The organism is Streptomyces sp. SCA2-17, assembly GCF_044336695.1.
In genome coordinates this window covers 1,598,152-1,710,258 of record NZ_CP117521.1, presented here as the reverse complement: position 1 = coordinate 1,710,258, position 112,107 = coordinate 1,598,152, and the positions used below count along the sequence as shown (strand labels likewise).

The 112,107-nt window shown below is 73.1% G+C and carries 107 protein-coding genes, 1 tRNA gene, 1 other RNA gene, 3 pseudogenes and 1 riboswitch (1 of these 113 only partly in view); of the genes and pseudogenes, 59 read left to right on the top strand and 53 right to left on the bottom strand.

Features of this window, described 5'->3' with window-relative positions; all coding sequences use genetic code 11:
• Positions 1 to 115: 115 nt before the first annotated feature.
• Both PS271_RS07665 and PS271_RS07660 read right to left on the bottom strand, forming a co-directional pair.
• Entirely contained in the window at positions 116 to 922 is an 807-nt protein-coding gene (locus tag PS271_RS07665; protein WP_398381234.1) for a VOC family protein, read from the bottom strand.
• Positions 923 to 1,076: 154 nt separating this feature from the next.
• Positions 1,077 to 1,835, bottom strand: coding sequence for an MgtC/SapB family protein (locus tag PS271_RS07660; RefSeq protein ID WP_398381233.1), 759 nt, complete (start codon positions 1,833 to 1,835; stop codon positions 1,077 to 1,079).
• Between the two features lie 90 nt (positions 1,836 to 1,925).
• On the opposite strand from PS271_RS07660, the gene PS271_RS07655 reads away from it, so the two are divergent.
• Positions 1,926 to 3,212, top strand: a complete 1,287-nt coding sequence (locus tag PS271_RS07655; RefSeq protein WP_398381232.1) for a PA0049 C-terminal domain-containing protein — start codon at positions 1,926 to 1,928, stop codon at positions 3,210 to 3,212.
• Positions 3,213 to 3,219: 7 nt separating this feature from the next.
• Positions 3,220 to 3,948, top strand: coding sequence for a carbon-nitrogen hydrolase family protein (locus PS271_RS07650; protein ID WP_398381231.1), 729 nt, complete (start codon positions 3,220 to 3,222; stop codon positions 3,946 to 3,948).
• Here the strand turns inward: PS271_RS07650 and PS271_RS07645 are convergent.
• Positions 3,941 to 4,732 carry an EI24 domain-containing protein gene (locus tag PS271_RS07645; RefSeq protein WP_398381230.1) on the bottom strand — a complete coding sequence of 264 codons (792 nt, stop codon included), beginning with the start codon at positions 4,730 to 4,732 and terminating at the stop codon, positions 3,941 to 3,943. The genes PS271_RS07650 and PS271_RS07645 overlap by 8 nt on opposite strands.
• Before the next feature lie 84 nt (positions 4,733 to 4,816).
• A complete protein-coding gene (locus tag PS271_RS07640) occupies positions 4,817 to 5,830 on the bottom strand; it encodes an NADP-dependent oxidoreductase (RefSeq protein ID WP_398381229.1) in 1,014 nt (337 codons plus the stop codon).
• A gap of 88 nt (positions 5,831 to 5,918) precedes the next feature.
• Between PS271_RS07640 and PS271_RS07635 the strand changes: the two genes are divergently transcribed.
• On the top strand, positions 5,919 to 6,359 hold the full coding sequence (locus PS271_RS07635) for a MarR family winged helix-turn-helix transcriptional regulator (RefSeq protein WP_398381228.1): 441 nt from the start codon (positions 5,919 to 5,921) through the stop codon (positions 6,357 to 6,359).
• An 86-nt stretch (positions 6,360 to 6,445) separates the two neighbouring features.
• Here PS271_RS07635 and PS271_RS07630 read toward each other — a convergent pair whose 3' ends face one another.
• Both PS271_RS07630 and PS271_RS07625 read right to left on the bottom strand, forming a co-directional pair.
• Positions 6,446 to 6,961 (bottom strand): isochorismatase family protein, encoded by a 516-nt coding sequence (locus tag PS271_RS07630; protein ID WP_398381227.1) that lies wholly within the window; start codon positions 6,959 to 6,961, stop codon positions 6,446 to 6,448.
• Positions 6,962 to 7,299: 338 nt separating this feature from the next.
• A complete protein-coding gene (locus tag PS271_RS07625) occupies positions 7,300 to 8,193 on the bottom strand; it encodes an SGNH/GDSL hydrolase family protein (RefSeq protein ID WP_398381226.1) in 894 nt (297 codons plus the stop codon).
• A gap of 321 nt (positions 8,194 to 8,514) precedes the next feature.
• Between PS271_RS07625 and PS271_RS07620 the strand changes: the two genes are divergently transcribed.
• Both PS271_RS07620 and PS271_RS07615 read left to right on the top strand, forming a co-directional pair.
• Positions 8,515 to 9,009 carry a DUF3145 domain-containing protein gene (locus PS271_RS07620; protein WP_058044575.1) on the top strand — a complete coding sequence of 165 codons (495 nt, stop codon included), beginning with the start codon at positions 8,515 to 8,517 and terminating at the stop codon, positions 9,007 to 9,009.
• A 64-nt stretch (positions 9,010 to 9,073) separates the two neighbouring features.
• The gene (locus PS271_RS07615) at positions 9,074 to 9,970 is read left to right on the top strand and encodes an NAD(P)-dependent oxidoreductase (RefSeq protein ID WP_398381225.1); all 897 of its coding nucleotides are present in this window, start codon (positions 9,074 to 9,076) and stop codon (positions 9,968 to 9,970) included.
• A gap of 34 nt (positions 9,971 to 10,004) precedes the next feature.
• Here the strand turns inward: PS271_RS07615 and PS271_RS07610 are convergent, their stop codons facing one another.
• Positions 10,005 to 10,427 (bottom strand): winged helix-turn-helix transcriptional regulator, encoded by a 423-nt coding sequence (locus tag PS271_RS07610; RefSeq protein ID WP_398381224.1) that lies wholly within the window; start codon positions 10,425 to 10,427, stop codon positions 10,005 to 10,007.
• Between the two features lie 88 nt (positions 10,428 to 10,515).
• Between PS271_RS07610 and PS271_RS07605 the strand changes: the two genes are divergently transcribed.
• The gene (locus PS271_RS07605; RefSeq protein ID WP_398381223.1) at positions 10,516 to 11,370 is read left to right on the top strand and encodes an NAD(P)H-binding protein; all 855 of its coding nucleotides are present in this window, start codon (positions 10,516 to 10,518) and stop codon (positions 11,368 to 11,370) included.
• A 31-nt stretch (positions 11,371 to 11,401) separates the two neighbouring features.
• Here the strand turns inward: PS271_RS07605 and PS271_RS07600 are convergent, their stop codons facing one another.
• The 6 genes from PS271_RS07600 to PS271_RS07575 all read right to left on the bottom strand — a co-directional run bounded on the left by PS271_RS07600 (position 11,402) and on the right by PS271_RS07575 (position 16,908).
• On the bottom strand, positions 11,402 to 11,593 hold the full coding sequence (locus PS271_RS07600; RefSeq protein ID WP_398381222.1) for a hypothetical protein: 192 nt from the start codon (positions 11,591 to 11,593) through the stop codon (positions 11,402 to 11,404).
• Between the two features lie 338 nt (positions 11,594 to 11,931).
• Complete coding sequence (fabF, locus tag PS271_RS07595; protein ID WP_398381221.1) at positions 11,932 to 13,197, bottom strand: beta-ketoacyl-ACP synthase II; 1,266 nt, start codon at positions 13,195 to 13,197, stop codon at positions 11,932 to 11,934.
• 70 nt (positions 13,198 to 13,267) lie between these two features.
• Positions 13,268 to 13,516 (bottom strand): acyl carrier protein, encoded by a 249-nt coding sequence (locus PS271_RS07590; RefSeq protein ID WP_168093812.1) that lies wholly within the window; start codon positions 13,514 to 13,516, stop codon positions 13,268 to 13,270.
• 104 nt (positions 13,517 to 13,620) lie between these two features.
• Complete coding sequence (locus PS271_RS07585; protein ID WP_398381220.1) at positions 13,621 to 14,667, bottom strand: ketoacyl-ACP synthase III; 1,047 nt, start codon at positions 14,665 to 14,667, stop codon at positions 13,621 to 13,623.
• Positions 14,668 to 14,680: 13 nt separating this feature from the next.
• Entirely contained in the window at positions 14,681 to 15,634 is a 954-nt protein-coding gene (locus tag PS271_RS07580) for an ACP S-malonyltransferase (RefSeq protein ID WP_398381219.1), read from the bottom strand.
• Between the two features lie 89 nt (positions 15,635 to 15,723).
• On the bottom strand, positions 15,724 to 16,908 hold the full coding sequence (locus PS271_RS07575; RefSeq protein WP_120754458.1) for a PucR family transcriptional regulator: 1,185 nt from the start codon (positions 16,906 to 16,908) through the stop codon (positions 15,724 to 15,726).
• Between the two features lie 57 nt (positions 16,909 to 16,965).
• On the opposite strand from PS271_RS07575, the gene PS271_RS07570 reads away from it, so the two are divergent.
• The gene (locus tag PS271_RS07570) at positions 16,966 to 17,655 is read left to right on the top strand and encodes a pirin family protein (RefSeq protein WP_398381218.1); all 690 of its coding nucleotides are present in this window, start codon (positions 16,966 to 16,968) and stop codon (positions 17,653 to 17,655) included.
• A 75-nt stretch (positions 17,656 to 17,730) separates the two neighbouring features.
• On the opposite strand, the gene PS271_RS07565 is transcribed toward PS271_RS07570, so the two are convergent.
• On the bottom strand, positions 17,731 to 18,543 hold the full coding sequence (locus tag PS271_RS07565; RefSeq protein WP_398381217.1) for a serine hydrolase domain-containing protein: 813 nt from the start codon (positions 18,541 to 18,543) through the stop codon (positions 17,731 to 17,733).
• A gap of 150 nt (positions 18,544 to 18,693) precedes the next feature.
• Here PS271_RS07565 and PS271_RS07560 point away from each other — a divergent pair, with 150 nt between their 5' ends.
• Entirely contained in the window at positions 18,694 to 19,176 is a 483-nt protein-coding gene (locus PS271_RS07560; RefSeq protein ID WP_398381216.1) for a MerR family transcriptional regulator, read from the top strand.
• A gap of 7 nt (positions 19,177 to 19,183) precedes the next feature.
• Positions 19,184 to 20,209, top strand: a complete 1,026-nt coding sequence (locus PS271_RS07555; RefSeq protein ID WP_398381215.1) for an aldo/keto reductase — start codon at positions 19,184 to 19,186, stop codon at positions 20,207 to 20,209.
• Between the two features lie 47 nt (positions 20,210 to 20,256).
• Here PS271_RS07555 and PS271_RS07550 read toward each other — a convergent pair whose 3' ends face one another.
• The 5 genes from PS271_RS07550 to PS271_RS07530 all read right to left on the bottom strand — a co-directional run bounded on the left by PS271_RS07550 (position 20,257) and on the right by PS271_RS07530 (position 25,430).
• The gene (locus PS271_RS07550) at positions 20,257 to 20,937 is read right to left on the bottom strand and encodes a response regulator (RefSeq protein WP_367136916.1); all 681 of its coding nucleotides are present in this window, start codon (positions 20,935 to 20,937) and stop codon (positions 20,257 to 20,259) included.
• On the bottom strand, positions 20,934 to 22,352 hold the full coding sequence (locus tag PS271_RS07545; RefSeq protein ID WP_398381214.1) for a sensor histidine kinase: 1,419 nt from the start codon (positions 22,350 to 22,352) through the stop codon (positions 20,934 to 20,936). Before PS271_RS07545 ends, PS271_RS07550 begins: the two co-directional genes overlap by 4 nt.
• Positions 22,353 to 22,472: 120 nt before the next feature.
• The gene (locus PS271_RS07540) at positions 22,473 to 23,333 is read right to left on the bottom strand and encodes a DUF4429 domain-containing protein (RefSeq protein WP_398381213.1); all 861 of its coding nucleotides are present in this window, start codon (positions 23,331 to 23,333) and stop codon (positions 22,473 to 22,475) included.
• Between the two features lie 115 nt (positions 23,334 to 23,448).
• Positions 23,449 to 24,669 (bottom strand): alpha/beta hydrolase, encoded by a 1,221-nt coding sequence (locus tag PS271_RS07535; protein ID WP_398381212.1) that lies wholly within the window; start codon positions 24,667 to 24,669, stop codon positions 23,449 to 23,451.
• A gap of 98 nt (positions 24,670 to 24,767) precedes the next feature.
• Positions 24,768 to 25,430: a TetR/AcrR family transcriptional regulator gene (locus PS271_RS07530; RefSeq protein ID WP_398381211.1), complete on the bottom strand. Its 663-nt coding sequence runs from the start codon at positions 25,428 to 25,430 to the stop codon at positions 24,768 to 24,770.
• A 113-nt stretch (positions 25,431 to 25,543) separates the two neighbouring features.
• Between PS271_RS07530 and PS271_RS07525 the strand changes: the two genes are divergently transcribed.
• Together PS271_RS07525 and PS271_RS07520 are read left to right on the top strand one after the other, a co-directional pair.
• A complete protein-coding gene (locus PS271_RS07525; protein WP_398381210.1) occupies positions 25,544 to 27,136 on the top strand; it encodes an MFS transporter in 1,593 nt (530 codons plus the stop codon).
• A 114-nt stretch (positions 27,137 to 27,250) separates the two neighbouring features.
• Positions 27,251 to 27,634 carry a peptidase inhibitor family I36 protein gene (locus PS271_RS07520; RefSeq protein ID WP_398381209.1) on the top strand — a complete coding sequence of 128 codons (384 nt, stop codon included), beginning with the start codon at positions 27,251 to 27,253 and terminating at the stop codon, positions 27,632 to 27,634.
• A 114-nt stretch (positions 27,635 to 27,748) separates the two neighbouring features.
• Here PS271_RS07520 and aceE read toward each other — a convergent pair whose 3' ends face one another.
• Positions 27,749 to 30,481, bottom strand: a complete 2,733-nt coding sequence (gene aceE, locus PS271_RS07515; protein ID WP_398381208.1) for a pyruvate dehydrogenase (acetyl-transferring), homodimeric type — start codon at positions 30,479 to 30,481, stop codon at positions 27,749 to 27,751.
• A 479-nt stretch (positions 30,482 to 30,960) separates the two neighbouring features.
• Between aceE and PS271_RS07510 the strand changes: the two genes are divergently transcribed.
• From PS271_RS07510 to PS271_RS07485, 6 genes are all read left to right on the top strand, one after another.
• Positions 30,961 to 31,383 (top strand): DUF3052 domain-containing protein, encoded by a 423-nt coding sequence (locus PS271_RS07510; RefSeq protein ID WP_398381207.1) that lies wholly within the window; start codon positions 30,961 to 30,963, stop codon positions 31,381 to 31,383.
• A gap of 167 nt (positions 31,384 to 31,550) precedes the next feature.
• Positions 31,551 to 32,009 carry a peroxiredoxin gene (locus tag PS271_RS07505; protein ID WP_120754446.1) on the top strand — a complete coding sequence of 153 codons (459 nt, stop codon included), beginning with the start codon at positions 31,551 to 31,553 and terminating at the stop codon, positions 32,007 to 32,009.
• A gap of 137 nt (positions 32,010 to 32,146) precedes the next feature.
• Positions 32,147 to 32,722, top strand: coding sequence for a TerD family protein (locus tag PS271_RS07500; RefSeq protein ID WP_030369882.1), 576 nt, complete (start codon positions 32,147 to 32,149; stop codon positions 32,720 to 32,722).
• A gap of 121 nt (positions 32,723 to 32,843) precedes the next feature.
• Complete coding sequence (locus tag PS271_RS07495) at positions 32,844 to 33,419, top strand: TerD family protein (protein WP_235490417.1); 576 nt, start codon at positions 32,844 to 32,846, stop codon at positions 33,417 to 33,419.
• A 49-nt stretch (positions 33,420 to 33,468) separates the two neighbouring features.
• Entirely contained in the window at positions 33,469 to 34,626 is a 1,158-nt protein-coding gene (locus tag PS271_RS07490) for a DUF475 domain-containing protein (protein WP_398381206.1), read from the top strand.
• Between the two features lie 123 nt (positions 34,627 to 34,749).
• Complete coding sequence (locus PS271_RS07485) at positions 34,750 to 35,493, top strand: TerD family protein (protein ID WP_398381205.1); 744 nt, start codon at positions 34,750 to 34,752, stop codon at positions 35,491 to 35,493.
• A gap of 170 nt (positions 35,494 to 35,663) precedes the next feature.
• On the opposite strand, the gene PS271_RS07480 is transcribed toward PS271_RS07485, so the two are convergent.
• Positions 35,664 to 36,530, bottom strand: coding sequence for a TerD family protein (locus PS271_RS07480; RefSeq protein ID WP_398381203.1), 867 nt, complete (start codon positions 36,528 to 36,530; stop codon positions 35,664 to 35,666).
• A gap of 241 nt (positions 36,531 to 36,771) precedes the next feature.
• Between PS271_RS07480 and PS271_RS07475 the strand changes: the two genes are divergently transcribed.
• From PS271_RS07475 to PS271_RS07460, 4 genes are read left to right on the top strand one after another with little or no spacing between them, the layout of a single operon-like run.
• Complete coding sequence (locus PS271_RS07475) at positions 36,772 to 37,938, top strand: HpcH/HpaI aldolase/citrate lyase family protein (protein WP_398381201.1); 1,167 nt, start codon at positions 36,772 to 36,774, stop codon at positions 37,936 to 37,938.
• Positions 37,939 to 37,943: 5 nt separating this feature from the next.
• Positions 37,944 to 40,586: a phosphoribosyltransferase gene (locus tag PS271_RS07470; RefSeq protein WP_398386727.1), complete on the top strand. Its 2,643-nt coding sequence runs from the start codon at positions 37,944 to 37,946 to the stop codon at positions 40,584 to 40,586.
• On the top strand, positions 40,583 to 41,386 hold the full coding sequence (locus PS271_RS07465; protein ID WP_398381199.1) for an HAD family hydrolase: 804 nt from the start codon (positions 40,583 to 40,585) through the stop codon (positions 41,384 to 41,386). The genes PS271_RS07470 and PS271_RS07465 overlap by 4 nt, the downstream gene beginning before the upstream one ends.
• Positions 41,387 to 41,426: 40 nt before the next feature.
• Positions 41,427 to 42,092 (top strand): O-methyltransferase, encoded by a 666-nt coding sequence (locus PS271_RS07460; protein WP_398381197.1) that lies wholly within the window; start codon positions 41,427 to 41,429, stop codon positions 42,090 to 42,092.
• Here the strand turns inward: PS271_RS07460 and PS271_RS07455 are convergent.
• From PS271_RS07455 to PS271_RS07445, 3 genes are all read right to left on the bottom strand, one after another.
• Positions 42,089 to 42,304 (bottom strand): FmdB family zinc ribbon protein, encoded by a 216-nt coding sequence (locus tag PS271_RS07455; RefSeq protein WP_398381195.1) that lies wholly within the window; start codon positions 42,302 to 42,304, stop codon positions 42,089 to 42,091. The genes PS271_RS07460 and PS271_RS07455 overlap by 4 nt on opposite strands.
• Positions 42,305 to 42,513: 209 nt before the next feature.
• A complete protein-coding gene (locus tag PS271_RS07450) occupies positions 42,514 to 43,923 on the bottom strand; it encodes a hypothetical protein (RefSeq protein WP_398381193.1) in 1,410 nt (469 codons plus the stop codon).
• A gap of 108 nt (positions 43,924 to 44,031) precedes the next feature.
• Entirely contained in the window at positions 44,032 to 44,805 is a 774-nt protein-coding gene (locus tag PS271_RS07445; RefSeq protein WP_398381192.1) for a DUF4097 family beta strand repeat-containing protein, read from the bottom strand.
• A 191-nt stretch (positions 44,806 to 44,996) separates the two neighbouring features.
• Here PS271_RS07445 and PS271_RS07440 point away from each other — a divergent pair.
• Positions 44,997 to 45,068: transfer RNA gene (locus PS271_RS07440), tRNA-Val, on the top strand.
• Positions 45,069 to 45,159: 91 nt separating this feature from the next.
• Here the strand turns inward: PS271_RS07440 and PS271_RS07435 are convergent.
• Positions 45,160 to 46,119 (bottom strand): LysR family transcriptional regulator, encoded by a 960-nt coding sequence (locus tag PS271_RS07435; protein WP_398381190.1) that lies wholly within the window; start codon positions 46,117 to 46,119, stop codon positions 45,160 to 45,162.
• A gap of 208 nt (positions 46,120 to 46,327) precedes the next feature.
• On the opposite strand from PS271_RS07435, the gene snpA reads away from it, so the two are divergent.
• Positions 46,328 to 46,999, top strand: coding sequence for a snapalysin (gene snpA / locus PS271_RS07430; protein ID WP_398381188.1), 672 nt, complete (start codon positions 46,328 to 46,330; stop codon positions 46,997 to 46,999).
• A gap of 148 nt (positions 47,000 to 47,147) precedes the next feature.
• Positions 47,148 to 47,675 carry a DUF1990 domain-containing protein gene (locus PS271_RS07425; RefSeq protein WP_398381186.1) on the top strand — a complete coding sequence of 176 codons (528 nt, stop codon included), beginning with the start codon at positions 47,148 to 47,150 and terminating at the stop codon, positions 47,673 to 47,675.
• Positions 47,676 to 47,839: 164 nt separating this feature from the next.
• On the opposite strand, the gene PS271_RS07420 is transcribed toward PS271_RS07425, so the two are convergent.
• The 3 genes from PS271_RS07420 to PS271_RS07410 form a co-directional block, all read right to left on the bottom strand.
• Positions 47,840 to 48,463, bottom strand: coding sequence for a DedA family protein (locus tag PS271_RS07420; protein ID WP_356285528.1), 624 nt, complete (start codon positions 48,461 to 48,463; stop codon positions 47,840 to 47,842).
• 260 nt (positions 48,464 to 48,723) lie between these two features.
• Positions 48,724 to 49,206: a DoxX family protein gene (locus PS271_RS07415; RefSeq protein WP_398381184.1), complete on the bottom strand. Its 483-nt coding sequence runs from the start codon at positions 49,204 to 49,206 to the stop codon at positions 48,724 to 48,726.
• Between the two features lie 289 nt (positions 49,207 to 49,495).
• On the bottom strand, positions 49,496 to 50,164 hold the full coding sequence (locus PS271_RS07410) for an HNH endonuclease family protein (protein ID WP_398381182.1): 669 nt from the start codon (positions 50,162 to 50,164) through the stop codon (positions 49,496 to 49,498).
• 246 nt (positions 50,165 to 50,410) lie between these two features.
• Between PS271_RS07410 and PS271_RS07405 the strand changes: the two genes are divergently transcribed.
• Positions 50,411 to 51,211: an ABC transporter permease gene (locus PS271_RS07405; RefSeq protein ID WP_398386725.1), complete on the top strand. Its 801-nt coding sequence runs from the start codon at positions 50,411 to 50,413 to the stop codon at positions 51,209 to 51,211.
• 254 nt (positions 51,212 to 51,465) lie between these two features.
• A complete protein-coding gene (locus PS271_RS07400) occupies positions 51,466 to 52,047 on the top strand; it encodes a TMEM165/GDT1 family protein (protein ID WP_398381180.1) in 582 nt (193 codons plus the stop codon).
• Between the two features lie 183 nt (positions 52,048 to 52,230).
• On the opposite strand, the gene PS271_RS07395 is transcribed toward PS271_RS07400, so the two are convergent.
• Complete coding sequence (locus PS271_RS07395) at positions 52,231 to 52,908, bottom strand: HAD-IA family hydrolase (RefSeq protein ID WP_398381178.1); 678 nt, start codon at positions 52,906 to 52,908, stop codon at positions 52,231 to 52,233.
• A 338-nt stretch (positions 52,909 to 53,246) separates the two neighbouring features.
• Here PS271_RS07395 and PS271_RS07390 point away from each other — a divergent pair, with 338 nt between their 5' ends.
• Positions 53,247 to 55,343, top strand: coding sequence for an MDR family MFS transporter (locus PS271_RS07390; protein WP_398381176.1), 2,097 nt, complete (start codon positions 53,247 to 53,249; stop codon positions 55,341 to 55,343).
• 33 nt (positions 55,344 to 55,376) lie between these two features.
• Positions 55,377 to 55,730, top strand: coding sequence for a hypothetical protein (locus PS271_RS07385; protein ID WP_398381174.1), 354 nt, complete (start codon positions 55,377 to 55,379; stop codon positions 55,728 to 55,730).
• 22 nt (positions 55,731 to 55,752) lie between these two features.
• Here PS271_RS07385 and PS271_RS07380 read toward each other — a convergent pair whose 3' ends face one another.
• On the bottom strand, positions 55,753 to 56,106 hold the full coding sequence (locus tag PS271_RS07380) for a hypothetical protein (protein ID WP_398381172.1): 354 nt from the start codon (positions 56,104 to 56,106) through the stop codon (positions 55,753 to 55,755).
• A 134-nt stretch (positions 56,107 to 56,240) separates the two neighbouring features.
• Here PS271_RS07380 and PS271_RS07375 point away from each other — a divergent pair, with 134 nt between their 5' ends.
• From PS271_RS07375 to PS271_RS07355, 5 genes and pseudogenes are all read left to right on the top strand, one after another.
• On the top strand, positions 56,241 to 57,581 hold the full coding sequence (locus tag PS271_RS07375) for an NsdA family TPR-like regulatory protein (RefSeq protein ID WP_398386723.1): 1,341 nt from the start codon (positions 56,241 to 56,243) through the stop codon (positions 57,579 to 57,581).
• A 69-nt stretch (positions 57,582 to 57,650) separates the two neighbouring features.
• Positions 57,651 to 58,211, top strand: a pseudogene (locus PS271_RS07370) (GntR family transcriptional regulator); the annotation flags it as partial.
• 33 nt (positions 58,212 to 58,244) lie between these two features.
• Positions 58,245 to 58,559: a putative quinol monooxygenase gene (locus tag PS271_RS07365; RefSeq protein ID WP_398381170.1), complete on the top strand. Its 315-nt coding sequence runs from the start codon at positions 58,245 to 58,247 to the stop codon at positions 58,557 to 58,559.
• A gap of 17 nt (positions 58,560 to 58,576) precedes the next feature.
• A pseudogene (locus PS271_RS07360) lies at positions 58,577 to 59,028 on the top strand (NUDIX domain-containing protein).
• 259 nt (positions 59,029 to 59,287) lie between these two features.
• Positions 59,288 to 60,034, top strand: coding sequence for a hypothetical protein (locus PS271_RS07355; protein ID WP_398381168.1), 747 nt, complete (start codon positions 59,288 to 59,290; stop codon positions 60,032 to 60,034).
• A gap of 76 nt (positions 60,035 to 60,110) precedes the next feature.
• Here PS271_RS07355 and PS271_RS07350 read toward each other — a convergent pair whose 3' ends face one another.
• Both PS271_RS07350 and PS271_RS07345 read right to left on the bottom strand, forming a co-directional pair.
• On the bottom strand, positions 60,111 to 60,551 hold the full coding sequence (locus PS271_RS07350; RefSeq protein ID WP_398381166.1) for a GNAT family N-acetyltransferase: 441 nt from the start codon (positions 60,549 to 60,551) through the stop codon (positions 60,111 to 60,113).
• 78 nt (positions 60,552 to 60,629) lie between these two features.
• Entirely contained in the window at positions 60,630 to 61,799 is a 1,170-nt protein-coding gene (locus tag PS271_RS07345; RefSeq protein WP_398381164.1) for a steroid 3-ketoacyl-CoA thiolase, read from the bottom strand.
• Positions 61,800 to 62,143: 344 nt separating this feature from the next.
• Here PS271_RS07345 and PS271_RS07340 point away from each other — a divergent pair, with 344 nt between their 5' ends.
• The 4 genes from PS271_RS07340 to PS271_RS07325 all read left to right on the top strand — a co-directional run bounded on the left by PS271_RS07340 (position 62,144) and on the right by PS271_RS07325 (position 65,554).
• Positions 62,144 to 63,388, top strand: coding sequence for a cytochrome P450 (locus tag PS271_RS07340; RefSeq protein ID WP_398381162.1), 1,245 nt, complete (start codon positions 62,144 to 62,146; stop codon positions 63,386 to 63,388).
• Positions 63,389 to 63,625: 237 nt separating this feature from the next.
• Positions 63,626 to 64,246, top strand: a complete 621-nt coding sequence (locus PS271_RS07335; protein ID WP_398381160.1) for a DUF6230 family protein — start codon at positions 63,626 to 63,628, stop codon at positions 64,244 to 64,246.
• 1 nt (position 64,247) lies between these two features.
• Complete coding sequence (locus PS271_RS07330) at positions 64,248 to 64,856, top strand: DUF6114 domain-containing protein (protein WP_398381158.1); 609 nt, start codon at positions 64,248 to 64,250, stop codon at positions 64,854 to 64,856.
• The gene (locus tag PS271_RS07325; protein ID WP_398381156.1) at positions 64,853 to 65,554 is read left to right on the top strand and encodes a hypothetical protein; all 702 of its coding nucleotides are present in this window, start codon (positions 64,853 to 64,855) and stop codon (positions 65,552 to 65,554) included. Before PS271_RS07330 ends, PS271_RS07325 begins: the two co-directional genes overlap by 4 nt.
• Positions 65,555 to 65,638: 84 nt before the next feature.
• Here PS271_RS07325 and PS271_RS07320 read toward each other — a convergent pair whose 3' ends face one another.
• Positions 65,639 to 67,714, bottom strand: coding sequence for a phosphatase PAP2 family protein (locus PS271_RS07320; protein ID WP_398381154.1), 2,076 nt, complete (start codon positions 67,712 to 67,714; stop codon positions 65,639 to 65,641).
• Positions 67,715 to 67,963: 249 nt separating this feature from the next.
• On the opposite strand from PS271_RS07320, the gene PS271_RS07315 reads away from it, so the two are divergent.
• From PS271_RS07315 to PS271_RS07305, 3 genes are all read left to right on the top strand, one after another.
• On the top strand, positions 67,964 to 68,266 hold the full coding sequence (locus PS271_RS07315) for a hypothetical protein (protein WP_398381152.1): 303 nt from the start codon (positions 67,964 to 67,966) through the stop codon (positions 68,264 to 68,266).
• Positions 68,263 to 68,520, top strand: coding sequence for a type II toxin-antitoxin system RelE family toxin (locus PS271_RS07310; protein WP_398381150.1), 258 nt, complete (start codon positions 68,263 to 68,265; stop codon positions 68,518 to 68,520). The genes PS271_RS07315 and PS271_RS07310 overlap by 4 nt, the downstream gene beginning before the upstream one ends.
• Before the next feature lie 178 nt (positions 68,521 to 68,698).
• Positions 68,699 to 69,163 (top strand): GNAT family N-acetyltransferase, encoded by a 465-nt coding sequence (locus tag PS271_RS07305; protein WP_398381148.1) that lies wholly within the window; start codon positions 68,699 to 68,701, stop codon positions 69,161 to 69,163.
• Here PS271_RS07305 and PS271_RS07300 read toward each other — a convergent pair.
• The 5 genes from PS271_RS07300 to PS271_RS07280 are packed head-to-tail and all read right to left on the bottom strand — an operon-like array spanning position 69,160 to position 74,996.
• The gene (locus PS271_RS07300; RefSeq protein ID WP_398381146.1) at positions 69,160 to 69,987 is read right to left on the bottom strand and encodes an ECF transporter S component; all 828 of its coding nucleotides are present in this window, start codon (positions 69,985 to 69,987) and stop codon (positions 69,160 to 69,162) included. The genes PS271_RS07305 and PS271_RS07300 overlap by 4 nt on opposite strands.
• Positions 69,984 to 71,720 (bottom strand): ABC transporter ATP-binding protein, encoded by a 1,737-nt coding sequence (locus PS271_RS07295; protein WP_398381144.1) that lies wholly within the window; start codon positions 71,718 to 71,720, stop codon positions 69,984 to 69,986. Before PS271_RS07295 ends, PS271_RS07300 begins: the two co-directional genes overlap by 4 nt.
• Positions 71,717 to 73,030 carry a CbiQ family ECF transporter T component gene (locus tag PS271_RS07290; protein ID WP_398381142.1) on the bottom strand — a complete coding sequence of 438 codons (1,314 nt, stop codon included), beginning with the start codon at positions 73,028 to 73,030 and terminating at the stop codon, positions 71,717 to 71,719. Before PS271_RS07290 ends, PS271_RS07295 begins: the two co-directional genes overlap by 4 nt.
• Positions 73,027 to 73,722, bottom strand: coding sequence for an SCO2322 family protein (locus tag PS271_RS07285; protein ID WP_398381141.1), 696 nt, complete (start codon positions 73,720 to 73,722; stop codon positions 73,027 to 73,029). The genes PS271_RS07290 and PS271_RS07285 overlap by 4 nt, the downstream gene beginning before the upstream one ends.
• Positions 73,719 to 74,996, bottom strand: coding sequence for an SCO2321 family membrane protein (locus PS271_RS07280; RefSeq protein ID WP_398381139.1), 1,278 nt, complete (start codon positions 74,994 to 74,996; stop codon positions 73,719 to 73,721). Before PS271_RS07280 ends, PS271_RS07285 begins: the two co-directional genes overlap by 4 nt.
• A gap of 186 nt (positions 74,997 to 75,182) precedes the next feature.
• A riboswitch (cobalamin riboswitch) is annotated at positions 75,183 to 75,336 on the bottom strand.
• A 262-nt stretch (positions 75,337 to 75,598) separates the two neighbouring features.
• Here PS271_RS07280 and PS271_RS07275 point away from each other — a divergent pair.
• From PS271_RS07275 to PS271_RS07250, 6 genes and pseudogenes are all read left to right on the top strand, one after another.
• Entirely contained in the window at positions 75,599 to 77,029 is a 1,431-nt protein-coding gene (locus PS271_RS07275) for an aldehyde dehydrogenase (RefSeq protein ID WP_398386721.1), read from the top strand.
• Between the two features lie 6 nt (positions 77,030 to 77,035).
• Complete coding sequence (locus PS271_RS07270) at positions 77,036 to 77,269, top strand: ferredoxin (RefSeq protein WP_398381137.1); 234 nt, start codon at positions 77,036 to 77,038, stop codon at positions 77,267 to 77,269.
• A 124-nt stretch (positions 77,270 to 77,393) separates the two neighbouring features.
• Entirely contained in the window at positions 77,394 to 80,174 is a 2,781-nt protein-coding gene (lanKC, locus tag PS271_RS07265; protein WP_398381135.1) for a class III lanthionine synthetase LanKC, read from the top strand.
• A 48-nt stretch (positions 80,175 to 80,222) separates the two neighbouring features.
• The gene (locus PS271_RS07260; RefSeq protein ID WP_030364498.1) at positions 80,223 to 80,345 is read left to right on the top strand and encodes a SapB/AmfS family lanthipeptide; all 123 of its coding nucleotides are present in this window, start codon (positions 80,223 to 80,225) and stop codon (positions 80,343 to 80,345) included.
• Positions 80,346 to 80,471: 126 nt separating this feature from the next.
• A complete protein-coding gene (locus PS271_RS07255) occupies positions 80,472 to 82,235 on the top strand; it encodes an ABC transporter ATP-binding protein (protein ID WP_398381132.1) in 1,764 nt (587 codons plus the stop codon).
• 528 nt (positions 82,236 to 82,763) lie between these two features.
• Positions 82,764 to 84,164: pseudogene (locus tag PS271_RS07250) on the top strand (ATP-binding cassette domain-containing protein); the annotation flags it as partial.
• 297 nt (positions 84,165 to 84,461) lie between these two features.
• Here PS271_RS07250 and PS271_RS07245 read toward each other — a convergent pair.
• Together PS271_RS07245 and PS271_RS07240 are read right to left on the bottom strand one after the other, a co-directional pair.
• Complete coding sequence (locus PS271_RS07245) at positions 84,462 to 85,169, bottom strand: LuxR C-terminal-related transcriptional regulator (protein WP_398381129.1); 708 nt, start codon at positions 85,167 to 85,169, stop codon at positions 84,462 to 84,464.
• A 198-nt stretch (positions 85,170 to 85,367) separates the two neighbouring features.
• Positions 85,368 to 86,006: a TetR family transcriptional regulator gene (locus PS271_RS07240; protein ID WP_398381127.1), complete on the bottom strand. Its 639-nt coding sequence runs from the start codon at positions 86,004 to 86,006 to the stop codon at positions 85,368 to 85,370.
• A gap of 220 nt (positions 86,007 to 86,226) precedes the next feature.
• Between PS271_RS07240 and PS271_RS07235 the strand changes: the two genes are divergently transcribed.
• The 6 genes from PS271_RS07235 (at position 86,227) to PS271_RS07210 (ending at position 92,816) form a co-directional block, all read left to right on the top strand.
• Positions 86,227 to 87,606, top strand: a complete 1,380-nt coding sequence (locus tag PS271_RS07235; RefSeq protein ID WP_398381125.1) for a glycosyltransferase — start codon at positions 86,227 to 86,229, stop codon at positions 87,604 to 87,606.
• Positions 87,607 to 88,003: 397 nt separating this feature from the next.
• Positions 88,004 to 88,747, top strand: a complete 744-nt coding sequence (locus PS271_RS07230) for a class I SAM-dependent methyltransferase (protein WP_398381123.1) — start codon at positions 88,004 to 88,006, stop codon at positions 88,745 to 88,747.
• Positions 88,744 to 89,826, top strand: a complete 1,083-nt coding sequence (locus PS271_RS07225) for a prenyltransferase/squalene oxidase repeat-containing protein (protein WP_398381121.1) — start codon at positions 88,744 to 88,746, stop codon at positions 89,824 to 89,826. Before PS271_RS07230 ends, PS271_RS07225 begins: the two co-directional genes overlap by 4 nt.
• Before the next feature lie 91 nt (positions 89,827 to 89,917).
• A complete protein-coding gene (locus PS271_RS07220; RefSeq protein ID WP_398381117.1) occupies positions 89,918 to 90,481 on the top strand; it encodes a hypothetical protein in 564 nt (187 codons plus the stop codon).
• Between the two features lie 75 nt (positions 90,482 to 90,556).
• Entirely contained in the window at positions 90,557 to 91,369 is an 813-nt protein-coding gene (locus PS271_RS07215; protein WP_398381115.1) for a maleylpyruvate isomerase family mycothiol-dependent enzyme, read from the top strand.
• Positions 91,370 to 91,400: 31 nt separating this feature from the next.
• A complete protein-coding gene (locus PS271_RS07210; RefSeq protein WP_398381114.1) occupies positions 91,401 to 92,816 on the top strand; it encodes a M1 family metallopeptidase in 1,416 nt (471 codons plus the stop codon).
• A gap of 46 nt (positions 92,817 to 92,862) precedes the next feature.
• On the opposite strand, the gene PS271_RS07205 is transcribed toward PS271_RS07210, so the two are convergent.
• From PS271_RS07205 to PS271_RS07190, 4 genes are all read right to left on the bottom strand, one after another.
• Complete coding sequence (locus tag PS271_RS07205; protein ID WP_398381112.1) at positions 92,863 to 93,870, bottom strand: LLM class F420-dependent oxidoreductase; 1,008 nt, start codon at positions 93,868 to 93,870, stop codon at positions 92,863 to 92,865.
• Positions 93,871 to 94,033: 163 nt separating this feature from the next.
• The gene (locus PS271_RS07200; protein WP_398381110.1) at positions 94,034 to 94,891 is read right to left on the bottom strand and encodes a DUF5336 domain-containing protein; all 858 of its coding nucleotides are present in this window, start codon (positions 94,889 to 94,891) and stop codon (positions 94,034 to 94,036) included.
• Positions 94,892 to 95,097: 206 nt separating this feature from the next.
• On the bottom strand, positions 95,098 to 96,111 hold the full coding sequence (locus PS271_RS07195) for an N-acetylmuramoyl-L-alanine amidase (RefSeq protein ID WP_398381108.1): 1,014 nt from the start codon (positions 96,109 to 96,111) through the stop codon (positions 95,098 to 95,100).
• 38 nt (positions 96,112 to 96,149) lie between these two features.
• On the bottom strand, positions 96,150 to 96,788 hold the full coding sequence (locus PS271_RS07190; RefSeq protein ID WP_398381106.1) for a class I SAM-dependent methyltransferase: 639 nt from the start codon (positions 96,786 to 96,788) through the stop codon (positions 96,150 to 96,152).
• Positions 96,789 to 96,951: 163 nt separating this feature from the next.
• Here PS271_RS07190 and PS271_RS07185 point away from each other — a divergent pair, with 163 nt between their 5' ends.
• Together PS271_RS07185 and PS271_RS07180 are read left to right on the top strand one after the other, a co-directional pair.
• A complete protein-coding gene (locus tag PS271_RS07185; RefSeq protein ID WP_398381104.1) occupies positions 96,952 to 97,500 on the top strand; it encodes a superoxide dismutase family protein in 549 nt (182 codons plus the stop codon).
• A 124-nt stretch (positions 97,501 to 97,624) separates the two neighbouring features.
• Positions 97,625 to 98,065 carry a hypothetical protein gene (locus PS271_RS07180; RefSeq protein ID WP_398381102.1) on the top strand — a complete coding sequence of 147 codons (441 nt, stop codon included), beginning with the start codon at positions 97,625 to 97,627 and terminating at the stop codon, positions 98,063 to 98,065.
• Between the two features lie 114 nt (positions 98,066 to 98,179).
• Here PS271_RS07180 and PS271_RS07175 read toward each other — a convergent pair whose 3' ends face one another.
• The 4 genes from PS271_RS07175 to PS271_RS07160 are packed head-to-tail and all read right to left on the bottom strand — an operon-like array spanning position 98,180 to position 102,037.
• Entirely contained in the window at positions 98,180 to 99,349 is a 1,170-nt protein-coding gene (locus PS271_RS07175) for a bifunctional RNase H/acid phosphatase (RefSeq protein WP_398381100.1), read from the bottom strand.
• A 5-nt stretch (positions 99,350 to 99,354) separates the two neighbouring features.
• Positions 99,355 to 100,098 (bottom strand): zinc ribbon domain-containing protein, encoded by a 744-nt coding sequence (locus PS271_RS07170; RefSeq protein WP_398386720.1) that lies wholly within the window; start codon positions 100,096 to 100,098, stop codon positions 99,355 to 99,357.
• A 15-nt stretch (positions 100,099 to 100,113) separates the two neighbouring features.
• A complete protein-coding gene (locus PS271_RS07165; protein ID WP_398381098.1) occupies positions 100,114 to 100,953 on the bottom strand; it encodes a Nif3-like dinuclear metal center hexameric protein in 840 nt (279 codons plus the stop codon).
• Between the two features lie 55 nt (positions 100,954 to 101,008).
• Positions 101,009 to 102,037 (bottom strand): ABC transporter substrate-binding protein, encoded by a 1,029-nt coding sequence (locus PS271_RS07160; protein ID WP_398381096.1) that lies wholly within the window; start codon positions 102,035 to 102,037, stop codon positions 101,009 to 101,011.
• A 247-nt stretch (positions 102,038 to 102,284) separates the two neighbouring features.
• Here PS271_RS07160 and PS271_RS07155 point away from each other — a divergent pair, with 247 nt between their 5' ends.
• Complete coding sequence (locus PS271_RS07155) at positions 102,285 to 104,717, top strand: hypothetical protein (protein ID WP_398381094.1); 2,433 nt, start codon at positions 102,285 to 102,287, stop codon at positions 104,715 to 104,717.
• A 261-nt stretch (positions 104,718 to 104,978) separates the two neighbouring features.
• Complete coding sequence (locus PS271_RS07150; RefSeq protein ID WP_398381092.1) at positions 104,979 to 105,137, top strand: hypothetical protein; 159 nt, start codon at positions 104,979 to 104,981, stop codon at positions 105,135 to 105,137.
• Positions 105,138 to 105,249: 112 nt separating this feature from the next.
• Here the strand turns inward: PS271_RS07150 and PS271_RS07145 are convergent, their stop codons facing one another.
• The 3 genes from PS271_RS07145 to PS271_RS07135 form a co-directional block, all read right to left on the bottom strand.
• Positions 105,250 to 106,194 (bottom strand): 3-oxoacyl-ACP reductase, encoded by a 945-nt coding sequence (locus PS271_RS07145; RefSeq protein WP_398381090.1) that lies wholly within the window; start codon positions 106,192 to 106,194, stop codon positions 105,250 to 105,252.
• Between the two features lie 30 nt (positions 106,195 to 106,224).
• A complete protein-coding gene (locus tag PS271_RS07140; RefSeq protein WP_398381088.1) occupies positions 106,225 to 107,301 on the bottom strand; it encodes a Zn-dependent alcohol dehydrogenase in 1,077 nt (358 codons plus the stop codon).
• A 65-nt stretch (positions 107,302 to 107,366) separates the two neighbouring features.
• On the bottom strand, positions 107,367 to 108,230 hold the full coding sequence (locus tag PS271_RS07135) for a MaoC/PaaZ C-terminal domain-containing protein (protein WP_398381086.1): 864 nt from the start codon (positions 108,228 to 108,230) through the stop codon (positions 107,367 to 107,369).
• A gap of 134 nt (positions 108,231 to 108,364) precedes the next feature.
• Here PS271_RS07135 and PS271_RS07130 point away from each other — a divergent pair, with 134 nt between their 5' ends.
• Positions 108,365 to 109,573: a sensor histidine kinase gene (locus tag PS271_RS07130; RefSeq protein WP_398381084.1), complete on the top strand. Its 1,209-nt coding sequence runs from the start codon at positions 108,365 to 108,367 to the stop codon at positions 109,571 to 109,573.
• Positions 109,570 to 110,175 carry a response regulator gene (locus tag PS271_RS07125; RefSeq protein ID WP_398381082.1) on the top strand — a complete coding sequence of 202 codons (606 nt, stop codon included), beginning with the start codon at positions 109,570 to 109,572 and terminating at the stop codon, positions 110,173 to 110,175. Before PS271_RS07130 ends, PS271_RS07125 begins: the two co-directional genes overlap by 4 nt.
• A 181-nt stretch (positions 110,176 to 110,356) precedes the next feature.
• Here PS271_RS07125 and PS271_RS07120 read toward each other — a convergent pair whose 3' ends face one another.
• Positions 110,357 to 110,734, bottom strand: coding sequence for a hypothetical protein (locus tag PS271_RS07120; RefSeq protein WP_398381080.1), 378 nt, complete (start codon positions 110,732 to 110,734; stop codon positions 110,357 to 110,359).
• Between the two features lie 689 nt (positions 110,735 to 111,423).
• Positions 111,424 to 111,825, bottom strand: an RNA gene (gene rnpB, locus PS271_RS07115) — RNase P RNA component class A.
• 124 nt (positions 111,826 to 111,949) lie between these two features.
• Between rnpB and PS271_RS07110 the strand changes: the two genes are divergently transcribed.
• A protein-coding gene (locus PS271_RS07110) for a MerR family transcriptional regulator (protein ID WP_398381078.1) crosses the window boundary here: on the top strand, positions 111,950 to 112,107 show its 5' end (the start). 178 nt of this gene lie beyond the right edge of the window; only the first 158 of its 336 coding nucleotides appear in the window; its start codon is at positions 111,950 to 111,952; its stop codon lies off the right edge, out of view.

Genomic DNA, 112,107 nt, shown 5'->3' with positions numbered 1-112,107 from the left:
CATGTCCGTACGGCTGCGCGAGCGCTTTCCCCCGCCGCCCGGGCCCTCCGCGCCCCCCGCCTTCCGCGCCCCCGGCCCCTCCGCGCTGCCTCGTGGCCTCAGCGCTTCCCGGTCGTCAGCCCGCCCCGCCCTCTTCCGGCTGGAGGACGACGAAGTCCGCCCCCGCGAGGTCGAGGCAGACCGCCAGCCGGCCGACGCCCTCCGCGGTCTCCGGGCCCATCTGGACCGTGCCGCCGCCCTCGACGACCTTCGCGACCGTCGCGTCGCAGTCCGCGGAGCCGAAGACCGGGTGCCAGTAGGGGCGGCCGCCGTTCAGGGCGAGGTGCTCGGCGGGGAGCTCCATGAGGCCGCCCTGCATCCGCTCCTTGCCCCGGCCCGCGGGGGTGATCAGGGAGTACGTGCCGCCGCCGCCCGGCAGGTCCATGTCCTCCGTGGCCCAGCCGAAGACCGCGCCGTAGAACTGCTTCGCCGCCGCCGCGTCGGTGGTGTAGAGCTCGGTCCAGGACAGGGTGCCCGCCCGGTCGGCCGTGCCCAGGCCCGGGTACGTCCCCGGCTGGAAGACGGCGAACTGGCCGCCCTGCGGGTCGGTGAACTGGGCCATCCGGCCCTCGCCCTCGCCGGGGCCCATCGGCGGGACCCGCACCGTGCCGCCCGCGCGCTGCACGGCCGCGGCCGTCGCGTCGCAGTCCGCGGTCTGGAAGTAGATCATCCAGGCGGACCGGGCGCCCTCCTCGGTGAGGGGGCCCATCCCGGCCACGGTCTCCCCGCCCAGCCGGAAGACGCCGTAGCCGCCCGTCTCGGGGCCGTGGGGCTCGAACTCCCAGCCGAACACCGACCCGTAGAAGCGCGCGGCGGCCGCGGTGTCGGGCGAGCCGAGGTCGAGCCAGGAGGGGGAGCCGGGGACAAAGTCGGTGGTGATCATGGAAGCGATCTCCCTTCGCGGATCCTCTGCGAAGCCAGCCTGACACCCGCCACTGACAACCGCCCGTCGGCGCAGGTCCGGGCGCGCGTCACCCGGTCCCACCACCCCGCGGCACGCCCTCCGGCCCGCCGGAGGGCGTGCCGCCCGGCCCCCGTCAGTCCCCGCTGTCCTGGTGCGCCCGCAGCCCCACCACGGTGATCCCGTCCCACAGCGTCAGCTCTTCCACGATCGGGTAGGCCGGGCCCTTCCCCTCCAGGCTCAGCACCACCCCGGCCTCCTTGGCCTTGCCCTTCTCCCGCGCGTCCGCCGCCTGCTCCGGCTCGATGTGGACGTCCGTGACCCGGAAGCCGCGCTTCGTGCACAGCTCCAGCACCCGCGGCAGCAGCCCCTTGCGGGTGCGGTACGACAGGTGCAGCTCGACCCGGTCGCCGGGCACGAGCGCCATGCGCCGGGTGATGACGGGGAAGCCCCGGACCACCAGGAAGTGCACCAGCGTCGCGGCGGCGCCGAGCAGCGGCAGGCCGCCGCCGCAGGCCATGCCCAGGGCGCAGGTCAGCCATATCGTGGCCGCCGTGGTCAGGCCGCGCACGGCGTCGCGGCGCACGAAGATCAGGCCGCCGCCGATGAAGCCGATGCCGGAGACGATCTGGGCGGCCACCCGCGAGGGGTCCTGCCGGGCCCCGGCCAGAGCGGACACCGCGCCGAAGCCGTGGATCGAGACCTCCATGAACAGCGCGCTGCCCACCCCGACGAGCGTGTGGGTGCGCAGCCCGGCGCTCTTCTGCTGCACCTCGCGCTCCAGGCCGATGAGCGAGGAGAGCAGCAGGGCGATGCCCAGTTCGGTGAACTGACGGGCACCTTGGCCGATGGCGGGGTCGAAGAGCGGGACCGCTAAGAGATGCGCTATGTCCATTGCGCCATTGTGGCTTGAACTCACCTGTCTTAAAAGGGAGTTGACAGGCCGTCTATCGCCGGGCCGGGCGCGGTCGGTACCTTCCGCCTCATGCATCCCACAAGACTCGGTGGCATAGCCCTCGCAGCCGCCCTCCTGGCCGCCGCCGTCCCCGCGACCGCTGCCGCTGCCGGCGCCCCCGCGCCCCCGCCCGCCCTCACCACCGAGGAGCAGCGCCTCTCCGGCCCCGTGCCGCAGGAGATCCTGCGCCGCGGCGGCTTCGCCGACGCCGCTCCGGACTTCGCCGCCGCCCTGGGCCGCACCCGCACGTTCCCGCAGGCGCAGCGCCTCGCGACCGACGAGGGCCGGCGGCTGTGGCGGCGCGCCGTGGACCGGGCGCAGGGCCGCGGGCCCGGCCCGGAGCGCGCCGGTGACCTCAGCCGCGACGACGACCGCCCGCTGTACTGGGCACGGCTCGGCATGACCCGCGCCGTACAGGAATGGAAGCCCGCCTTCCGGCTGTCCGGGGCGCAGCGCGCCGAGCTCGCCGGCCGCGTCGAGCGCTCCTCGCGCGGCCAGGACTCCCTCGACCTCCCGGCGGGCACGCAGGTCAAGCGCGTCGTCATCACCGGCTTCGACCCCTTCCAGCTCGACGCGGACCCCCGCCGCTCCAACCCCTCCGGCGCCGCCGCCCTCGCCCTGGACGGCACGACGGTCGACACCCCGGCCGGCCCGGCGCGCATCGAGGCCGCCGTCTTCCCCGTCCGCTGGGCGGACTTCGCCGACGGCACGGTGGAGCGCACGCTGCTGCCGCACTTCCGGCCGGGCCCCCGCCGCGTGGACCTCTTCACCACCATCAGCCAGGGCCGCCCCGGACGTTTCGACGTCGAGCGCACCAACGGGGCCTGGCGCGGCGGCTACCCGGACAACGCGGACGTCTCCCGCACGGAGACCGTGCCCGTACCGCCCGGCGTGCCGACCGTCCGCCCCCAGCCGCAGTGGACGTCGACCAGCCTCCCGTACGCCGCCATGACCACCGCCACGACGGGGCCGTTCCCCGTGCACGACAACACCGAGGTCACCGAGATCCCCGCGGGCGCCACTGAGCCGGTCGACCGGCCGGACGGGCCGACCCCCGGCTCGACCGCCCGCGCCGGCGGCGGGGGCGACTACCTCTCCAACGAGATCGCCTACCGTGCCACCCTGCTGCGCGACGCCGTGCGCCTGCCCGTCCCCGGCGGGCACCTGCACACCCCGGTGCTGGAGTTCGGCCGAGGGAACGCCGATCCCGCGACCGGCACGGTCACCGACCCCGAGTTCGTACGGAACCGGCTCGCGATCGTCGCCCAGGTGCGGTCGCTCACAGTCGTGGCCCTCGCGAACGCCCGGACGCCATGATGGACGGATGATCATTGCAGCAGCGCAGTTCACCGCCCGGCCGGGCGACATCGAGGCGAACGCGGCCCGGATGGCCGCCTTCGTCACCGAGGCGGGAGAGCGCGGCGCGGCCCTCGTGGTCTTCGCCGAGCTCGCCGTCACCGGCTACGAACTGGACGCGATCGCCGCCGCCGGGGGCCGCCTGCTCCTGGACGCCGACGACCCGCGGCTCGCCCCCGTACGGGAGGCGTGCCGGGCCGCGGGCGTCGCCGCCGTGGTCAACGGCCCCGGGCGGGCCGCCGGCGGCCCCGCGATCAGCAGCTTCGTCTACGGCCCGGACGGCGCGCCGCTCACCCGCTACGACAAGGTGCACGTGACGGAGACCGAGCGCGCCGCGGGCTTCGTGCCGGGGACGGGCGAGGGCCGCTTCACGCTGGACGGCGTCGGCTTCGGCCACGTCATCTGCTACGACGCCCACTTCCCGGAGTGCGCGGCCCGTGCCGCCGCCGACGGGTGCCGCGTGCTGGTCGCCAGCTCGCTGTACGGGCGGGGCGGCGGCGCCCGGGAGCGGATGGAGATCTTCCCGGCGCTCGCGCGGGACAACGGTCTCCACGTGCTGCTGGCCAACCACTACGGCCCCTCGGGCCCCTACGACGCCTGCGGCCTCAGCGCGGTCTGGGCGCCGGACGGCAGCGTCCTCGCGGAGGGCCCGGCCGAGGGGGAGGGGCTGGTGACGGCGGAGCTGTCCCTCAGCTGAGGGCGCCCTCGTCCGCCGCCTCGGGCTCGGGCCCGGCCTCCACCGGGTCCTCACCCATGAGGTCCCGTACGAGCAGCGTCGCGCCCGCCACCGCGCCCGGCATCACGAACACCGCCACGACCGGCACGAGGAAGAGGAGCGCCAGCGGCACGCCGAAGCCCAGCGTGAGCAGCTTGCGGGAGCGCAGCAGCCGCAGCCGCTCGCGCAGCGGCACGCCGCGGCGCTGGAGGGCCACCGCGGTGAGCTCCTCGGCGAGGAAGAAGGCCGAGAAGCAGAGGGCGATCGCGGGGACCACGGTCTGCCCGACGAACGGCACGAAGCCGAGGGCGAAGAACAGCACGCCCCAGGCGGCGGCGCGCACGAGCACCGCGAGGCTCTCGCGGGTGGAGATCCACAGCTCCCGCCACAGCGGCAGCCCGGACTCGGGCGCCTCGCCGCCCACCGAGCGGTCGACCCGCGCGGACAGCTCCTCGTAGAAGGGCTGGCCGACCAGCAGGGTCACGGCCGTGAAGGAGATCATGGCGAGCAGCAGGCCGCCGCCGAAGAGGAGCACGGTCAGCGCGCCCCGGAAGAGGCCGGCCCACGGGGAGGCCCAGTCGTCGGCGAAGGGCGTGGCCCAGGCGACGGCGTCGTCGCCGTACAGGGCCAGGCAGACGACCGCGGCCGCGTAGCCGACGAGCGTGATCAGCCCGGGCAGCAGCCCGAACCCCCACTGCCGCCGGTTGCGGGCCACCCAGCGCTGGCCCTTGCCCAGGTACGTCATTCCCGCCATGAGATCTCGCATGGCGGGAAGGGTATCCGGCGCCTCCGCGGCATGATCACGGGCGAGGGTGCCCGGGGTCACGGCCCGCCGCGGAGGCGGTCCGGATCAGAACGTGACGATCATCTTGCCCGTGTTCTCGCCGCGCAGCATGCCCAGGAACGCGTCCACCGCGTGCTCCACGCCGTTCACGACCGTCTCGCGGTACTTGAGCTCGCCGGAGCGCACCCAGCCGCCGACCTCCTGCACGAACTGCGGCTGCATCGCCGCGTGGTCGCGGACGAGCACGCCCTGGAGGCGCAGGCGCTTGCCGATGATCGCGACCATGTTGCGCGGGCCCGGCTGCGGCTCGGTGTCGTTGTACCCGGAGATCGCACCGCAGAGCGTGGCGCGGCCGTGCACCTTCAGCGCGCCGATCGCGGCCTCCAGGTGGTCACCGCCGACGTTGTCGAAGTAGACGTCGATGCCGTCGGGCGCGGCCTCCTTCAGCTGCTCGGCGACCGGGCCGTTCTTGTAGTTGAACGCGGCGTCGAAGCCGTACTCCTCGACGAGGGCCTTGACCTTCTCGTCCGTGCCCGCGCTGCCGATGACGCGCGAGGCGCCCTTGAGCTTGGCGATCTGGCCGACCTGGAGGCCGACCGCGCCCGCGGCGCCGGAGACGAAGACGGCGTCGCCCTCCTTGAAGGAGGCGACCTCCAGCAGGCCGGCGTAGGCGGTCAGGCCCGGCATGCCGAGCACGCCGAGGTAGGTCGACAGGGGCGCGAGCTCCGGGTCGACCTTCACCGCGTTCTCCGCGCCGACCACCGCGTACTCGCGCCAGCCCAGGCCGTGCAGCACGTGGTCGCCGGGCTTGAAGGCGTCGCTGCGCGAGGCGACGACCTCGCCGACCGCACCGCCCTGCATCGGCTGGTCCAGCTCGAACGGCGGGACGTAGGAGCGGACGTCGTTCATCCGGCCGCGCATGTACGGGTCCACGGACATGTGGATCGTGCGCACCAGGATCTGTCCCTCGCCGGGCTCGGGCACGGCGACCTCGCGCAGCGCGAAGTCCTCGGGCTTCGGCCAGCCGTGCGGGCGGGCGACGAGGTGCCATTCACGGCTGGTGGTGGGCATTGCGGACATGAGACACGGCCTCCTGATGCTTCAGCTAGTGAAACAACCATGCGCCTCGATATTTCATGTTGTCAAGCAACGCGGTAGCCTGGGTGTCATGGTCCCCCGAACCGATGCCCTGACCCGTGAGGTGGTCGACCTCATCGCGGCCGTCGTGGCCCGCTACCACGAGGAGTACGAGGCGGCGGCGGCCAAGCACGCGCTCACCGGCGCCCAGGCCAAGGTCCTCGCCCTGCTCGCGCGCGAGCCCATGCCGATGCGCCGGATCGCCCAGCTCCTGAAGTGCGAGCCGTCCAACGTCACCGGCATCGTCGACCGCCTGGAGGCCCGCGGCCTCGTCGAGCGCGGCCCCGACCCGGACGACCGCCGCGTCAAGCTCGCGGCGGCCACCTCCGCCGGCCTGGAGACCGCGGACCGCCTGAGCGAGTCCCTGGACTTCGCCCGCGAGCCCCTGGCCGGCCTCTCGTCCGAGGAGCGGGGGGTCCTACGGGATCTGCTGCGCAGGATGCTGGGGCCCGGAGCGGCCGCGCCCCGTTAGGGGCGCGGGGAACGGCGCGACCAGCCACCTGTGACCCGCAGCCGACTGACTGCACCCTGCCCCGGAACCCGGGGCCGTCAGGCCCCTCACGCGGGGAACCGCAAGTCCCCCGCCCGCACCACCGTGCCCAGGCGCGGCATGTTCAGCGTCACCGAACCCCGGTGCTCCTCCGCCGTCAGCGCGCTCATCGCGTCCTCCACGAAGACCAGCCCGTAGCCGTGGTCGGCGGCCGCCCGGGCCGTCGACTCCACGCCCAGGTTGGTGGAGATCCCGCCGAGGACGAGCGTCCGCACCCCCCGCTCCCGCAGCAGCGCGTCCAGCTCCGTGCCGTGGAACGCGCCCGGCGACCGCTTCACCACCTCGGCGTCGCCCTCCTCGGCGACCCCGGTGAGCAGCCCGCTCCCGGGCGGCTGCTCCGCCGGCCCGGGCCGCTCCGTGCGGACCACGACCACCGTGCCGCCCGACTTCCGGAACGCCCGCGCCAACTCCTCCGCCGTACGGACCACTTCGTCCCCGCTGCGTGGGGCGAGGGGGAGCGCGACCATGCGCTCCATCAGGTCAATGAGGACGAGGGCGGTGGTCCGCGGGTCGATTTCCGTCATGGCCAGACCGTACCGGTCGGCCACGGGCCGCGGGCGGCCTCCGGGTCCCCTCCGGGATGACGATAGGTAAAGCTTGTCCGACGTTCACGTGGCAGCCCGCGCCCCGTCGTCACCCCCGCCGTACGGAAGTTGACTCCCGCGGGGGTGAACTTGCTTATGAGTAAGGTGTGTTCATCGGATACCGTGCTGGTCGGCAGGCACGGACGCCTCCGGGCGCGTGTGTGCGGTGCCGGATGTCCGGAGCGAGGGTACGTACGTTCGCGCCGCGCGCAGCCCGCACGGCCCGTGTCTGACCGGGGCGGGGCCACCTGACAGGCCCCGCCCCACCAATGCCTTCTTTAAGAAGGGTGCTTCTCGGCCGTGACGGTCCGGTAGGCCAGCGCCGCGAGCTCGCCCTGGCCCTGCGTGCTGGGATGGAACCAGTCCCACTTGCTCAGCGCCTCGCCCGTGAACGCGTACGCGGACACCGACCCGTCGAAGCGGCACAGCGCGTCCCGGCGGCACACGTCCTTCAGGACCGCGTTGTACTCGCCGACCCGCTTCACGACCTGGGCGCGCCGCTGCTCCGCCGCGGGCTCGGCGGACTGGGAGTCCTTGAGCATCGAGGGGCAGATGCCCAGGTTCCAGACGGTCTTGGCGTAGCTGTTCGTGCGCCCCTGCGACCACAGGCGCTGGAGGTCGGGCACGCCGGCCACGTAGAGCTGGGACTTCGGGAGCGCCGTGCGCAGGCTCTTCACCGAGGACTCGAAGTCCGTGCGGAACGCGCTCACCGGGGTCATGTCGGCCACATGGTCGCGGCAGGCGTCATTGGCGCCCAGGAGCACCGTCACCAGCTGCGGTTTCTGCGCGACGGCGGACTGCATCTGGCCCGGGAGGTCGGCCATCCGTGCGCCGGTCCGCGCGTAATTCCAGCTGCTGGCCGCCGGTGCGGCCAGCAGTCGCCGGGCCAGGCTGTCGACCTTGGTGCCGGTGGCCCAGGAGACCTCCGGGCAGTCCTTGAGGATCGAGCAGGCGTCGAATCCGCGCGTAATGGAGTCACCCAGCGAGGCGATCGACGCGGGGTGGGTATTCCACGCGGGAGCGGCCGCCGGCCGGGCGCTCGGCTTTCCGGCGGAGGCGTCCTCCTTGCCGGAGTCACACCCCGTGACCAGGAGGGCGGCCGAGAAGGCGGTGGCCGCCGCGACGGCGGCCCTGGCGGCCCCGCGCGCCTTCCGTCCCGTGCTGCGGTGCATCGCTTTTCCCCTCCGGCCGGGTGATATCTGTTCGGGTCCGACGGTACGTCACCGCGGGGGTCCGTTCGCACGGTAGCTTTTCCCCGGGGCGGTCGTGCCGTGCCCCGGGGCGGCTTTGCACTTCCGGCACAACGGAAATACGACACGTCACATCCTGTCCCTTTCAGGAGAAATGCTCCCGATGGTGTTTACTGTTGGTAACCTCGCGAGCTGGTGCGGGAGTGGCCATTGGGGCAGAATGTCTCATGCTGTCCCGGGCGGGACCGGTACGGGTGCGAGGCCGCTGGGGAAGGCGAACCTCGAACCGCACTGGAGGTCCCGGTGACGACACGTGGAGTTCTGTACGTGCACTCCGCGCCGCGCGCGCTGTGCCCGCACGTCGAATGGGCAGTCGCGGGCGTGCTCGGCGTGCGGGTCACCCTCGACTGGATCCGGCAGCCCGCCTCGCCCGGCACCTGGCGCGCCGAATTCTCCTGGCAGGGACAGGTCGGCACCGCCTCCAAGCTCGCCTCCGCACTGCGCGGCTGGCACCTCCTGCGCTTCGAAGTGACCGCCGAGCCGTGCGCCACGGCGGAGGGCGAGCGCTACAGCTCCACCCCCGACCTCGGCATCTTCCACGCCGTCACCGGCATCCACGGCGACATCCTCGTCCCCGAGGACCGGCTGCGCGCCGCCCTCGCCCGCGCCGCCCGCGGCGAGACGGAGCTGGAGGCGGAGGTAGCCAAGCTCCTGGGCAAGCCGTGGGACGACGAGCTGGAGCCGTTCCGGTACGCGGGAGAGGGCGCGCCGGTGCGCTGGTTGCACCAGGTGGTCTGAGCGGCGCGCTTGCCCGGGCGTGCGCGCTTGCCCTGGAGCGTGCTCCAGCCCCTAGCGTCGGGGCATGACCGAAACGCGCACGCCGTCCGTCACCCTCACTGTCACCGTCCTCGGCACCGGCATCATGGGCGCCGCCATGGCCCGCAACCTCGCCCGCGCGGGCCTCTCCGTCACCGCCTGGAACCGCAGCCGGAAGAAGGCCGAGCCCCTCGCCGCCGACGGCGTGCGCGTCGCGGACACGCCCGCCGACGCCGTCCGCGGCGCCGACGTCGTCCTGACCATGCTCCGCGACGGGCCGGCCGCCCTCGACGCGATGCGCGCCGCCGCGCCCGGGCTGCGGCCCGGCACGGTCTGGGCCCAGTCGGGCACCGTCGGCCTGGAGGGCTTCGACAGCCTCACGGCCTTCGCCGGCGAGCACGGCCTCGTCCTCGTCGACGCGCCCGTCCTCGGCACCAAGCAGCCCGCGGAGGAGGGCAAGCTGACCGTGCTGGCCGCCGGGCCGGAGGAGGCGCGGAAGGCCCTGGAGCCCGTCTTCGCCGCCATCGGCAGCCGGACGGTGCTGCTCGGCGACGACGCCGCGAGCGGCACGGCCACCCGCCTCAAGCTCGTCATCAACAGCTGGGTCCTGGCCGTCACTCATGGCACGGCCGAAGCGCTGGCGCTGGCCGAGGGCCTCGGCGTCGACCCGGCCGGCTTCCTGGACGCCGTCGCCGGCGGCCCCCTGGACATGGGCTACCTGCGCGCCAAGGCCGCCCTGATCCTCAGCGGCGACCTCACCCCGTCCTTCACGACCGCCACGGCCGAGAAGGACGCCCGCCTGATCGTCGCGGCGGGACAGCAGGCGGGCGTACGGATGGACGTGGCGGCGGCAGGCGCGGAACGCTTCCGCCGGGCAACCGAGCAGGGCCACGGAGAGGAGGACATGGCGGCGTCGTACTACGCGTCCTTCGACGCTTCCTGAGGGCGAGGCGAGGGAGCGGGCCGGTGCGGTGGTGTCAGCGGATGTCGTGGTCGGGATGGGCCTGGTCGTACGCCTGCCGCGCCTCCGCGATATCGGCACGATGCGCGAGGGACCAGTCGGCGAGCGCCTTGACCAGGTGGGTCAGGCCGGCCCCGTTCTCGGTGAGGCGGTAGTCGACCTGGGCCGGCACGGTCGGGTACACGGTGCGGAGCACGAGGCCGTCACGTTCGAGCCTGCGCACGGTGAGGGTGAGCATGCGCTGGGAGATGCCGTCGATGGCGCGCTGGAGCTCACGGAAGCGGCGTGGGCCGCCGGCGAGTTCGACGATCACGAGCACCGACCACTTGTCGCCGATGCGGTCCAGGACGTCGCGGATGCCGCAGTCCGGGTGGTCTTCGCGTCCGCACGGGTCGAGTTCTGCCGGGGTAGTGGTTACCCCGGTGTGCGTGAGTGACATCAAACTGCCTTCTTGTGGCCGGTGGGCGTGCGGTCGAGGATCAAGCGTAGTTACTGATGAGAACCACTGCGGAAGACTGCGATTGATCATGATTTTGGTGACCGGAGCGAACGGGAATCTCGGCTCGGCCAGTCTTGCGGCGCTGCGCGCCCGTGGCGCCGATGCGCTGGGCGGCAGCCGCACGCCGGGCGAAGGGATGCGGCGCCTCGACTTCGACGACCACGCGAGCCTCGACCTCGCCGGCGTGTCGACTCTGGTGCTCGTCTCCGCCGGCTACGGCGAGGACGACCAGGTCGTCGCCCGGCACGCGGCGGTCCTGGACGCCGCCGTCCGTGACGGCGTCGGCCACGTCGTCTACACGAGCCTGACCACTGCCGGCGATCACCTCGGCTTCGCCCTGGCTCACCGTGCGACCGAGCGCCTGGTGCGGGCGAGCGGATTGCCGTGGACGATCCTGCGCAACGGCCTGTATGCCGAACTCTTCGGCGGTCTGCTGATGTGGGCCGGCGACGGTGTGGAGTCCGCGTTCGGGGACGGTGCCGTGGCCGCGGTCCCGCGCGAGGATCTGGCCGAGGCCGTGGCGGTGGTGGCGTCGGATCCCGCGCCCCATCGCGGGCGCGTCTACGACCTCGTCGGCACGCCGATCACGGCCGGGCAAGTGGCCGGCGAACTCGGCGTCGCGCACCGTGCCATCAGCCTGGGCGAGTACCGGCGCCGGCTCCTTGAGGAGGCGCCGGGGCTGCTGCCGTTCCAGCCGCCGATGCTCGCCTCGATCGCCACGGGCATCCGGCACGGCTTCCTGGACGGCACCGCGCCCGATCTCACCGATCTCCTCGGCCGCGCGGCCCGCTCCCCACTGGCCACGGCCGTTGCGGCCGCGTCCGCCGCCAGGCCGGAAGCGAGCGGTGTCCTCTCGGACGGGGCCTTCGCGCCCGCGGGCTGACCGTCGGCCTGTTCCGGCCCGCGCCGCCACGTCAGAGCAAGTGGTCGGCCTTGCCCGCCTTGATGTCGCGGATCAGGGCGCGGAGGGCGTCGTGGGTGTCGGTGATGTAGTGCTCCTCGGACCCGGATACGGCTATGTAGGCGTTCCAGGCCGCGTCGGTGCCCACGCGGAAGCAATTCGCTCCTTCACCGCAGAAGGACTCTTCCCAAGCGATCATCGGCATACGGCGTTCCCTGGAGCTGGTGGACGATATCGCGGATGAAGTCACGTGACGGCCCGGGTGCGAGCGTCACCGCCTCCAACTGCTCCAGCTGGGTACGGTACTTCTTCAGCCGCATCGGGGACCTCGGCCTCGGCGTAGACGACCGAGTGGCCCGCCAGCGTTGCTGCTCCTCGCCGCAGTCGTTCACGAATGCGGCGGCGACCGGGGCATCAGCAGGAGCGGCCCCACCACCGAGGGCACCCGCGTCTGGGCCCGGCTTCCGCTCGCCGGCTGAGGAACAGCGAGGCCCGCCCCGGAAGAGATTCCGGGGCGGGCCGTATGCCGTAAGAACAGCGCGGTCAGACCGAGCGCAGGGCCAGGACCACGTTGTGGCCGCCGAAGCCGAAGGAGTTGTTGATCGCGGCGATCGTGCCCTCGGCGGGCAGGGCGCGCGGCTCGTCGCGGACGATGTCCGCGTCGATGTCCTCGTCCGGGTCGTCGACGTTGATGGTCGGCGGGGCCGTGCGGGTGTGCAGGGCGAGGACGGTCATGACCGTCTCGATGCCGCCCGCGCCGCCCAGGAGGTGGCCGGTCATCGACTTGGTCGCGGAGACCGCGACGTGGTCGAGGTCGTCGCCGAGGACCTTGCGCAGCGCCTTGATCTCGGCCGCGTCACCCTGCGGGGTGGACGTGGCGTGCGCGTTGAGGTGCACGACCTCGGACGGCTTGAGATCGGTGTTGTCGAGCAGGCTCTGCAGCGCGGCGGCGATGCCGCGGCCGGTCGGCTCGGGCTGGGCGATGTGGTGGCTGTCCGCGGACAGGCCCTGGCCCAGGACCTCGCAGTAGACCCGCGCGCCGCGCCGGGCGGCGTGCTCGGCCGACTCCAGGATCACGACGCCGGCGCCCTCGCCGAGGACGAAGCCGTCGCGGGCCTTGTCGTACGGGCGGGAGGCCTTCTCGGGCTGCTCGTTGTTCTTGGACATCGCCATCATGTTGGCGAAGGCGGTGATGGGCAGCGGGTGGATCGCCGCCTCGGTGCCGCCGGCGACGACCACGTCGGCACGGCCGGTGCGGATCATCTCGACGGCGTAGCCGATGGCCTCGGCGCCGGAGGCGCACGCGCTGACCGGGGTGTGCACGCCCGCCTGGGCGTTCACCTCCAGGCCGACGTTGGCCGAGGGGCTGTTCGGCATCAGCATGGGCACGGTGTGCGGGGAGACGCGGCGGACGCCCTTCTCCTTGAGCACGTCGTACTGGTCGAGCAGGGTGGTCACGCCGCCGATGCCGGAGGCGATGACGGTGCCGAGGCGCTCGGGGGCGATGGAGGAGTCCTCGCCGGCCTTGGCGGTGTAGCCCGCGTCGGCCCAGGCCTCACGGGCCGCGATCAGCGCGAACTGCGCCGAGCGGTCCAGCTTGCGGGCGAGCGGGCGGGGCAGGACGTCTTCGGGGTCCACCGCGGCAACGGCGGCGATCCGGACCGGAAGGTCGGCGAAGCGCTCACCCTCGAGGGGCTTGACGCCGGACCGGCCGGCGAGCAGAGCCTCCCAGGTCGTCGCGCTGTCGCCACCCAGCGGTGTGGTTGCGCCGATACCGGTGACGACCACGGTGCGATTGGTCGAGCTCACAGGAATTCTGTCTCCACGTGTAGAGGTGCTGGTGAAACCGCCACCGCCGGGGTGGCGACGAGCGCTCGGGTCAGTCCTGGTGCTTCAGGATGTAGTCCGCGGCGTCACCGACGGTCTTGAGGTTCTTGACGTCCTCGTCGGGGATCTTGACGTCGAAGCGCTCCTCGGCAGCCACGACGACCTCGACCATGGACAGCGAGTCGACGTCCAGGTCGTCGGTGAAGGACTTGTCGAGCTGGACGTCCTCGACCGGGATGCCGGCGATCTCGTTGACGATCTCGGCGAGGCCCTTGAGGATCTCTTCCTGGGTGGCGGCCATGTGGCGCTCCTTCTATCTGTGCGGTGGAACCTGCGTGGTAAGGAACTGCTGGTGCGGTGAGGTCTGCGCGGCCCGGCGGTGAGGCCGGCCCGCGACGATCTCGCCTAGGGGAGGGTAACGACCGTGGCGGCGTAGACGAGACCCGCCCCGAAACCGATGACGAGCGCGGTGTCCCCGCTCTTCGCGGCGCCGGTGGCCAGGAGCCGCTCCATGGCCAGGGGAATGGAGGCCGCGGACGTGTTGCCCGTGGTCTCCACGTCACGGGCGACCGTGACGCTCTCCGGCAGTTTGAGGGTCTTGACCATCGAGTCGATGATCCGCATGTTGGCCTGGTGCGGGATGAAGACGTCCAGGTCCTCCACGCTGACCCCGGCGTCGTCCAGCGCCTGCTGGGCGACCTTGGCCATCTCGAAGACGGCCCAGCGGAACACCGCCTGGCCCTCCTGCGTGATGGCCGGGTAGCGGATCTCGTCCAGGGGCGTGCGGGCCTCCGGACCGTTTCCGCCGGGGACCGGGGTGGTGCGGTAGGCGTCCCAGCCCCGGGTCTGCTTGATGGTGTGCGACTTGTCGCCCTCGGAGCCCCACACCGTCGGGCCGATGGCCGGCTCGGCGGAGGGGCCGACGACCACGGCGCCCGCACCGTCGCCGAACAGGAAGGCCGTCGCGCGGTCCTCCAGGTCGGTGAGGTCCGACAGCCGCTCGACGCCGATCACCAGGACGTGCTCCGCCGAGCCCTCGACGACCATGCTCTTGGCGAGCGTCAGGCCGTAGCCGAAGCCCGCGCAGCCCGCCGAGATGTCGAACGCGGCCGGCTTGCCCGCGCCGATCTTGTGCGCGATCTCGGTGGCGATCGCCGGGGTCTGGTGGAAGTGCGAGACCGTCGAGACGATCACGGCCCCGATCTGCTCGGGGGTGATGCCCGCGGCGGCGATGGCCTTGCCGGACGCCTCGACCGACATCGCGGAGACCGTCTCCTCCGGGCCGGCCCAGTGGCGGGTCGCGATGCCGGAGCGGGAGCGGATCCACTCGTCCGAGGAATCGATGTGCTTAAGGATCTCCTCGTTCGGCACCACCCGGGTGGGGCGGTAGCCGCCCACGCCGAGGATGCGCGCGTACGGGGCACCCTTGCTCGGCTTGATCTTCGCGGTCATGCTCTGAGGCTCCTTATTCGGCCGGGGACCCGGCGGGTGCGGCGTACTCGGCGATCAGCTCACGGGCTGCGTCGAGGTCGGCCGGCGACTTCAGGGCCAAGGTCTTCACGCCGGGCAGCGCACGCTTGGCCAGGCCGGTGAGCGTACCGCCGGGGGCCACTTCGAGCAGGGCCGTCACGCCGAGCTCCTTGAACGTCTCCATGCACAGGTCCCAGCGGACCGGGTTGGCCACCTGGCCGACCAGCCGCTGCACGACCTCCGCGCCGGAGGCCACGACGCCGCCGTCCTTGTTCGAGACGTAGCGGGTGTGCGGGTCGGCGGGGGACAGCTCCTGCACGGCGGCCTCCAGGGCCGACACGGCGGGCGCCATGTGGTGCGTGTGGAACGCTCCCGCGACCTTCAGCGCCACGACCTTGCGGGTGCCCTCGGGCTTGTCCTCGGCGAGCGCCGCGAGCTGATCGGCGGTTCCGGCGGCCACGATCTGGCCCGCGCCGTTGACGTTCGCGGGGGTCAGGCCGAGCTTCTCCAGGTGCGGCACGACGACCTCGGGGTCGCCGCCGAGGAGGGCGGCCATGCCGGTCTCGGTGATCGCCGCGGCCTCGGCCATGGCCAGGCCGCGCTTGCGGACCAGCTCCATCGCCGACTGCTCCGGCAGCGCACCGGTCAGCGCGGCGGCGGCGAGCTCGCCCACGCTGTGGCCCGCGGCCGCGCCCACCAGGCGGGTGAAGTCCTCGGCCGTGGGGAACAGCTGCCGGGCGGAGACCAGGGCCGACGCCACGAGCAGGGGCTGGGCGACGGCGGTGTCGCGGATCTCGTCCGCGTCGGCGTTCGTGCCGTAGTGGACGAGGTCCAAGCCGATGGCGGCCGACCACTCACGGAGCCGGTCTTCGACACCGGGGAGGTCGAGCCAGGGGGTCAGGAAGCCGGGGGTCTGAGCGCCCTGGCCGGGAGCGACGAGTACGAGCACCCTCACACTCTCTCTCGTGGACGGCTCCGGCCACCCGTGGGGATGGGGACCAAGAACCGTCAGGGGAATTGTTGACGTTCGACAAAAGGCTAAAGGGCCGTCTCCGTGTCGGCCAGACGCCCCAGGATGAGCGCGATTCGCAGCGTGAACGCCGACCGGACATCGGAGGGTGACCACCCGGTGACGTCCGTCACACGTCGGAGGCGGTATCTCACGGTGTTGGGATGCACGAACAGCATCCGTGCCGCCCCTTCCAAGCTACTCGCCTGCTCCAGGTAGACACTCAACGTCTCCAGCAGGGCGGAGCCCGCTTCCTGGAGCGGTCTGTAGATCTCCTCCACCAGCTGATCACGGGCCGTAGTGTCACCCGCCATCGCCCGCTCCGGCAGAAGATCATCCGCAAGGACCGGACGGGGGGCGTCCGGCCACGCCGCGCACGCTTTCAGGCCGGCCGCGGCCGCCTGCGCCGAGCGCGTCGCCGACAGCAGGTCCGGCACCACCGGGCCGGCCACCACGGGGCCCGCCGCGAACGGCCCGATCAGCGCCTTGGCCGTCTGCAGCGGCTGGTCGGAGCCGCCCGCGATCACCACCAGCCGGTCGCCGAGGACACCCGTGAGCACCTGCACCTTCGCGTGCCGCGCCGCCCGCCGGATCGCCTCCACCGTCAGCTCGCTGTCCCCGTTCGGGGCGGTGCCCAGCACCACGCTGACGTTCGCCGGGGCGCTCCAGCCCAGGGCCGCGGCCCGCGACAGGGCCCCCTCGTCCGCCTCGCCCGACAGCACCGCGTTGACCACCAGCGACTCCAGCCGGGCGTCCCACGCGCCGCGCGCCTCGGCGGCCTGCGCGTAGACCTGCGCGGTCGCGAACGCGATCTCGCGGGCGTAGACCAGCAGGGCCTCCCGCAGCACGCCCTCGTCGCCCGGCGCCGCCACCTCGTCGATCGCCGACTCCATGACCTCGATGGTCGTGCGGACCATCTCCACCGTCTGGCGCAGGGTGATCGCCCGCGTCAGCTCGCGCGGGGCCGTCCCGAACACGTCCGTGCTGATGGCCTGCGGTGTCTCCGGATGCCGGAACCACTCCGTGAAGGCCGCGATGCCGGCCTGGGCGACCAGGCCGATCCACGAGCGGTTCTCCGGGGGCATCGCCCGGTACCACGGCAGCTGGGCGTCCATCCGGGCGATGGCGGCGGCGGCCAGGGTGCCGGAGGACTTCTCCAGGCGGCGGAGGGTGGCGCTGTGCGGATGCGGGGTGTTAGCGGCGGGTTCAGGCACGGGGACAAGCCTGCCTTATTCGGGTCCGGTGCGGGGTCGCCGGGCTACCGTAGCCCGATGACGCACGTACAGCGGTCCGTCCAGCGAGCCGGTGAACGCTTCCGCGGCGGGGACCCGGACGCCGGGATCGAGACCTGGCACGCCTTCTCCTTCTCCGGCTTCTACGACCCCGACAACGTGCGCTTCGGGCCGCTGGCGGCCTGCAACGAGGAGCGGCTCGCGCCCGGCGCGGGATTCGCGGAGCACCCGCACCGCGACGTCGAGCTCGTCACCTGGGTGGTCGAGGGCGAGCTCACCCACGAGGACTCCGCGGGGCACGTCGAGGTCGTCCGGCCCGGTGACGTGCAGCGGCTCAGCGCGGGCGCCGGGGTCCGGCACTCCGAGCGCAACGAGGGCGCGGTGCCGCTGCGCTTCGTGCAGATGTGGCTGACGCCGTCGGAGTACGGGGACGAGCCGTCGTACGAGGTGAGGCGCGATGTCGCTGATGCGGCGCCGTACGCGTTGCCGGGGGCGGAGGCGGTGCTGCACGTGCGGCGGCTGGGGGCCGGTGAGCGGGGGGCCCTGCCGGGGGCGCCGTGGGTGTACGTGCACGTCGTCCGGGGTTCCGTCCGGCTGGACGGGGAGCTCCTGCTGGACGCGGGGGACGCGGCCCGGCTCCTCGACGCGTCCGAGGTGGAGGTCGAGGCTGCCGGCTCCGGCGCGGAGGTGCTGGCCTGGGAGATGCACGCTGAGCCGCGCTTCGGGTGAGCTCCCCGGGGATTCGCCCCGGGATTCGCCCGCCCACCCGCCCGATTACCCGGAACCTATTAACCGGGCTGCGTATTAACCCAGCTCCGCCAGCACCGCGTCCGTCAACGCCGGCCACACCTCGATCGCCCACGGGCCGAACGCCCGGTCCGTCAGCGCGACGCAGGCCGCGCCCGCCGCCGGATCGACCCACAGGAACGTCCCCGACTGACCGAAGTGGCCGTAGGTGCGGGGCGAGGACGATGAGCCCGTCCAGTGCGGGGACTTGCCGTCGCGGATCTCGAAGCCGAGGCCCCAGTCGTTGGGGCGCTGGTGCCCGTAGCCCGGCAGGATCCCGGTGAGGCCGGGGAAGGCCACCGACGTCGCCTCGGCCACGGTCTCCGGCGACAGCAGCCGCGGCGCCTGGAGCTCCGCGGCGAACCGCGCCAGGTCGGAGACGGTCGAGACGCCGTCCTTGGCGGGCGAGCCCGGCAGGTCCGTGGCCGTCATGCCGAGCGGCTCCAGGACCGCTTCCCGCAGGTAGTCCGCGAAGGGGATGTCCGTGGCCTTGGCGATGTGGTCGCCGAGGACCTCGAAGCCGGCGTTGGAGTAGAGCCGCCGCGTGCCCGGCTCGGCCATCGCCCGGTGCTCGTCGAAGGCCAGCCCGGAGGTGTGGGCGAGGAGGTGGCGGACCGTCGAACCCGCGGGCCCGGCCGGCTCGTCCAGCTCGACCGCGCCCTCCTCGACGGCGACGAGCGCGGCGTAGGCGGCGAGCGGTTTGGTGACGGAGGCCAGCGGGAAACGATGCCCGGCCGGCCCGTGGGCGCCCACCGTCGTGCCGTCGGCCCGTACGACCGCCGCCGCAGCGGTGTCCACCGGCCAGTTCTCGATCATCCGCAGGCTCTCCATGGATCCGAGCCTATCCCGGGGCCGCCGCCCGCCCGGCCCGGCCAAGATTCCCCCAAGTCTTCGCTTGCCTGGAGTGCGCTCCAGCTCTCTAGCGTTGTGGTCATCGCAAGGGCAACGACTGCGAACGCCCGCGAACAGGGGGAAGGCTCCATGACCGTCTTGGACAGTGCGCCCGTAGGGACCACGACACCGCCGGCCAGTGTGTGCGCCGTACTCGAACAACAGCGGCACGGACGCCCGGTGGGGCGCGACCGCTACACGATCAGCGAAGTGGCGGGCTGCACGGGGCTGTCGGTCCACACGCTGCGCTGGTACGAGCGGATCGGGCTGATGCCGCACGTGGACCGCTCGCACACCGGCCAGCGCCGCTACACCGACCGCGACCTGGACTGGCTGGACCTGGTGGGACGGCTCCGGCTGACCGGCATGCCGGTGGCGGACATGGTCCGCTACGCGCGCCTCGTCCGCGAGGGCGCGCACACGATGGCGGAGCGGGAAGAGCTGCTGAGCGCGCACCGCGAGGATGTCCGCAGGCGCATCGCGGAGCTGCGGAGCACCCTGGAAGTGCTGGACTACAAGATCGACATCTACTCCGACGCCCGGCGACGGGCCGAGGCCGCAGAAGGGGTCTGACGCACCGATGACCGACAGCAACGAAAAGATCGCGACCGCGGCGCTCGGCACCGGCGGGCCCGAGGTGGGCGTGCAGGGGCTCGGCTGCATGGGCATGAGCTTCGCCTACGGGCCGACGACCGACGAGGGCGAGGCCCGGGCGACGCTGGAGCGGGCGCTCGAACTGGGCGTCACCCTCTACGACACGGCCGACATCTACGGTGACGGCGAGAACGAGAAGTTCATCGCGCCCTTCATCAGAGCCCACCGCGACCAGGTGGTCCTGGCCACCAAGTTCGCGATCGCGGCCGACCCGGAGAGCCCGCAGGGCCGGACGGTCCGCAACGACCGCCCGTACATCCGCCAGGCCGTCGAGGGCAGCCTGCGGCGGCTCGGCGTCGACGAGATCGACCTCTACTACATGCACCGGCGCGACGTGAACGTCCCCATCGAGGAGACGGTCGGCGCCATGGCCGAGCTCGTGGCCGAGGGCAAGGTCAAGCACCTGGGCCTCAGCGAGGTCACCGGCGGCGAGCTGCGCGCCGCGCAGGCCGTGCACCCGATCGCCGCCCTGCAGTCGGAGTGGTCGCTGTTCAGCCGCGACATCGAGGCGCAGGTCGTGCCGGCGGCGCGGGAGCTGGGCGTCGCCCTCGTGCCCTACTCGCCGCTCGGCCGCGGCTTCCTGACCGGCTCGTTCGTCCACGCGGACAGCGAGCTGTCGAGCGACGACTGGCGCCGCACCCAGCCCCGCTTCACGGGCGACAACGCGGCGGCGAACGCGGCGCTGCTGGAGCCGGTCCGGCAGATCGCGCAGGAGCGCGGCATCAGCCCGGGCCAGGTGGCCCTGGCCTGGGTGCAGCAGCGGGCGCAGGTGCACGGCCTGACGGTCGTTCCGATCCCGGGCACGCGCCGCCGCTCCCGCCTGGAGGAGAACACGGCCGCCACCCGCATCACCCTGACGGCTGACGAGCTCGCCGCCCTGGAGCCGATCGCGGACAAGGTCGCGGGCGCTCGCTACCCCGACATGTCCCTCACGTCGGCGGCTCGCGAGTAACGAGTAACGAGTAACGAGTGAGGGGTGACGGCGCGGGTGGCGCGCCGTCACTTCCCGCCGGGAGCCACCAGCCCCGACTCGTAGGCGAAGATGACCGCTTGGGCGCGGTCGCGCAGGTCCAGCTTGGCCAGGACCCGGCCGATGTGCGTCTTGACGGTCTGCTCGGCCAGCACCAGCGCGGCCGCGATCTCCTGGTTGGACAGCCCGCGGGCGATGAGCTCCAGGACCTCGGTCTCGCGCGGGGTGAGCCCGTTCAGCCGCAGCGCGGCGCCGCCCTTGCGCGGCGCCGGGCGCTGCTGGGCGAAGTCCGCGATCAGACGGCGCGTCACGGACGGGGCCAGCAGGGCCTCCCCGGCGGCCACCACCCGCACGGCCGAGATCAGGTCCGCGGGCGGCGCGTCCTTCAGCAGGAAGCCGGACGCGCCCGCGCGCAGCGCCTCGTAGACGTAGTCGTCGACGTCGAAGGTCGTCAGCATCAGCACTTTCGGACGGTGCGTCACGCCGGGCGGCGGGCTCAGGATCCGGCGCGCCGCCTCCAGCCCGTCCATCTCCGGCATGCGGACGTCCATCAGCACGACGTCCGGGTGGGTGCGGCGGCTGACGTCCACGCCCTGCTTCCCGTCCGGCGCGTCGCCGACGACGTCGATGTCGGGCTGGGCGGCCAGCAGCGCGGCGAAGCCCGCCCGCACCATGGCCTGGTCGTCGACGATGATCACCTTGATGGTCATGGGGAGACGGGGTCCTCTTCCGGTCCTGATCCTGATCCTGGTCCTGCTTGCGGCCCTTGTCCTGCTGCCGGTCCCGCTGCCGGCCCCGCTGCCGGTCCTGCTTCCGGCCCGGTTTCCGGTCCTGCCGTGAACGGGAGCCGCGCCGCGACCCGGAAGCCGCCGCCGGGCAGCGGACCCGTGTCGAGCGTGCCGCCGACCAGGCGGACCCGCTCCCGCATGCCGACCAGACCGTGCCCCGTGCCGCCGGTCTCCACCGGCCGCGCGTCCGGGTCCGCCGCCGCGGCATTGACGACCAGCACCATGAGGCTCGTTCCGGCGTCGTCGGCGGACACCGACACGCGGGTGGCCGCGCCCGGCGCGTGCCGGACGACATTGGCCAGGGCCTCCTGCACGATGCGGTACGCGGAGAGGTCCACGGTCTGCGGCAGCGCGTCCGGCAGCGGGTCCGCCGGCATGGCCAGCTCCACCGGCAGCCCGGAGCGCACGATCGCCTCGACCAGCTGCGGGATCCGGGTCACGCCCGGCTGCGGCGCCCGCTCGGTGCCGCCGCCCGCGCCGGAGGCGTCCTCGCTGCGCAGCACCCCCAGCAGCCGCCGCATCTCGGCCAGCGACTCCCGCGCCGCCGCGGCGATCGAGGCGAACTCCTCGCGCGCCTCCTCCGGCAGGTCCGTGAGCCGGTACGGGGCGCTGTCCGCCTGCACGGTGATCACCGACATGTGGTGGGCGACGACGTCGTGCAGCTCGCGGGCGATGCGCGTGCGCTCCTCCAGCAGGGTGCGCCGGGCCCGCTCCGCCTCGCTGATCGTCTCCTGCTCGGCGAGCGCGCGCCGCGCGTCCCCGCGCTCGCGCAGCGCCCCGGCGAGCAGCATCAGCATGCCGCCGACCACGAACAGCGTCACCCACACGTTGGTGGAGCTGCGCTCGGGCGCGAAGCCCCGCAGGACCGCGCCCGTGATGCCCGTGGCCAGCCAGACGGCGATCAGGGTCGGGCGGCGCTCCCGCATGCCGACGGTGAGCAGGAGCAGCAGCATGCCGATGAGGCCCGGGGGCGACCACGGCCAGGCCCACTCGTGGTTCATGGGCTCGGACAGGATGGCCACCGCCGTGAGGGTGCTCGCCGCGAAGGCGATCGCCCACGCGAGCAGGGGCCTGCGGACGGCGAGGAGCAGCGGCGCGGTCTGGGCGACGGCGAGGGGCAGCCCGAGGCCGAAGTCGAGGCCGTACTCGTTCGTCAGCAGGTTGGCGGTCAGGGGCAGCAGCAGGGCGGTGAACAGCGCGGCGACCACGTAGGGCAGCCTGCGCACCCAGCGGCGGCGCGACCGGCCGCACAGCGGTACGGGCGGTCCGGCGGGCGTGCACACGTTGATCAGGAGCGCGCGGGCCCGGGCGAGGGGAGCGGAGGGGGACTGGGACATGACTCCTTCACCCTAGGCCGCGGCCCGCGTACGGGCGTCACACCAGGGTGGGGGCTTGCGGGTCATACCGGGGTATCACCGGTAGCAGGGGCCGACAGCGGGGGGCGGAGGCGGGGCGGGTCACAGCTCGGCCAGGAGCTGGGCCTTCTTCGCGCTGAACTCGTCGTCGGTCAGGAGCCCCGCCTCGTGCAGCGCGCCCAGGTGGCGGATGCGGTCGGCGATGCCGCCCGGGTCCGGGCGGGCGGCCGGCACGCGCGCGGCCGGCGCGCTGGGGGCCGCGGCGCGGACGGCTTCGAGGACGGCCGCGCCGAAGGGCAGCGACTCGTGCAGCAGGCCGTAGCCCATGCCGAAGACGACGGCCGCCGGATCCTGGTCGGCCTGGCCCGGCGGCCGGTCCTCGCCGCCGCGCGGCACGAGCCGCAGATAGCCGCCGGCGATCTCGGGGGAGCGCCACTCGACGCCTGAGAGCTCCTCGACGGCGAACCGCTGGTCGCCGGCCTTCCACTTGGCGGACGAGGCTCCCGTCCAGAACCAGCGGAAGGCCACGGACCGGCCGTCGAAGGAGGCCTTGCCGTCGTAGGCCTTGAAGGACGGCGGGGGAGGGGGCGCCGCGACGAGCGGGCGCTGGGCGGGATCGGCCGCGTCCGGGCCGAGGGCGGCCCGTATCTCGTCGGCGTAGTACTCGGCGAGGGCGTCGCGCTGCTCGGGCAGCACCAGCCGGTACGGGTCGGTGCTCTCCTTGAGCTGGCCGTCGGCGACGTCCATCAGCGGATCGGCGCCCGGTCTCGGCACCGCGCGCAGCACCACCGTCCCGCGCTTCCCCGGGGCCAGTTCGACGGCCGCGAGCGCTTCGTAGGGGATGCGTCGCTCACCGAGCGCCTGGAGCAGCTTCGGCGTGCGGATCCCCCGTTCGAAGCGGATGAGCACGGAGTCGGTGTCGAACTCCCAGACGGTGTGGAAACCCGTCAGCACATCACCCATGCCCGTCATCGTATGCGCCGCCCGCCCGCGCGTCCCCCTACGGGCACCGGGGAGCTACGCGCGTTGCCGGTACGGACGGCTTGGCTCACGGGGGCACCGAGGCCGGAACGTGCCGCTACGCGCCTTCGGCGCAAGTCGCGTTTCCGTCCGCGCACGCCACCGTCGCGGGGGCGCCGACGCCGATGCCCGCGAAGTTGGCGAGGCTGGTCGTGCCGGGCTCGAAGTAGCCGGCGTGGCCCTCCGCGCCGCGGGCGGACAGCACGCGCGCACCGAAGCCCTGCGAGACGGGGTCGGCGCCGTGGCCCAGGCCGCCGACCTCCAGGTGGGGCACGCCCTGGATCCAGTCGTCCGGGTCGCGCATGGCCCATATCCGGGCGCTGGTCCGCAGTTCGGAGACGTGCTCGGCGCGCATTCCGGGGCTGCCGGCGACGGCGACGTCGGTCACGCGCGGGGACAGCTCGCGCGCGGCGACGCCGCACACCACCGAGCCGTAGCTGTGGCAGACGAGGGCGACCCGCGAGTCGCCGGGCAGGGCGCGGACCGCGGCACGCAGCCGCAGCGCGCCCTCGGCGGCGAGCTTGCCGGTGGCGGCGTCCATGCCGACGCCGGCGGGCGAGGTGTAGTCGGCCCAGGCGATGACGGCCGTACGCGTGCCGGGGGCGGCCTTGCGCTCGGCGTCGTAGAGGGAGCGGGCCATGCCGACGGGGGCGCTGTAGGCGCGCTGGGACTTCTCGAAGGTGAGCAGGTTGGTGTCGACGCCGGGGACGACGACGGAGACCCGCTGGGCCCGGTCGAGGTCGCCGATGACCTCGGCGACCCGGCCGTCGCCGGTGGGATCGAAGGCGAGGATCTGCCGCCCGTCCTGCCGCAGGGATTCGAAGCGGTGCATGCGGCGCAGCGCTTCCCGGCGGCCCACGGGGCTGAGGCCGCTCGCGTGGCTGCGGCGCTTCTCGGCCGCGCGGGCCTGGTCGAGGGCGGCGCGGTTGGCGCGGTAGCGCAGGGCGGGCGGGGCGCCGTTGAGGTTGCCGACGACGAGGGGGTACTCGTCGGCGAGCTGGGTGCGCTGGGCGCCGGTGAGGCCGGCGAAGAAGCGGGCCACGGCGTCGGAGCTGGCCCCGGGAGCCGGCAGCGGCCGGCCCGCCATGGAGCCGTGCAGCCAGGCGCTGAGCGAGACCGTACGGGCGTCCCCGGCCGCCTTGTGGCTTCTGACGGCCGTCCAGCCGGTCGTGCCGAGCATCACGAAGACCACGGCCAGGGCGAGCAGTGCGCGCCACACGGTGGCCGTGGTCGTCCACGGTACGGAGGAGGGGGAGCCGAGCTCAGGGAAGGAAGTCACCGCGAAACACCCTAGGAGAAACCCGGCGGCGACTGCGGAGTCCGTGAGCTATCTCACGTTTGAGTGGGGGGAATTGAGCACAAGCGTGGTCTTCTCGATCAAGTGCGCCAGTTTTCCGCCAATGCCGGGCCCAGCTGGTCCAGATAGGCCACGGTGAGCTCGCGAAGATCGTCCAGGCCGCCCTCGCCGCGCTCTCCCCAGGCCCGGGTGGTGACGCGCATCACCCCGCCGAACGCGGCCACCAGGACGTGCGGCCGGGGGTCGGTGTGCGGATCCAGCCCCTCGCGCCGCGCGATCTCCAGGGCCAGCCCCTCCTCCACCTCCGACAGCGACCGCAGCCGCGCCGCCAGCAGCTGGGGCGTCGACTCGATCAGCCCGTACGTGCGCATGTGCAGCTCCAGCGGCACGACCGCCTCGATGACGCCGCGCGCGCCGTCCCACGTGTCGAGGACGGCTTCGCGCAGGGCGGGCAGCGGGGCCTCGGCGGCGGGCCGCGAGCGCAGCGCGCCCAGGAAGAGGGCGTCGACGGCGCTCTGCATCGCCAGCGCGACCTCCTCCTTGTTCGCGAAGTAACGGAAGAAGGTGCGCTGGGAGACCTCCGCGGCCTCGGCGATCTCGTCGACGGTGGTGCGCTCGTAACCCTTGCGGGAGAACAGCTCCAGGGCGGACCGGATCAGGGTGTCCCGCGTGCGCCGCTTCTTGCGCTCGCGCAGCCCGGACGGGGCCGCCGGGCGGGCCGCCGCACCCTCGATCGCCTGCATGGACTTTTCTCCTCCGCCACGTTTGTGCTGCTCAGGATAGCGATCCGGCGATATGGCAGACACCCGCTCATGGCGCGTGCAGCCAATTGGCAGGCACTGACATAATTCTCGGCATGACGTCTCAGACCGCTGTCGCCGAGGCGCAGCCGGACCTCGGTTCCCCCAAGGGGCTCCGCGGCCACCCCTGGCTGACCCTCGTTACCGTGGCGATAGGCGTGATGATGGTCGCGCTCGACGGCACGATCGTCGCCGTCGCGAATCCCGTGATCCGGGATGACCTCCACGCCTCGCTCGCCGATGTCCAGTGGATAACCAACAGCTACCTCCTCGCCCTCGCGGTCGCGCTCATCACCGCGGGCAAGCTGGGTGACCGGTTCGGTCACCGGCTGACCTTCCTCATAGGTACCACCGGCTTCGCCGTCGCCTCCGGAGCCATCGCGCTCTCCGGCAGCGTGTCGGCCGTCGTCGTCTTCCGGGTCCTCCAGGGCCTGTGCGGCGCGCTGCTGATGCCGGCCGCGCTCGGCCTGCTGCGCGCCACCTTCCCGGCCGGGAAGCTCAACATGGCCGTCGGCATCTGGGGCATGGTGATCGGCGCCTCCACCGCCGGCGGCCCCATCCTCGGCGGCGTCCTCGTCGAACACGTCAACTGGCAGTCGGTGTTCTTCATCAACGTGCCCGTCGGCGTCATCGCGCTCGTCCTCGGCCTCGTCATCCTCCGGGACCACCGGGCCGCCCACGCCCCGCGCTCCTTCGACCTCCCCGGCATCGTCCTGCTCTCGGCCGGGATGTTCTGCCTCGTCTGGGCGCTGATCAAGGCCCGCGACTGGGGCTGGGGCGACGCGAAGACCCTGCTGTTCCTCGCGGGCGCGGTCCTCGCCCTCGCCCTCTTCGCCTTCTGGGAGGCCAGGGCCCGCGAACCGCTGCTGCCGCTGCGGCTCTTCCGCTCCGTGCCGCTGACCGCCGGCACCGTCCTGATGCTGCTGATGGCCTTCGCCTTCATCGGCGGCCTGTTCTTCGTCACCTTCTACTTGCAGAACGTGCACGGCATGAGCCCGGTCGACTCGGGCCTGCACCTGCTGCCGCTCACCGGCATGATGATCGTCGGCTCGCCCGCCGCGGGCGCGCTCATCACCCGCGTGGGGCCGCGGATCCCGCTGGTCGTGGGCATGCTGCTGACCACCGTCGCCTGCTTCGGCATGGCCCGCCTCGAACCCGGCTCCGGCACGGGCGTGATGTCGGTGTGGTTCGCCCTCTTCGGCCTCGGCCTCGCCCCGGTCATGGTCGGTGCCACCGAAGTCATCGTCGGCAACGCCCCGCTGGAGCACGCCGGCGTCGCGGGCGGCCTCCAGCAGGCCGCCATGCAGGTGGGCGGCTCGCTCGGAACGGCCGTCCTCGGCGCCGTCATGGCCGCCCGCGTCGACGACACCCTGCCCGGCAAGTGGGCGGAGACGGGGCTGCCCGCCGGGACGCCGCAGCAGGCGGCCGGGGCGGCGGACGCCGTCGCGGTCGGCGTGGCCCCGGTGCCGCCCGGGGCGCCGCCGGAGCTGGCGGAGAAGATCACGGACATCGCGCATGACACTTTCGTGTCAGGGATGAGCCTGTCCTTCACCGTCGCGGGCGTCGTCGCGGCCTGCGCCGCCGTGGTGGCGCTGTTCACCAAGCGCGGATCGAACCCCGAGGCGGCCGCCGGCGCGGCCCACCTCTGACCCGGACGCGCGCCTTCCCCTATCAGGGCCCCGCACCGCGGGGCCCTCTTGGCAGCGTCCGTCACTCCCGTCAGGATGCGGTGTGCAACGCCATCGACACAGGGAGTGATGCTCATGCGTAGGATCCGCACCGTCGCCGCCGCCGTGGCCGCGTCCGCCGCGCTGGCCCTGCTCTGCGCGCCCACGGCCGGTGCGGCGGCCGCGGCGGGCAAGGGGCGGCTCGGCCCCTGCGCCGCCGGGCAGCTGTGCCTGTGGACGAAGACCGACTTCCACGGGACGCGCAGCACGAGCGAGCTCGCGGACATCGGCATCGAGGACTGCGTGACCTTACCGGCGGGCGGCAGCGCGACGTCCCTCGCCAACCGCACGGGGCGCCCTGTTACTGCGTATCAGAGCGCTACGTGCGGGGAGACGGGTGAGTTCACCACGTACCCGTCGGGGACGTGGGCTCCGGAGATCCCGTATGTCGTACGGGCGTACAAAGTGTGGGAGCACTGAGCGCCGGGTCCGCAGCCGGCCAGAAATCCAAACACCACGGCGCCCCCCGGGCCGGCGATGCCGGCCCGGGGGGCGCCGTGAGGGATGAAGCGGGTGACCGCCGAGCGCGAGCGACTACGCGTCGCCGCCCGCGGCGCCCGGGTCGGCCGCCGTGACGTCCAGCAGCTGGTAGCGGTCCACCGCCTGCTTCAGCACGGAGCGGTCGACCTTCCCCTGCTTGGCGAGCTCGGTGAGCACGGCCAGGACGATCGACTGGGCGTCGATGTGGAAGAAGCGACGGGCCGCGCCACGCGTGTCGGCGAAGCCGAAGCCGTCCGCGCCCAGCGACTGGTACGCACCCGGCACCCAGCGCGAGATCTGGTCCGGCACGGCACGCATCCAGTCCGAGACGGCCACGAAGGGACCCTCGGCGCCCTGGAGCTTCTGCGTCACGTACGGAACGCGGAGCTCCTCCTCCGGGTGCAGGAGGTTGTGCTCCTCGGCCTCGACGGCGTCCTTGCGGAGCTCGTTCCAGGAGGTGGCCGACCAGACGTCCGCCTTGACGTCCCACTCCTCGGCGAGGATCTTCTGGGCCTCGATGGCCCACGGCACCGCCACGCCGGAGGCGAGGATCTGGGCCGGGATCGAGCCCTTCTCACCCTGCGCGAAGCGGTACAGACCCTTGAGGATGCCCTCGGCGTCCACGTCCGCCGGCTCGGCCGGGTGCTGGATCGGCTCGTTGTAGACGGTCAGGTAGTAGAAGACGTTCTCGGCGTTCTCGCCGTACATCCTCCGCAGACCGTCCTTGACGATGTGCGCCATCTCGAAGCCGAACGCGGGGTCGTAGGAGACGACGCCCGGGTTGGTCGACGCCAGCAGCTGCGAGTGGCCGTCAGCGTGCTGGAGGCCCTCACCGGTCAGCGTGGTGCGACCCGCGGTGGCGCCGAGCACGAAGCCGCGCGACAGCTGGTCGGCCATCTGCCAGAACTGGTCGCCCGTGCGCTGGAAGCCGAACATCGAGTAGAAGACGTAGACCGGGATCAGCGGCTCGCCGTGCGTCGCGTAGGCGGAGCCCGCCGCGATCAGCGAGGCCGTGCAGCCCGCCTCGGAGATGCCGTCGTGCAGCATCTGGCCGGTCGGCGACTCCTTGTACGCGAGCAGCAGCTCGCGGTCCACGGACTCGTACTGCTGGCCGAGCGGGTTGTAGATCTTGGCCGACGGGAAGAACGCGTCCATACCGAAGGTGCGGTACTCGTCGGGGGCGATCAGCACGAAGCGCTTGCCGATCTCCTTGTCCCGCATGAGGTCCTTCAGGATGCGGACGAACGCCATGGTGGTGGCGATCGACTGCTGGCCCGAGCCCTTCTTGGCGGTCGCATAGGCCTTGTCGTCCGGCAGGGCCAGCGGCTTCGACCGGTCGACACGCGTCGGCACGTAACCGCCGAGCGCGTTGCGGCGGTCGTGCATGTACTGGATCTCCTCCGAGTCGCGACCCGGGTGGTAGTACGGCGGCAGGCCGGACTCCAGCTCCTTGTCGGCGATCGGGATGTGGAGACGGTCGCGGAAGCGCTTGAGGTCCTCGACCGTGAGCTTCTTCATCTGGTGGGTCGCGTTGCGGCCCTCGAAGTTCGGACCCAGGGTCCAGCCCTTGACGGTCTGCGCCAGGATCACGGTCGGCTGGCCCTTGTGCGCCTTGGCCGCCGCGTACGCCGCGAAGATCTTCTTGTGGTCGTGACCGCCACGGCCCAAGTGCAGGATCTGGTCGTCGGTCATGCCCTCGACCATCTTGCGGAGACGGTGGTCGTCGCCGAAGAAGTGGTCACGGATGTACGCACCGGTCTCGGTGGCGTACGTCTGGAACTGGCCGTCCGGGGTGCTGTTGAGCTTGTTGACCAGGACGCCGTCCCGGTCCTGCGCCAGCAGCGGGTCCCAGGAGCGGTCCCACACCAGCTTGATCACGTTCCAGCCGGCGCCGCGGAACTGCGACTCCAGCTCCTGCATGACCTTGCCGTTGCCGCGCACCGGGCCGTCGAGACGCTGCAGGTTGCAGTTGACGACGAAGGTCAGGTTGTCCAGACCCTCACGGGCGGCGATGGACAGCTGGCCGAGCGACTCCGGCTCGTCCATCTCGCCGTCGCCCAGGAACGCCCAGACGTGCGACTTGGAGGTGTCGGCGATGCCGCGCGCCTCCATGTAGCGGTTCATGCGGGCCTGGTAGATCGCGCCGAGGGGGCCGAGGCCCATCGAGACGGTCGGGAACTCCCAGAAGTCCGGCATCAGCCGCGGGTGCGGGTAGCTGGACAGGCCGTAGGGGGCCTTGGACTTCTCCTGGCGGAACGAGTCCAGGTGCTGCTCGGAGAGCCGGTCCAGGAGGAACGCGCGGGCGTAGATGCCCGGCGAGGCGTGGCCCTGGAAGAAGATCTGGTCGCCGCCGTCGCCCTCGTCCTTGCCGCGGAAGAAGTGGTTGAAGCCCACGTCGTACAGCGAGGCGGAGGAGGCGAAGGTGGCGATGTGGCCGCCGACGCCGATGCCCGGGCGCTGCGCCCGGGAGACCATCACCGCTGCGTTCCAGCGGGTCGCGTTCAGGACCTTGCGCTCGATCTCCTCGTTGCCGGGGAAGAACGGCTCGTCCTTGGTCGCGATGGTGTTGACGTAGTCCGTGCTGCGCATCTCGGGCACGGCGACGCGCTTCTCGCGAGCCCGCTCGATCAGGCGAAGCATGAGGTAGCGGGCACGTTCCCGGCCTCGCTCATCGACGGCTGCGTCGAGCGAGTCGAGCCACTCCTGGGTCTCTTCGGGATCGAAGTCCGGGACCTGGCTGGGAAGGCCGCCAATGATGATCGGGTTGCGATCGGATCCGGAAGCCACGCTGTTCCTTCGCTGTTCGGTCGTGGTCGTGCTCTGCACGCGATGTTGCTGCGCACGCGGTCAAATATGGGGCTGCTTATCTGGCGCCGGCTCCCATCGTGGACCGCGGCGGCGGAAACGTCATCTCTACTGGGCGGTAACCACCACGGGTGAGACGAAGCAGCGTTTGTTGGTCGCCCGGGGCGGCCAAATCGCAACCTTACGCCCCCAAAGGGGGTTCCCCGTGTACGGCTGTTCGGGGTCGCTGCGGGGAATCACATGGAGTAACTTCGCAAATGGGGCAAAGTTCTGTGTTGTGAATCACTCGCCCCTCGTGTTGCAGGGTTGGAGTTGCCACAGGACGTCCGCGTCCGTCAACGTTTCGGCGGTCTCGATGGCCGGGTACTTGCGCGATCCGTCCGTCACGTGTGGACTACGCCCATCGTTTCGCGTACGCGCGAGCCGAGTGCAACGTCTCGAAGGATGACAGGAGGAAATCCGTGAGCGCGACCGCGGACCACGCGGAGGAGCGGACCAATCCGGCCGGAAGGCTGGGTTTCGAGCCCGGACAGGTGGTCCAGGAGATCGGCTACGACGACGACGTCGATCATGATCTCCGTGAAGGTATTGAGTCCCTCATCGGCCAGGACCTCGTCGACGAGGAATATGACGACGTGGCCGACGTCGTCCTGCTGTGGTTCCGGGATGAGGACGGAGACCTCACGGACGCGCTGGTGGACGCCATCGGCCTGCTTGAGGACGGCGGCAACATCTGGCTGCTGACGCCCAAGACCGGCCGCGACGGCTACATCGAGCCGAGCGACATCCAGGACGCATCGCAGACCGCCGGTCTCTCCCAGACCAAGAGCATCAGCGTGGCGAAGGACTGGAGCGGCACCCGGCTGGCCGCACCCAAGCGCTAGCCCAGGGCAGGCGCCCCGACACCCGCACCGAGCCCCCCGGCAGCACGCTGCCCGGGGGGCTCCGTGCGTCCCCCGGCACCCGCAGTGACACACTGGCGGCCTACCCGCCGGTGGCCGGGGCCGGGCACGGCTCCGGGGCCGGCCCCGCCGAGAGAAGGATTTCGAACATGGCGATCGAGGTCGGCACCAAGGCTCCGGACTTCGAGCTGAAGAACCAGCACGGCGAGACCGTCCGGCTCTCCGACTTCCGTGGTGAGAAGAACGTCGTCCTGCTCTTCTACCCCTTCGCCTTCACCGGCGTGTGCACCGGCGAGCTGTGCGCCCTGCGCGACGAGCTGCCGAAGTTCGTCAACGACGACGTGCAGCTGCTGGCCGTCTCCAACGACGCCCCGTTCTCCCTGCGCGTCTTCGCCGAGCAGGAGGGCCTCACCTACCCGCTGCTCTCCGACTTCTGGCCGCACGGCAACGTCAGCCGTGAATACGGCGTCTTCGACGAGGAGAAGGGCTGCGCCGTGCGCGGCACCTTCATCATCGACAAGGAAGGCGTCGTGCGCTGGACGGTCGTCAACGGCCTGCCCGACGCGCGCGACCTGGACGAGTACACCAAGGCGCTCGCCGCGCTCTGAGCCGGCCGCGCCGAGAACCATGCCATCGGCGGGAACCGGTCACTAGGATCCAGACGTTGACCGGTTGCCATCGCACAACCGGGGGCGCAGGTGAGAGGCGAGGCCTCCGCGCCCCCCTCGAAACCTATGGAGGACTCGTGGGAGTCAGTCTCAGCAAGGGCGGCAACGTCTCGCTGACCAAGGCGGCCCCGAACCTGACCGCGGTCATCGTCGGTCTCGGCTGGGACGCCCGTACCACCACCGGTACGGACTTCGACCTGGACGCCAGCGCGCTGCTGACGAACGACCAGGGCAAGGTCGCCAACGACCAGAACTTCGTCTTCTTCAACAACCTCAAGAGCCCCGACGGCTCCGTCGAGCACCAGGGTGACAACCTCACCGGTGAGGGCGAGGGCGACGACGAGGTCATCAAGGTCAACCTGGCCGGTGTGCCCGCCGACGTCGCCAAGATCGTGTTCCCGGTCTCGATCTACGAGGCCGAGTCGCGCCAGCAGAGCTTCGGCCAGGTCCGCAACGCCTACATCCGCGTCGTGAACCAGGCCGACAACACCGAGCTGGCCCGCTACGACCTCAGCGAGGACGCCTCGACCGAGACCGCCATGGTCTTCGGCGAGCTCTACCGCCACGGCGCCGAGTGGAAGTTCCGCGCCATCGGCCAGGGCTACGCCTCGGGCCTGCGCGGTATCGCCCAGGACTTCGGCGTCAACGTCTGACCAGGACAGGCCGCCCGCGTCCGGCGCCGCACCCCCTCCCGGGAGTGCGGCGCCGGACGCGCACCGGCGCCCCGCAGCAAGTCCCGGGCGCCGGATCTCGACTCGGGGAGGAAACAAGATCATGGGCGTCACGCTCGCCAAGGGAGGCAATGTCTCCCTCTCCAAGGCCGCACCCAACCTCACCAATGTGACCGTCGGTCTCGGCTGGGACGCGCGCTCCACCACCGGAGCCCCCTTCGACCTCGACGCCAGCGCCCTGCTGTGCGCCACGGGCCGTGTGCTCGGCGACGAGTACTTCGTCTTCTACAACAACCTCAAGAGCCCCGAGGGCTCCGTCGAACACACCGGCGACAATCTCACCGGTGAGGGCGACGGCGACGACGAGACGATCCTGGTCGACCTGACCCAGGTCCCCGCCGCCTGCGACAAGATCGTCTTCCCGGTGAGCATCCACGACGCCGACGTCCGCGGCCAGAGCTTCGGCCAGGTCAGCAACGCCTACATCCGCGTCGTCAACCAGGCCGACGGATCCGAGCTCGCCCGCTACGACCTCAGCGAGGACGCCTCCAGCGAAACCGCGATGATCTTCGGCGAGGTCTACCGCTACGGGGGCGAGTGGAAGTTCCGGGCGGTAGGCCAGGGGTACGCATCAGGTCTGCGCGGCATCGCCCTAGACTTCGGGGTCAACGTTTCGTAAAGCCGCGCACGGCGCGGGGGAAACCCCATAACGAAGGATTGGGTAGCCAGTGCTCCTGAAAACCTTTGGTTGGTCGTTCGCCATCACGGCGGCCGGACTGGCCCTGGCCGGTGTCCTCTGGGGGTGGCAGGGGCTCGCGATCGTCGCGATACTGTCCGTCCTCGAGATCTCGCTCTCGTTCGACAACGCGGTCATCAACGCCGGAATCCTCCGGAAGATGAACCCGTTCTGGCAGAAGATGTTCCTGACCGTGGGCATCCTCATCGCCGTCTTCGGCATGAGGCTCGTCTTCCCGGTCGTCATCGTCGCCATCACGGCGAAGCTGGGTCCGATCGAGGCGGTCAGGGTCGCGATTCAGGACCACGACCGCTACGAAGCCCTCGTCACCAGCGCCCACCCGGCCATCGCCGCCTTCGGCGGCATGTTCCTGCTGATGATCTTCCTGGACTTCATCTTCGAGGACCGGGACATCAAGTGGCTCGCCTGGCTGGAGAAGCCGCTCGCCAAGCTCGGCAAGCTGGACACCCTCTCCGTCGTCGTCTCCCTGGTCGTCCTCGTCATCGCCGCCACCACCTTCGCCACCGCCGTGCCGGTGCACGACGGTGAGGGCACGATCGACAAGGCCACCACGGTCCTGCTCGCCGGAATCGGCGGTCTGATCACGTATCTGATCGTCGGCGGCGTCTCCGAGTTCTTCGAGAACCGCCTCGAAGAGGCGGAAGAGGACGAAGAGGGCGAGGCCGGGATGGAGGACGCGGCGCCCGCCGCCGCGAAGAAGGGCACCGGCTCGGTCGTCGGCCTCGCCGGCAAGGCCGCGTTCTTCATGTTCCTCTACCTGGAGGTCATCGACGCGTCCTTCTCCTTCGACGGTGTCATCGGCGCCTTCGCCATCACCAACGACATCTTCGTGATGGCCCTCGGTCTGGGCATCGGCGCCATGTACATCCGTTCCCTGACGGTCTTCCTCGTCCGCAAGGGGACCCTGGACGACTACGTCTATCTGGAGCACGGCGCGCACTACGCGATCGGCGCCCTCGCCGTCATCCTGCTGATCACCATCAAGTACGAGATCCCCGAGGTCGTCACCGGCCTCATCGGCGTGGTCCTCATCGGGCTCTCGTTCATGTCCTCGGTGGTGCGCAACCGCAAGGAGGCGGCGGACGGGGACGGCTCCGGCAGCAAGGCGGAGGTCACTTCCGGGGTGTGACCCTGGCACATTTGAGGAACGCTCTCAGCGGGGCGGTCGTGAGGCTCACCTCACGGCCGCCCCGCGGCAGTTGAGCGGGAAAGTGTGCCGGAAAGCGGGAAAAGGGTGGGGGGTTCGTCGGTCATGGCGGTCTGGGACAGGTTCTTCAGCAATTGGGGGCGCGCGGCCGCGCAGCAGCTCGACTTCGGCGGGGTCAACGGCGCCGTCGAGCTCACCAAGCGCCATCCCTCGTTCTCCCTCACCAAACAGGGGGCGGTCACCGGAAACCTGCGCGTCAACCTCTCCTGGCGGATGCGCACCTCGGACTTCGGCGACAGGGCCGGGCTCAGCCAGGGGCTGCGGCACCCGATGCGGAAATTCCGGCCCGAGATGGTGCAGGCGCAGGGCCCGGCCATGGTCAACGTCGACCTCGACCTCGCCTGTCTGTACGAGCTCCAGGACGGCTCCAAAGGCGTGGTGCAGCCCCTCGGCAACATACTGGGCAGCATCAACTCCCCGCCGTACGTCCAGCTGAGCGGTGACGACCGCTTCGGGTCCGGATCGGGTGAGACGATCTACATCAACATGGACCACCGCGCCGACTTCAAACGGCTGCTGATCTTCGTCTACATCTATGACGGCACCCCGGCGTTCGACCGTACGCACGCCATGGTGACGCTCTACCCCGGCAACGGGCCCCGGATCGAGATCGCGCTCGCGGAGCGCGCGCCGGAGGCGCGGTCGTGCGCGGTGGTGATGCTGGAGAACATCAAGGGCGAGATCGTGCTGCGGCGCGAGATGCGGTACGTGTACGGGTTCCAGGCGGAGCTGGACCGGTTGTACGGGTGGGGGTTGCAGTGGGGGAGGGGGTACAAGACGAAGGTGTGAGGGGCTGATCCTTCGCGGGGTGGCGGCCCACCTATGCGGCCCACCTGTATGTGGGCGGGCACGCAAAGTTTTTAGCCGTCCGGGGGCACCTCCCAGCGTTAGCTGGGGGAGGTTGAGGACCGGGGTCCGGGGCGGAGCCCCGGGTCGGTGCGGCGGGCGGCGGTGCGCTGCTATCGCGTCGGCAGGAACTGCGGCCCCTGCGGCGGCAGCCGGAACGACGGATCCGGCCCCGGCCGGTACTGCGGATACCCGTAGGCGGGCGCGCCCGTGGGCGCGGGCTGATGCGGGTATCCGTACGCGGGCTGCGGCTGCGGCACTGCCGGCGGCACCGTGGGCGGTGCGGGCGGCGGCGGGGGGTACCCGTACCCCGGCTGCGGCTGCGGCTGTGCCGCCGACGCGGGCTCGGGTACCGGCTCCGGCTCCGGCGCCGGCGTCGGCACCGGCGCCTGGGCAGGCGCCTCGTCCGCGCCCCCGGTGCCCTCGGACTCCTCCACCGAGATGCCGAACTCCGTGGCCAGCCCGACCAGCCCCGACGCGTAGCCCTGCCCCAGTGCCCGGAACTTCCAGCCCTCCCCGCGGCGGTAGAGCTCGCCGCAGATCATCGCGGTCTCCGAGCCGGTCTCCGGCTGGACCTCGAACAGCGCGATCGGCTCGCCGCTCTGCCCCGCGGGGACCGCCGCGGCGTCGTAGAGCAGCACGCACAGGTCCTGCACCCGGCCGAAGTCGCCCCCGTCCGCGGACGCGGCCAGCACGACGCGGTGCACGGACGGCTCCAGCCCGCCCAGCTCGGTCTCGATGGCGTCGGTCAAGCCCTCGACCAGCCGCTTCTTCGGCAGGTGGCGGACCGCGCCGGAAGGGTGCCGGGGCTGGTTGTAGAAGACGAAGTCCTCGTCCGAGCGGACGCGGCCGTTCTCGCCGACGAGGAGGGCGGAGGCATCCACGTCCGGGACGCCCGGGCCGGGGGTCCAGCGCAGTACGGCCCGCACGGTGCGGGCGTCCAGCGGGATGTTCGACCCCTTCTGCATGGCGTGCGTCATGCCCGCAATCCTGCCCTCCCACGGCTCCGGGGGACAACGCAGGGGTCGGCGACGGTGCCGACGATCACGAAACCGGCACATCGCGTACCCGCGGACTCCCCGCTCCGCCATCTCGAAGACCCATACGGGGTCCCAGATTTTCATGCACTTGGGGAACTCTTGACCCGTCGCCGGACGTACGATAATCGGCCACCCTCGCGCCTGGACGAGCCTGCGCGCGGGTGTGGCGACGGGGAGAGTAATGAGGCATTTCGAACACCTTGCACCCTCGGTGCGGAATGGGCTGTTCCACCAGGAGCCGGTCGCCTTCGACGCCGGTTCCGCGGCCCGTACGCTCTCCGTCGCCCTCGGCGCCACGCTCTACGCTCCCGCGACCCGGCCGTCCCTGGCGGCGGACGTCGTCAAACAGGCCGAGCGGGGCGTGGTCTCCATGGTGCTGTGCCTGGAGGACTCCATAGGCGATCACGATGTGGTTGCCGCCGAGGAGAATCTCGTCCGGCAGTTCGCCGTGCTGAGCGGTGCCGGTGGGCGGGTGCCGCTGCTCTTCATCCGCGTGCGGCAGCCCGCGCAGATCACCGATCTCGTGCGGCGGCTCGGGCCGTCCGTCCGGCTGCTCTCCGGATTCGTCCTGCCGAAATTCACCGAGGACCGGGGCGTGCCGTTCCTGGAGGCGCTCACCCAGGCCGAAGCGGAGTGCGGGCAGCGGCTGTTCGCCATGCCCGTCCTCGAATCGCCCGAGCTGCTGCACCTGGAGACGCGGCGCGAGACCCTCGCCGGGATCTCCCGCACGGTGGACAAGTACCGCGAGCGGGTGCTCGCGCTGCGGCTCGGCGTCACCGACTTCTGCTCCGCGTACGGGCTGCGCAGAGCGCCCGACATGACCGCGTACGACGTACAGCTCGTCGCGTCCGTGATCGCTGATGTGGTGAACGTGCTCGGGCGGGCCGACGGGAGCGGGTTCACCGTCACCGGGCCGGTGTGGGAGTACTTCCGGCAGCACGAGCGGATGTTCAAGCCGCAGCTGCGGCGCACGCCGTTCGCCGGGCCCGCGGAGGAGCTGCGCACCGCGCTCATCGAGCACGACATGGACGGGCTCCTGCGCGAGATCCAGCTCGACCGGGCGAACGGGCTCCAGGGCAAGACGTGCATCCATCCCTCGCACGTCGCCCCTGTCCACGCCCTGTCCGTCGTCAGCCACGAGGAGTTCAGCGACGCGCAGGACATCCTGCGGCCGGAGCGGGACGGCGGCGGAGTGCTGCGGTCCGCCTACACGAACAAGATGAACGAAGTGAAGCCGCACCGGGCCTGGGCCCAGCGGATCATGCTGCGCGCCGAGGTGTTCGGCGTCGCGCGGGAGGACGTGAGCTTTGTGGAGCTGCTGGCGGCGAGTGTGCGGGCGGGCGTGTGAGCGGGGTGTGGTCGGGACGGTGGGTTGCGGAGCGGCTGGGGATCGGTCTGGAGGGTGACGCCGACTTGACGTCGCTTCTGGGGCTCGCGCTGCGGCGGAATCCCAAGCGGGCGCATCTGCTCGTCTCGAACGTGCTGGGCAAGCACGTTCCGGCGTCTCCGGCGGTCGTGTACGAGGCCGGTGCCGGGCTCGGGCGCCGGGTTCGCGAGCTGCTCGGCGACGCGGAGGCGGCGCGGGCCGTCGTCCTGGGGTACGCGGAGACGGCCACGGGGCTGGGACACGCGGTGGCGGACGGGGTGGGGCTCGCGCCGTACCTGCACTCCACGCGGCGGGCCGTGGCGGGGGTCGCGGCGGTCGGGGGCTTCGAGGAGGAGCACAGCCACGCGACGTCGCACCTGCTGCTGCCGGAGGACCCGGGGTTCTTCGCGGGGGACGGGCCGCTGGTGCTGGTGGACGACGAGTTCTCTACGGGTCGGACGGTGCTGAACACGATCGCGGCGCTGCACGCGGGGTTCCCGCGGGAGCGGTACGTGGTGGTGGCGCTGGTGGACATGCGGTCGGGGGAGGACCGGGAGCGGCTGGAGCGGTTCGCGGAGGAGCTGGGGGCGCGGGTGGATCTCGTGGCGCTGGCTTCGGGGGCGGTGCGGCTGCCGTCGGGGGTGCTGGAGCGGGGGCAGGAGCTGGTTGCGGAGTGGGAGCGGCGTGCTGCGGCTCCGCTGCCGGGTGCCGGTGCGTCTCGGGGCCGGGGGCGGGGGCTCCGGGGTGGGGGTCCGGGGCCGTATATTTACGGGCCCGTTGCCGCGGATGCCGAGGGTGCCCCGGTATTGGGCCCACAAATACACGTCAGCGCCCCGGACCCCCACCCCTGCGCCCCCGCCCCCTCCCGCCAGACCGACGTGCGGGCCTCCCGCGTAGACCTCCAGTGGCCGGCCGGTTTGCCTGACGGCGGCCGGCACGGCTTCACCCCCGAGCACCGGGCGAGACTGGAGGCGGCGCTCCCTGGTATTGCCAGAAGGGTTGTGGGCAGCTGTTCCGCTAGGGCGATGGGGGTCCCCCCTGCTCGAGCGAAGTCGAGAGCTTGGGGGAGGGTGGGCACAACCCGGCCGGCGGACGACAATGGCGATGCACACCCGCGGCGCGTCCTCGTCCTCGGTACCGAGGAGCTGATGTACGCACCCCTGCGCCTCGCCGCAGCGCTGGACGAGGCCATGGACGGCGTCGACGTCCGTTTCTCCACGACCACCCGGTCCCCCGTCCTCCCCGTGGACGACCCGGGCTACGCGATCCGGTCGCGCATCACCTTCCCCGCCCACGACAACCCCGCGGACGGCCCGGGCGACCGCTACGCGTACAACGTCGCCGGCGCCGGCTTCGACACGATCGTCGTCGTCGTCGATTCCCACGGCGACACCGCCGAACTGCACGCCCCCGGGGGCCTGCTCGACGCGGTCGCCCCGCACGCGGAGCACGTCGTGCTCGCCGTGATTCCCTCCTACGCACCTGAGAGCCCCATGCCCGAGCCCCTCCGCGGTCCCGCCTTCTCCTCCTACGACGCCGAGGACGTCGGCTGGCTGCTTCAGGACCTGTCGGGCGTCGAGCTGGAGGCGCCCACCGAGGAGCGCGAGGAGGCGATCCAGAGCGGCGGCGCGCACTACGCCGAGTCGCTGCCCGTCGAGTACCAGCCCAGCGAGCGGTACCAGGCCCTCTACGAGGCCGCCCTCGGCGCCTCCTCGGGCCGGATCGCGCGGGCTGTGGGCGCCGTCACCGAGACCGTGCTCGCCGAGCGGTCCCCCCGGCCCGTCCTCGTCTCGCTGGCCCGGGCCGGGACGCCCGTGGGCGTGCTGATGCGCCGCTGGGCCCGGTACGCGCACGGGCTGGACCTGCCGCACTACGCCGTCTCCATCGTCCGCGGCCGCGGCATCGACCCCGTCGCCCTGCGCTGGCTCGCCGCGCACCACGACCCGGCGGACGTCGTCTTCGTGGACGGCTGGACCGGCAAGGGCGCCATCACCCGCGAACTGGCCGCGGCGCTGGAGGACTTCCCCGGCTTCGACCCGCGCATCGCCGTGCTCGCCGACCCCGGGCACTGCGTGGAGACCTACGGCACCCGGGACGACTTCCTCATCCCGTCCGCCTGTCTCAACTCCACCGTCTCCGGGCTCGTCTCCCGGACCGTGCTGCGGGCCGACCTGGTCGGGCCGGACGACTTCCACGGCGCCAAGTTCTACCGCGAGCTGACCGGCGCCGACGTGTCCCGCGCCTTCATCGACGCCGTCACCGCCCGCTTCGGCGAGGTGGCGGCGGACGTGCGGCGCGACGCCAAGGAGCTCGCCGGCGCCGACCGCACGCCCACGTGGGCCGGCTGGGACGCCGTCGAGCGGATCAGCGAGGAGTACGGCATCCACGACGTCAACCTCGTCAAGCCGGGCGTGGGCGAGACCACCCGCGTGCTGCTGCGCCGCGTCCCCTGGAAGATCCTGGCCCAGCGCGGGGCCGGAGCGGACCTGGACCACGTACGCCTGCTGGCCGAGCAGCGCGGGGTGCCCGTCGAGGACGTGGACGGCCTGCCGTACAGCTGCGTCGGCCTCATCCACCCCCGCTACACGCGCGGCGCCACCGGCGCCGACGGCAAGGCGGTCGCGAAGTGACCCTCCTCGTCGCCAGCGACCTCGACCGCACGCTCATCTACTCCGCCGCGGCGCTCGGCCTCGCCGGGCCCGACGCGCAGGCCCCGCGGCTGCTGTGCGTCGAGGTCTACGACCGCAAGCCGCTCTCGTACATGACCGAGGCGGCCGCCGCCACGTACGCCGCGCTGGCCGCCGCCGTGCCCGTCGTGCCGACGACGACCCGGACGCGCGAGCAGTACGGGCGGATACGGCTGCCCGGCCCCCCGCCCGCGTACGCGATCTGCGCCAACGGCGGTGAGCTCCTCGTGCACGGCGAGTCCGACCGTTCCTGGCGGGCCGCCGTGGAGCGGCGGATCGCCGCCGGGTGCGCGCCGCTCGCCGAGGTGCGCGAGCACCTCGTACGGGCCTCCGACCCGGCGTGGCTGCTCAAGGAGCGCACCGCCGAGGACCTCTTCGCCTACCTCGTCGTGGAGCGGGCGAAGCTGCCCGACGGCTGGGTCGCGGAGCTCGCCGAGTGGGCCGGCGCCCGCGGCTGGAGCGTGTCCTTGCAAGGGCGCAAGCTCTACGCCGTGCCGCGCCCGCTCACCAAGAGCGCCGCGGTCGAGGAGGTCGCCCGCCGCGCCGGCGCCTCCGAGGTGCTCGCCGCCGGCGACTCGCTCCTCGACGCCGACCTGCTGCTGGCCGCCGGGCGCGGCTGGCGGCCCGGGCACGGCGAGCTCGCCGACACCGGCTGGTCCGCCCCGCACGTCACGGCCCTGGAGACGCGGGGCGTGGCGGCGGGCGAGGAGATCCTGCGGGCTTTCGCGGACGCGGCGGCGTAGGCTCGGCCGCGCCCTTGCGTACGAGTCGAGGAGGACCCCCGTGGCAGAGTTCAAAGGCACCGCGCTCACCCCCGAGTTGTACGGGTACGTGCTCGCTCACAACCCTCCGCTCGACCCCGTGCAGCGCGGCCTGGTCGAGACCACCCAGCGGGCCCTCCCCGCGCACGCCGTCAAGCAGATCGCCGAGGAACAGGTGCCGCTGATGGCGTTCCTCGTACGGCTGACGGGCGCCCGTCACGTCGTGGAGGTCGGCACGTTCACCGGCCTGTCCGCGCTCGCCATGGCGCAGGCGCTGCCCGAGGGCGGCAGACTCATCGCCCTGGACGTCTCCGAGGAGTGGACGGCCTACGCGCGGCAGGCGTGGGAGCGGGCCGGCGTCGACGGCCGGATCGACCTGCGGATCGCGCCCGCCCTGGACTCCCTGCGGGCCATGCCCGCCGAGCCCCACATCGACCTGGCGTTCCTCGACGCCGACAAGGACAACTACGTCAACTACTGGGAGGAGCTCGTCCCGCGGATGCGCCCGGGCGGGCTGATCGTCGCCGACAACACCCTGATGATGGGCTCGGTCCTCGACCCGGAGAACCACCCCGTGGGCGCCCACGTGCGGGAGTTCAACACGCACGTGGCGGCGGACAAGCGCATGGAGTCGGTGATGCTGACGGTGGCGGACGGCCTGACCCTGGCGCGCCGGGCGGACCGCTAGGCGCAGCAGCCGCCCCCGCAGCAGCCTCCGCCGCCCCCGCCCTGCGGCGCCGGCGCGGCGGAGGAGCCGCCCGTGACGGCGACGGCGGACAGCAGCTTCACCGTGTCCGCATGCCCTTCGGGGCAGGTAGCGGGCGCGGACGACTCGGCCATGGGCCGCGACAGCTCGAAGGTGTCCCCACAGGCACGGCAGCGGTATTCATAACGAGGCATGCGGGCAGCATAGCCAGGCCGTACGGGAGGGGGCGGGGGCGCAGGGGTGGGGGTCCGGGGCGCTGACGTGTATTTGTGGGCCCAATACCGGGGCACCCTTCGCGTCCGCGGCAACGGGCCCGTAAATATACGGCCCCGGACCCCCACCCCGGAGCCCCCGCCCCCGGCCCCGAGACGCACCCGCACCCGCCCACGAACCGCCCCGAAACTCACCCCGCCGCGGAACCCCGCTCCCCCCGAATCTCCTGAACCACCCGGGCCACAGCCCCCCGCACCGCCTCCGTCTCCGTGAGGAAGTGCCACCAGTCCGGATGCCGCCCCTCCAGCCCCGCCACCGCCCGCTCCAGCCGTGACACCGCCGCGTCCAGCGGCCCCGCGTGCCGAGGGTCGGGCGTGCTGCGCCCGGCCATGGCCAGCCGCTGCGCGTCCCGGATCGCGAAGCGCGTCCGCTCGACCTCCTGCTCGTGGTCGAAGGACACCTCGTCCAGCCGCCGCAGCCGGTCCCCCGCGGCGGAGACGGACTCGTCCGTCGTACTCAGCACGGCCCGCACCGTCGACAGCAGGGCCAGCGCGTCCGGCCACCGCTGCTCGTCCCGCGCCCGCCGCGCCTCGGCGAGCTTCTCCTCCGCCTGCGCGACGGCCCGCGACGCTTGCTCCGGCACCTGCTGGAGGTCCTGCCAGCAGGCGGCGCTGTACCGGCGGCGCAGCTCACTCAGGACGGGCTCGACGCCGCTCGCACGGGTCGTCAGGGCCTGCGCCCGCGTCCGCAGGGACACCAGCCGCTTGTCGATCTCCGCGACCTTCGCCGGCAGGGCGTCGGCCTCGGCCCGTACGGCCCCGGCCTCCTGGAGGAGACGCTCGGCGCGCCGGAGCGTGTCGGGGACACCATGCTGCCCGGCGCCCTGGTTGAGCTTGGTGAGCTCGGGAGAGAGCGCCGCGAGCCGCGCGGCGAGGTCGTCGGCGCGCAGGCCCGCCTCCCGTACGGCGTCGAGCGCGACCGTGGCGGCGAGGAGCCCCTGGCGGGCGCGCTCGACGGCGGGCGCGAGCCGGGACAGCTGCTCCTCGGCGGTGTGCAGGAGCGGGCCGAGGCCCTGCCCGAACCGCTCCAGGTCGGCCTTGGCGCGCAGCAGCTCGTCCTTGGCCTTGGTGAGGTCCGTGCGGGCGCGGGCCGCGGCGCCGGCGTCGAGGTCCTCGCGGTCGAGGTCGTGGGAGTCGACGGCGGAGATGTAGGCGTGCGAGACCTCGTCGATGCGCTGCCCGAAGGCCGCGAAGTCGGCGGCGGCCTTGCGGGCGGCGGGGGAGGAGTCGACCGCGGTGATCGTCTCGATGGAGATCCGCAGCTCGCGCTGGGCGGTGTCGAGCTCGTAGAAGGCGGCCGCGGCGGCGTCCTTCGCGGCCTGCGCGTCCGCCCGCCGGCTCTCGTCGCGGCCCCATCCCCAGCGGCGGGTGCCGCCGCCGGCGAAGGCGGCGGGCGCGGCGGCGACGGCCGCGGCGAGCAGGGGGAGCGGCAGGAGGGCGAGGGCGAGTGTGTCCCGGACGGCGGAGGCCGTGCCGCGGGGCCCCGCAGCCCGGAAACGGCGGTGCGCCGGTCGTGCGGACTGTGCGAAGGTCGCCGTCACTTGCCCTCTCCCGATGGATCGCCCCTGGCCGGATGCCATTCTCCCACCCGGTAAGGAGAACACACGGGACGGTTAGTTCACCCCTCAGCTGACCCGTCGGCCCACCCGTCAGCTTGCGAGGCGGATCTTCACCTCGCCGTTCTTGCTGTGGGCGGAGACGACGTGCGCGCTGCTGTCGTCGCGCGGCACGTCCACGCTCACCTTGCCGTTGTTGCTGCGCCCCTCGGCCTTGTACGTGGCGCGGGGCAGGTCGACGGTGATGCTGCCGTTGTCGCTGCCGGCCTCGACCCGGTCCGGCACCCGGCCGAAGGCGAGCCGTACGGCCCCGTTGTCCGTGTCGGCCTTGACCTGGCGGGAGGTGACGCCGGCGGTGGTCACGGTGCCGTTGGAGCTGTGCAGGCCGAGGGAGCCGCTGCTGTCCTCGACGCGGACGGCGCCGTTGCCGGAGCGGATGTCGAGGCCGGTGTCGAAGCCGCGGGCCTTGACCGCGCCGTTGTGGTTCTTGACGGTCACCTTCACGCCGCGCGGCACCTCGATCTTGTGCCGGGCCTCGCAGTCGACGCTCAGCCCGGAGCAGTGCTCCTTGAGCTTGAGCACGGAGCCGTCCAGGTCCCAGGTCACCTTCGCCGTCCCGCCCAGCGCCCACCCGGAGAACCACCGCGTGACCTGCACGTCCTTGACGTCGGCGGGCACCAGTTCCAGCGCCGAGTTGTCGGACTCGACGGTCAGCTCCTTCCCGGCCAGCGCGAACGCCTTGTGCTCCGGCTTCGCGTCGTCCGCGTCGGCGCTCCCGCACCCGGTCAGCACGGCTCCGGCGGCGAGCACCCCGGCCGTGACGATCGAGATGCGGGCTGCGGCGGCGGAACGGGTACGGGGCTTCATCGGGACTCCGGTGGAGAAGATCGGCGAGGTGCGGCGAGGCGCTGCGGACCGCATCAGCGTAGAAGTGGATCAAGGCGGAAGGCGATGAAGCCCGCTACCGGAACGGAGGTGGGGATAACCCCCGCACGAGCGGCCCGGCCCCGCGTTTGCGGGGACCCGGGCAGGTCGATGTAGGCTGTCACCTCATGCCAGGGCGCATAGCTCAGCGGTAGAGCGCTGCTCTTACAAAGCAGATGTCGGCGGTTCGAATCCGTCTGTGCCCACAGGTCAGGAGCCCCGTACCAAGATCGGTACGGGGCTTCTGTGCTGCCGGGCCGGAGCGCGGATCACGGTCCACGGACCACGGGTCACGGATCACGAATGGGGCGGCATTCCGCCGTTTCTGTGGAGCCATGACCGGTACGTCGGGTTCGCGTAGGCCAGCGAGCGGTAGGCGTCGGCCAAGTCGTGGAAGAGGGCGTCGAGTTCCGGGGCGGAGAGCGCGCCCGGGCGGGTGGCCAGGGAGAGTTCGACGGTCAGGGGGTCTCCGTAGAGGGGGCGGAGCACCGTTCCCGGGCCGGCCTCCGCGGTGGGCTGGCAGGCCCGTACCGCCTCGCCGGAGGCGACGAGGTCCGCGGCCGTGGTGGTGTCGCGCACGTGCACCAGGCGCGGGTCGATCCCGGCCGTGGTGAAGGCCCGCTGGAGGGCCGACCACTCGTGGTCGGCCGCCGGGTCCACGATCCAGGCGTCGTCGGCGAGTTCGGCGATCCCCACCACGGGGTGGGCGGCCGCCGGGTGCGTGACGGACAGGGCGACGAACCGCGGCTCCCGGGTCATGAGGACGCGCTGTTCGACGCCCGGCGGGATGAGGAGGGGGAAGCCCTCGGTCTCGTGGACGAAGGCGACGTCGAGCTGGTTGGTGGCCAGCAGTTGCAGCAACGTTCCGGCGGAGACCTCTATGTGGATGGCGACGTCCGTGTCGGGCAGCCGGGCGTGGAGCCGCCGCAGCCAGCCCGTGACCACGCGCCCACCGAGGCTGCCCACCCGCAGCCGGGCCCCGCCCGCACCCGCCGCGGCGTCGCGGGCGGCCGCCATCAGCGCGCTCATCTCGGCGATGATGGGCCGGGCCCGGGAGAGCACGGAGTGCCCCAGCGGCGTGGGGCGGCTGCCGGTCTGGCCGCGGGTGAACAGCAGGCCCCCGACGGCGCCTTCGATGCGGCGGAGCTGCGTGGTGAGCGAGGGCTGGGTCATGCCGAGCTGCAGCGCGGCCTTCCGCACACTTCCCGCATCCGCTATGGCGCAAAGCGCGCGGAGGTGCCTGACCTCGAGCTCCACGGGGGGAGCATAACTGTGCCCCGCAGGTCACACCAGGCACATGGCGGGGCAGGGTAGGTGATTGGCTGGTGTTATGGCCAGTTGGCATCATCCGCACCGCTGATAACTCGTCACAGACTCTCGGGGACCAGCAGTTCACCCGATGGACATCCGTTCGGCGCACCCACCGCCCGGCGCGGATGTCCTCGGCACGAATGGAGTCCCCCACATGAAACGCTCCACGATGGTGCTGTCGGCGGCGATCGGCCTCGGGCTCACGGCGGCCATGACGGCGGTTCCCGCCTCCGCCGCCTCCGCCCCGGCGGCCACCGGTGCGCAGACCGTGCAGTCCTCGTACGCAGGCTCCGCGGCCGAAGAAGCGGGCAACAAGGCCTTCTTCGACGCCGTGATGAAGTCGGCGCAGGCCAAGGCCGCGAAGTCGCCGGGCCTGCGGGCCGTCACGGTCACCTACGACGCCAGCAGAGCGCCCAGCTTCGCCTCCCAGATAGCCGCCAGCGCGCAGATCTGGAACAGCTCCGTGCGCAACGTCCAGCTGCGTGCGGGCAGCAACGCCGACTTCAGCTACTACGAGGGCAACGACTCCCGCGGCTCCTACGCGAGCACCGACGGCCACGGGCGCGGCTACATCTTCCTCGACTACCGGCAGAACCAGCAGTACAACTCCACCCGCGTCACCGCGCACGAGACCGGGCACGTGCTCGGCCTGCCGGACCACTACTCCGGTCCGTGCAGCGAGCTGATGTCCGGCGGCGGCCCCGGCACGTCGTGCCAGAACACCCGCCCCAACAGCGCCGAGAGCAGCCGGGTCAACCAGCTCTGGGCCAACGGCCTGTCGGCCTTCAAGAAGGACGACAAGGGAGTGTTCACCACGGTGCGATGAGCCCTGGAGCTCGTTGAGCCCCGAGGCTCGCTGAGCCCTGAAGCTCACCGAGCAGGATGGTCCTGATCGACCGGCGGCCCGGTTCCCTCGCGGAGCCGGGCCGCCGCCCGTCTCCGTGCCCGCCGGGCCGCGCCGCATACTGGAACCGATGACACACGTGCCCCCTGGCCTCACCTATCCGGAGGCCGGCGCCACCGCGCGGCGCCCGCTGCCGGCCGGCTACCACCACCTCTACGAGGTCGGGTACCTCGGCCGCGGCCGGCCCGTCTTCGAGGCCGCGGCCGAGGCGGTCCTCTCCTGGCGCATGCACCGCGCCGCCGGCATCCGCGTCCCCGCGGGGACCCTCCCGGCCGCCCCCGGCGTCACCGTGGACGTCTCCCTCGGCCTCGGCCCGCTGCGCGCCTCCGGGACCTGCGCGGTGGTCTGGACCGTACGGGAGGAGCGCCGCGCGGGCTTCGCCTACGGCACGCTGCCGGGCCATCCGGAGTGCGGGGAGGAGTCCTTCGTCGTCACCCTCGACGGGGCGGAGGACGTACGGCTGGCCGTGACGGCGTTCAGCCGCCCGGCGCGCTGGTACACCAGGGCCGCCGGGCCGCTGGTGCCGGCCTTCCAGCGGAGGTACGCGCGGTACTGCGCGCGCGTGCTGCGGACGGAAGCGGCCCGCCGGGCGCAGTAGCGGGGACGGGGCTTTGGTCCGTACCAAGGGTCGGGCGGGTGCGGTGGCCTTCGCTCATCGTTCACCGACCGGACGTACGGTCGTTACGGTAACGGCCGCTACGGAGGATGCGGGTGAGCGGCGCCCGGGAGGCCGTCGCAGGACCGGCGGGTGCCGGCCCGGTGCTACGCCTCCCGCGGCCGCTTCACGACGTACGCCGCACCCGCCCCCGCCGCGAACAGGGCGAAGAAGGAGACGGCCGTGCCGATCCAGCCGGCGCCGAGCCACTGGCCGCCGAAGTAGCCCAGGCTCACGCTGTACGCGGCCCAGGTCAGGCCGGCCAGGGCGGACCAGGGGAGGAATTCGGCCACCCGGCGGTGCATCACGCCCGCGCCGAGGCTGACCACCGAGCGGCCGGCGGGCGCGAAGCGGGCGACGACCACCAGGGGGCCGCCGCCGCGCAGCAGCGCCGTGCCGAGCTTCTCCTGGGCGGCGGTCAGCCGCCGCGAGCGGGCGATGGCCCGGTCGAAGCGGTCGCCGCCGCGCCAGGCGAGCCGGTAGGCGACCATGTCGCCGAGGACGGACGCGGTCGCGGCGCACATGACCAGCGCGAGCATCTGCGGGAAGCCGGCGTGGCCGCGGGCGGCGTCACCGACCGCGTCGGCCGCGGTGCCCGCGGCGGCGGTCGCCGCGGTGATCACGAGGACCCCGCTGGGGAGCACGGGGAGGAAGACGTCCAGGAGTACGGAGATGCTGACGATCACGTAGATCCATGGGGTGTCGGCCAACGCCCCCAACTGCTCCAGCACGTCCTGATCTCCCGGTACGGTCCCCCGCCGCGACGTCGCAGGGGAGCGGCAGGGGCGGCCTTCACAACCGCACAGCGTACGCCTGGGGCGCGTGTGACATGTGCGTGGGGGTGGTGAAAATGGCGCAGATCACCCGTGGCGGAAACGGATCAGCTGTGGCAGGGGATCACGCTAGGCGGGAGTTGATCACTCGCGGTGGGCGGAGGCCGCCGACGGCGGACGAAGGCCACCGGCGGCGGCCGCGGACCGCCCGGCGCGGATCACTTGCGGCGGGAGAAGAGCCGGTCGAGGGAGAGCGCGCCCGGGCCCGTGAAGACGAGCAGCAGGAAGGCCCACGAGAACATCGCGGACGACTCGCCGCCGTTCTGGATCGGCCACAGCGCCATGCTCTGGTGCACGTCGAAGTACGCGTACGCCATGGAGCCGGAGGCGATGAAGGCCGCGCTGCGGGTACCCGCCCCGAGCAGCACGAGCACGCCGGCGACGAGCTGGATCACGGCCGCGTACCAGCCCGGCCAGGTGCCGGCCGCGATGGTGCCGCCGTTGCTGCCGGCCGCGCCGCCGAGCACGCCGAAGAGGGAGGCGGCGCCGTGGCAGGCGAAGAGCAGGCCGACCACGACCCGGAAGACGGACAGGGCGTACGGGCGGACCGCGTCCAGGCGCTCCGTGAGGGAGGGGGCCTGGGCGGCGCCGGCTCTCGCGGGGGCCGCGGGGGAGGCGGTGGCGGTGGGCGTGGGGGGCATGACGGGGCTCCTCGTATCGGGGACAGGACGACGAAGTGCCCCAAGGTTAGGTACCCCTTATCGATACTTGCAAGTTCAAGAACCGATGGGCCGACTTTGTCACACGCCTGCAATACGGGAATGCGGCCGGGCGGGCTGCGGGATGCGGGAACGCGACGGGGCGGGCCGGATGTGTGCTCCGGCCCGCCCTGGTCGCTCTGGCCCCGCTGTTCAGCCCTGCTGCTCAGTCGTGCTGCTCAGCCTTGCTGCTCAGCTCGACTGTTCAGCCCCGCTGTCCAGCTCTGCCGCGTCAGCAGCCGTTCAGGACGGCCGTCAGCTTCTCCTTCTCCGCGGAGTCGGTGGTCAGCTTGTAGTAGTGCTTGACCGTGACCCACATGCGCGCGTACGTGCACGCGTAGGAGTTCAGCGGCGGCATCCACTGCGCCGGGTCCTTGTCGCCCTTCGCCTGGTTGACGCGGTCGGTCACGGCGATCAGCTGCGGCCGGGTGAGGTCGTTGGCGAAGGCCTGGCGCTGCGCGGTGGTCCAGGTGTTGGCGCCCGAGCGCCAGGCCTGGGCCAGCGGCACTATGTGGTCGATGTCGATGTCCTGGGCGTCGTGCCAGGTCGCGCCGTCGTACGGGGAGACCCAGGTGCCGGAGACCGCGGCACACTTGGCGTCCTGCTGGACGTTCTCGCCGTCGCGCTTGAGGACGACCTCGCGGGTGTTGCACTGCCCCTGCTGGTTGCTCCAGTGGGGGAACTTCGCGCGGCTGTAGCCGTCCATGGAGCCCTCGGGGGCGACCTTCAGCTCCGCGAGGTAGCCGCGCACGGTGGCGGCGTCCGGCGGGGTGGGCGGGGCGGCGTGGGCCGTGCCGCCGCCCAGGACGAGCGAGCCGACGAGGGCCGCGAGGCCGCTCGCCGCGGCGGTGCGACGCGCGTAGAGGCGGCGCGCGGTCGGGCGGGTGCGCATGGCGGGCATGGGAACTCCCTGTTGAGTGGGGGGTCTTCGGCCGTCGGGAACGGCCAGGATCGCGGCGTCCGGTTTCCGGGGGGTGGTCGCCAGGTAACAGGGTGACGACGCGGCCATGACAAAGGCAAGAGTCAATTCGCGTGACGTTGAACCCGATCGGCGCAGCGTGCCGCCCATTTCCTGACACGCCGCCATGCGACCGCCGGTAACCGGCCGTTCGGCGCCCCTAGGGTGGGCCGCGTGCTCGCCGCCGCAGTGCTGCTGCCCGTCGGCACCACCCTCGCCGTGGTGCTCGCCGTCCTCCTCACCGCCGCCGTGGCGATCGCCGCGGCCGCCCGCCTCGCCGACGCGCGCGGCCGCGGCTGGGCGCGCCCCGTCGCGGTCGCCGGGGTGCGCGCCGCCGCCCAACTCGCCGCGGTATCGGCGCTGATCGGCTGGGTGGTGCGGGCCCTGCCGCTGCTGCTGTGCTTCGTCGCCCTGATGTTCGCCGTGGCCGTACGGACCGCCGGGCGCCGGATCACCGGCAACCGCACGTGGTGGTGGGCGGCCCTGCCCATCGGCGCGGCCGTGCTGCCGGTCCTCGTGCTGTTGCTGCTCACCGGCCTCGTACCGCTCGACGGCATCGCGCTCATCCCCGTCGCGGGCATCCTCATCGGCGGCGGCCTGACCGCGACGGTCCTGGCGGGCCGGCGCGCCCTGGACGAGCTCCACACGCGCCACGGCGAGGTGGAGGCGGGCCTGGCGCTCGGCCTGCTCGACCGCGACGCCCGCCTGGAGATCGCCCGCCCGGCCGCGTCCGACGCCCTCCTGCCGGGGCTGGACCAGACCCGCACGGTGGGGCTCGTCACACTTCCCGGGGCGTTCGTCGGCATGCTGCTGGGCGGGGCGTCACCGCTGCCCGCCGCCGCGGTGCAGCTGTTCGTGCTGGTCGCGCTGATGGCGGTGCAGGTGGTGGCGGTCGCGGTGGTGCTGGAGCTCGTGGCGCGCGGGTGGCTGCACCGGGCGGACGGCGGCGGGGGAGGGATGCGGGGGGCGGGGCGGCGGCGGAGGGGGTGAGCGGCGGGCGTCGCGTACCCTGGGGGGAGCAGAAGGGGAGTAGCTCTTCGCCGGACCCGTCGACATACTGCCGAGCTCGCCTCGGCCGGCGCCCGGAGGCCGCCCGTCCCGTACGGGCCGGCCAGCGAGACCTTCGGCCGCAGTGTCCATGACGCTGCCGTGCCGAAGCGACCCCTGAAACGTACGGAAGAAGCGTACGGATCCTCCAGGTCCCCTCGGTGCGGCAGCACCCGACCGACTGAGGGAATGCCCACGTGTTCAGCTTCACCGTCGCCGCCCTGGCCTTCGGCGTCGTCTTCCTTGCCGAGCTGCCCGACAAGACCGCCCTGGCCGGCCTCATGCTCGGCACCCGCTACCGCGCGAGCTACGTCTTCGCCGGCGTCGCCGCGGCCTTCGCCGTGCACGTCGCGCTCGCCATCGCCGCCGGCAGCGTCCTGTCGCTGCTGCCGCACCGGCTCGTCCAGTGCGTCGTCGGCCTGCTCTTCCTCGCCGGCGCGGCCATGCTCCTCTTCAAGAAGGACGAGGACGACGAGGAGCTGAAGAAGCCCGCCGACCAATCCTTCTGGAAGGTCTCCGGGGCGGGCTTCATGCTGATCCTCGTCGCCGAGTTCGGCGACCTCACGCAGATCATGACCGCCAACCTCGCCGCCCGCTACGACGACCCGCTCTCGGTGGGCCTCGGCGCGGTGCTGGCCCTGTGGGCCGTCGCGGGCCTGGGCATCGTGGGCGGGCGCACGCTGATGAAGTACGTGCCGCTGGCGGTCGTCACCAGGGTGGCGGCGGTGGTGATGCTGGCGCTCGCGGGCTTCAGCCTGTACGAGGCGGTCGCGGGCTGACGCCGGTGGTGCGAGCGCGCCCGCCGTCCCGCCTCGGGCGGGGACGGCGGGCGCGCTCGTTCGTCAGCTCTCGACGCGTAGGGCGATGCCGTGTCGGGCTTCGATGCGCAGCGCGGTGCCGCGTCGGGCTTCGACGTGCAGGGTTGTGTCGTGTCGGGCTTCGGCGCGCAGCGCGGTGCCGCGTCAGCCGTCGATGCGCAGGACGATGCCGCCGTCTTCCGACGGCTCGACCCGTATGCACGTCAGGTCCGCCACCGCCACGTCCGGCCCCTGGGCGGCCGCGCGCGGGCCGACGCCCACGACGCGCATGCCTGCCGCCCGGCCGGCGGCGATGCCCGCCTCCGAGTCCTCGAAGACGATGCAGTCGGCGGGGGCGAAGCCGAGCGCGGCGGCGCCCTTGAGGAAGCCCTCCGGGTCCGGCTTGCTCGCGCCGACGGACTCCGCGGTCACGCGGACCTCCGGCATGGGCAGGCCCGCCGCGCCCATGCGGGCCTCGGCCAGGGCGCGGTCCGCGGAGGTGACCAGGGCGTGGGGGAGCGCGGCGAGGGCCGCCATGAAGGCGGGGGCGCCGGCGACCGGCACGACGCCGTCGACGTCGGCGGTCTCGGCCGCGAGCATCCGGCGGTTGTCGGCGTGGTTCAGCTCCATCGGGCGGTCCGGGAGCAGCACGGCCATCGTGGCGTAGCCCTGGCGGCCGTGGACGACCTTCATCACGGCGTCGCCGTCGAGCCCCTGCTCGGCGGCCCATTCACGCCAGCAGCGCTCGACGACGGCGTCGGAGTTGACGATCGTCCCGTCCATGTCCAACAGCAGGGCGCGGGCGGTCAGCGTGGTCGTGGCGGCGGGGGCGTTGGCCTGCATCGGCGGACTCCAGAGCGCGCGGGAGGGAGACAAGCGGTCCCGCCCGCCGGTCAGGGAATACGGGCGGGACCACTTTGTTTCCCCACGATACAAAAAGTCGGGCCTTTTACGCCAACGGGCCGGTTCCGCCACGAGGCGCGGACAGCGGCCCCGCGCCCCGCGACGGCTGCGAATGGCCTATTCCGGCGGGCCGGACGGGACGATCGGCCCCACGATGGAGGGACCCCCGTCGTCCAGGAGACCCGACGGGGCCCGCGAGCCCCCACGAACGCGCGCGAGACGCCGCGCACGCGAGAGCCCGCGAATCCCGCGAGATCCCTGGAGACCCGGGAGCGCCCATGGCGGACGACACCCCTGGCCCCTCCGTGGCCGCAGCGCCGGAGCCCGCTGCCGTACCCGGCGAGGGGCAGCCCCGGCGCACGATCCTCGTGGCGATCGGGGCGCTGCTGCTCGGCATGCTGCTGGCCGCCCTGGACCAGACGATCGTCTCCACCGCGCTGCCCACCATCGTCAGCGACCTCGGCGGCCTCGAACACCTCTCGTGGGTCGTCACGGCGTACCTGCTCGCCTCCACCGCCGCGACCCCCCTCTGGGGCAAGCTCGGCGACCAGTACGGGCGCAAGAAGCTCTTCCAGACGGCCATCGTCATCTTCCTGATCGGCTCCGTGCTGTGCGGCATCGCCCAGAACATGGGCGAGCTCATCGCCTTCCGCGCCCTCCAGGGCCTGGGCGGCGGCGGGCTCATGGTGCTGTCGATGGCGATCGTCGGCGACATCGTCCCGCCTCGGGACCGCGGCCGCTACCAGGGCCTCTTCGGCGCGGTCTTCGGCGGCACGAGCGTGCTCGGCCCGCTGCTCGGCGGCCTGTTCGTGGACCACCTCAGCTGGCGCTGGGTCTTCTACATCAACCTCCCCATCGGCGTCGTCGCCCTCTTCCCCATCGCCGCCGTCCTGCACATCCCCGCCCGCCGCACCCCGCACCGCATCGACTACCTCGGCACGTTCCTCATCGCCTCCGTCGCCACCTGCCTGGTCCTGATGACCTCGCTCGGCGGCGTCACGTACCCCTGGTCGTCCTGGCAGATCATCGGGCTCGGGGTGCTGGGCGTGCTGCTGCTCGTGCCGTTCGTGGCGGTGGAGCGGCGCGCCGCCGAGCCCGTGCTGCCGCTCGGCCTCTTCCGCATCCACGCCTTCTCGCTCTGCTCGGTGATCGGCTTCGTCGTCGGCTTCGCGATGTTCGGGTCGATGACGTACCTGCCGACGTTCCTCCAGGTCGTCCAGGGCGTCTCGCCGACGCTGTCCGGCGTGCACATGCTGCCGATGGTGGCCGGGCTGCTCATCGCCTCGACCGGCTCCGGCCAGATCGTCAGCCGCACCGGCCACTACAAGGCCTTCCCCATCGCCGGCACGGGCATCATGACCGTCGGCCTGCTCCTGCTCCACCGGCTCGACCCGGCCATCAGCACCGCCGAGATGAGCGCCTACTTCTTCGTCTTCGGCTTCGGCCTCGGCCTCGTCATGCAGGTGCTCGTCCTGATCGTGCAGAACGCCGTCGCCTACCGCGACCTCGGCGTCGCCACCTCCGGAGCCACCTTCTTCCGCTCCATCGGCGCCTCCTTCGGCGTCTCCATCTTCGGCACGATCTTCGCCAACATGCTCGGGCCGCGCATCGCCGACGCCCTCGCCGGCGCGAAGCTGCCCCCCGGCGTCAGCGCGGACCGGCTCTCGGCCGACCCGCGCGCCGTCTCCGCCCTGCCGCCGGGAGAGCGGGCGCGCGTCCTCACCGCCTACTCCGACTCGATCACCGACGTCTTCATCTACGCGGTGCCCGCCGCCCTCGCCGCCTTCGTCCTCGCCTGGTTCCTCAGGGAAGAGCCACTGCGCGGCAGCGTCACCGCGCCCGACACCAGCGAAGTCATCTCCAGCAACCCCGTCGAACGCTCCTCCCGCGACGAGGTCGCCCGCGCGCTCTCCCTCCTCGGCAGCCGCGAGGGCCGCAAGAAGATCTACGAGGTGATCACCGAGCGCGCCGGGCTCGACCTGCGGCCCGCGGCCAGCTGGATGCTGCTCCGCATGAACCGCTACGGCTCCGTCGAACCGTCCATCCTCGCCGAGCGCGTCGACATCCCCCTGCGCACCGTCACCGAGGCCGCCATCCAGCTGGAGGTCCGCGGCCTGGCCCGCCGCGAGGGACTCCCCCTCGTCCCCACCGACGAGGGCCGCCGCGTCGCCGGCCTCCTCTTCCAGGCCCGCGAAGCCTCCCTCGCCGACCTCCTCGGCAACTGGTGGACCCCCGACCGCCCCACGGACCTCGACGCCCTCGTCCGCGAACTCAACACCGAACTCTGCGGCTCGGACGAGGAACAGCCCCACAAAGGCGAGGCCCAGCCGCGGCGGGATCACGAGAGGTGGCGGGACGGGGGGAAGGACGAGTGACCGTGCCGCCGCGCCCGTCCTATCCTCGTCCGCATGAGCGCAGGCGAACAGCCCACGGTGAGTGAACTCCTGCCCCGCCCGGAGCGCACTCCGGATGCTCTACGCGTCGCCCTCGCCCGGCTCGCCCCGCACCGGCTGGACGATATGGAGCGCCAGAAGAACGAGGCCTTCCACATCGCGGCCTGCCACGACAGCCTCGGCCCGATCCGCGGCTGGATGACGATCTGGGCAGGCGAGGTAGAGGTCGAGCGCCGCCCTGACCTGCTGGCCCGGCGCCGTGCCGCCGAGCGGACGGTCCAGACCCTTGACCGCGACGACCAGGCGTGGCGCGCGGCCATGGACGAGCTCCTGGCGGTCCTCACGGAGGCCCGCACGGCGAGTGCTTGAGCGTGTTGCCGGCCGGTGACGGTCACACGCCGGGTGAGCCGACGTGGTCCAGCCGCCAGTGGTTGCGGAACCGGTTCAGGGCCCAGCCGGTCGTGACCGTCCGCTCCCCGGTCGCCGCACACGCCGCCCGCCAGGCCGCCTCCAGCTCGGCACACCGGGCACAGCCTCTCGGCGCGGGCGCGCGGTCGCGGTTGGCCAGAAGCCGGACCGCCTCCCGCTCCTGCGCCATGGCCAACCGCAGCGCGGACGCGGGCACCTCCCACTCGGCCCCGCCACCGGGCGCACGCACCTGAACCCGGGCGCCCCGGTGCCCGATCACCTGGGCAACCCTGTCCTCCCGGGTGTCCACCACGTACGCGCCCACTCGATACGTCACGACGTCGTTCCTCCTGCGAAATGCTGCCTGACCTGCCCGTACGGCTACGTAACCGGGCGGCTGCGCGGCGCGGTACCGTGGGCGGAGAACTGGCACTTGAAGCCCTTGAAAGTCCGCAAGAGCGTGTGGAGTTGATGGGTGTGGGAGAGCGGGAGAACGCAGGCTTGGCGAGGCTCCTGGGCGAGAGCCGCTGGACCTACCGTCAGTTCGCCATGGCGGTCAACCGGCTGGGGACCGAGACCGGAACACCCGTGAAGTACGACGAGTCGTCCGTCCACCACTGGCTGATGGGAACGCTACCGAGGAAGACCGTACGGCCCCTCGTCCTGGAGGCCCTGGCCCGCAAGCTGGGCCGCCCCGTGACGCACGCCGAAGCGGGGTTCCCCGCGCCCGAGCGGAAGACCGCCGCGCCCGCGGACACCGTGGAAGGGCTGGTCGACCTCGGGCGGCTGGACATGGACCCGTCCCGGCGGGGCGTCCTGGGCGCCGGCCTGTTCTCCGTGGCGCTGACGATTCCGGGCTGGCAGGACGTCGTCGGCCGGGCGGAGGCCGTCCAGAAGGGCAGGGCCACGCACATCGGCTGGCTGGAGGTCGACATGGTCATCGCCATGACGGAGCGGATCTCTGACCTCGACGACCAGTTCGGCGGGCGTCACGCGCGCCCCATGGCCGCGGCCTTCATGGTGAACACCGTGGCCGCCTACCTACAGGCGGATGCCGCGGCCGACGTCCGGCAGGGAATGCTGTCGGCCGCAGCGGATCTGTCCTACCTCACGGGCTGGATGGCGGTGGATGAGGGATTTCACGGCCTCGCGCAGAGCTACTACACGCGTGCCCTGGAACTGGCCGGTGCGGCCACCGACTACCTCACGTACTGCACGACCCTGCGCGGGATGAGCGTCCAGGCCGTCGACCTCGGTCACGCAGCACCAGCAGTACGCCTCGCGGACGCAGCGGCAGCCGCCTCACCGCAGGCCGGGCCCCGCATGCGAGCCTTCCTCGCCGGGCAGCAGGCCCACTCGGCCGCGCTGGCGGGAGACCGGCACAACGCGCTGCTCTACATCAAAGAAGCCGAGGTCGCGATGGAGAAGGCCGAGGCCCGCGAGAAGGCGTTCGGCTCCTACGGCCCCTCTTCGCTGCTGTACCACGTCAGCCAGGTGAAATACGGCCTCGGCGACGTACGGGGATCCATCACGACGATGGAGGACTCGCAGAAGCTGCGGCGCAGCGATCACCGTCGGAGCCGCGTCCGCTTCCGGTCCATGACGGCGGAGCGGCAACTGGAGATCGGCCACCTGGAGGCCGCCTGCACGACGTGGCACAGCGTCCTGGACGACTATCCGCTCGTGCACTCTGCGGCCTGTGACGACCGCGTCCGGAAGATGCGCGCCCTCATCCGCCCCCACCTCAAGAACGCCAAAGCCCGCGAGCTCTACGACCGCGCCATGACCATAAAGCGCCCCGTTGCTGTGTAGCCCGGCCTCTACCGAAGCCCCACCCCGGAGGAGAAAGACCATGCCCATAGGGTCCGCGGAGGCCTTCGACGGGAAGCCGTCAGCATGACGGGGCAGTCGTTCGAGCCGATCCGGCGGCGGAGTATCCAGCGGCTGACGGAAGGCACCTGGGCCGCCGGTCGATCCGTCTGGTCGGCGGATACCGAGGCGCGCGATGTCACGGTGGAGTGTATCGAGGTCACGGAACGGCCGGCGTCGGCACATGTGGCTGCGGCTCTGGGGCTGGTTCCGGAGAGCGCTGTCTGCGTGCGGAGTCGGCGCTTCGTTCTCGACGGGCGGCCCGTTCTGCTCTCCACGTCGTACCTTCCCGCCGGCCTCGTGGCCGGATCCCTGATCCGGCAGGAGAACACCGGCCCGGGAGGCATCTACGCACGGCTGGCGGAGCTCGGGGCTGAGCCGGTGCGCTTCCGTGAGGAGATCCGCTGCCGCATGCCGTCGGCGGACGAGGCGAACCAACTCGGGTTGACGCCCGGCACTCCCGTGATTCTGATCTGCCGGACGGCGTTCGCCGACGGCGGCCGGGCGGTCGAGCTCAACGAGATGACGCTGGACTCGGCGTCGTACGTGCTGGAGTACGAGTTCGGCAACTAGCCCGGCCCGCTTGCCCCACCCAGGAGGAGACACATGACCCCAGGATTCGGCCTGGTCGTACGTTTCACGCTGCGCGACGCGGACACCGGGGAGGCCTTCGACGCGCTGGTGTCCCGGACGCTGGAGGGAATCCGGCAGCACGAGAAGGGCACGGTCGTCTACGTGAACCACCGCGTGCTCGGTGAGCCGCTCGTACGGATCTTCTACGAGCTGTACGAGGACCGCGCCGCGTTCGAGGCCCACGAGCAGCAGCCGCACACCCGGCACTTCCTCGAAGCCCGCGAGCAGTTCGTGGCCGAGACCGAGGTGACCTTCCTGGAACGTCTCGACGGGAAGCCGTCAGCATGACAGGGCTGCCCAGCCCCATGAGCGCAGCAGACCGGACCGTCGGCTCCCGGCCGCTCCACTCCGTCTCCGTGGCGGGAGCCGTGGTGCGCGAGGACGGGCGTCTACTCGCCATCAAGCGCGCTGACAACGGGCACTGGGAACTGCCCGGTGGTGTGCTGGAGATGGCGGAGTCGCCGACGGCCGGGGCCCGGCGGGAGGTGCTGGAGGAAACCGGTGTTGAGGTGCGGGTGGAGCGGCTGACCGGCGTGTACAAGAACATGGCGCGCGGAGTCGTCGCACTTGTCTTCCGCTGCACCCCTGTCGGCGGCAGCGAACGTACCTCGGACGAGTCCGTCGCCGTCTCCTGGCTGACCCCGGCGAGGTGGCCGCGAGGATGGCGGAAGCCCAGGCCGTGCGGTTGCTGGACGCGCTCAGTGACGACGCCCCGCACGTGCGGATTCACGACGGACAGCGGTTGATGCCGGCCTAGGCAGGTCCGACGGGTCGCGTGGCCAGTCCCCTACGCCCCAGGACCGCAACGAGTCGCTGCGCGAAATTCGCCGGAGCAAACCTCGGGCGTCTTGCCGACGGTTACGTAAAGCTGGTCGAGCCGTCACTTAATGGGAGGGCCGTAGCGTTCGCCCCGTTACTTTCCGTCGCTGACGGTGGTCTCCTGGGCCTGTTGCGTCGCGGGCCGGGGCGTCCGGTACCGCTGAGGTATTGGGGAGGAACCAGGAATGCTGCGATCGGTGATCAGACGTGTGTGGAAGCCCGTGGTCGCGGCCGCGGCGGGTGTGTGTGCCTTCGCGGGCATGACGGCGCCCGCCCCGGCCTCCGCGCAGCCCCGGCAGGCGCAGGCTGCGGCCTCGGGCTACCTGAACCTGCACCAGTGCGTGTACTACTCGCCCTCGGCCACCAACCACCTCACGACGGTGGTGCCGAGCAACGACGGGCGGTTCGCGGCGGGGACGAACGTCTCGCCTACCGCCGACACCCAACCGTCCTGCGGTTCGGGAGACGGGAACTACTCGCTGGTCCCCCTCCTGTCGGGCGTCAAAGCGCTGAACCTCGCTTCGGGGCGCTACCTGAACCTGCATCAGTGCGTGTACTACTCGCCGTCGGCCACCAACCACTTCACGACCGTGGTGACAGGCGGCGACGGGCGGTTCGCGACGGGGACGAACGTCTCCAATACGGCTGACACCCAGCCGTCCTGCGGTTCGGGGGACGGGAACTATTCTCTGGTCCCTCTCCTGTCTGGCGTGAAGGCACTTGACCTCACCTCGGGGAGCCACGCGAACCTGCATCAGTGCGTGTACTACTCCTCCTCAGCCACCGACCACTTCACGACGGTGGTGACGGGTGGCGACGGGCGGTTCGCGACGGGGACGAACGTCTCCAATACGGCTGACACCCAGGTGTCGTGCGGTTCGGGAGACGGGAACTACTCCCTCATCCCCCTCCTGTCCGGCGTCAAGTCACTCTCGGTGGCCTGAACAGCCGGCCGGCGGGTCCGCCGCGCCGCCGGCGGCCGACCCGCCGGCCCCGGCCCCGGGCTCGGGAACCGTGTGCTCACTCCAGCGCGAACCGCAGCTCCGGCCGTTCCCACGTGATCCTCGGCAGCGCTGCCGGCACCGTTCCGACCCGGACCGCGCCCACGCTCCGGTAGAAGCCCTCCGACGGTGGGTGGGAGACGACGCGTACGGACGCCAGGCCCGCCCCCCGGGCCCGTTCCCGCATGTGGGCGGCCAGGCGGCGGCCCACGCCCAGGCCCTGGGCGTCGTCCGCGACGAACATGAGGTCCAGTTCGGCGGGCGGGCCGAGGAGCAGCGCGTAGAAGCCGAGCAACCGCCCGTCCGCCCCCGCCGCCACGTACACCTCGTTCTCCGCCACGTACGCCGCGGTGACCTCGTAGTCCTCGACCATCGCCGCGTAGCCGCCCTGGTACGCGCCCGATCCGCGCACCAGTTCCGTGAGGTGTACGGCGTCGGCCGCCGTCGCCCGTCTGATCACAGCTCCCCCGATCGATCGGTAATAGATCCAGTGCCGCTGAGGGTATTACCGATCACTCACGGGAGAGAAGGGCGGAGCTCACAGCCGCTGAATGATCGTCCCCGTCGCCTGCGCCCCGCCCGCGCACATCGTGATCAGCGCGAACTCCTTGTCCGCCCGCTCCAGTTCGTGCAGCGCCGTCGTGATCAGCCGGGCGCCCGTCGCGCCGACCGGGTGGCCCAGGGCTATCGCGCCGCCGTTGACGTTGACCTTCTGGAGGTCCTGTTCGAAGACCTGGGTCCAGGACAGGACGACCGACGCGAACGCCTCGTTGATCTCCACCAGGTCGATGTCGCGCAGCGACATGCCCGCCTTGCCGAGGACGGCACGCGTCGCGTCGATCGTCCCGTCGAGGTGGAAGTGCGGGTCGGCCCCGACGAGCGCCTGGGCGACGATGCGGGCCCGGGGCCGCAGCTTCAGGGCGCGGGCCATCCGCTTGGACGCCCACATCAGGGCGCAGGCGCCGTCCGAGATCTGGGAGGCGTTGCCGGCGGTGTGAACGGCGCTCGGCATGACAGGCTTGAGGCGGCTGAGGGCTTCGGTGCTCGTGTCGCGTAACCCCTCGTCGCGGTCGACGAGCCGCCACATGCCCTGCCCGGCGTACTGCTCCTCCTCCGTCGTGGGCACCTGGACGGCGAAGGTCTCCCGCTTGAAGCGCTCCTCCGCCCAGGCGCGGGCGGCCCGCTGCTGGGAGAGGAGGCCGAGCTCGTCGACCCTCTCGCGGGTCAGGCCGCGCTTGCGGGCGATGCGCTCGGCGGCCTCGAACTGGTTGGGCAGGTCGACGCTCCACTCGTCGGGGAACGGCTTGCCCGGCCCGTGCTTGGAGCCGCTGCCGAGCGGCACCCGGGACATCGCCTCCACGCCGCACGCGATGCCGACGTCGACGACACCGCACGCGATCATGTTGGCGACGAGGTGGTTGGCCTGCTGCGAGGAGCCGCACTGGCAGTCGACGGTGGTCGCGGCGGTCTCGTAGGGCAGGCCCATGGCCAGCCAGGCGGTGCGCGCGGGGTTCATGGACTGCTCGCCGGCGTGGGTGACCGTGCCGCTGACGACCTGCTCCACGCAGTCCGGCTGGATCCCGGTGCGGGCGAGGACCTCGCGGTAGGTCTCGCCCAGCAGATAGGCGGGGTGGAGGTTCGCGAGCGTGCCTCCGCGCTTGCCGATGGGGGTCCGTACGGCTTCGACGATGACGGGTTCCGCGGCCATGGTTCGTCCTCTCGTGGCATCCGCTGGGCGTCCCGGCGCCCCCGGCAAACAAGAACACGTTCTTGTTCCGCTCTTCCGTTCGCAGTCTTATGAGCGCTACCCCCGGTAAGCAAGGGTCGCGCACGTGCCGGGCGTGCGACAGATGGCCCCGCGCCCTCCCTTGCCGCCCGCCGGGCCCGTCATTACCGTCGAGGCGGGTATACCTGATGGCCCATCAGGCGTGCGGACGCGTCAGGCCGTCAGGATCGTCAGAACGTCCCGTCAGGCAGGCTGACCCGTCAGGCAGGTGGACGCGCTCCGCCGTCCGCGGCGTCTCCCCGCTGCCGACGCCTCATGGAGGACCGATGTCCTGCCCCGCGCTCCCCGAAGACTTCGACAAAGACTTCGACCCCACCGCCCCCGACGTCAACCATCGCCGCGTCCCGCTCCCGGAGTTCGCCGCGCTGCGCCGCACCGCGCCCGTGTGGTGGGTGGCCCAGCCCCACGGCGTGGCGGGCTTCGACGACGACGGCTACTGGGCCGTCACCCGGCACGCGGACGTCAAGGAGGTCTCCACCCGGCCCGACCTCTACTCCGCCTCCGCCAACACCTCGATCATCCGCTTCAACGAGCACATATCCCGCGACCAGATCGACGTCCAGCGGCTCATCATGCTCAACATGGACCCGCCCGAGCACACCCGCGTCCGCCAGATCGTGCAGCGCGGCTTCACTCCGCGCGCGATACGGGCCCTGGAGACGGCCCTGCGCGAGCGCGCCACCGCGATCGTCGCGGAGGCGAGGGAGCGCGGCAGCGGCGACTTCGTCACCGACATCGCCTGTGAACTGCCCCTCCAGGCGATCGCCGAGCTCATCGGCGTCCCGCAGGAGGACCGGGCCAGAATCTTCGACTGGTCCAACAAGATGATCGCCTACGACGACCCCGAACTGGCCATCACCGAGGAAGTCGGCGCGCACGCCGCGGGGGAGCTCATCTCGTACGCGATGAACCTGGCCGCCGCGCGCAAGGAGTGCCCGGCGCGGGACATCGTCAGCCGGCTGGTCGCCGCCGAGGACGAGGGCAACCTGGCCTCCGACGAATTCGGCTTCTTCGTGCTGCTGCTGGCCGTCGCCGGCAACGAGACCACGCGCAACGCCATCAGCCACGGCATGCACGCCTTCCTCACCCACCCCGACCAGTGGGAGCTCTACAAGCGCGAGCGTCCCGCGACCGCCGCGGAGGAGATCGTCCGCTGGGCGACGCCCGTCGTCTCCTTCCAGCGCACGGCCACGCGCGACACCGAACTCGGCGGCGCCCGCATCCGCGCGGGCCAGCGCGTAGGGCTCTTCTACGCCTCCGCCAACCACGACCCGGAGGTCTTCGACGCCCCCGAGGCCTTCGACATCACCCGCGACCCCAACCCGCACCTCGGCTTCGGCGGCGGCGGACCGCACTTCTGCCTCGGCCGCTCGCTGGCCGCGCTGGAGATCGACCTCATCTTCCACGCGGTGGCCGACGCCCTCCCGGGCATCCGGCTCGCCGGGGAGCCGCGGCGGCTGAGGTCGGCATGGCTGAACGGCATCAAGGAGATGCGGGTGCGGTACGCGTAGCCCCGTCCGCCGGGCCGGCCTCCGCTGATCCACTGATGACGGATCGTCAATTTCCTTTGCGTGTACGGGAATAGTCCGTACCGGGACCTTGTCCGCCAACGGTCCCGGACTTACTCTCGGGTACACCTTCCGGGCAGGCCCGTCACGCCGTACGCCCGTGACATCACCGGCCCCGTGCCGCACGGAGGCCGCCCGCCCGGCAGCGCTCATCCGAGGCTCTCCGAGGGGACGATCAGCATGAACGACGCGCAAGGCAGACCGGTCACGGGACGGGTCAGGTGGCGCAGGTTCGCCGTCCTGGCCGTGCCCGGCTTCGCGGCGACGGCGGCGCTGGCCGTGGCACTGGCCGAAGGAGCCCTCGCGGCCTCGTTCGCCGTGTCGGGGCAGGAGTTCAAGGTCTCGGCCGACAGCCTGGAGGGCGACGGCTTCGCGCAGTACGGCAGCGTGGACACCAACGCGCGCGGCGACCTGCTGCCCGTCGCGATCACCGCGATCAAGGAGGCCGAGCTGAAGAAGCTCTGCCAGTCCGTGGTCACCCACCTGCCCGTCATCGGCGACATCTCGCTCAACCTGACGGCGGGCGGCAGCGGCACCCCGGTCAAGGCCAGCAACCTCTTCATCGACGCCACCCAGCTCGGCGGCGACGCCGAGTTCAAGAACATCGAGATCGGCCGCGACGCCTCCACGCTCGACAAGGGCCCGGACGGTGCGCAGGGCCTCCAGGACCTGTTCGCCCAGCAGGCCGACCACGTCAGCATGAAGAAGGTCCGGCAGGTCGCGTGGGCGACCAACGCAGGAACGTTCAGGCTGTCCGGGCTGCGGATGAACATCTTCAAGGGCAAGCAGGAGTGCTTCTGACGTGGCGGACGGCACCGGCACCGGCCCCGGCCCCGGCATAGGCGCAGGTACTGGCGCAGGTACCGGCACCGAGCCCGCCGCCGTCCGACCCCGTCCCCGGCGTCACCCGTGGGCCGCGTGGCGCCGGTGGCGCAAGGCGCGGCCCTTCTGGGGCGGCCTCGCCACCGTGCTCGCCGGGGCGGAGATCTCCGCCATCCCCCTCGCGCCGCTGAAGATCATGCTCCACCAGGGGGTCGCGGGCATCCCCTCGGTCCTGATGGGCCTGGTCATGGTCCTGATGGGGCTGAGCGCGTGGTTCGCGCCGCAGTACCGGTCCCTCGCCGGGGTGGTGACCGTCATGATCGCGGCCGCGGCGCTGGTGATGTCGAACCTCGGCGGGTTCCTCTTCGGCACGATCCTCGGCGTGATCGGCGGGGGGATGGTCTTCGCGTGGCAGCCGGTGGCGCCGGAGCCGGAGCCGGAGCCGGCGTCGGAGTCAGCGTCATCACCGGCGCCGGAAGCGGAACCGGGGCTCGTGCCGCCCCCCGGCGCGCCGCACCCCGGCCCTCACGACGCTCCCCCCGCGCACCTCCCGCACCACCCACACCTCCCACCCAAGGAGACCCGATGACCCCTCGCAGACTCCGCCCCCGCGCCGTTCTCGCCTGCGGCGCCGGGCTGGCCGTCACCGCTGCCCTGACCCTGACCGGTGCGGCGGGCGCCCAGGCGGGCCCGGCGGCCGCGGTGGCCGCGGCGGGCTCCACCACCGTCACCCCGGCCGGCCACTCCTTCGCGGCCACGCTCAACGGGAAGGCCACCTTCAAGGCCGGTTCCGTGACGGCCACGTGTACGGCCTCCAGCTCCCGGCCGGTGGACGGCTCCGACGGCAACCGGATCCCGGAAGCGCCCGGCAACCAGAACCCCTCGGGCCCGGTCGCCAGCGGCATCAACGCCCCCACGTACTCCGGCTGCACCGCCAGCCTCCCCGGAGTGACCACCACCGTCACCACGTCCGGCGCGTGGCAGGTGTCCATGCAGAACGGGTCGCCGATCTCCGCGACCCTCACCATCCCGACCGGCGGCTTCGTCCTGAAGTCCAGCGGCCTGGCCAACTGCACCATCACCGCGGCCCCGACCGCGGCCGCGGACATCGTCGCGACCTACACCAACGGCTCCCCGTCCAAGCTCACCGTCGCCAACGCCGGTGTCCCGGTGAAGGTCGAGGGCGGCTTCGGCTGTCCGACGAGCGCGACGACGTCCGTCTTCAACGCCGTCTACGACATCACGGACACCACCGACCCGGGCTCCCAGATCACGGTGAGCGAGTAAGCGAGTAAGCGAGTGGGCCCTGAGCACCCGGCGCTGAGCGGCTGAGCGGCCGGCCGGCCCCGTGTCCCCGGCCGGGGCCGCGGGTCAGCCCTTCGCCGCGTGCGTAGGCGCCGCCCCCGTGCTGCCCGGGCCCTCCACGGCCCCCGCCGCCGGCAGCGGATCGCTCTCGCCGCGCGCCGCCGGCACCTTCCCGAACACCGGCCGGCCGGGACCGCTCAGCACGTACTGGATCGCGAAGCCGGCCAGGACGACCAGGGCACCGCCGACCGCGTCGAGCACGTAGTGGTTGGCGGTGCCGACGATCACCGAGAGCGTCAGCAGCGGATAGAGCATGCCGAGGTACTTCATCCACGGCTTCGGCGCGACGACGGCGAACACGATGCCGCACCACAGCGACCAGCCGATGTGCAGCGACGGCATGGCCGCGTACTGGTTGGCGAGCTCCGTGAGCGCACCGAACTCGGGGTTGTCCAGGTCCTGCGGGCCGTTGACCGTGTCGATGAAGCCGAGGCCCGGCATCAGCCGCGGCGGCGCCAGCGGATAGGCCCAGAAGCCGGCGAGCGCGATCAGGGTGGCCAGGGACAGCGCGGTGCGGGCCCAGCGGTACGTGCCGGGCCGGCGCACGTAGAGGTAGACCAGCAGGGCGACCGGCACCAGGAAGTGGAAGGTGCCGTAGTAGTAGTTCATGGCGCCGGTGAGCCGGCCGCTGCCCGCCACGAAGTGGTTGAAGCCGCGCTCGACGTCGATGTGCAGGAACTCCTCGGCGCGGAGGATCTGCCGGCCGTGCGCCTCCGCCGGGAAGCGCTCGTCCGGGGCCCGGGAGCGGATGAACATGTAGAACCAGTAGCCGACGCGGAGCAGCATCAGCTCCAGCAGGACGTTCGGCCGGGTCAGCGGCCGCCGCCAGAAGCGGAACAGCGGCACCCAGGAGAACCGGCCCCGCTGCGGCTCGGTCACCGGCGTCGGCACCGGCCGCGCCCAGCCCTCCGCGGTGCGGGGCAGGAACGGCACCACGCAGGCCGCGAGGAGCGCGGTCAGCAGCGGGGCGTTGTCGCCGAGAGGGCTCAGGAACGGGTTGTTGTCCGGCATCAGCACGGTGCTCGTGAGCGTCATGACGAGCACGACGAGTACGGGCCACACCAGGCGGTCGGCGCGGCGCCTGCCCACGCGGCCGACGACCGCGAGCAGGATCCACAGCTGCTGGTGCTGCCAGGCTGTCGGCGAGACGGCGACCGCGGCGCAGCCCGCGACGGCCGTCGCGAGGAGCGTCTGCCCGTCGAGGGCGTAGCGGGCGGCCCGGCGCAGGCCGAGCACGGTGACCGCGGCGGCCAGCGCGCCGTACAGCGCGAGTTCGGCCGGGCCGTGCAGGCCGGTGCGGAGCAGCAGGCCGTGCAGGGACTGGTTGGCGAGGCCGTCCGGGGCGTGGCCGAGGCCTCTGCCTGCGACGTGGTGGATCCAGTACGTCCACGAGTCGTCCGGCATGAGGATCCACGCCAGCCCCGAGCAGGCCGCGAAGGTGACGCCGGTGGCGGCGGCCGCGCGGCGGCGGCCCGTCAGCCATTGCAGGGCGGCGAACAGCAGCACCGCGGGCTGAAGCGCCGCGGCGAGGCCGACGAGCAGGCCGCTCGCCCGGCCGGAGCCCTGCGCGAGACGGGGCGGGCAGCAGCCGAGGAGCACCAGCAGGACGGGCAGGATGCTCGTCTGCCCGAGCGTGAACGTGTTCCGCACGGGCAGCGACAGGACGGCGAGAATCACCGCTACGGGTGCGGCGAGCAGCGCCGTGCGGCGCGGCACGGGGCCGGGCAGGGAACGGGCGGCGACGAGCGCCAGGGCGACCACCAGCAGGAGCGTGCCGAACGTCCAGAAAATGCCGAGTCCCTGCTCGGCGGCCTTCGTCAGGGGCTTGAGCACAAGCCCCTCGAAGGGGGTACCCGTGAACTCGTCCGTGGCGTAGAGCGAGCCTCTTACATGCAGGACGCCGTGGTCACCGATCCACCGGCCGAGGTCGCCGAACCGCCGCTCGGGAGGCAGCCGCAGCACCGCGGCGGCCTGACGGAAGGCCAGCAGCGCGGCGAGCAGCCACAGCACGCCCAGGGTGAGACCGGTCCTCGACGCCTCCCGCGGCGGGCCTCCCAGTCCGCCCCTCTGCGCATTCGCCACGCCCCGCACCGCTCCTCCGGTCGCCCAGATCGGTCACCCTCGTAGGGCTCTTTGAGACCTTACTGACTCCTGAAGAAGAGACGCAGGTCACCTCCGGGTCACCTGAGCACTTCCTTCGTTTCGTCCGGATGGCCAAAACCCGACGGGGCGCTCGGGGGCACGGGGGCGGGAAGGTCCGCCGGGGGCGCCGCCACGCCGGTATCGTCTCCGGCTGAAACGGCCACATCGCCACACGAAAGGCGCTGCCCCGTGGATCTGCCCGACATCCCCCGCACTATCGGCGGCATCGCGGCCGCACTGCGCCCGGAGCTCCAGCCGCGGTTCTGGGACGAGGTGCGCCGCATCGACCACCCTGACGCGGCAGGCCTGCTCCTGGACGACTGGTGGCGGCAAGCCGTCGTGGACACGGCCGGGGACGACGAGGCTGCCCGGGCGGCGCTGGAGGACGCCGCGGATCTTCACCTCATCGAGGTCGCCCGCGAGGAGTCCGACGGCCGCACCATGACCCACGACGAGGCCACGACCGTGATCAGCGAGGCACAGGCGTCGTGACGTACACCCTGATCTGGGCCAACAACACGGCTCGCACCATGCGTGCCCTGCGCCAGCGCGATGGGGATGCGGTCAAGCCGTTCGCCGATGCGGTCAACGGCCTCGCCCGCAACCCGCGTCCGTCCGACGCCGTACAGCTCGGTGGCACGGACACCTGGCGGTTACGTATCGGCAAGTACAGGGCGATGTACGAGATCGACGGCGACCACGTCTCCGTCACGCTCCTGCTCATCGGCAGCACGGCGGTGTCCTGAGCGGTCCGCGTCGGCCATGGGGACTGGTCCGTTCGTGGAGCGGCCGCTGCCCATAATTCGGACGCGCCCGTGAAACCGCCCGTGCGAGCATGCCGTCATGACCGGCGCTGCCTCCTCTTCCCACCGTTCCTGGGCCGTGGGCCCTTCGCCTGTGCGTTCTGCTGAGGCGGTGGCCTTGATGCGGGAGTACATGACCGAGGTCGCCGATCGCTGGTTCCTGATGCATGAGGGGCGTACCACCACGCCCGAAGAGGTGGAGGGGTACGTCGCCGAGGAGGCGCACGACGACCTCGAGCCGCCCAGGGGGGTGCTGCTGGTCGCCCGGCAGGGCGGGGAGGCGGTGGGGTGTCTGGGGCTGCGGTGGTTCGACCGGGAGCGGGGGACCGCCGAGCTGAAGCGGATGTTCGTGCGGCCCGCCGGGCGGGGGCGTGGTGCCGCCCCCGCGCTGCTGGCCGCGGCCGAGGCCGTCGCGCGGGAGTGGGGCGCCGGGCGGATCGTGCTGGACACCCGTGAGGACCTGGTGGAGGCGAGGGCGTTGTACGCCCGGCACGGGTTCGTTCCGATTCCTCGCTACAACACCGTCGAGGACAATCCTTACGCCGAGGTGTGGATGGGGAAGGAGCTCTCCGGCACGGAGGGCTAGTCCGCCGGCTTCCCGAACGTCACCGGCGCGTCGAACGCCGCCCTGCGCGTGGCGCGCCGCAGTGCCTTCAGGACCGCCGGGCCGAGGGCGAGCGTCGCGGTGACCGTCACGACCGCGCGCGGCACGTCCCAGCCCAGGGACGTGGCCAGGCAGTACGCGACGAAGCGGGCGAGGTTCTCGGACAGCGGGTCGCCGGGGACGAAGGAGACGCCCGTGGCGAGCGCGCCGATGTAGGGCCAGCCCTGGAGGTTCATCACCGTCCCGTAGAAGAGCGAGGCCACCGCCCCGTAGCCCGCGAGCATCAGCACCTCGCGGGCGCCCCGCAGCCGGTCCGGGCCGGGCAGCAGGCCCGCGCCCATCGACACCCATCCCATCGCCAGCATCTGGAACGGCATCCAGGGGCCGACCCCGCCCGTCAGCAGCGCCGACGCGAACATCGACACCGAGCCGAGCACGAAGCCGAAGCCCGGTCCGAGGACCCGGCCCGACAGGACCATCAGGAAGAACATCGGCTCGATTCCGGCCGTCCCCGCGCCCAGCGGCCGCAGGGCCGCGCCCGCCGCCGCCAGGACGCCGAGCATCGCGATGGCCTTGGCGTCCAGGCCCGCGTCGGCGATGGCCGCCACCACGACCGCCAGCAGCAGCGGCAGCAGCGCCGCGAACAGCCACGGCGCGTCCGCGGAGTGCGCGAGCCCGGAGGTGGAGCCGGCGAGCAGGGGCCAGCCGAAGGCCATCACACCGACGGCGGAGACGAGGAGCAGGGCCGCGATCGAACGGCGGCCCAGGCGGATCGCGCGCGCCTGGCGGTCACGGGTCCCGGTCACGGCGTCGCCTCCGGAGCTTCCGGAGCTTCCGGAGCCTTGGGAGTCTCGGGAGCCGCCAGCGCCTCCCGTACCTGCCCCACCGTCAGCCACGGCTGCGGCGCGAGGACCTTGGCCACCTGGGGGGCGAAGGCCGGGGACGAGACGACGACCTCCGCCGTCGGGCCGTCCGCGACGATCTCGCCGTCGGCGATGACGACGACCCGGTGGGCCAGCTCCGCGGCGAGTTCCACGTCGTGCGTCGCCAGGACGATCGCGTGGCCCTCGGCGGCGAGGCCGCGCAGGATCTCCACCAGGCGGTGCTTGGCCGCGTAGTCGAGGCCGCGGGTCGGCTCGTCGAGGAGGATCAGCGGCGGGCGCGCCGTCAGCACCACCGCGAGGGCGAGCGCGAGGCGCTGGCCCTCCGACAGGTCGCGCGGGTGCGTCGTGCCGGCAACGCCCGGCAGCAGCCCGGAGACCAGCGCGCGGCAGGTGCCGGGCGCGGCGCCCGCGTCGCCGTCGGCGGCCGTGCACTCGGCGGCGACCGTGTCCGCGTACAGCAGGTCGCGCGGCTCCTGCGGCACGAGGCCGACGTGGCGCAGCAACTCCGCGGGGGACGTGCTGTGCGGGGCGGTGCCGCCGACGCGGACGGCGCCCGCGGCGGGCTTGTGCATGCCGACGAGCGTCCGCAGGAGGGTCGACTTGCCCGCGCCGTTGCGGCCCATCAGGGCGACCGTTTCGCCCGGGCGCACCGACAGGTTCACGTCGCGCAGCGCGACCAGCCGGTCGTGGCGGACGGCGAGGCCGGTCACGGCTGCCGCGGGGGCGGGGCCGGTGTCGGCCGTGCGGCGGGCCTTGCGCAGGAAGCCGGTGCGTGCGCGGCGCGGGGCGCCTGCCGGGGGCGTTTCCGGCTGCGCTTCCGGTGCGGTCGGCGGCGTCAGTGGCGCCAGCCGATCCCGCAGCGGTGCCGCGCGGCGGCGGGCGTCGCGTACGGACAGCGGGACCGGCTCCCAGCCGGCCAGGCGGCCGAGGCCGACCACGGGCGGGTGGACCGGCGACATGGCCATGACCCCGGCCGGCTCGCCCATGACGGGGGCCTCCCCGGGGCCGGGCAGCAGGATGACGCGGTCCGCGTACTGCACGACCCGCTCCAGCCGGTGCTCGGCCATCAGGACCGTCGTGCCCAGGTCGTGGACCAGGCGCTGAAGGACGGCCAGCACCTCCTCGGCCGCGCCCGGGTCCAGGGCGGACGTCGGCTCGTCGAGGACCAGCACCGCGGGGTGCGTGGTGAGCACCGAGCCGATCGCGACGCGCTGCTGCTGCCCGCCGGAGAGCGTGGCGATGGGGCGGTCGCGGAGGGCGGCGAGGCCCAGCAGGTCGAGGGTCTCCTCGACGCGGCGGCGCATGGTGTGCGGGGGGATGCCGAGGGACTCCATGCCGTACGCGAGCTCGTCCTCGACGGTGTCGGTGACGAAGTGGGCGAGCGGGTCCTGGCCCACGGTGCCGACGACGTCGGCGAGTTCGCGCGGCTTGTGGGTACGGGTGTCGCGGCCGGCCACGGTGACGCGCCCGTGCAGGGTGCCGCCGGTGAAGTGCGGGACGAGGCCGCTGACGGTGCCGAGGAGGGTGGACTTGCCGACGCCGGACGGGCCTACGAGGAGGCAGAGTTCGCCTTCGGGAACGGTGAGGTCGACTCCTCGGAGCGAGGGCGCCTCGGCGTCGTCGTAGGTGACCGACACCTGCTCGAAGCGGATCACTTGGGCTCCTCGGAGAGGGGAGTGGGGGTCTCGGCGGGCCGGGCACCGCCGGTCTCCCCGGCGGGGGTTGCGCGCCTTTGTGGCGGAGAGGGCGGAGAGGGATGCTCCTGACCCGCCCTTTCACCGTTTCCGGGGGCTGCGCCCCGGACCCCTGGGGGCGGGGCGGCGGAGGCCCTTCCCTGGACCCCGGGGGCGGGGGCCACGAACGCCGGCAGCAGCCCCACCAGCAGCGACGCCGCCGGCCACACCGGCAGGTCCGGCGCCGTCAGCGGCACCGCCGGCGGGTGCAGCGCACCCGGCGCGTACGTGTTCGCCCAGATCATCAACGCCGCTACGGCCACGCCCGAGCCCGAGACGAGCCAGGCGCGCACGCCCCACCGGTCGGGCCGGTAGCGCGTGCGGACCGAGCGGCGGCCGCCCAGCCACAGGCCCGCCAGGGCCGCGGCCAGGCCGGCGAGCAGGACGGGCAGCCCGTACCCCGCGCCCTGGTCGGCGAGCAGCCCGTACGTGCCCGCGCAGACGCCCATGAGGCCGCCCAGCGTCAGCACGCTCGTCGTGCGGCGGACGGCGCGCGGCACCCGGGCCGTACGGCCGTAACCGCGCGCGTCCATCGAGGCCGCCAGCGCCACGGAACGCTCCAGGGCGCCCTCCAGTACCGGCAGCCCCACCTGGAGCAGGGCCGTGAGGCCGCGGTCGGGGCGGCCGCGCAGGCGGCGGGCCGCGCGCAGCCGCTGGACGTCGGCGACGAGGTTCGGCGCGAACGTCATGGCGACGACGACCGCGACCCCCGCCTCGTACAGCGCGCCCGGCAGGGACTTCAGCAGCCGCGCCGGGTTGGCGAGCGCGTTCGCCGCGCCCACGCACACCAGCAGCGTGGCCAGCTTCATGCCGTCGGCCAGGGCGAAGACCAGCCCCTCGGCCGTCACCCGGCCGCCGAGCCGCACCCCCTTCGCCCAGTCCGGAAGCGGGACTTCCGGCAGGGTGAGGAGGGTGTGCGTGCCCGGGATGGGGGAGCCCAGCACGACCGCGAAGACGAGCCGGATGCCGATCACGGCCAGGCCGAGCTTGAGGAACGCCCCGTACGAGCGGGCCCACGGCGCGTCCGTGCGCCGCGCCGCCACGACGTAACCGGCGACGGCGACCAGCAGGCCGAGCAGCAGGACGTTCGTGGTGCGCGAGGCGGCCGTGGCCAGGCCCAGCGCCCACACCCACCAGGCGCCCGCGTGCAGGGCGGAGGCGCGCGCGGTGAGGGGCGCGGCCCCGGCCCCGGCCGTTCCCCCCGCCCGCCGCGGCGTGATCCTGTCGCTCATCCGCGGCGTCGGCGGGCCTGCCAGAAGGCCGCGGCACCGAGGACGACCACGGCGGCGATGCCACCGATCAGGCCGGCCGACGGAACGCCGTCACCGCCCCCGTCACCACCGTCACTCTTGCCCGCGGCGCTCGGCTGCGCGCTCGCCCCGTCCTTCTTCGCCCCGCTCGCCTGCTCGCCGCAGCCCGTCCGCGGGTAGCCGGCGATGGCGCACAGCAGGGCGGAGGAGTCGTAGCGCAGCGGCTTCGCGACGGCGGCCAGCGCCTCGCCCGCGGTCGCGTCCTCGCCCACCTGGGCGCAGGCCGAGCGGGCCGCGGGCGGCGTCTCGCCGTCGGGCGCGTCCGCGGGCGTGCCGAAGTCGAGGACGACGGCGACGCGCTTCGCCCCGTCCTTGGCGGCCGTACGGTCGCAGACCTCCCCGAAGCCGGCCGCGGCGCGCGGCTTCGCGGCGTCGGCGGAGTCCGCGCTGACCGCGAACCGGAACCCGATCACGTCCCCGTCGCCGGGCCGCGCCGTGCCCGGTCCCTGCGTCGCGTACGCCCACTGGCCGCCGGAGCTCTGCCAGAACGACCAGTACCGGTAGCCGGCGGCCTGCGCCGGGGCGGCACCGAGGAGCGTGACGAGGGCAGCGACGAGTACGGCGGCGAGCGCGGTGACGACCGCGCCGCCGCGCACCGCGACGGCCCGCGTCACAGCTGCCGCTGCTTCTTCTTGCGGCCGCTGATCAGGAAGCCGATGCCGGCGCCGAAGGCCAGGCCGACGCCGACGATCCACCACACGTTGATCGTGACGGAGTCGTCCTTCTTCTCCTCGTCCTCCTTGCCCATGCCGCCCGTCGCGTGCTTCTCCGGGGCCGGGCCGGTGGCGTTCAGCTGGTCCACGAGGTTCGCGCCCGCGAAGTCGCGCGGGTCGCCGCCCGCGGCACGCGTGGCGAGGATCAGCTTGGCGAGCCGGCCGGGCTGGCCCTTGGCCCACTCGGCCGTGCCGCTCTCCTTGGACCGGAGCCACTTCAGGGGCTTCTCGGCGGCGGCGCGGTGGCCGCCCGCGGCCAGGGCGAGGGCGGCGTCGGCGGTGTTGCCCTGGTCGGGCTTGGCGGGGGCGCCGGGCATGGACGGCAGCAGGTAGCCGCCGTTCTTGTCCATGGTGGCCACGAGGTAGCCGTCCACGGCACCGGCGGCCGCGGCGGCGTCCTTCGGCCTGGCCTTCTCGTCGCCGGCCGGGCACTCCAGCGCCTTGACGGGCTGGTCGGCGTCCTTCTTCAGGGGCTCGAAGAGGAAGCCCTTGCCGAGCGTGGCGAGTGCGGCGGCGGCGCTGGCGAGGTTGTCGGCGCGCAGCCCCTTGTCGTCCTTCAGGTACGCGAACGCGCCGCGTTCGCCCTCCTTCGCGTCGCAGCCGAGCTGGAAGGTCAGCAGCGTCTCGATGGGGTTCTTGCCGTTCTTGACGGCGTCCTTGGCCGGGTCCTGGCCGGCCGCCGCGAACGCGCCGAGCGCGATGGAGGTGGAGTTGGCGTCGCTGGGGCTGCCGGCCTGGTAGCCCCAGCCGCCGTCGTCGTTCTGGTGGGCCTTGAGCCAGTCCAGGCCCTTCTTGACGGCGTCCGCGCGCCCGCCCGCGGCCGCGAGGCCCTGCACGGCCGCGGCGGTGGCGTCCGTGAACTCGTCCTTCTTCGGGTCGCACGCCTTGGCCGTGTCCGCCCGGTAGCCGGGGAAGCCACCGTCCTCGCACTGCTGGCCCGCGAGCCAGTCGACCGCCGGCTTGGCCGGGGTGACGCCCATGGCGTTCTGCGCCATGAAGGCCAGGGACTGCCGGAAGACACCGTCGAACTTCGGGTCGGCCGTGCCGTAGAGCCCCGGCGCCGGGGACGGTGAACCGTCGGCGAAGGCGGCGGGGGCCGCGGCCGCGCCCAGGACGGCGGCGGTGGCCAGGGCCGCGGCGCCGCGGCGCGCGTGGACGGCGAGGGAGGGGGCCATGGGGTCGAGCCTCTCGGTGGGTGTCACTGCGGGGGCGGGGACGGGGGCGTGGGCCGGCCGACGGGTCCGCGGCCGCGCACCGCCGCCTCCCCGCGCGGCCGCGCGCGGTGGCACCGGGCTCGGCTCCGCATACCTCGGCGGTGCCGGTGGAACGGGCGGCACCGCCGAGGCGGTACGACCGGTTCCGGAAGCCTGCCGCCTGGACCGGGTGGTCCGGCTCGTACGGTCGCCGGGCGGCGGGCCGTAGTCACGGTTGCGGGTCAGCGCCGGATTTGCACCGGCTTCCCCCGTTCCGAGGCGGGATGAAGTTGTCACGGACACTTTAACCGGCCGGGTTGAAGATCAACGGTCCGGCGGACTGTTGCCCGCCGCCGGGCGGGCTGCTAAGTGTCTGATGCCGAGTCTCTGATGCTGCGTCAGTTCTTTGGTTACGGCGCGCAGGACTCCGCACACCCGCGGGAGGCATCCGGATCATGAACCAGCACGGGAACGGACCGGTCGTGAACCAGCAGGGGAACGGGCCGGCCGTGAACCAGCGGCACGGGAACGGGGCGGCCGGGCACGGACCGGTCGAATACGGACAGCTCTTCATCGGCGGCGCCATGGCCGACCCGCTCGGCCGCGCCGTCATCGACGTCGTCTCGCCGCACACCGAGGAGGTCATCGGCCGCGTCCCGCACGCCTCGCGCGAGGACGTCGACCGGGCCGTCGCCGCGGCCCGCACGGCCTTCGACTCCGGCGTCTGGGCCGACCGGCCCCTCGCCGAGCGCATCGAGGTCGTCACCCGCATCAAGGACGGCATCGCCGCCCGGCACGAGGAGATCGCCCGGGTCGTCTCCGCCCAGAACGGCTCCCCGTACTCCTGGAGCGTCCTCGCCCAGGCCCTCGGCGCGATGATGGTGTGGGACTGCGCCATAGCCGTCGCCCGCGGCCTGCCCTACGAGGAGCGGCGGGCCGGCGCCCTCGGGCCGCTGCTGGTGCGGCGCGAGCCCGTCGGCGTCGTCGCGGCCGTCGTGCCGTGGAACGTCCCGCAGCTCGTGACGGCCGCCAAGCTCGCGCCCGCGCTGCTCACGGGCTGCTCGGTGGTGCTCAAGCCGTCGCCGGAGACGCCCCTGGACGCGTACCTCCTCGCGGAGATCGTCACGGAGGCGGGCCTGCCGGAGGGCGTCCTGTCGATCCTGCCCGCCGGCCGGGAGGTCAGCGAGTACCTCGTCGGGCACCCCGGCGTCGACAAGGTGGCGTTCACCGGCTCGGTCGCGGCGGGCAAGCGCGTCATGGAGGTCGCGGCGCGCCACCTCACCCGCGTCACCCTGGAGCTCGGCGGCAAGTCCGCGGCGATCGTCCTGCCGGACGCCGACCTGGAGGCGGCCGTCGCCGGCATCGCCCCCACGGCCTGGATGAACAACGGCCAGGCGTGCGTCGCCCAGACCCGCATCCTCGCCCCCCGCGCCCACTACGCCGAGCTGGCCGAGCGCTTCGCGGCCGCCGCCTCCGCCCTCGTCGTCGGCGACCCCCTCGACCCCGCCACCGAGGTCGGCCCGCTCGTCGCCGAGCGGCAGCGCCGCCGGTCCCTGGAGTACATCGCGCTCGGGCAGCGCGAGGGCGCCGAGGTGCTGGCCGGCGGCGGACGCCCGGCGGGCCGCGACAAGGGCTGGTACGTGGAGCCCACCCTCTTCGGCGACGTCTCCAACGACATGCGCATCGCCCGCGAGGAGATCTTCGGCCCCGTCATCTGCCTGCTGCCCTACGACACCGAGGAGGAGGCCGTACGCATCGCCGACGACTCCGACTACGGGCTCTCCGGCAGCGTCTGGACCCGCGACGCCGAACGCGGCATCGACATCGCGCGCAGGGTCCGCACCGGCACGTACTCCGTCAACACCTTCGGTCTCGACACGTTCGGCCCCTTCGGCGGCTACAAGAACTCCGGCCTGGGGCGGGAGTTCGGGCCGGAGGGCTTCGCCGAGTACCTGGAGCACAAGACGATCCATCTGCCGGCGGACCAGGGCGGGCCTTCCGGGACGGAGGCGTGAGCGGCCGTGAGTGAGCGCTGGCGCGTGCGGGTCGACCGGGGGCTGTGCGTGGGCTCGGGGATGTGCGCGGGGAGCGCGCCCGGGGCGTTCGCGCTCGACGCGGGCCACCGCTCCCGGCCCCTCGCGGAGGAGACGGAACCCTCCGAAGAAGTGCTCGCGGCCGCGGAGACCTGCCCCGTGGAGGCGATCACGATCAGCAGGCCGGATACGGGGGATCCGGTGTTTCCTCCGGACGAGTGAAACCCCTTCGTACGCACGGACGTTGTTACTCATGCGTTCCGCACAAGTGCTTGATGACAGATGTGACTGGCCGGGCCCCTCACGGCGTGGAAATCTCTAGGCAACGCAGCCGAGGGGGGAAGCGATGGACGCGCGGTACGAGGTCTACTGCCTGGCCGACAGGCACTTCTACGAGACCCCGGACCGCTTGTCCGTCCCGGGGGCGGGCGGCGAGCGAGCCCAGGAGATGGGTTTGTACGAGACCGCGCGCCGCGCCGCCCCCGCCGGCTGGAGCACGTCCCGCCACGGGGAGTGGTTCCATGTTTTCCCTGCCGGGAAGGACGGCGGTCCGCGCCCCGGCCAGCCCCTCCAGGGCTGGAAGATCCACGTCTCGGCGACCGCCGACACCGCGGAGAAGACCGCCGCCGACGTCTGGGACTACTGCACCGCACGCGGCATCCCGTTCAAGTTCGTGCCCGGCCCGCACCTGCTGCACCTGCGCAACAACAAGTACGCGGAGCGCGGCCACAGCGGGAAGTTCGTCACCGTCTACCCGGACGGCGAGGAGCAGCTGCACGCCACCCTGACCGGCCTGCACGGGATCCTCGGCGGCCGGCCCGGCCCGTACATCCTCACCGACCTGCGCTGGCATGAAGGCCCGCTCTACGTCCGCTACGGCGCTTTCGCCCGCCGCTTCTGCATCGACGGGCGCGGCAGCCTCGTGCCCGCCGTGGAGGACGGCGAGGGCCGCCTCGTCCCCGACTCCCGGAACCCGGCCTTCCAGGTGCCGGCGTGGGTGACGCTGCCCGGCTTCCTCGCGCCGCACCTCGCCGCGCGCAACGCCACCACCGTCGCCGACCTGCCGTACCGCATCGAGAAGGCCCTGCACTTCTCCAACGGCGGCGGCGTCTACGCCGGCACCGACACGCGCGACGGCCGCAAGGTCGTGCTGAAGGAAGGCCGCCCGCACGCCGGGCTCGCCGCCGACGGGGCCGACGCCGTGGCCCGCCTGGAGCGCGAGAAGGACGCCCTGGAGCGGCTCTCCGGCCTCGGCGTCGCCCCCGAGCCGCGCGACTGGCTCACCATCGGCGACCACCGCTTCCTCGTCATGGACTTCGTCGAGGGCAAACCCCTCAACTCCTTCTTCGCCCACCGCCACCCGCTGCTCGCCGCGGACCCCTCGCCCGCCGCCACCGCCGACTACACGGCATGGGCGCTGCGCGTCTTCCGGGCCGTCGAGGAAGCCGTTGCCAAGGTCCACTCGCGCGGCATCGTCTTCAACGACCTCCACATGTTCAACATCATGGTCGCGCCGGACGAACGCTCCGTCGTCCTCATCGACTTCGAGGCCGCGGCGCCCGCCTCCGAGCACGGCCGGCAGGTCGTCGCCCACCCCGGCTTCTTCGCCCCGCCGGACCGCCGCGGCACGGACGTGGACAAGTACGCCCTGGCCTGCCTGCGCCTCGCCCTGTTCCTGCCGATCACCACGCTGTTCGTGATCGACCGGGCCAAGGCGGCGCACCTGGCGGAGGTGATCGCCGGGCAGTTCCCGGTGCCGCGGGAGTTCCTGGACGAGGCGGTCGCGGAGATCACGCGGGAGGGGGCGGGGCCGGCGGGGGCCGTACGGGAGGAAGGTGCGGCCGCACCTGCCGCTTCACCCCCGCGGCACCGCACCATCGGTCCCGCCGTCGGCCGCGCCGCCGCGCCGCAGGCGCTCCCCGACCCCGCCGCGGACTGGCCCGCCGCCCGCGCCTCGATGATCCGCGCCATCCTCGCCTCCGCGACGCCCGGCCGCGACGACCGCCTGTTCCCCGGCGACATCGCCACGTTCTCCGAAGGCGGCGGCCTCGGCCTCGCCCACGGCGCCGCCGGAGTCCTGCACGCCCTCGCCGAAGCCGGCGCCGAGCGCTACGAGGAGGGCGAGGAGTGGCTCCTGCGGCACACCGCCCCCGTGCCCTCCGGCACCCCGCTCGGCCTCTACGACGGCCTCGCCGGCGTCGCCTGCACCCTCGACCGCCTCGGCCACACGCAGCGCGCCCTCGACCTGGCCGGGATCCTCCTCGGGGAGCAGTGGCAGCGGCTCACCTCCGACCTGCGCGGGGGCCTGGCCGGCGTCGGCCTCGCCCTCGACCACCTCGCCCGCGCCACGGGCGAGCGCGGGCTCCACGACCAGGCCGTCGAGGCCGCCCAGCTCCTCGCGGACCGGCTCGCCGCCGAAGCGGCCGAAGCTGCCGAATCCGCGGGCTCGGCCGGGCCGGCCGGATCCGCCGGGGCGGACGGGGACGGCCCGCGCCGCCGCGCCGGCCTCCTGCGCGGTGCCACCGGCCCCGCCCTGCTCTTCCTGCGGCTGTACGAGCGCACCGGCGCCCCCGCCCTCCTCGGCCTCGCCGAGCAGGCCCTGCGCACCGACCTCGCCCGCTGCACCCGTACGGCGGGCGGCACGCTCGAAGTGGACGAGGGCTGGCGCACCATGCCCTACCTCGGGGACGGCAGCGCCGGAATCGGCATGGTCCTGGACGACTTCCTCGCCCACCACCCCGACCCCGACCCGTACTTCACCGAGGCCCGCGACGGCATCCTCACCGCGGCCCGCTCCCGCTTCTACGCCCAGCCCGGGCTGTTCCAGGGCCGGGCCGGGATGGTCCTCCACCTCGCGCGCACCGCCGCGCCGGGCGCCGGGCCGGAGCACCTCGCCGCCCAAGTCCGCGGCATGTCCTGGTACGCCATGTCCTACCAGGGCGAACTCGCCTTCCCCGGCAGCCAGATGATGCGGCTGTCCATGGACCTCGCCACCGGGACCGCAGGCTGCCTGCTGGCCCTCGCCGCCGCCCTCGGCGACGGCGACGGCGGCCGGCCCGCGCAGCTGCCGTTCCTCCCGCCCCTCCAGGGGCCCCTGAGCCGGCTCCATGCCGTTGTGGAGCCGTAGCAAGAAGAAACCCCGTCCCCACGGGACATCCACGAAAGGAACACGACCATGGCGCTTCTCGACCTGCAGAACATGGAGTCCGAGGCGAACACCGGCCACGGTGGCGGCGGCCAGAGCACGGTCAGCCTGCTCTCCTGCGTCAGCACCGCCAGCGTTCTGATCTGTCTGTAGATCCGCAGATCCACCGCTGACAGACCGGATACCAGCCGATCCGGCACCGGGCGGGCCCCTTCTGCGACAAGGGGCCCGCCCGGGTCCTGCACTCACGGATGGTACGGAGAGGAGGGCGACCCTGCCATGGCGCGTACGCGTACGGAGAAGGCAGCCCGGTCCGCTCCCGCTCCTGCCTCGGCCCCTGCCTCCGTCTCCGCTTCCGCGTCCGCTTCCGCCGGGGACCGGCTCCTGCTCGGCACCGCCCGGCACAGCGCCGGACGGGCCGCCGCCCTCGCGCTCATCGCGGTCGCCTCGACCGGCGCGGCCCTCCTGCTGCCCCTCGTCCTCGGCCACACCCTCGACCTGCTCCTCGCCCGCCGCGGCCCCGACGCCGGCCGGTGGACCCTCCTGTGCGCCCTCCTCGTCGCCGGGCCCGCCGCGCTCGACGCCGCCGGCGAAGTCCTCACCGGCACGACCGCCGCCCGCGCCACCGCCCGGCTGCGCCACCGCCTGCTCGGCCACGTCCTGGCCGCCGGGCCGCGCGCAGCCGGCCGCTTCCCGCCCGGCGACCTCGTCACCCGCTCCGTCGGCAACGCCGCCGACACCGGCACCGCGCCCGCGACGCTCGCCCACGCCGCCGCCTCCGTCGCCGGCCCGCTCGGCGGAATCGCCGCCCTCGGCGTCATCGACCCCTGGCTCGCCGTCGCCTTCCTCGCCGGAGCGCCCCTCCTCGCCGCGCTCCTGCGCGCCTTCACCCGCGCCTCCACGGACAGCGTCGCCCGCTACCAGCAGCACCAGGGCGACATCGCCGCCCGCCTCGTCGAGGCCCTCGGCGGCGCCCGTACGATCGCCGCCGCCGGCACCGCCGACCGGGAGCGTGCCCGCATCCTCGAACCACTGCCCCGGCTCTCCCGGCAGGGGCTGCGCATGTGGCGCGTCCAAGGCCGCTCCACGGCCCAGGCCGGCACGCTCGTACCGCTGCTCCAGATCGCCGTCCTCGCCGTCGCCGGACTGCGCCTGTCCCAGGGCCACCTGACCGTCGGCGACCTCCTCGCCGCCTCCCGCTACGCCGTGCTCGCCACCGGCGTCGGCATGCTCGTCGGCCACCTCAACGCCGCGGCCCGGGCGCGGGCCGCGGCGGGCCGCGTCGCGGACGTCCTCGCCGTGCCGCAAGTCCCCTACGGGCAGCGGGCCCTGCCGGCCGGGCCCGGCACGCTGGAACTGCGGGGCGTGAGCGTCGTACGGGGCGGGCGGACGGTCCTGCACGAGGTGAGCGTCACGGTCCCCGGAGGGACGTCGCTGGCCGTCGTGGGGCTGTCGGGCAGCGGGAAGTCGGTCCTGGCGGAGGTGGCGGGGCGGCTCACGGACCCCGACGCCGGTTCCGTCCTCCTCGACGGCGTCCCGCTCCCCGCGCTCCGCCGCGACGACCTCCGCCGCGCCGTCGGCTACGCCTTCGCCCGGCCGGCGCTGCTGGGCGGCACGATCGGGGGCACGATCGGGTTCGGGGCGTTCGCCCCGGGGCGCGAGGCGCTGGAGGGCGCGGCCCGGGCGGCGTGCGCGCACGACTTCGTACGGCGCCTCCCGCACGGCTACGACACGGCCTGCGCGGACGCGCCCCTCTCGGGCGGCGAGACCCAGCGCCTCGGGCTCGCCCGCGCTTTTGCTCACGCCGGGCGGGTCCTGATCCTCGACGACGCGACGTCGAGCCTGGACACGGCGACGGAGCGGCGCGTCTCCGCAGCGCTGCGGGCGCCCGGCGCGGCCACGCGGATCATCGTGGCCCACCGCCCGACGACGGCGGCAACGGCGGACCGAGTCCTCTGGCTCGCCGACGGCCGAGCCCTGGCCGTGGCCCCCCACGCCGCCCTCTGGCAGGACCCGGCATACCGGTCGGTCTTCAATGCGTGACCGCCTCCGGCCGGTTAGGCAAACGACGAGCGGCACCGCCGGGGGCGGGGAACGCGGAGGGGCCGGGCCCCTCTTTCCCGCCGCGGCGGTGAGCAGCCACCGCGGCGGCACCCGGCGGTGCCGAACCGGCCCTGGGCTGGGGTTGTATGGCACCGCCGGTTGCGTGGGCGGTGGTTGCGCGCCGCTGCGGCGGGGTGTTGTGCCTGGCGGCGGGGAGTGCGGAGGGGCCGGGCCTCTCCATTCCGCCGCGGCGGTGAGCAGCCACCGCGGTGGTGTCCGGCGGTGTCGAACCGGCCTCGTCCCTCGGGCGGGACGTGCTGCCCTGCCCCGCAGGGAGCGTGGAGGGGCCGGGCCCCTCTTTCCCGCCGCGGCGGTGAGTAACCCCCGCGGCGGCGCCCGGCGGTGCCGAGCCGGCCTCGGCCGTGGGCCGGGGCGTGGCCTGCCCCGCGGCAGGGAGAGTGAAGAGGCCGTGCCTCGCCTCCGGAGGTCCCCGTGGTAGACGTTGAAGTCGGGCTGGTCCGGCGAGGGATGCGATACCTCGCCGGGCGGTGGCGCGTCGTCGCGTGGCTCCTCGCTTGGTCCGTCGTAGAGGCGGGGCACACGTTTGCGATGGGGTACGCGCTGGCCCAGGCGCTGGACGCCGGGTTCCTCGCGGGGGCGCCCCGTACCGGACTCGCCTGGCTCGGCGCGGCCGCGGTCGCCGTGATCGTCGGCGCGTACGGTACGGGCAAGACGTACGGCGGCGTCGCCGGCCTCGTGGAGCCGTTCCGCGACCGCCTGGTCACCACGGTCGTGGACCGCGCCCTGCGGCGCGGCGACCCCGCGGCCGTCTCCCGCCTCACGCACCAGACGGAGATCGCCCGGGACGCCTTCGCCGGCCTCGTCATGGTCGCGCGGTCGTTCGTCTTCACCGCGGCCGGCGCCCTGACGGGCCTGTTCCTGCTGGCGCCCCCGCTGCTGGCGGTCGTCGCGCCGCCCCTCGTCCTGGGCCTCGCCCTGTTCCTGGCGACGCTGCGCCCGCTCGCCCGCCGCCAAGAGGCGTACCTGGCGGCGGACGAGGCCCTCGCCGCCGCGCTCGGCGAGGTCTTCGCGGGCCTGCGCGACGTCACCGCGGCCGGTGCCGAGCCCTGCGTCCGCGCGGAGGCGGGGGCGCTCACCGACGCCGCGCTGGAAGCGTCCCGCGCGCTGGCCCGCTGGTCCGCCGCCCGCGTCGTGGCCCTGGCCGTGGCCGGGCAACTGCCCGTCGTCCTCCTGCTGGCCGCGGCGCCCTGGCTGCTGGACCACGGCGTCACGGCGGGTGCCCTCGTGGGCGCGCTGGCCTACCTGACGCAGTCGCTGATGCCCGCGCTGCAAAACCTCGTGCACGGCCTCGGCACGAGCGGCTCCCGCCTCGCCGTGGTGGCACGCAGGCTCACGGCGCCGGGCGGCCCCGCGGCACAGCAACCGCCCGCACCGCCCCCACCGCCCGCCCCGGCAGGGGCCCCGGCCCCCGCCCCCGTCCCTGCCCTCCGTCTCCACCACGTCACCTTCGCCTACGGAGCCCACGCCGACCCCGTCGTCCGCGACCTTGACCTGACCCTGCCCCCCGGCGCGCACCTGGCCGTCGTCGGCCCCAGCGGCGTAGGAAAGTCGACGCTGGCCGGGCTGGTCGCGGGCCTGCTGCGGCCCGGCCGCGGGGAGGTCACCGTGGGCGGGGAGCGGGCGGACACGGAGGCGGCGGCCGCCCGGCGGGTGCTGATCCCGCAGGAGGCGTACGTGTTCTCGGGGACGCTCGCCGCCAACCTCGGCTATCTGCGCGCCGCCCCCGTCCCGGAGGAGGAGCTGCACGCCGCCGCGGAGGCACTCGGCATGACGGAACTCGTGCGCCGCCTCGGCGGCTTCGCGGCCCCCCTCGCCCCCGCGGAGCTGTCCGCGGGGGAGCGGCAGCAGATCGCGCTCGCCCGCGCCTACCTCTCGCCCGCCCCCCTCGCCGTCCTGGACGAGGCGACCTGCCACCTCGACCCCGCCGCGGAGGCCCGCGCCGAACGGGCCTTCGCGCGCCGCCCGGGCGGCACCCTCGTCGTCATCGCGCACCGCGCCTCCTCGGCCCGCCGCGCGGGCCGCGTCCTGGTGATGGACGGGGCGGACACGGCCTGCGGCGACCACCGCGAACTGCTCGCGCGCTCCCCGCTCTACCGGGACCTCATGGGCGGGGGCGAAGCCGGGGCCGGCGGCGAGCCGCCCGGCTCACACCCACCCCGCCCCCCGCGAGATACGGATCGCATCGACCCGGTTCCGCGCCCCGGTCTTGCGGGTGATGGCGGCCATGTAGTTGCGCACCGTCCCGTTCGACAGGTGCAGGCTGCGGGCGATCTCCCCGACGGACGCCCCCTCCGCCGCGAGTGACAGCACGCTCAGCTCTCGTCTCGTCAGGGGAATCTCCGCGGCCTCCAGGAAGCCGAAGCCGAGCGCCTCGTCGATGAACCGCTCGCCCTTCGCCACATGCCGTATCCCCTCGACCAGCCGGTCCGGTGAAGCGTTTTTGCTCAGGTATCCCAGGGCCTTCTCCTCGTACGCCCGGCGCAGCGGCCCCGGCCGTCCCGCGCTGGCCAGGGCGAGCAGGGCCGCCCCGCCCGCCGCACCCGCCGCACCCGCCGTTCCGTCGCCCGGCGCGTCACCGGAAGCGGAAGCGATACCGGCACCGGCACAGCCACCGGCACCGTGCCCGGAACCGTCACCGTGCCCGTACCCGGAGAGCTCCCGCAGCCCCCGCGGCCCGCCGGCCTCCGGGCTGTCCATGTCCACCACGCACACGTCCGGCCGCAGCGAGCGCGACAGGTCCGCCGCGCGCTGCCACGAGGCCGACGAGACCTCCAGATCCGGCTCCCTGCCGATCAGGAACGCCAGCGCTGTGCGCAGCAGATAGGTGTCATGTACCAGAAGTACCCGGATCACGGTCCCCGCCTTCCGCTTACCGCTTCCCGGCGCAGCGAGCGCTGTGCCGGTCACGACGCTCATTCATACCGGCGTGTGCCACCGCGACGGGCGCGTATACGGGACATGGAGGGGGCGCAAGGGCGCATGAATCACGCCACGTGCGCCCCAAGTTCACTCGAAAGCGCCCCCCATGAATCGGGTGCCGGGGGTAGCGCGTCAGGCTTGTTGTGGGGTAGTGAGCCGGATGAGCCGGCAGACGGTCTCGATGTCGATCCGCACCTGCGCGATGGACGCGCGCCCCGAGAGCCAGGTGATGAGCGCCGAGTGCCAGGTGTGCTCGATGACGCGGACGGCGGAGAGCTGCTCGGGGGTGGGCGGTCCGGCCGGCCCCATGGCGTCCAGGATGATCGCCGTGGTGAGCCGGGAGACGGTGTCGACCTCGGTGCTCACCGAGCGGTCGGCGAAGGTGAGGGCGCGCACCATGGCGTCGGCCAGGTGCGGTTCGCGCTGCATCGCGCGGAACGCCCGCATCAGGGTCTGGGCCACGCGCGCGGCCGGGTCGGTGTCCGTCGGCGGGCGTTTGCGCAGCGTGCCGTGCAGGGCTTGCAGCTGGTCCTGCATGGTGGCGACGAGCAGGTGGACCTTGGAGGGGAAGTAGCGGTAGAGCGTGCCGAGCGCGACGCCGGCCGCCTCGGCGACCTCCCGCATCTGCACCGCGTCGAAGCCGCCGCGGCTCGCGAGCTCCGCGGTGGCCTGGAGGATCCGGCGGCGGCGGGCCGCCTGACGCTCGGTCAGGGGGAGGCTGGGCCCGGCGGGCACGGCCCGCGCGGTCGGCGACTTGGGTTCCGTCGTCATGTGTCCCATTCCGTGACAATCCATCCAGGGTGTCTGTCGGCCCGGACGGCACAGCATGGCAGGGGCCGGGCCGTGGCGCGAATCACCCGTTCCGGTCCTGGCGACCGCCCTGACGGCCGGTAGATTCGAGGCTTCTGGACAACCCAGTCTGAAACTTGTTCTAGATTAGCGCGACCGGTTACGCTCCGGCCGGAACAGCAGCCAGAAGGAGGCCGGGGGAGTGACCGCTGAGGCCACTGAGGCAGCTCTCGCAGAGCACGGGGAGCACGGGCGGGACGCACGCCGGGACGCCCTCCGTGAGGCGGGCGACCCCGATCGCCCCCTGCGCATCGCGATGCTCACCTACAAGGGCAACCCGTTCTGCGGCGGTCAGGGCGTGTACGTCCGCCACCTCTCCCGTGAGCTCGCCCGCCTCGGGCACAGCGTCGAGGTCATCGGCTCCCAGCCGTACCCCGTCCTCGACGAGGGCGTGACCCTCACCGAGCTCCCGAGCCTCGACCTCTACCGCCAGCCGGACCCCTTCCGCACGCCCGGCCGCGACGAGTACCGCGACTGGATCGACGCGCTGGAGGTCTCCACCATGTGGACGGGCGGCTTCCCCGAGCCGCTCACCTTCAGCCTGCGCGCCCGCCGCCACCTCGCCGCGCAGCGCGGCCGGTTCGACGTCGTCCACGACAACCAGACGCTCGGCTACGGGCTGCTGGGCGGCCCCGCCGCGATCGGCGCTCCGCTGGTCACCACGATCCACCACCCCATCACCGTCGACCGGCAGCTCGACCTCGCGGCCGCCGCCGACTGGAAGCGGCGGGCGTCCGTACGGCGCTGGTACGGGTTCACGCGCATGCAGAAACGTGTCGCCCGGCGGCTGCCGTCCGTGCTGACCGTCTCCGGCTCCTCCCGCCAGGAGATCGTCGACCACCTCGGCGTACGGGCCGAGCGGGTGCACGTCGTGCCGATCGGGGCCGACACGGACCTGTTCTCGCCGGATCCGTCCGTGCCCGAGGTGCCGGGGCGGATCGTCACCACGTCCAGCGCGGACGTGCCCCTCAAGGGCCTGGTGCACCTGATCGAGGCCCTGGCGGTCGTTCGCCGCCGACACCCGGACGCCCATCTCGTCGTCGTCGGCAAGCGCGCCGAGGACGGGCCCGTGGCCACGGCCATCCGGCGCTGCGGGCTCGGCGGCGCCGTCGAGTTCGTCAAGGGCATCACCGACGCCGAACTCGTCGACCTCGTACGGTCGGCGCAGGTCGCGTGCGTGCCGTCGCTGTACGAGGGCTTCTCGCTGCCGGCCGCGGAGGCCATGGCGACGGGGACGCCGCTCGCCGCGACGACCGGGGGCGCCATCCCCGAGGTCGCCGGCCCCGACGGCGAGACCTGCCTCGCCGTCCCGCCCGGCGACCCCGGAGCCCTCGCTTCCGCCCTGGGGCGGCTCCTGGACGACCCCGACCTCCGCCGCCGCCTCGGCGCCGCGGGCCGCGAACGCGTCCTCTCCCGCTTCACCTGGCACGAGGCGGCCCTTGGCACGGCCCGCCACTACCGCGAGTCCATAGCCCGCGCGGGCACGGAAGCGCCTGCGCGGCGCGCGGGACGGCACGCGTAGTGCGGCCCGGCACGGTGGGCGTCGCGCTGCGGCGCGGACACGTACCGCCCGCCGCGGCGGTGCTCAGCCACGACGCCGCTTCCCGGCGGTGCCTGACGGGCCCGGCTGGGCACCGCCGGACTGCGCCGTGGGGCTTGTTCGCCGTTGCGGCGGGGGAGTGTTGCTGCGGCACGGACGCTGAGCTGCGGCGTGGGCATGTGCTGTCCGCCGCGGCGGCGGCCGGCCAAAACGCCGCTTCTCCGCGGTGCCTGACGACCCCGGCCCGGCGCCGCCGGACCGCGCTGCGGCGCCGGCGCAGACCGCCCGCCGTGGCGGGGCCCGGCCACGAGGCTGTCGCCCGCCGCACCCCGTACGTCCCCGCAAACCACCCCGTCCCGCCGGCCGAAGGCAAATACCCGTGCTGACCGTCGATTTCTCCCGCTTCCCGCTCGCCGCAGGCGACCGCGTCCTCGACCTGGGCTGCGGCGCGGGACGGCACGCATTCGAGTGCTACCGGCGCGGGGCGCGCGTCGTCGCGCTGGACCGCAACGGCGAGGAGATACGCGAGGTCGCCAAGTGGTTCGCCGCCATGAAGGAGGCGGGTGAGGCCCCCGAAGGGGCCACCGCCACCGCCATGGAGGGCGACGCCCTCGCGCTGCCCTTCCCCGACGACAGCTTCGACGTCGTCATCATCTCCGAGGTCATGGAGCACATCCCCGACGACAAGGGCGTGCTCGCCGAGATGGTCCGCGTGCTCAAGCCCGGCGGCCGCATCGCCGTCACCGTCCCCCGCTACGGCCCCGAGAAGATCTGCTGGGCCCTCTCCGACGCCTACCACGAGGTCGAGGGCGGCCACATCCGCATCTACCGCGGCGACGAGCTCCTCGACCGGATGCGCGAGGCCGGCCTCCGCCCGTACGGCACGCACCACGCCCACGGCCTGCACAGCCCCTACTGGTGGCTCAAGTGCGCCTTCGGCGTCGACAACGACAAGGCGCTGCCCGTCCGCGCCTACCACAAGCTCCTGGTCTGGGACATCATGAAGAAGCCCCTGGCCACCCGCCTCGCCGAGCAGGCCCTCAACCCGATCATCGGCAAGAGCTTCGTCGCCTACGCGACCAAGCCGCACCTGCCCGCCGCCGACGACGGAGCCGCCGCGTGACCACCTTCAGCCGCGGCTCCGGCCGCACCGAACGCCTCGTCCTGCCCGGCGTCCTGACGGCCGAACAGGTCGCCGGCACCGTCGCCGGCATCGCCGCCGCCCAGCGCGCGGACGGCGCCATCCCCTGGTTCCGCGGCCACCACCTCGACCCCTGGGACCACGTCGAAGCCGCCATGGCCCTCGACGCCGCCGGCGAGCACGGCCGCGCCGAGGCCGCCTACCGCTGGCTCGCCCGCCACCAGAACCCCGACGGCTCCTGGTACGCCGCCTACGCCGACGGCGCCGCCGACGAGCCCACCGACCGCAGCCGCGAGAGCAACTTCGTCGCCTACGTCGCCGTCGGCGTCTGGCACCACTACCTCGCCACCGGCGACGACGCCTTCCTCGACAGCATGTGGCCGACCGTCTACGCCGCCGTCGAGTTCGTCCTCCGGCTCCAGCAGCCCGGCGGCCAGATCGGCTGGAAGCGCGAGGAGGACGGCACTCCCGTCACCGACGCGCTCCTGACCGGCTCCTCCTCCATCCACCAGGCCCTGCGCTGCGCCCTGGCCGTCGCCGAGCACCGCGAGGAGCCCCAGCCCGACTGGGAGCTGGCCACGGGGCTGCTCGCGCACGCGATACGCCGGCACCCCGAGCGGTTCCTCGACAAGAGCCGCTACTCCATGGACTGGTACTACCCCGTCCTCGGCGGCGCCGTCGCCGGCGTGGCCGCCAAGGAGCGCATAGAAGAGGGCTGGGACCGCTTCGTCGTCCCCGGCCTGGGCGTGCGCTGCGTGCTGCCCAACCCCTGGGTGACCGGCGGCGAGAGCTGCGAGCTCGCCCTCGCCCTGTGGGTCATGGGCGAGTCCGACCGCGCCGTGCAGATCCTCCAGTGGATCCAGCACCTGCGCGCCGAGGACGGCATGTACTGGACGGGCTACGTGTACGACGACGACGCCGTCTGGCCCGAGGAGCGCACCACGTGGACGGCGGGCTCGCTGCTCCTCGCCGCGGCCGCGCTCGGGGGCGACGAGGCGACGACCGCGGTGTTCGGCGGGGAACGGCTCCCGGTCGGCCTGGAACAGGACTGCTGCGGCTAGCGCGTAGCGCGCAGCGCCTCCGGCGGGGCGCCGGGCCCCGAACGGGCCCTCCCCCGTGGCGGGCCGCACGGCCGTCCGGCACCCTGGCCGCATGGGACACCACCCGCCAGGAGGCCGCCCCGTGCCCCGCCGTGCCGTCGCCGTCGCTCTGCCCCTCGCCGGTTGTCTGCTTCTGGCCGGTACGGGCTGCGGCGGGAAGAAGGACTCCACGGGCGCCGGCGCGAGCCCCACCAGCTCCGTCGAGCGGCAGAAGTTCGCCAAGACCCGGTTCGTCGCCAACGCCGGGCTCGCCGCGGGCGCCTCGTACCAGTGGATCATCAAGCCGTACCGGGCCGGCGCCTTCAAGAAGGGGGCCGACGGGCGGACCGTCGCCCTGGTCAAGGCCGGTCTCGCGGGCACCTTCGCCTACAACCGGTTCAAGGCGGCGCTGAACAACGCCAAGGGCGACCCCACCCTCTCGAAGGCCGTGGCCCCGCTGAGCGCGGGCGTCGAGTCGCTCAAGGGGCTGACGAGCAAGTTCCGCAAGGGCGAGGCCACGGACGGGGATGCGGGCGCGTTCGACGGGGTCGTCAACAGCGTCAAGAACGCGGGCAAGGACGCCGGGGCGCCGGTCACCGACAAGGTCCCCTCGTACTCGGAGATCCAGAAGGGCTGAAGCGGAGCCTGGATCGGAATCTGAACTTCCGTGCCCGCCAGGGACGTTGTCAGTGGGCGGTTTTACAGTGAGGCCATGACGACGATGCTGAGCCACGAGCGCTACTGTTCCGAGATCCTCGCCCAGACCGGCCTGCTGTGCGCGGCCCTGGGCGAGGGCACCGACGTGTCGGTCACCGTGCCCACCTGCCCGGAGTGGACCCTGGGGCACCTCCTGCTGCACGTGGGGCAGGCCCAGCGAATGGCCACCGGGCTCGTCCGCGAGAAGGTCATGGAGTTCGTGCCGCCGGCCGCCCAGGGGCAGACGGTCCCCGCGCCCGGCCCGGGCGACCCCGCCGTGGACGACCTGGCTGGCCTGACCGCCTGGCTCACCGAGGGCGCCGAGGCGCTGGCGGCGGTCCTGCGCGCGGCGGGGCCCGACAGCCCCGTGTGGACCTTCTCCGAGCAGCCGCGGTCCGCGTTCTGGGCCCGCCGCATGGCGCACGAGACCCTGGTACACCGTGCCGACGCCCTGGGGGCCGTCGGCCTGCCCTTCACGGCGGACCCCGAAATAGCGGCGGACTGCGTCGACGAATGGCTGGAGATCCTCTCCCTGCCGGCGGCCGTCGCGTTCAAGCCGCGCCTGAAGGAGCTGCCGGGCCCCGGCCGCACCCTCCACCTGCACGCGACCGACACCCCGGCGGAGCTCGACGCGGAGTGGTTCATCGACCTCACCGGCGAGGGCGTCACCTGGCGCCGGGCCCACGAGAAGGCCGCCGTGGCCGTCCGCGGGCCGCTGACCGACGTGCTGAGCGTCCTCTTCCGGCGCCTGCCCGCCGACACCGACCGGATCGAGGTCGTAGGCGACCGCGAGCTGCTCGACTTCTGGCTGGAGCGAGCCGTTTTCTAGGCCGCACATGGTCGGATGAGAGCATCATCGTATGACCGTTGTGCCCAGATCCTCCGTGACCAGCAGGCTCGTCCGGGCCGCCGTGCTGCCCGCCGCCCTCGTGCTCGTGGCGGCCTGCGGCTCCGGTGACGCGGCGACGCCCAAGGCCGGCGCGCCCGGCGCGGGGGACCCGCTCTTCCCCCGCCTGGGCAACGGCGGCTACGACGTCCGGCACTACGGCCTCACCCTCGACTACACCCCGGAGGGCAACCACCTCAAGGGCACGGCCGTCATCACCGCCCGCGCGACGCAGGACCTCGGCTCCTTCAACCTCGACCTCAAGGGGCTGAAGGTCCGCAGCGCCCGCGTCGACGGCCACCCGGCCCGTACGGCCAGGAAGGGCACCGAGCTGACGGTCACGCCTAGCACGATGCTGGACAAGGGCCACGACTTCGAGGCGGTCGTCGTCTACGACGGCACGCCCAAGGACATCACCGACGAGGACGGCAGCGCCCTGGAGGGCTGGATCGAGACCGACGACGGCGCGGTCGGCCTCGGCCAGCCCACCGGCTCGATGGCCTGGTTCCCCGGCAACCACCACCCCTCCGACAAGGCCGCCTACGACATCGAGGTGACCGTCCCCAAGGGCTACACCGCCGTCGCCAACGGCGAGCTCCAGCACCAGGAGACCAAGGGGAACCGGGCGGTGTTCGCCTGGCACAGCGCCGAGCCCATGGCGAGCTACCTGGCGAGCGTGGCCGTCTCGCCGTTCAAGGTGACCACCGCCCGCGCCGGTGACCTGCCCCTCTACATCGCCACCCACCCCAAGGAGGCCGCGGCCGGACCACGCCTGGAGAAGCTCCTGCCCGAGGCCATCGCCTGGGCGAGCGACCTCTTCGGCCCGTATCCGTTCTCCTCCGCCGGCGCGGTCGTCGACCACAACCCGTACGTCGACTACGCCCTGGAGACCCAGACCAAGCCCTACTTCGACTCCGCCCCGGACGACGTGACGGTCGTGCACGAAGTCGTCCACCAGTGGTTCGGCAACTCCGTCAGCCCGCGCACCTGGCGGGACATGTGGCTCAACGAGAGCTTCGCCGCGTACGCGGAGTGGATGTGGGAGGAGAAGCACGGCGGCCGCTCCGCCCAGCGCGTCTTCGACGACTACTACGCCGGCAAGGACCCGCTGAGCGACGGCATCTGGGCCTTCCCGCCCGCCGACCCCGCCCCGGCCACGGTCTCCGACCCGCCCGTCTACGGCCGCGGCGCGATGGTGCTGCACAAGCTGCGGCAGGCCGTCGGCGACGAGGCGTTCTTCGCCACGACCCGGGCCTGGGTGAGCGAGCACCAGTACGGCAACGTCGACACCGCCGAGTTCGAGCGGTTCTGGCAGCAGCGCACCGGGAAGAACCTCGGCGGCGTGTTCGGCCCCTGGCTCCACGGGCAGGGGCGGCCGGACCGGCCGTGACGGCCGCGGCTGCCGGTCCCGCGGCCGCGCCGGCCCCGCGCGGGCGTCACATCAGGTCCGCCAGCACCCGCAGCGTCTCCGGGTCCGGTCCCGTCACCAGCAGGTCCGTCACCGGCCCCGCCCGCCACAGCTCCAGCCGCTCCGCGATCCGCCCGCGCGGCCCCACGAGCGAGATCTCGTCGGCGAACGCGTCCGGCACGGCGGCCACGGCTTCCTCGCGCCGCCCCGCCAGGAACAGCTCCCGCACCCGCCCCGCCTCCTCCTCGTACCCCATGCGCGCCATGAGGTCGGCGTGGAAGTTGCGGCGCGCGTGCCCCATGCCGCCGATGTAGAAGCCGAGCATCGCCTTCACCGGAAGCAGCCCCTCCGCGACGTCGGCGCACACGTGGGCCCGGACCAGCGGCGCCACCAGGAAGCCCGGGGGTGCGGCGGCGAGGGCCGCCCTGTGCAGGTCCGTGCGCAGCGGCGACCAGTACAGAGGCAGCCAGCCGTCGGCGATGCGCGCGGTCTGGGCGACGTTGCGGGGCCCTTCGGCGCCGAGCAGGACGGGCAGGTCCGGGCGCAGGGGGTGGGTGATGGGGCGCAGCGGCCTGCCGAGGCCGGTCGCGCCGGGGCCGCGGTAGGGGAGGGCGTGGTGGCGGCCGTCCAGCGTCACCGGGGCCCGGCGGCGCAGCACTTGGCGGACCACGTCCACGTACTCGCGCGTCGCGGTCAGCGGGCTGTCCGGGAACGGCCGCCCGTACCAGCCCTCGACGACCTGAGGGCCCGACAGCCCCAGGCCGAGCAGCAGCCGGCCGCCGGAGAGGTGGTCGAGGGTGAGGGCGTGCATCGCGGTGGCCGTGGGGCTGCGGGCGGCCATCTGGGCGACGGCCGTGCCGAGCCGGATGCGGGTGGTGTGCGCGGCGATCCAGGTGAGGGGGGTGAAGGCGTCGGAGCCCCAGGCCTCGGCGGTCCACACCGAGTGGTAGCCGAGCCGCTCGGCCTCCCGGGCCAGGTCGAGGTGGCCGGCGCCGGGGCCGCGTCCCCAGTAGCCGAGCGCGAGTCCGAGCCGCACGGCGCCTCCCGGCGGGTCAGGTGAATGCTGACGGTGCGTCAGATCCCCCTGAATGTAGGCCCGCCCCGGCCGGTGGACAAGAGCCCGCGGAATCCGGGGCCCCGCAAACGCGGCGGCCCGCCGGGGAAGTCCCCGGCGGGCCGCCGTCCGTGCACCGTGCGCGTCAGCCGCGCTGGATGCCCGTCGTGTCCTGGAGCAGGCCGCGGCGGCCGTCCTGCGTCTGCGCGACCAGGGCCTGGCCGCGCTGCTCCACCGCGAGGTACCACGTGCCGGGCGCGAGCTCGGCGATCTGCGACGGCGAACCGTCCTCGCCGTACAGCGGACGCGGCACCGGCACCGCGAACCAGAACGGGGCGAAGTCCCCGGCCGGGGCCGCGGGCTGGCCGGCGGCGGGGGCGGGAGCGGCCGCGGCACCGCCGAGGCTCGCGTCCGGCTGACCCTGCTGGCCCGGCTGCGCGCCGAACGGCTGCTGGGCCTGGGCGCCGTACGGACCGGCGGCACCGGGCTGGGCACCGCCCGGGCCCGGGTAGCCGTAGCCCGGGTTCGGGCCGGCGCCGTACGGGGACGGGGCCTGCGGGCCGGCAGCGCTCACCAGCGGGGCCTTCAGGGCCGGGGTGCGCGGGGTGAGCACGGCCACGGCGGCCAGCGCCAGGTTGGCGATGAGGCCCAGGATCTGGCCGACGCCCGGGGACACGCCCTGGGCGCCGCCGACGATCGTCCACAGCGAGGACCAGGCGGCGAACACGGCGAACGCGGTGCCCCACTGGTCGAGACCGAGGCCCACCAGCTTGCGGCCCTCGGGCTGGAAGCGCGCGGCGACGATGAGAGCGGCGGCGATGATTCCGGCGAGGAAGATCGACGGCAGGACGGGGAAGAGTCCGGCCTTCCAGCCGTTCGGCTCCGTGGGGCAGATCGTCGACGCGCAGTCGTACGAGTAGAAGCTGAGGAACGAGGCGATGAACAGCAACACCGCTGCTCCGATCACCACGCCGTCGCCTCGAGTGAGGGAGCGGATGTTCACTCTCTAGTCCTTTGTCAGTGTGATCATTAACGTCGCTGTCGCCGGCACGCGAGGATGCGGGGCGCGGGGGTGGCCCCCCATCGTACGGGTGAACCTATCGCCTGCACGGTCGGGGCGTCCTCTTCGTATCTGCCTCGTGACAAGCCTGTGGTCTGCGCGGACGGCCACGACGGCGGCCCCGGCGGCCGCTTCGGGCCTACCCGTCCCTACCCGTCCAGGAAGTCCGTGATGCCGTCGGCGATCCCCTGCGCCGCCTTCTGCCGCCAGGCTCCGTCCTTCAGCAGGGCCGCGTCGTCCGGGTCCCGCATGTTGCCGCACTCGATGAACACCTTCGGCACGGTCGAGAGGTTGAGGCCGCCGAGGTCGCCGCGGGTGTCGAGGCCCGTACCGCCGCCGATGTAGTTGGACGCGGCGCTGTGCGTGACGCGCACGAAGTGGCCCGCGATCCGCACGCCGAGGTCCTTCGAGGGGCCGACGATCGGTGAGGTGTCCGCGCGGCCGCCCTTGACGGAGGCGGGCAGGATCACATGGAAGCCGCGGTTGCCGACGGCCGAGCCGTCGGCGTGCACCGAGACGGCGGCGTCGGCGTGCGCCCGGTTCCCGATCGCCGCCCGCTCGTCCACGCACGGGCCGTACGGGCGCTCACCGTCGTGCGTGAACACCACTTTGGCGCCCTGCGCCCGCAGGAGCGTGCGCAGCCGGTGCGCGACGTCGAGGCTGAACGAGGCCTCCGCGTAGCCGTCGTCCGTGGACGTCCCCGTCGTGTCGCACTCCTTGCGGCCCGTGCCGATGTCGACGGAGCGGTCGATCTCGGCGGTGTGCTCGCTGTTGCGGAGGTTGTGCCCGGGGTCGACCACGACCACCTTGCCCTTGAGGGGCCCGTCGGGCAGCGGCCCGTCGTCCGCGGCGGCGGGCGAGGGACTCTGCGCACCCGGCGACCCGCTCGCCGAAGGCGCCTTGCCCTCCGGCGAGGACAGCGGGGACGGGGGCTGCGACGCGGGGGAGCGGCCGGGCGACGCCGGTGACGCCGACGACGCGGCGGCCACCGGAGCCTTCTTCCCGCCGTCCGCCTCCGCGTCCCACAGCAGCCAGCCCGCGACCCCGGCCGGGATCAGGGCCGCCACCGTGACGACGACGGGCGTGCGGAAGCCGGCCGGCCGGCGGGCCGGGCGGCCGGCGCGCGGAGAGCGGGGGAAGCGGGGGAAGCTGCCTTTGGACACCCGGCGATGCTACGCCGCCGCCCCGCCCCCGAGGGGGCCTACGCCGCAACCGGTCCGCGCCGCAGCACCCGCAGTGACCGCGTCACCGACACTTCGGTGAACTCCCCGGACGCAAGCGCCCTGCGGTACACGCGGTACGGCGCCTGCCCGCCGTCCGCCGGGTCCGGGAACACGTCGTGGATGACCAGCAGCCCGCCCGGCGCGAGGTGCGGGACCCAGCCCTCGTAGTCGGCCGTCGCGTGCTCGTCGGTGTGCCCGCCGTCGATGAACACCAGCCCCAGCGGCCGCCCCCAGAGCGAGGCCGCCAGCGGCGATCGCCCCACGAGCGCCAGCACGTGCTCCTCCAGCCCCGCCCGGTGCAGCGTGCGCCGGAAGACCGGCAGCGTGTCCATCCGCCCCACAACCTCGTCGACGAGCGACGCGTCGTGGTACTCCCAGCCCGGCTGCTGCTCCTCGCTGCCCCGGTGGTGGTCCACCGTGACGGCCGTGACCGCCGCCTCCCGGGCGGCCGCGGCCAGCAGGATCGTCGACCGGCCGCAGTACGTGCCGACTTCGAGCAGCGGCAGCCCCAGCGCCGCGGCCTCCTCGGCGGCCGCGTACAGGGCGAGCCCCTCGTCGAGCGGCATGAACCCCTTGGCCGCCTCGAAGGCGGCGACTATCTCGGGCTTGGGCGGCATGTGCGGTTCCTCCTGGGGTACCGGTACGCGGTGGTCGGCTCATTGTCCTCACGCGCCGCCGAGCGCGGTGCGTGAGGGGCCGATACCGTGGGAAGCACGAGCGGGGGACGCAGGAAGCCGCTGTCACAGCGCCGCCTGCCAAAGCTGCCGAAAGGTGCGGAAGATGTCCTTCGCCGTATCGCTGCTCGCCGCTTCGATGGCCGTGCTGTCCCCCGTGGGCGGCGCCCACGGGGGAGCCGACGTCAGTGCCGTCTTCGCCACCCCCTCGGGCGACGTGCTGCGCGCCGTGACGTTCGACGAGGCCGCGGTCCCGGCGGGCGCCCGCGTCACCGTCACCGAGCGCACCGGCCAGGACAGCACCCGCATCCACCTGCGGCTGCGCGGCGTCCAGCCGGGCCGTACGTTCGGCGCCCACGTCCACAGGAACCCGTGCGGCACCCGCCCCGAGGACTCGGGCGCGCACTACCAGCACGTCAAGGACCCGGAGCAGCCCTCCACGGACCCCGAGTACGCCAATCCCCGCAACGAGGTCTGGCTGGACTTCACCACCGACCGGCAGGGCGACGGCGCGTCGTCCGCCTCGGTCGACTGGCGCTTCCGCTCCGGCGAGGCCCGCTCCATCGTCATCCACGAGCACGCCACCGAGACGGCCTCCGGCCGGGCGGGCATGGCCGGCGCGCGGCTTGCGTGCGTGAACGTGCCCTTCAAGTGAGCGTGTCCTTCGCGTAAGCACGTCCTTCGCACGGGTTCGAACGAAAGGACGAAGTACTCGCAAGGGTGATCGTGTGCGCTGCCGGCGGCGGGGGCGGCTCCACGCGTCGTAGCCTGCTGCCGCCATGAACGATTTCGTTGACGAAGCACGCTCGCGCGTCGCACACCTGCTCCGGATGGCCAACACCACGGACGACCGGGTCAGGGCACGGATCATCGAGTACGCGGACACCACCCCGGAGCCGCCCGTCATGAGCCGGGCCGGGATCGTCACGACCGGATGCGCGCAGTGCCTGCGCACCGCGTGGCGCCAGCAGGACGCGGAGGGGCCCGTGTGGGTCTGCGCGTCGTGCGGCCATGTCGAAGGAGTGACCGTGAACTGCCCTCATTGCAAGGTGCCCATGACGCCGCCGCCGGCGGGCGCGCCGGACCGGTGGCAGTGCCCGCGCTGCCCCCGGGTCGCCGCGACGGGTGAGAGTCCGCAGGACATCGAGGAACGGGAGCGGCAACGGGTTGCGGCGGTCGCCGCGTTGGAAGAGGCGATGGCGTTGCGGGCGGCGGAGTGAGCGGGGCGCGGTGCCGGGTCGTTCGGCTGCGGGTCGGCGGGGGCTTGTCGCGCAGTTCCCCGCGCCGCTATGGGGCGCGGGCCGACGTACCGCAACCCGTCGGGTCCTGCCTGCCTACCGCAGGTGCGACGTGTCGTTCAGCAGCCGCAGCGACGCGTTGCCGTCCGCGTAGTAGGCGACCGCCGAGATCGAGGCCGCTGAGAGTTCCATGCGGAACAGGGACTCCGGCGGGGCGCCGAGGGCCAGGCGGACCAGGGTCTTGACCGGGGTCACGTGCGTGACCAGCAGGACCGTACGGCCCGCATAGCGGGCCAGGAGCTTGTCGCGCGTGAGCGCCGTCCGCCGGGCGACCGCGGCGAAGCTCTCGCCGCCGCCGGTCGGGGCGGCCTTGGAGGAGGCGAGCCAGGCGTCGAGGTCGCCGGGCCAGCGCTCGCGGACCTCCGCGAACGTGAGGCCCTCCCAGGCGCCGAAGTCCGCCTCGCGCAGGCCGTCTTCGACACGGACCTCCAGGCCCAGGCGCGCGGCCACGGCCCCGGCCGTCTCGCGGCAGCGCCGCATCGGCGAGGAGACGACGGCCTGGATGGTGCCGCGAGCGGCGAGCGCGGCGCCCGCCCGCTCGGCCTGCTGAAGGCCGGCGGGCGAGAGTTCGGGGTCGCTGCCGCCGCTACCGGAGAAACGCTTCTGCGGAGTGAGGGCCGTCTCACCGTGCCGCATCAGGACGAACGTGGTCGGCGTCCCGAGGTCGGCCGGGGCGGCCCAGCCGACGGGCGCGGCCTTGGGCTCCTCCAGCGGCTCCGCCACGGGCTCAGCCGCCCGCGAGGGCGTCCGCGCGGCGAGCGCGGCCGCGGAGGCGCCCGCCTCCCACTGCCGGCCCGCCTTGCCCGCGTCCATCGCCTCGTTCGCGAGCCGGTCCGCGTGCTTGTTCTCCTCGCGCGGGATCCACGCGTACGCGACCTGCCCCGGGGCGAAGACGGCCCGCGCCCGGGCGGCCAGCGGCCGCATGTCCGGGTGCTTGATCTTCCAGCGGCCCGACATCTGCTCCACGACGAGCTTGGAGTCCATCCGGACCTGGACCTCGGCCGCCGGGTCGAGCGCCTTCGCGGCCTCCAGGCCGGCGATGAGGCCCCGGTACTCGGCCACGTTGTTCGTGGCGGTGCCGATGTACTCGGCGGCCTCGGCGAGCGCCTCGCCGGTCACCGCGTCCAGGACGACGGCGCCGTAGCCGGCGGGCCCCGGGTTGCCCCGGGAACCGCCGTCCGCCTCGACGATGAAGCGAGGAGCCATCGGTCTTACAGGCCCGACTCGGTGGTGCGGACCAGGATGCGGCTGCAGTTCTCGCAGCGGACGACCTGGTCCGCCGCGGCGGCGCGGATCTCGTTGAGCTCGGTGATGTCCAGCTCCAGGCGGCAGCCCTCGCAGCGGCGCTGGTTCAGGCGCGCCGCGCCGACGCCGCCCTGCTTCTCCCGCAGCCGGTCGTAGAGCTTCAGCAGGTCGGCCGGGACGGAGGCGGCGACGATCTCGCGCTCCTTGCTGACCGAGGCGTCCTCGGCGTCGATCTCGGCGAGGGCGGCGTCGCGGCGCGCGACGGCGTCGTCGACCTTGGCCTGGACGGAGCCGACGCGGCCGGTCAGCTCGGTGACGCGCTCCTGCGCGGACTCGCGGCGCTCCATGACCTCCAGGACGACGTCCTCCAGGTCGCCCTGGCGCTTGGCCAGCGAGGCGATCTCGCGCTGGAGGTTCTCCAGGTCCTTCGCGGACATGCCGACGCCGGTGTCCAGGCGCTGCTGGTCACGGGCGGCGCGCTGGCGGACCTGGTCGACGTCCTGCTCGGCCTTGGTCTGCTCGCGGGCGGTGTCGCTCTCCTCGGTCTGCGCGGCGACGAGGAGGTCGCGGTGCTGGGTGAGGTCGGCCTCGAGGGAGGCGATCTCGGCGTGCTCGGGCAGGCTCCGGCGCTTGTGGGCGAGCTGACCGAGGCGGGTGTCCAGCGCCTGGAGGTCGAGGAGGCGGATCTGGTCGGCGGGCGCGGCGTTCAGTTGGGGGCTCCTGTGTTAGTGATCGTGCGGGGCGGACGCCGCGTGGGCGGTCCAGGGGTCGGTGACGTGCTTCGACACGTGGGTGCGCAGGCCCCAGCCGTGCCGGTCGGAGATCTCGTCCAGCTGGGCGGCGGCCTGCTCCGCCCAGGGCCATTCGGTGGCCCAGTGGGCCGCGTCGACGAGCGCCAGCGGGCTCTGCTGCTGGGCCTCGGACGCGGGGTGGTGGCGCAGGTCGGCGGTGACGTAGGCGTCGACGCCGGCGGCCCGCACCTCGTCGAAGAGGGAGTCGCCGGAACCGCCGCACACGGCGACGGTGCGGATGGTGCGCTCCGGGTCGCCGGCGACCCGGATGCCCTGGGCCGTGGCGGGCAGCCGCTTCGCGGCGCGCTCGGCGAACGCGGCCAGGGTCAGGGGCGGGTCGAGCTCACAGACGCGGCCGAGGCCGCGGCGGCCCGCCGGGTCGGCCGGGTCGGGCACGAGGGGGCCGGTGACGCGCAGGTCGAGCGCGCCGGCGAGGGCGTCGGAGACGCCGGGGTCGGCGCGGTCGGCGTTGGTGTGCGCGACGTGCAGGGCGATGTCGTGCTTGATCAGGGTGTGCACGGCGCGGCCCTTGAAGGTCGAGGCCGCGACGGTCGTGGTCCCGCGCAGGTAGAGCGGGTGGTGGGTGACCAGCAGGTCGGCGCCGAGCGCCACGGCCTCGTCGACGACCTCCTGGACGGGGTCGACCGCGAACAGCACCCGGCCGACCGGGGCCGCGGGGTCGCCGCAGACCGTGCCGACGGCGTCCCACTGCTCGGCCTGCTCCGGTGGCCAGAGGGCGTCGAGGGCGGCGATGACTTCAGACAGTGCGGGCACGGAGGAAAGGCTACCTGTCCGCCGTGCCCGCGCGGGCTCCGCCCGAACCCGGGCGTCACTTCCCGAGGAAGCCCCGCAGGTCGTCGAGGACCTTGTTCGCGGCGGTGACGCCCAGGCCCAGGTACCAGGTCTCGTCCTCGACGTCCTTGGCGTGGCCCTCCTTGACCGCCCGCAGGTTCTTCCACAGCGGGTTGTCCTGGACGGTGTCGCGCTTGGTCTTGTCCGGGGCGCCGTAGACGCCGGTGAAGATCCAGTCGGCGTCGGCCTGGTCGATCTGCTCGGGGCTGACCTCGACGGCGAGCTTGTCGGCCTGCTGGTTCTTCGGGCGGGGCAGGCCGACGTCCTTGAGGATCGTGCCGATGAAGGACTGGCCGGCGTACAGGCGCGTGAACTGCGGCAGGTAGCGGACCATCGAGATGGTGGGCTTCTTCTCGCCGAGGTCCTCGCCGAGCTTCTTCGCCTTCGCCTCGTACGCGCCGAGGTTCTTCTTCGCCTCGGCGGTCTTGTCCAGCGCGGCCGCGTTGAGGAGGTAGTTCTCCTTCCACGTGAAGCCCGGGCGGACGGAGAAGACGGTCGGGGCGATCTTGGCGAGGTCCTTGTAGTTCTTCTCCGCGCGCAGCTTGCTGCCGAGGATCAGGTCGGGGTGGAGCTCGTTGATGGCCTCGAGGTTGAGGTTGTTGATCGTGCCGACGTTCTTCGGCTCGCCGGCGTCCTTCTTCAGGTAGCCGGGGAGCTCCTGGCTGCCCTCGCTGGGGGCCCAGCCGACCGGCTGGATGCCGAGCGAGACCACGTTGTCGAGCTCGCCGACGTCGAGGACGACGACGCGCTTCGGGCGCTCCTTGAGCTCGGTCGTGCCGAGGGCGTGCTTGATGGTGCGCGGGAACTGGCCGGGCGCGGCATCCGTCCCCATCTTCGCCGTCTGCTCGCCGGCCTTGCCGAAGTCCTTGCCGCTCTCCGAGACCGCCTTGGAGCCGCTGCCGTTGTCCTTGCCGTCCCCGCCGTCCGAGGAGCCGCAGGCCGCGAGGGACAGCGCGGCGGCTGCGGACAGGGCGACTGCGGCGGTGCCGCGGCGGCGAAGGGACATCACGTGACTCCAGGAGGTCCGGCCGGCCGTCCTGGCCGGCGGTGGTCAAGGGGGCCCGTTCAGCCACCCCCCGCGACTACTTAGGCTCGCCTTACCTTACGTGACGCCCCGGAATGGGCGAAGCACACCCTCCTCGTACCCCTCAGGCGAATCGGACAACAGCCACCCTTACGCGTGAAGCGGGCCGACTCTCATTGTTCGGCAGGAAGTGCGATAACTACGTTCTGTGCCGGAGGTGACGTTTCTCATGACGGTCTGTGCCCCCCAGAGCACCCCGCAGAGCACCCCGCGGAGTGGCTCGAAGGACCTGCGGCGCCCGGCGTTCACGGTCACGGCGAACGGCTCGTACGCCGCCCGGCTGGCCCTCGACGGCGCCACGGGTGGCTGGTTCCCCGAGCGCTGGACCCTCGACGGCCCCGAGCCGTACGCCGTGCCGCTGCCCGGCAGCCAGCCCGAGGAGCCGGACAGCGAGGTGCAGCCGCTCGCCGACGGGCGGGTCCTCATCCGCCGCCGGGTCGCCGAGCGGCACACGCTCTCGCTGCTCTACCCCACCGGCCCCGGCACCGGGGAGCTGCCGGTCGGCGCCGTCGAGTGCGCCCGGCTGTCCCTGCTGCCGCCCGCGCCGGGCGGCTCCTCCGTCTACGGGCTCGTCCACACCGACCGCGCGACCGCGCTGTGGCGGCTGCACGGCGGCGCCTTCGGCCCCGAGCGGGTCGTCGACGTGCCCGGCTGCTGCACGGGCGGCGCCTGGCTCGACCGCACGGGCCGGCTGCTCGCCCTCGACCGCGAGCTGGACGGCCGCACCAAGACCGTCGTGGTGGACCTGGAGCGCGGCGGCGAGACCAGCCCGCTCCTCCAGATCACCGAGGACAGCAACGACCGGCTGCTCCTCGCCGACCCGTACAGCGGCCTCCTCCTCGTCCGGTCGGACGCCCCCGGGCAGGACCGGCTCGGCTGGGGCGTGCTCGGCTCCGCCCGGCCCGTCCGCTTCCCCGAGTGCCTGCGCCCCGCGGGCGCCGTGCTCACGCCCTTCGCCACGCAGCCCGGGCAGGAGCTCACGCCCGAAGGGTGCGCGGTCGCCTTCCGGGTCGAGGGCGCGACCGGCAGCTGGGTGGGCGTCTGGCGCCCCTCGGGCAAACAGCTCCAGCAGTTCCCGGCGCCCGCCGGCTGGCTCGTCGGCGCGGGCCTGTGGACCAGCGGCGGCGAACTGCGGCTGCCGTTCGTGACGCCCTACGTGCGCTGCGGCCTGGCCCGCCTCCGGCTGCCGGAGGCGGAGCGGGGGGAGACACGGGATACCGGCGGGCGCGGGGCCCCGTCCGGGGCGGGGCCCGCGGCGACGGGCGGCGCGGCGGGTGCGGCGGGTGCGGCGGCGCCGGGGATGCCGCGTCCGGAGCCGGAGCCGGCGGCGCCCGGGGCGCCTTCCGCGCCGGCGACGCTGCTGCAAGGGGTGCCGCGACCCACGCCGGATCAGGGGCCCTCGCCCTCCGGCGGGCCGTCCGCGCAACAGCCGCTGCTGCAAGGCCCTCCGCGGGCGGCGGAGCCGGCGCCCTCGGGCGGGGTGCAGCGGCAGCCGTTGTTGCAGGGGGTGCAGCGTCCGGAGCCGGCGCCTTCCGGCGGGTCGCAGCAGCCGTTGCTTCAGGGCGTTCCGCGGGTGGCGCCCCAGGTGGCCCGGCCCGCGCCGGAGGCGCAGCCGCTCCTGCACGAGGTGCCCCGGCCGGGGCTCGGCCAGGAACAGCCGCTGCTGCAAGGGGCGCCGCTTCGCACGGAGCCCCCGGCGTCGCGGCCGACGCCGGATCAGGCGCCCCCCGTCACGCCGCAGCAGGCGCCGCAGGCTCAGCCGCCGCTGCTGCACAAGGCCCCGCAGCCGGGCCCCTCCGGGGCGGGGCAGGCGCCTCTCGGGGCGCCGCAAGCGCCGCTGCCGCGTGAGGACCCGCAGCCGGTGCCGCCCCCGCTGCCCCGGTCTGAGGCGAGTGCCGGGCCGCTGTCGCAGCCGCCGTTGCAGGGTGAGGCCCCGCGGCCGGTGTCGCCGCTGGCGCCCCGGCCGGAGCCGGTTCCCTCCGGGGCGGGGGCGGGGCAGGCGTCCTCCGCGGTGCCGCAAACGCCGTTGCTGCATGAGGCCCCGCGGCCCGTGTCGCTGCCACTGTCCCGGCCGGAGCACGTGTCTTCCGCGGTGCCGCAGGCGCCGTTGCTGCGGGAAGCTCCGCAGCCCGTACCGCCGCAGACGCCCCGCCCCGAGCAGGCCGCCCTCGCGCCGCTGCTCCAGGAAGTGCCCCGGCCGGTGACCCCCGCGCCGTGCCCCGCACCATGCCCGGAGCCGCAGCTTCCGCCGATGCGGGACATGCCCCTGGTGGATACGCCGCAGGCGCCCCCCGCCACGCCGCAGGACATCCGGTCGCAGGACACCCCGCCGCACGGTGTCCCGTTGCTGGAGCGGCCGCATGAGGGGCTGTCACCCGGCGCGCTCCAGGGGCCCGTAGCCATGCCTCCGGGCGAGGCCGACGTCCTGGCGCCCGCCGAGCGCGCCGACTCGCCGGCCTCGGTCTGGACCGCCGTGGACCCCGCCTGCCCCTCCGGTCTCTCCGGTCTCCCCGGAGCGGCCATGCCGGGCGCGTGGTCGGCGGCCGCGTCCAGGCCCGTGCCCTTGCAGCAGGCCCCGCTGGGCCGGGAGCCCCGGACCTGAGCGGCGCGCCGCGAGGCGCCCCGGAAGCACTCCGAGAGGAAGCCGACTCGCCGCCCGGCCGGGTGGCCTCGGCGATCAAGGTCCCGTTAGAATCCGGGCGGGGGTTGCGTGGCTGTACCAGGCGGAACACCGTCGTGAACCGTCGCGAGCCGAACGGCCGTGCGCGGAGGGCGTGTCGGCGTCCGTCGACACCGTGCGCCACTGCCGTGGCAGCCCCCACGCGCACAGCACGCATCCCCATCCGACGGAGTGACTTTCCCCATGCCCGACGCCCGAACCGACACGACCGAGGCGCGCCCCTTCGAGGCGTCCGCCCAGGCCGCAGCCGCCGGCTCCGGCAGGCACCGCGGTCCCGCTTCCCCCGACGACGACAGCGCACCCGCCCACGGCAAGCACCGCCGTACGCCGGAAGGCCACTGACCGAAGCCGTCCTCGGCTCCGGTCAGTCCTCGGGCGCCGGGTGGTCCCGCTCAGCGGAGACCCCCGGCGCCCGAGGCGTTTCCGGGGCCGGGGGACCGGAGCCCGAGCCCCGTCAGCCGGGCCGCCCCAGCCGCCACACCTCCGGCGCCGCGAACGTCTCACCCGGCGGGCGGCCCGCGAAGTGCGGGGTGAGGAGACCGTCCAGCTCCTCGGCGGTGAAGACGTCCTTCGCCGTGCCGAACCGCGCCGCGACCCGCGGCCGCTCCATCACGGCGACCATTCCGCCGTGCACGACGAAGACCTGCCCGGTCACCCCCGCCGCGACGGGCGCCGCGAGATAGCCGACGAGCGGTGCGACGTGCCCGGGGTCCAGCGGGTCGGGCCCGCCGGCCTCCGGGGTGCCGACGCCGGCGAAGACCTGCTCCGTCATCCGGGTGCGGGCCCGCGGGCAGATGGCGTTCGCCGTCACCCCGTACTTGCGCAGGGCCTCCGCCGTCGACGTCGTGAGGCCGACGATGCCGCCCTTGGCCGCCGCGTAGTTGGGCTGCCCGGGCGAGCCGATGAGGAAGGCCTCGGAGGAGGTGTTGACGACCCGTCCGTACACCGGCCGCCCGGACGCCTTCGCCCGCTCCCGCCAGTGCGCGGCCGCGAACCGCAGGGTGGCGAAGTGGCCTTTGAGGTGGACGCGGATCACGGCGTCCCACTCGTCCTCGCTCATGGAGAAGACCATGCGGTCACGCAGGATGCCCGCGTTGTTGACGAGGATGTCGAGCGAGCCGCCGCCGGCGTCGACGGCGAGCCGTACGAGGTCGCGGGCCTGGTCGAAGTCGGCGACGTCGCCGGCGTGCGCGGTGGCCCGCCCGCCCGCCGCCCGGATCTCGGCGGCGACGGCCTCGGCGGGCCCGGCCGACGCCTCGCCGGAGCCGTCCGGGCCGGGCTTCCCGTAGTCGTTGACGACGACGTGGGCGCCGAGGCGGGCCAGTTCGAGGGCCTCGGCGCGGCCGAGGCCGCGGCCCGCGCCGGTGACGATCGCGGTTCTGCCGTGCAGGGACACCATGGGCTGCTCGCCCCTCCTCCCGGTCTCGGGTCAGATCTCTATGCACGTGCGCAGCGCCTCGCCCGTACGCATCTGGGTGAGCGCGTCGTTGACGCCGGACAGCGGGACCCGGTGCGTGATGAGGCCCGCGAGGTCGATGCGGCCGGCCCGCCAGAGGCTGATGGCGCGTTCGTAGGAGCGCCGGACGTCGCCGCCGCCGTACAGGGAGGGCAGGATCCGCTTCTCGTCGAAGAACAGCTCGAACATGTTGACCTGGAAGAGGTCGTCCATGGCACCCGCCCCGACGACGCAGAGCGTGCCGCCCCGCCGCGTGGCGTCGTAGGCGGCGCGGGCGGTGGCGGAGGTGCCGACGACTTCGAAGGCGTAGTCGAAGCCTTCGCCGCCGGTGACGCGGGCGCGGGCGTCGCCGAGCCCTTCGGGCGGTACGGCCTCGGTGGCGCCGAAGCGCAGCGCGGCCTCGCGCCGGGAGGCGACCGGGTCGACGGCGACGATCTGCGCGGCGCCCGCCGCCCGCGCGCCCTGGACAGCGCAGATCCCGACGCCGCCGCAGCCGATGACGGCGACGGAAGAACCGGCGGCGACGTCGGCGGTGTTGAGGGCGGCGCCGAGGCCGGTGGTGACGCCGCAGCCGATGAGGGCGGCGATGTCGTAGGGCAGGTCGTCCGGGATGGGGACGGCGCAGCCGGCGGCCACGACGGCCTCTTCGGCGAAGGTGCCGGTCCCGGCGAAGCCGAAGAGATCGGAGTTGCTCAGACGGAAGTTGGGCGTGCCGGCCGCCATGAAGCCGGCCAGGCACAGCTGGGTCTGGCCGCGCTTGCAGGCGGGACAACCGCCGCAGGGCGGCAGCCAGCAGACCATGACGCGGTCACCGGGCCGCAGCCCGGTGACGCCGTCACCGACGTCGATGACGTCCCCGGCGCCCTCGTGGCCGGGGACGAAGGGGACGGGCTGGGGCAGCACCCCGTTCATGGCGGAGAGGTCGGAGTGGCAGAGCCCGGTGGCCCGCATGCGCAGCCGGACCTTGCCGGGCCCGAAGCCCACCGCTTCGACGTCGTCACGGACGTCGAGCTCGGGCCGTCCTGTCTCGTGCTGTACGGCTGCGCGCATGAGGGCTCCTCTGGAGTGAGGGCGTACGTGCTCGAAGGGCCGGGTTCCGGGGTGCGCTTACGGGGCTACCTGTGGGTGACGACCGTGTCCGCCAGCACGGGCGCGTCGTCGCGTTCCACCGCGGTCACGGTCACCTGGATCCGGTCGGGCGCCGGGGTCTCGCGCCACATCCGTACGCGCAGCGTCTCGCCGGGGTAAGCGACGCCGGCGAAGCGCGTGCGGTAGGCGCGGACGCGGGTGACGTCCCCGTCGAGCGCGGTGTCGGTGACGGCCTTGAGGGCGATGCCGTACGAGCACAGGCCGTGCAGGATCGGCCGGTCGAAGCCCGCGCGCTTGGCGAACTCGGGGTCGGCGTGCAGGGGGTTCCAGTCGCCGTTGAGGCGGTAGAGGAGGGCCTGGTCCTCGCGGATGGGCCGCTCCACGGTGTGGTCGGGGGTGCGGGCGGGCGGCTCCAGGCGCGTGGAGCTGCCGCGTTCGCCGCCGAAGCCGCCCTCGCCCTTGACGAAGATCTCGCTCTCGCTCGTCCACAGCGGCCCGCGGGCGTCGGCGGCCTCCGCGCGCAGCACGATGACGGCGGCCTTGCCCTTGTCGTACACGGCGGTGACGCGGGAGGTGTGGGAGACGGCGCCGCAGGCGGGCAGGGGCCGGTGGACCTCGACGGACTGCCCGCCGTGGAGCACGGCGGCGAGGTCGATGTCGATGCCGGGCGCGGCGAGGCCGCCGGACTGGGCGCTGCCGCCGCCGGCGACGGTGGCGAAGCTCGGCAGGACGTGCAGCCGGCTCTCGAGGGTGTAGCGGAGCTCGTCCGGGTCGGTGGCGGGCGTGCCGGCGCCGATGCCGAGGTGGTAGAGCAGGACGTCTTTGTGGTCCCAGGTCAGGGAGGTGCGGCGGGGTGCGGCGGCGACGGCCTGGCGTGCGTCGATGGGCATCGGGAACCTTCCTAGAACGCGTTCTAGCCGATCCGATGGTCCCCATGTATAGCCGGGCCCGGGACAAATGTCACGGGTGACCGCCCACACTTGCATCTGCGCAGCTCAGGGTGGTGTTCCTTAGAGTTCGAGCCATGACTGACAGCAAGGCCTGGAGCCGGGCCGGCCGCAAGAGCGAGCGCAAGGGCGGCGGCGAAGCCGAGCTCGGGCGGTACAAGCCCCCGGGCAAGTTCGCCTTCCTGCCCTGGCTCTTCATGCTCACCGGAGACGTCCAGGACCTGTTCCGGGGCAAGCTGCCGCTGCCCTGGCTCGGCGGGGCGGGCGTGCTGTCCTTCGCCGCGCTGTACGCCCTCGCGGTCTTCACCGGCCTCGACAAGCGGCAGCGGCTGACCCGCGTCCCGTACCTCGCGCTCGCCGGAATGGCCGTCGTCACGTACGCGCTGACCATCGGTTACGGCGGCGACTGGCTGCTGTGCTTCCCGCTGCTGTCGCTGGCCTCCGGCGTCGTGCTGCGGGGCGGGCTGTCCGGGAGCGGGCGCCGCCTGGGGATCGTCGTCCTCGCCCTCGCGGGCTCGGCCGCGGTGATCGCGAGCATGCGCGGCGGCCCGTCGGACTCCCTGATCGTCGGATACGGGACCATGCTCTCCGGCCTGATCGTCGCCGCGATCCTCAGCCTCTTCGAGACGGTCGCCCAACTGCGCTCCACCCGCGAGGAACTGGCCCGCAGCGCCGTGGAGCGGGAACGGCTGCGGTTCTCGCGCGACCTGCACGACCTGCTCGGGCACACGATGTCCGTCATCGTCGTCAAGGCGGAGGCGGTGCGCCGGCTCGCCCCGCGCGACCTGGACGCGGCGATCGGGCAGGCGGCGGACATCGAGGCGGTGGGCCGGCAGGCGCTCACCGAGATCCGCGAGGCCGTCACCGGCTACCGCGAGTCCACCCTCACCACCGAACTCGACCGCGCCCGCTCCCTCCTGGAGGCCTCCGGCATCACGCCGGACATCCGCCAGTCCGGGCCGCCGCTGCCGCCGCAGACCGCGGCCCTGATGGGCTGGGTCGTACGGGAGGGCGTCACGAACGTCGTCCGGCACAGCGGCGCCGGCCGCTGCACGGTCGAGGTGCGCGGCGAGACCGATCAGGTACGCCTGGAGATCACCGACAACGGCGGCGGCGTAGGCTCGGACGCGGCCCCCGCCTCGCCGGGGAACGGCCTGAAGGGCCTGACCGAGCGGCTGGCCGCCGCGGGCGGCCATCTGACCGCAGGCCCGGACGGGCGCAAGGGCTTCCGGCTCGTGGCCGAACTGCCCGTGGACTCGGAGTCCGAGGAGGACGACCACTCATGATCAAGCTGCTCCTCGCCGAGGACCAGGGAATGATGCGCGGCGCGCTCGCGCTGCTGCTCGGGCTGGAGGAGGACATCGAGATCGTCGCCCAGGTCGGCGACGGCGACGCGATCGTCCCCAAGGCCCTGGAGACGCGGCCGGACGTCGCGCTCCTCGACATCGAACTGCCCGGCCGCAGCGGCCTCGACGCCGCGGCGGACCTGCGCGCCCGCATGCCCGGCTGCCAGGTCCTCATACTCACCACCTTCGGCCGCCCCGGCTATCTGCGGCGCGCGATGGAGGCCGGCGCGGCGGGCTTCCTCGTCAAGGACGGCCCGGTCGAGGACCTGGCCGCCGCGATCCGCCGCGTCCTCGCCGGGGAACGCGTCATCGACCCGGCGCTGGCCGCCGCCGCCCTGAGCGCCGGCCCCAACCCCCTGACCCAGCGCGAACGCGACGTCCTCGCGGCGGCGGTCGACGGCGCGACGGTCGCGGACATCGCGGCCAAGGTCCACCTCTCCCCGGCGACGGTCCGCAACTACCTCTCCGCGGCCATCGGCAAGACCCAGACCCGCAACCGCATGGAGGCGGTCCGGGCGGCCCGGCGGAACGGGTGGCTGTAGCGGCCACCGGATCGGGGACGCCGGGGGCGGTGGCCGTTGCGCCGGTCAGCGGCCTCGGTGGCCACCGGCGGACAGCTCGCCGGGGCGGCCACCAGCGGCCGGGGCCGACGCGGCATCCGTGGCCGTGTCCCGGACGCGGCCACGGTCCGCGCGGCCCTGGCCGAACTGGAGGCCCGTGGGCCTACAACGCCAAAGAGGGCTCCAGGGCGCGCAGTTCCCGGCGGATGTCGTCCAGGGGCAGGGCCCGGTCGCGCTCCAGGACGAGGTAGATGAAGATGCCGCCCTCGCGCAGCCGGGGCAGAGGCCGGATCATGTGCAATTCCTTCTCCAGCGTGATCAGGATGTCCTCCACGCTGTCGGGGGTGTAACCCAGGAGTTCCAGCGTGTACAGCTTGGCTCGCATGACATCGCTGTCCCCGTAGGCGACTTTGTCCATGTCCAGCCCACTGCCGCCGTCCAGGTAGCCCAAGACCCTGCGCTGCTGGAAATCGACGATGGCAACACCCGTGGCCCCGCTGATCGCCAATGCCTGCTCCAGGACAGCTTCAACAGTTTTCACCGTGCACGACCTCCTTCGAGCGAGAACCCCGGAGGACGCGGTGACGCCCAGGCTTCCCGGCTGCTCAGAGCATGCACGCTAGCGGAAATGACGTACATCACACAGGCCTGGAGGGCCCGGTCGGCGCCTGGCCCCGGTACCGGGGCCACGGTGTTTCTCCGTGCTGTCGGCAGGTGAGCTTCACGTGCCGGCCGCCTCGGGCAAGGCAGACCCGGGAAGCCCCCTGTCCGCCGTAGCTGGCTGGTGCCGTTCGCACACATGAGGCCGAGTTCGGGACGGCCGAAGTGACGTTGCCGTGGGTCGACCCTGACCGGCCGAACCTGCCGCGGGATGAGCGCCCCCTGGAGCGGGTGGCGTGGAGCATGCCGCGCGAAGAAGGCTTCCACGTTCTTCGTCACACCTTCGCGTCCATCGTGCTGGCCGCAAGGGAAACGATCACGCAGCTGCGGCGTGGCTCGGCCACAGCGACCCCGCGTTCACGCAGCCGACCTACGTGCACTTCATGCCGAAGTCCGGAGCCCGGGGAATGGCCGCACTCGGCTCGCTCCTCGCATTCGCTGTGCGTGCGGCGGTGGAGGTGCAGGCGGCGTCGGATATCGAGCGCTCGGGCCGAAACTTGCCAGATACTCCCCACGGGGCGGAAAGAAGCCCCTCCGCCGCGCGTTTCCGCAGGTCAGAGGGGTTGAAGGCGGACGAGTCGGCCTGTACGCCGGGTTCTGTCTCCCGGGGGCCTTGCGGCCCTCGGGGAGGCGGCCATCCATCTAGGCCTGCCGTTGCCGGCAGGCTCGTGCGGTCTACCCGCGGACTCGGGCGGGCAGCCCTCGATCGTCCGCGCAGGGTCGCCGTGAAGCGGCCCCTCTTGACCTTGCTCCGGGTGGGGTTTACCTAGCCGCCTGAGTCACCTCAGGCGCTGGTGGTCTCTTACACCACCGTTTCACCCTTACCGGAAGCCTCGCGGCCTCCGGCGGTCTGTTTTCTGTGGCACTGTCCCGCGGGTCACCCCGGGTGGGCGTTACCCACCACCCTGCCGTGTGGAGCCCGGACGTTCCTCGGGGGATCCGAAGATCCCACGCGGCCGCCCGGCCGGCTCGTCCGCCGTGCCGACCATGCTACCTGGCGGGGGCTGCCACGATCGCCGCCAGGTCAGCGGCCCGGCCCCGGCCCTTGACCTTGCCGCGGCGTCAACGTCTCTACTGGTCCCATGACGGTGATCACATGAGAATCGGCGAGCTCGCCGCGCTGGCCGGCGTCAGCACCCGGACCGTACGGCACTATCACCACCTGGGCCTGCTGCCCGAGCCCGCCCGGCTGGCCAACGGCTACCGCGTCTACGGGCTCCGCGACGCCGTCGCGCTCACCCGCATCCGCCGCCT

Coding starts and splice junctions, on each gene's coding strand:
- PS271_RS07410 (WP_398381182.1), bottom strand. CDS start 50,164: ATGCCCGCCATGCGCACCCGCCCGACCGCGCGCCGCCTCTACGCGCGT.
- PS271_RS07180 (WP_398381102.1), top strand. CDS start 97,625: ATGAACGATTTCGTTGACGAAGCACGCTCGCGCGTCGCACACCTGCTC.
- PS271_RS07455 (WP_398381195.1), bottom strand. CDS start 42,304: ATGCCTCGTTATGAATACCGCTGCCGTGCCTGTGGGGACACCTTCGAG.
- PS271_RS07255 (WP_398381132.1), top strand. CDS start 80,472: ATGGCGCGTACGCGTACGGAGAAGGCAGCCCGGTCCGCTCCCGCTCCT.
- PS271_RS07260 (WP_030364498.1), top strand. CDS start 80,223: ATGGCGCTTCTCGACCTGCAGAACATGGAGTCCGAGGCGAACACCGGC.
- PS271_RS07565 (WP_398381217.1), bottom strand. CDS start 18,543: ATGGAGAGCCTGCGGATGATCGAGAACTGGCCGGTGGACACCGCTGCG.
- PS271_RS07130 (WP_398381084.1), top strand. CDS start 108,365: ATGACTGACAGCAAGGCCTGGAGCCGGGCCGGCCGCAAGAGCGAGCGC.
- PS271_RS07215 (WP_398381115.1), top strand. CDS start 90,557: ATGACGACGATGCTGAGCCACGAGCGCTACTGTTCCGAGATCCTCGCC.
- PS271_RS07305 (WP_398381148.1), top strand. CDS start 68,699: ATGCGGGAGTACATGACCGAGGTCGCCGATCGCTGGTTCCTGATGCAT.
- PS271_RS07140 (WP_398381088.1), bottom strand. CDS start 107,301: ATGCGCGCAGCCGTACAGCACGAGACAGGACGGCCCGAGCTCGACGTC.
- PS271_RS07605 (WP_398381223.1), top strand. CDS start 10,516: ATGATTTTGGTGACCGGAGCGAACGGGAATCTCGGCTCGGCCAGTCTT.
- PS271_RS07610 (WP_398381224.1), bottom strand. CDS start 10,427: ATGTCACTCACGCACACCGGGGTAACCACTACCCCGGCAGAACTCGAC.
- PS271_RS07415 (WP_398381184.1), bottom strand. CDS start 49,206: ATGCCCCCCACGCCCACCGCCACCGCCTCCCCCGCGGCCCCCGCGAGA.
- PS271_RS07540 (WP_398381213.1), bottom strand. CDS start 23,333: ATGGGTGATGTGCTGACGGGTTTCCACACCGTCTGGGAGTTCGACACC.
- PS271_RS07275 (WP_398386721.1), top strand. CDS start 75,599: ATGGCCGACCCGCTCGGCCGCGCCGTCATCGACGTCGTCTCGCCGCAC.
- PS271_RS07210 (WP_398381114.1), top strand. CDS start 91,401: ATGACCGTTGTGCCCAGATCCTCCGTGACCAGCAGGCTCGTCCGGGCC.
- PS271_RS07135 (WP_398381086.1), bottom strand. CDS start 108,230: ATGCCCATCGACGCACGCCAGGCCGTCGCCGCCGCACCCCGCCGCACC.
- PS271_RS07190 (WP_398381106.1), bottom strand. CDS start 96,788: ATGCCGCCCAAGCCCGAGATAGTCGCCGCCTTCGAGGCGGCCAAGGGG.
- PS271_RS07150 (WP_398381092.1), top strand. CDS start 104,979: ATGCCCGACGCCCGAACCGACACGACCGAGGCGCGCCCCTTCGAGGCG.
- PS271_RS07185 (WP_398381104.1), top strand. CDS start 96,952: ATGTCCTTCGCCGTATCGCTGCTCGCCGCTTCGATGGCCGTGCTGTCC.
- PS271_RS07545 (WP_398381214.1), bottom strand. CDS start 22,352: ATGTCCCAGTCCCCCTCCGCTCCCCTCGCCCGGGCCCGCGCGCTCCTG.
- PS271_RS07665 (WP_398381234.1), bottom strand. CDS start 922: ATGATCACCACCGACTTTGTCCCCGGCTCCCCCTCCTGGCTCGACCTC.
- PS271_RS07635 (WP_398381228.1), top strand. CDS start 5,919: ATGGTCCCCCGAACCGATGCCCTGACCCGTGAGGTGGTCGACCTCATC.
- PS271_RS07125 (WP_398381082.1), top strand. CDS start 109,570: ATGATCAAGCTGCTCCTCGCCGAGGACCAGGGAATGATGCGCGGCGCG.
- snpA (WP_398381188.1), top strand. CDS start 46,328: ATGAAACGCTCCACGATGGTGCTGTCGGCGGCGATCGGCCTCGGGCTC.
- PS271_RS07160 (WP_398381096.1), bottom strand. CDS start 102,037: ATGTCCCTTCGCCGCCGCGGCACCGCCGCAGTCGCCCTGTCCGCAGCC.
- PS271_RS07220 (WP_398381117.1), top strand. CDS start 89,918: ATGGGACACCACCCGCCAGGAGGCCGCCCCGTGCCCCGCCGTGCCGTC.
- PS271_RS07645 (WP_398381230.1), bottom strand. CDS start 4,732: ATGCGAGATCTCATGGCGGGAATGACGTACCTGGGCAAGGGCCAGCGC.
- PS271_RS07495 (WP_235490417.1), top strand. CDS start 32,844: ATGGGCGTCACGCTCGCCAAGGGAGGCAATGTCTCCCTCTCCAAGGCC.
- PS271_RS07425 (WP_398381186.1), top strand. CDS start 47,148: ATGACACACGTGCCCCCTGGCCTCACCTATCCGGAGGCCGGCGCCACC.
- PS271_RS07550 (WP_367136916.1), bottom strand. CDS start 20,937: ATGACCATCAAGGTGATCATCGTCGACGACCAGGCCATGGTGCGGGCG.
- PS271_RS07590 (WP_168093812.1), bottom strand. CDS start 13,516: ATGGCCGCCACCCAGGAAGAGATCCTCAAGGGCCTCGCCGAGATCGTC.
- PS271_RS07155 (WP_398381094.1), top strand. CDS start 102,285: ATGACGGTCTGTGCCCCCCAGAGCACCCCGCAGAGCACCCCGCGGAGT.
- PS271_RS07570 (WP_398381218.1), top strand. CDS start 16,966: ATGACGCACGTACAGCGGTCCGTCCAGCGAGCCGGTGAACGCTTCCGC.
- PS271_RS07555 (WP_398381215.1), top strand. CDS start 19,184: ATGACCGACAGCAACGAAAAGATCGCGACCGCGGCGCTCGGCACCGGC.
- PS271_RS07480 (WP_398381203.1), bottom strand. CDS start 36,530: ATGACGCACGCCATGCAGAAGGGGTCGAACATCCCGCTGGACGCCCGC.
- PS271_RS07485 (WP_398381205.1), top strand. CDS start 34,750: ATGGCGGTCTGGGACAGGTTCTTCAGCAATTGGGGGCGCGCGGCCGCG.
- PS271_RS07520 (WP_398381209.1), top strand. CDS start 27,251: ATGCGTAGGATCCGCACCGTCGCCGCCGCCGTGGCCGCGTCCGCCGCG.
- PS271_RS07385 (WP_398381174.1), top strand. CDS start 55,377: ATGAGCGCAGGCGAACAGCCCACGGTGAGTGAACTCCTGCCCCGCCCG.
- PS271_RS07375 (WP_398386723.1), top strand. CDS start 56,241: ATGGGTGTGGGAGAGCGGGAGAACGCAGGCTTGGCGAGGCTCCTGGGC.
- PS271_RS07560 (WP_398381216.1), top strand. CDS start 18,694: ATGACCGTCTTGGACAGTGCGCCCGTAGGGACCACGACACCGCCGGCC.
- PS271_RS07395 (WP_398381178.1), bottom strand. CDS start 52,908: ATGCAGGCCAACGCCCCCGCCGCCACGACCACGCTGACCGCCCGCGCC.
- PS271_RS07290 (WP_398381142.1), bottom strand. CDS start 73,030: ATGAGCGACAGGATCACGCCGCGGCGGGCGGGGGGAACGGCCGGGGCC.
- PS271_RS07660 (WP_398381233.1), bottom strand. CDS start 1,835: ATGGACATAGCGCATCTCTTAGCGGTCCCGCTCTTCGACCCCGCCATC.
- PS271_RS07630 (WP_398381227.1), bottom strand. CDS start 6,961: ATGACGGAAATCGACCCGCGGACCACCGCCCTCGTCCTCATTGACCTG.
- PS271_RS07625 (WP_398381226.1), bottom strand. CDS start 8,193: ATGCACCGCAGCACGGGACGGAAGGCGCGCGGGGCCGCCAGGGCCGCC.
- PS271_RS07640 (WP_398381229.1), bottom strand. CDS start 5,830: ATGTCCGCAATGCCCACCACCAGCCGTGAATGGCACCTCGTCGCCCGC.
- PS271_RS07390 (WP_398381176.1), top strand. CDS start 53,247: ATGGCGGACGACACCCCTGGCCCCTCCGTGGCCGCAGCGCCGGAGCCC.
- PS271_RS07280 (WP_398381139.1), bottom strand. CDS start 74,996: ATGGCCCCCTCCCTCGCCGTCCACGCGCGCCGCGGCGCCGCGGCCCTG.
- PS271_RS07600 (WP_398381222.1), bottom strand. CDS start 11,593: ATGCCGATGATCGCTTGGGAAGAGTCCTTCTGCGGTGAAGGAGCGAAT.
- PS271_RS07345 (WP_398381164.1), bottom strand. CDS start 61,799: ATGGCCGCGGAACCCGTCATCGTCGAAGCCGTACGGACCCCCATCGGC.
- lanKC (WP_398381135.1), top strand. CDS start 77,394: ATGGACGCGCGGTACGAGGTCTACTGCCTGGCCGACAGGCACTTCTAC.
- PS271_RS07615 (WP_398381225.1), top strand. CDS start 9,074: ATGACCGAAACGCGCACGCCGTCCGTCACCCTCACTGTCACCGTCCTC.
- PS271_RS07365 (WP_398381170.1), top strand. CDS start 58,245: ATGACCCCAGGATTCGGCCTGGTCGTACGTTTCACGCTGCGCGACGCG.
- PS271_RS07175 (WP_398381100.1), bottom strand. CDS start 99,349: ATGGCTCCTCGCTTCATCGTCGAGGCGGACGGCGGTTCCCGGGGCAAC.
- PS271_RS07650 (WP_398381231.1), top strand. CDS start 3,220: ATGATCATTGCAGCAGCGCAGTTCACCGCCCGGCCGGGCGACATCGAG.
- PS271_RS07340 (WP_398381162.1), top strand. CDS start 62,144: ATGTCCTGCCCCGCGCTCCCCGAAGACTTCGACAAAGACTTCGACCCC.
- PS271_RS07475 (WP_398381201.1), top strand. CDS start 36,772: ATGAGGCATTTCGAACACCTTGCACCCTCGGTGCGGAATGGGCTGTTC.
- PS271_RS07655 (WP_398381232.1), top strand. CDS start 1,926: ATGCATCCCACAAGACTCGGTGGCATAGCCCTCGCAGCCGCCCTCCTG.
- PS271_RS07530 (WP_398381211.1), bottom strand. CDS start 25,430: ATGCAGGCGATCGAGGGTGCGGCGGCCCGCCCGGCGGCCCCGTCCGGG.
- PS271_RS07585 (WP_398381220.1), bottom strand. CDS start 14,667: ATGACCGCGAAGATCAAGCCGAGCAAGGGTGCCCCGTACGCGCGCATC.
- PS271_RS07240 (WP_398381127.1), bottom strand. CDS start 86,006: ATGACGACGGAACCCAAGTCGCCGACCGCGCGGGCCGTGCCCGCCGGG.
- PS271_RS07445 (WP_398381192.1), bottom strand. CDS start 44,805: ATGAAGCCCCGTACCCGTTCCGCCGCCGCAGCCCGCATCTCGATCGTC.
- PS271_RS07525 (WP_398381210.1), top strand. CDS start 25,544: ATGACGTCTCAGACCGCTGTCGCCGAGGCGCAGCCGGACCTCGGTTCC.
- PS271_RS07505 (WP_120754446.1), top strand. CDS start 31,551: ATGGCGATCGAGGTCGGCACCAAGGCTCCGGACTTCGAGCTGAAGAAC.
- PS271_RS07325 (WP_398381156.1), top strand. CDS start 64,853: ATGACCCCTCGCAGACTCCGCCCCCGCGCCGTTCTCGCCTGCGGCGCC.
- PS271_RS07145 (WP_398381090.1), bottom strand. CDS start 106,194: ATGGTGTCCCTGCACGGCAGAACCGCGATCGTCACCGGCGCGGGCCGC.
- PS271_RS07335 (WP_398381160.1), top strand. CDS start 63,626: ATGAACGACGCGCAAGGCAGACCGGTCACGGGACGGGTCAGGTGGCGC.